This is a genomic window from Actinobacillus seminis (assembly GCF_002263215.1).
In the GTDB taxonomy this organism is placed as follows: Bacteria; Pseudomonadota; Gammaproteobacteria; order Enterobacterales; family Pasteurellaceae; genus Actinobacillus_B; species Actinobacillus_B seminis.
Genome location: NZ_NLFK01000007.1, coordinates 57,672 through 152,454, shown reverse-complemented (window position 1 = coordinate 152,454; position 94,783 = coordinate 57,672). Strand labels below are relative to the sequence as shown.

Here is a 94,783-nt window from a genome sequence, read left to right as displayed (position 1 = left end):
CATTATTTTGTTAGCCTATTTATTATAGAGTAGGTTAACAAATAAAAATTTTTTGGCAGCAATAGTGCAGTGGGACCACCTAATTCCATGCCGAACTTAGAAGTGAAACGCTGTAACGCCGATGGTAGTGTGGGGTATCCCCATGTGAGAGTAGGACACTGCCAAATACCAAATTTAGCGGAGTGGTAGTTCAGCTGGTTAGAATACCTGCCTGTCACGCAGGGGGTCGCGGGTTCGAGTCCCGTCCATTCCGCCAATCCTTTCATACCAATAGGGGCGTAGTTCAATTGGTAGAGCACCGGTCTCCAAAACCGGGTGTTGGGAGTTCGAGCCTCTCCGCCCCTGCCATATGACATATTTTCTCGTTATTTCAACATATTATTACTTATTTTTATTCTTTAAACTTTGTTTACTCTCTAAAACTTGCTGATTATAATGCAAGGAGTGTTTACGAGTTTTAAAGGTAGTACAATGCAGTTTTCTAAAATGCACGGTTTAGGCAATGATTTTGTTGTCGTTGATGCCGTGACCCAAAATGTTTATTTTCCAACGGAAACCATCAAAAAATTAGCAGATCGCCATTGCGGAATTGGTTTTGATCAATTATTGATTGTGGAACCGCCTTATGATCCGGAATTAGATTTTCATTACCGCATTTTCAACGCGGATGGTACCGAGGTAGCGCAATGTGGCAATGGTGCACGTTGTTTTGCTCGTTTTGTAACACTCAAAGGTTTGACCAACAAAAAAGATATTGCGGTTAGTACCGCAAACGGAAAAATGATTTTAAGTGTTAAAGATGATGGAATGGTTCGCGTGAATATGGGCGAGCCTATTTGGGAGCCGGCAAAAATTCCATTTATTGCTAATAAATTTGAAAAAAATTATATTTTGCGCACAGACATTCAAACCGTACTTTGTGGCGCTGTATCAATGGGTAATCCGCACTGCGTTGTTCAGGTTGACGATATTGCTACTGCTAATGTTACCGAACTTGGGCCTTTATTGGAAAATCATGAACGTTTTCCGGAACGTGTGAATGCCGGATTTATGCAAGTGATGAATCGTCAATATATTAAATTACGGGTTTATGAGCGTGGCGCCGGAGAGACTCAAGCTTGCGGCAGCGGTGCTTGTGCAGCGGTAGCGATTGGTATTATGCAAGGTTTGCTGGATAATAGCGTGCAAGTTGATTTGCCGGGCGGCAGCTTAATGATTGAATGGAAAGGGGTTGGTTCACCACTTTATATGACTGGTGATGCCACGCATATTTACGATGGCGTTATTCGGCTTTAGTTTGATAAATATTATGGGTAAAAAATGATTTTGTAGCACAAGTTAACATTCTGTTATTCAATGATCATGAGACAAGCAACCTACTCTCGACGAGCGTTATTCTTATAAAATATCTAGTCAGGATTGTGGAGAAACATTTAACACTGGATGGCAAATTACATGGACAACGGCTAATGCAAACGTTACTACATCAATATTTGAATTACCTTAAAATTGAGCGCCAATTAAGCTCATATACCTTGGCGAATTATCAATATCAATTGGATGCAATATGCGCAATTTTGCAGCAAAACGATATTCACCAATGGCAACAAATGACGCCGAGTGTAGTACGTTTTGTGTTGGCGCAAAGCAAAAAGGACGGATTAAAGGAAAAAGTTTAGCGTTGCGGTTGTCGGCGTTGCGCCAATTTTTAGCATATTTAGTCCGGCAAGGCGTGTTAGCGGTTAACCCCGCTGTGAGCATTTCTGCGCCCAAACAAGCGAAGCATTTGCCGAAAAATATTGATGCGGAGCAAGTACAGCAATTGTTAGCAAATGATAGCAAAGAGCCGATCGATATTCGTGATCGTGCAATGATGGAGTTGATGTACAGCTCCGGATTGCGCCTATCTGAATTGCAAGGCCTAAATTTAAGTAATATTAACACGCGATCTCGTGAGGTACGTGTGCTGGGAAAAGGGAACAAAGAACGCATCTTACCTTTCGGGCGTTATGCTTCTCACGCCATTCAACAATGGTTAAAAGTACGGTCATTATTTAATCCAAAAAATGAAGCACTTTTTGTCAGCCAGCTCGGCAATCGATTGACGCAACGAGCAATTCAAAAGCGCCTTGAAATCTGGGGTATTCGTCAAGGTTTAAACAGCCATCTTAACCCACATAAATTACGCCATTCCTTTGCAACCCATATGCTGGAAAACAGTTCGGATTTGCGTGCGGTGCAAGAATTGCTCGGACATAGTAATTTGTCCAGTACGCAAATTTACACCCATCTTAATTTTCAACATCTTGCGCAAGTTTATGATGCGGCTCATCCACGTGCAAAGCGAAAAAATAGGAACATCTCATGAAATTTTACCGCTCTTTGCAGCCTTTTCGCGCTATCAGTTTTGATTTGGACGATACGCTATATGATAACCGCGAGATCATTCGCCAAGCGGAATGGTACTTTATTGATTATGTGAAAAAACGTGGCAAAATTGCTGAATTTAATCAAGAATATTGGCAATCTTGGCGCAATTGTATGGCACAACAATTTCCCCATTTAACTCATGATGTGACTGCTTGGCGAGCAGAAACCTTGACCGCTTTGCTACAATTTCAGCAAAAAAGTACGGTCGAAATTACGCAAATTTGTCAGCAAGCCATGGCAATTTTCTTTGAATGGCGCAATAAAATTCAATTGCCGCGTGAAACGGTGGAAATATTGACCGCACTTAAACCCTATTATCCGTTAATTGCGATCACGAACGGTAACGTAGATCCAAAACGTATCGGCTTGCATTATTTTGATCATTATTTTCGCGCCGGCGAAGCCTATCCCAACGGGCATTTCCGTGCTAAGCCACACCCTGATATGTTTCATCATTGTGCAACGACGTTAAACATTACGCCACAGGATATTTTGCACGTGGGCGATAATTTGATCACCGATGTACAGGGCGCGTTGCAAGCGGGATGCCAAGCAGTGTGGATCAATTTATCCGGCGAGACCATTGCCACGTTTAGCGAGGCGCGTTTATTACCCACCGTAGAAATTAATGAATTATCTCAACTGGTTGCGGTTACACAGCAATAATCCGATCACAATTAAGATGGTGCCGATAATATAGTAAACATACAATCTTTCGCCTAAAATAATGTACAAGAATTAAGCAATTATGGTAACTGTCCTTTTTCTATGATAATACCGACATTATTTGCCTGCGCTACTGCTTTAGGTTTACTCAGTTTGAGCTTTATCCAAGGAATTGCAAAGCGCTGTTGTAGCGCTTCCGCCACTTCATACGCTACCCGTTCAATTAACAAAAAGGGTCTGGATTGTACATAATCAATAATAAATTCGCTGACTTGTGCATAATTTAAGCAATAAATGACGTTATCCGTTTGTGCCGCTTTTTTGCTATCCCATGCCATTTCTAAATCAAATACCAATCTTTGCTTAATTTGCTGTTCCCAATCGTAAACGCCGATTTGTGCAAAAACGATTAATCCCTCAATAAAAATGCGATCCATTTGATAACTCCCCTAATATATTTAGCATAATGTGTATTATGCTATCAAGTTTATGCGCTTTTCTGTAGAATAGACGAACAAATTTTTTTCTTTTTCATGACAAAAGGATCGACGATGAGTATTTTTGCGCTTTTTTATATGTTATTTGCCTATTTGTTAGGATCCATATCAAGTGCGATTTTATTCTGCAAAATGGCAGGTTTGCCGGATCCGAGAGAAAGCGGTTCGCACAATCCTGGTGCTACCAATGTGCTACGCATTGGCGGTCGCTGGGCAGCGTTGGCGGTATTGTTGTTTGATATTTTAAAGGGGATGTTGCCGGTCTGGGGCGGTTACTATCTTGGATTAACTCAGTTTGAACTGGGGATGGTCGCATTAGGGGCGTGTTTGGGGCACATTTTTCCGATTTTCTTTAAATTCAAAGGCGGAAAGGGCGTTGCCACCGCTTTTGGTGCTATTGCGCCGATTGCTTGGAGTGTTGCCGGTAGTATGATTGGCACTTGGTTGTTTGTTTTTGTGATCAGTGGCTATTCTTCTTTAAGTGCTGTGGTGACCGCCTTGTTAGTCCCGTTTTATGTGTGGTGGTTCAAACCGGAATTTACCTTTCCCGTTGCGTTGGTATGTTGTTTATTGATTTACCGTCATCACGACAATATCCAACGTCTATGGCGCGGACAAGAAGATAAAGTCTGGTCAAAATTGAAGAAAAAATCGTAACTTGGGTGAATACTCTAGTAAAGGGCGGTCAATTTTTCCGCTTTTTTGTTAATATCCCTCTGATCAAGAAGGATATTTTTTATCTATAAATATCTTGTTTATTCAAACCAAATTAATGATGCCATTCTTCCTGTTCGTTTCTCTCGACGATAAGAGAAAAATTGTCGCTGATCTAAATAGGTACAATGCTCTCCGCCGCTAATTTGCATCACGCCCAAGGCGTTGAGACGTTGACGGGCAAGTTGGTAGAGATTGCCTAAATATTTCCCCGAGGCGTTAGGATCAGGGAGAAAAGCTTGTTGAGCTTGCGGATTATGTGCCACAAATTGCGCCACCACGTCTTCGCTCACTTGAAAGGCGCTCGGACCGATAGCCGCGCCGAACCATGCCATAATGTCCTCTTTGGGCGATTGAAAACAATTTAGCGTTTGCTCCAAAATACCGTCACACAACCCGCGCCAACCGGCGTGAGCCGCGGCGACTTCACTGCCTTGTCGGTTAGTGAACAACACTGGCAAACAATCGGCGGTCATCACTAAACATACTTGTTTGGGCTGATGGGTATAAGTCGCATCCGCATTGAGATTTTTTCCGTCATAAGGCAAATGTAGCACCTTGGTGCTGTGGGTTTGCGTCAGAAAAACCGGATATTGTGGCAAGCCGAATTGTTCAGTTAATAAAGTGCGGTTATTTTTGACCGCACTTTTTTCGTCACCCACATGATCACCCAAATTAAAACTGTCATAAGGCGCTTGGCTGTATCCTCCTTGACGCAAGGTCATCAAGGCGCGGACGTTTTTGGGGGCTTGCCAAGTTGGGGTTAAGTATTTCATATTAATAGTCCAATTCGTCCTTATGTAACTGATAATCAGCTTTTAAGGCACCGATTAATTCAACGAAATCCGCCGGCAATGGTGCGAACCAATCCATCATCTCGCCGCTAATTGGATGCGCCAAACGCAACATTACTGCGTGCAACGCTTGGCGTTTAAATTCACGCATTACGCGCATTAATTCCTCGCCGGCGTTTTTCGGCGGGCGTGGACGTCCGCCATAGGTTTGATCGCCAAGTAATGGATGGGCGATGTGTGCCATATGTACCCGAATTTGATGGGTACGACCGGTTTCAAGACGCAAACGTAAACGCGTGTAATCGCGAAAACGCTCCATAATCCGATAATGGGTTACTGCCGGTTTACCCAAAGGATGTACCGCCATATGAGTACGTTTAGTTGGATGGCGTGCCATGGGTTGATCTACTGTACCACCTTTGGTCATAATACCGCTGGCAATGGCTTCATATTCACGGGTAATTTTACGTTTTTGCAAATCGCGCACCAATTTGGTTTGCGCCGGAATGGTTTTTGCTACCACCATCAAGCCCGTAGTGTCTTTATCCAAGCGGTGCACAATGCCGGCGCGCGGTACTTCTGCAATTTCAGGATAATGATAAAGTAGCGCATTTAATACCGTGCCTTTCGGATTGCCGGCGCCGGGGTGAACCACAAAATCTTTCGGCTTATTGATCACCAAAATATGTTCGTCTTCATAGACGATATCCAGCGGAATATTTTCCGCTTCAAAGCGGGTCTCATCATCCACTTCCACCGTGATTTCCACCTGTTCACCGCCATAGACTTTGCTCCTTGGCACCTTGTTGATTTGCCCGTTAACCAATACCAAATCGCCTTCGATCCAAGTTTTTAGTCGCGAGCGGGAATAGTCGGGGAACAATTCCGCCAAAGTTTGGTCTAATCGTTGTCCCATTTGTTCAGGTCGGATTTCAGCCGACAAAATAAGTTGTGCCATAAATAAAAAAATCCGTGAATAGTTTGCTTATTTAGCAATGTTATATAAAATATCGGATAATTGTAACTCATTTATCATTGCACGTAAAAAATAAGGATCAACCAATGCGTAAATTAAAATCGCTTACCCTCGTTGCATTAGCGGCTTTGGCAATCAGTGCCTGTTCAAGTTCCAACAAAGCAGTAGATCAAGGCTCGGAACAAGAGCTTTATAATAAAGGTCAAACCTATTTGCAAAATGCAGATTATTCACAAGCCATTCGCTATTTAGACGCGGTCAATACCCGCTTCCCGGGAACCGCTTACAGCGAACAAGCCCAGCTTAATTTGATTTACGCCTATTACAAATCACAAGATTACACTAAAACATTGGTTACTGCTGATCGTTTCTTGCAAATGCATCCAAACAGCCCGAATTTAGATTATGTTATTTATATGGCAGGGTTAACCAATTCCGCCTTAGGGGATAATTTTATTCAAGATTTTTTTGGTGTTGATCGTGCTACTCGTGAAAGCTCCTCGATCAAAACCGCTTTTGCTAATTTCCAAAATTTGGTGAAACATTTCCCGAATAGTGTTTATGCACCGGATGCGGTTGCGCGTATGGCATATATCAAAGCCAGCCTCGCACGTCACGAGTTGGCGATTGCTAAATTTTATGCTAAACGCAACGCACACGTAGCGGTTGTCAACCGCGTGGTGGGCATGTTACGTCAATATCCTGACACACAAGCAACGTTAGATGCGCTACCGTTGATGAAAGAAGCTTATGAAAAAATGAATTTAACCCGATTGGCAAACCAAACGGAAATCTTAATCCAAGCCAACCAAGGCAAACATTTTGATGAAGTAGAAAAACCAAAAGAGCCTGAATTAATCACGGTACCGCAGGAGAAATAAAAAATAATCCACAAAAAAGCATAGCATGATCTGCCCCCAAAAGTCGGACTAAACAACCAACTGATTAAGGTGCAGATTTTTTTACTTCAAACTCAAACAGAGCAAATTTTCCTTGCAATGCTGACTTGTGCCGGCGGTGAAAAGGAGGGAAAGGAAAAGTGCGGTTAAATTTGCAGTTGTTTTATTGTTTTCACACCATTTTCAAACCAGCTTTCTAAAATTAAGCAAGCGGAAATTCCGTCGATTTTGCTTTTGTTTAGGGCTTTAAAGCCGCCACGTTGGAATATTTCAGCACGAGCTTCGGTGGTGGTAAGGCGTTCATCTTGTAATACCACATTGACTCCGAAGCGTCCGCGTAAGCGTTGGGCGAATTTTTTTGCGCGTCGGGTTAAATCCTGTTCGCTCCCGTCCATATTGAGCGGAAGACCTACCACTACCACTTGCGGTTTCCATTCCCGTAAACATTTTTCAATGTGTTGCCAATTAGGAATGCCATCTTGCGCTTTGAATGCCGGCAAGGCTTGTGCTGTACCTGTGATGCTTTGTCCGACGGCGCAGCCGATACTTTTGGTGCCGAAATCAAAGGCTAATGCGGTAAATCCCATTAACAATGCCCCGCTTGATATGCCAAATGATGATGTTGAATACCCAATAATAATTGCGCTTCCAGCCAACGGTTTTCATAAGGAGTATGAAACAAGATTTGTTCATTGGCAGGGACGACCAACCAATCGTTATTGGTAATTTCATTTTCCAATTGGTTTGGTGACCAACTGGCGCAGCCTAGTGTGACCAAATATTGTTCTGGTTGTGCTGCGGTGCCGAAGGTTTGTAAAACGTCAGCCGAAGTAGTGAGCGTTAATTGATCGCTGATTTTGTAACTGTGCTGAAAGGCTTGTTTGGTTGGTGTATGCAAAATAAAACCGCGTTCAAGGTTAACCGGTCCACCGGATAAGATCAATTTATCGGGATAATGGCGACGATCTGCCATTAAGAAATTCATTTTGGCGCAAAGTTCGGCAATGCTTAAATCGGTGGGTTGTGTGATCATCAGACCCATGGAGCCTTGTTCATTATGCTCACACACATAGATTACCGCACGGTGAAAATAGTCATCATTTAAATGTGGCATGGCAATCAAAAAATGATTTTGTAGTTCCATTATTGCTCCTTAACCAATTAATTCGGGTTGCTTTCCAAAAAATAAAATTATGTTAAATCACCAAAACACACTTGCAGCGCGCTAATAGCAACTAAAGCGGCGGTCTCGGTGCGTAAAATACGTTGTCCTAACAACACGTCGGTAAATCCTTGTTGCTCGGTTTGTTGAATTTCTTGCGGTGATAATCCGCCTTCCGAGCCAATCAGCAATCGCAAGCCGGCTGCGGGAATATGGGGCAATGTACGAATAGAATGGGCAGCGCGCGGGTGTAAATTTAATTTTAGACTTCCATCTTGCTCTGCACACCAATCCGATAATTTCATCATTGGGCGAATTTCAGGGATGACATTGCGCCCACATTGTTCACAAGCAGAAATAGCGATTTTTTGCCACTGTTGGATTTTTTTCTCTATCCGTTGGGTATCTAATTTGACACCACAGCGCTCTGACCATAATGGCGTAATCAGGTTTACGCCCAATTCCACGGATTTTTGAATGGTAAACTCCATGCGATCGCCACGGGAAATCACTTGCCCTAAATGGATAAATAATGGGCTTTCGCATGAACGATATTCATTACCTAGAATTTCCACTTCAACCGCTTTTTTGCTGACTTGCGTAATCACTGCCGGATAAATATGGTTGCTGCCATCAAATAATTCAAGGCGTTCTCCCGTTTGCATACGCAATACCCGTCCAACATGATTGACGGCATCTTCGCTTAATTGACAGTTTTTTTGTTGTATTAACGGTGTTGGATGGTAAATTCTTGGTATTCTCATAATAACTGATGGTTTCCGTGATTTTATGCGTATCATAACAGAAAATAAAAAGCGCGGTAGAAATTACCGCACTTTTGCTTAATTTGTCTTGAGGGTTATTTAATGACGGTGATAGTCCATTTGGCGTCATCAATTTGTTCAAAATTGGTTACTTCATAACCTTCTTCTGCCGCCCAGCTTGGAATAGCTTCGGTGGCTTGGGTGCAGTCAAATTCGATTTCCAATCCGTCACCTTTATGTAATTGTGCCATTACTTGTTTGGCTTCCACTAATGGGAATGGGCAGACTAAACCCGCAGTTTCTAATTTAACGATCATAATTTTCCCTTCTCTCCTTTTCTTGTTATTATCTATTGAGCTTGCGCTAAACGCAAACGGAATTGTTGCGGACGAATAATGGTGAAATAGGCGGCGACCCAAGTTCCGACGATCATAACAGGTAAGGATAACCAACCTTGCCAAGAGAAGAACGCGGTTTCCACCAATCCGTTACCGATAGAACAGCCGCCGGCTAATGTCGCGCCGACGCCCATTAACACGCCACCGGCAGCACTGCGTAGCATGGTGGCCACATCCGGCACGCGGAAGCGGAATTCGTTGCTGCCTTTGGCGGCGATAAAGGAGCCGCAGAAAATACCTAATACCAAGAATACGCCCCAGTTAAGGAATTTGTCATCGCCGGTGACCAAATATTGTATGATATTGGCGGATGGACTCGTAATGCCCAAACCGGAATCGCGACCGGTGGCAATACTCAATGGCCAGGCGGCAAGGGCGATCAGACCGACTAAAACAGCGGTAACGAAAGGATCCCAGCGTTTTTTAAATAAAATCTGTGCTAAGCCGGTTTTTTTCGGTTTTAAGGTGGTAAGTTTGACTTTCGGTTTGGATAATTGTTTGAAAACATAGCATAAAGTCACCGCACTTAATAAGCCGACTAACCACCAAGGCGAAATACCGAAACTTCCGTAAATGGTGGTATGCTCAATATGTTCAGCACGTAACGCTTGATTAAATTCGCCTAACGGACCGGTGCGCATCACGGCGCTTAAAAGCATATAGGTTGCTAAGGCAACCCAGCTGCCGATCAAGCCTTCACCGGCACGATACCAAGTTCCCGTGGCGCAACCGCCGGCGAGAACGATACCGATACCGAATAAAAAGGCACCAATTAATACAGCGAAAAAGGCTAATTTTTCTGCCGGTTCAACCGCTAACACCCCTACTTCTTTTAAGGCAAAAAAGCCAATGGATTGAATGCTGATAGCGATTAATAAGGCAATGAACATTTTGTTGCTTTTAGTGACATACAGATCAAGGAATGCGCCGGTGATACAAAAGCGACCGCGTTGCATCACAAAACCGAGCAAAATTCCGGTAAGTAATCCGGTTAAAATCATAGAAAATATTCTCCAATCAATGATAAAAATGGTCTACAATTTTTATCAAAAGCACTTAGAATAAGCTAATAATTTTTTGCGAATTAATATGCATTTTGGTTATTAAAATAAATGACAGGAATGACCGAAGAACGGTGAAAAATCTGTTAAAATAAGCAAATGTTAAATAACCTTGTAGCGAGGCAACCTTATCGGACATTGGCAGGCGCAAATCAGTTTAAAAAGAGGGTTTGTGTTACATCGACGAGCTTATAGCGAAACCAGTTTGTTAGTGGATTTATTCACGGAAGAAACTGGGCGGCTGACGGTTATTGCCAAAGGGGCAAGAACCAAGCGTTCGTCGTTGAAAAGTGTATTGCAACCCTTTACGCCGCTGTTGTTGCATTGGTCGGGAAAAGGCGGGTTAAAAACCTTATCCAAAGCCGAACCGGCATCTATTGCGTTGCCCCTCCAACCGAAAGCGTTGTACAGCGGTTTTTATATCAATGAATTACTGGTTCGTCTGTTGGAGCCGGAAACTGCCTATGCCTCTTTGTTCCAAGATTATTTGCAATGTTTAACCGATTTAGCTAGTGCGCCACATTTGCTTGAATCCAGTTTAAGGACCTTTGAATTTCGTTTGCTGCGAACCTTAGGCTACGGCATTGATTTTTGTCGTTGTGCCGGTTCCGGGCAGCCGGTAGATGCTGATATGACCTATCGCTATCGAGAAGAAAAAGGCTTTATCGCTTCCTTAATTCGCGATAATTTGACCTTTTATGGGCGTGAATTATTGGCATTTGATCGTTTGGATTTTGCCGATCCTGAGGTATTGCAAGCGGCGAAACGCTTTAGTCGCATAGCCTTAAAACGCTATTTGGGCAATAAACCTTTGAAAAGTCGCGAATTATTTACGCAAAATATTTTATATTTGAAATAACATGGTTTTACTTTATACCCCTAAAAAACAAGCGAAAAAAGAACTGCACTTTGAAGCGGATATTGTGGATTTAGATTATCAGGGTTTTGGCGTGGCGAAAGTTGGCGGCAAAACGTGGTTTATCGAAAACGCTTTGCCGCAAGAACGAGTGATGGTCGCGTCGGTGGAAGAAAAACGCCAATTCGGTATGGGGAAAGCGCAACGGATTTTGCGCGTCAGTGCATTGCGCCAAACGCCCAAATGCCCCTATTATCAACAATGTGGCGGTTGCCAAAGTCAGCATATTCCTTTGGCGTTGCAGCACGAAAGTAAACAAAAAACCTTGTTTCAACGCCTAAGTTGTTTGCAGGCGGCGCCGATTGATTTTCAACCTATGATGGTCGGCGCGCAATGGCATTATCGTCGGCGTGTGCGCTTGAGTTTGCGCTATGAGCCGAAAACTCGCCAATTGGTGATGGGATTTCGTCAAAAACGCTCAGCGGATATTGTGAATATCCGTCGTTGCGAGGTGTTGGTGTCGCCATTAAATGAATTATTGGAAAAAGTGACCGCACTTTTGGCTCAATGGTCAACGCCCAAACAGTTGGGGCATGTGGAATTGGTGGCGGCGGATAATGGTGTGGCAATGTTGCTGCGTTATATGCAAAATATGGCGGAAATTGACCGCACTTTATTGTTGCGGTTTGCGCAAGCGCATCAATTGATGTTATTTGTGCAAGATGACTACGAGATTAAGCATGTTTATGGCGAGTTTCCCTATTATCAGCTCAAAGATGGCACGCGCTTATATTTTGATATTCGCGATTTTATTCAAGTTAATGCGTCGCTTAATCAGCAAATGATCGATACTGCGTTGGATTGGTTGGCGTTGAGTGCGCAAGATGAGGTGTTGGATTTGTTTTGCGGAATGGGAAATTTCACATTGCCATTAAGTAAGCGTGTGAAAAGTGCGGTCGGAATTGAGGGCGTTTCAGAGATGGTGGTACGGGCGCGGCAAAATGCGGAACAAAACCATTGTCACAATGTCCAATTTTATCAAAGCGATCTTGAAAAGCCCTTTGTCGAACAGCCTTGGGCGAGGCAACAGTTTAATAAAATCTTGCTCGATCCGGCGCGTGGCGGGGCAGCGTTTGCGTTGAGCGTGATGATGCAAGTGCGGGCGGAAAAAATACTTTACGTTTCTTGCAATCCGGCGACATTGGTACGTGATGCCGCGATTTTACTTGAGGCGGGTTATCTTTTGCGCAAAGTAGCAATGGTTGATATGTTTCCGAATACGGCGCATTTAGAATCCATCAGTTTATTTGAAAAAACACGGTAGGAAATTAATATGGTTGCTGTACGCGGATCACATTTGTTAAATCCAAAGGATTTTGTCATTGAAAAATGGTGTGCCGAATTGGGGCTTGCCCCGCAAGTCGAGCAGGCACTGGCTTTGGCATGGCATTATTCGCAGCAAAAAGTCAGCGAGTTTCAAGCCAAAGAGGCTGTGAGCTACAACAGTTGTCATTTGCAAATCGGTGTTGAAATGGTGGAGATTTTGCACGGTTTGAATATGGATGCAGACAGTTTGTTAACCGCCATGTTGTATCCGATTGTCAGCAATAATATCGTGGATTTAGCGACCCTTAAGGATGATTTTGGCGCTAATATCGGTAAACTGGTGAAAGGCGTGATGGAGATGGATAATATTCGTCAACTTAACGTCAATTCTGCTAACAGTTTGCAGGTGGATAACGTGCGCCGAATGTTGTTGGCTATGGTGGATGATTTTCGTTGCGTGATTATCAAGTTGGCGGAGCGGATTACGTTTTTGCGTGATGCGGAAAAATACTGTTCGGAAGAAGAAAAAGTGTTGGCGGCAAAAGAATGCGCCAATATTTATGCGCCCCTTGCCAATCGTTTGGGCATTGGGCAGTTAAAATGGGAATTGGAAGATTATTGCTTTCGTTATTTGCATCCGGAGCAATATCGCGCAATTGCGAAATTGCTGCAAGAGCGTCGTTTGGATCGAGAAAAATATATTGCCGATTTTGTCACGGAATTGACGGCGTATTTAAAAGAAAATATTGACCAAGTAGAAGTTTACGGGCGTCCAAAACATATTTATAGCATTTGGCGTAAAATGCAGAAAAAACACTTGGAATTCGGCGATTTGTATGATGTGCGCGCGGTGCGGATTATTGTACAAAAACTGCAAGATTGTTATTCTGCGTTGGGCATTGTGCATACGTATTTTAAACATTTACCGAAAGAATTTGATGATTATGTTGCCAATCCGAAACCGAACGGTTATCAATCCATCCATACTGTCGTTTTGGGACAAGGCGGCAAACCGGTGGAAGTGCAAATTCGTACGCAACAAATGCATGATGATGCGGAATTGGGCGTGGCGGCGCACTGGAAATATAAAGAAGGGGTGGCGGGGCGTTCGGGTTACGAGGAAAAAATTGCGTGGTTGCGTAAATTATTGGCGTGGCAAGATGATATTACCGATTCCGGTGATGTGATGGCTGAGATGCGCAGTCAGGTGTTTGACGATCGGGTTTATGTGTTTACGCCGAAAGGGGAAGTGGTGGATTTGCCAACCGGTTCGACACCGCTGGATTTTGCTTATGCGATTCATAGCGAAATCGGGCATCGTTGCATTGGCGCTAAAGTGGCGGGGCGTATTGTTCCTTTTACCTATCAATTGCAAATGGGCGATCAGATTGAAGTGATTACCCAAAAAAATCCGAATCCAAGTCGTGACTGGCTCAATCCCAATTTAGGCTTTACACACACCGGCAAAGCGCGCGCGAAAATTCAAGCTTGGTTTAAAAAATTAGATCGAGATAAAAATATTCCGGCGGGGAAAGAATTGCTGGAAAATGAGATCACTCGTTTGGGGATTTCCTTGAAGCAAGTGGAGCAATATGCGCTGCCACGTTATAACATGAAACATCTCGAGGATTTATATGCCGGTATTGGTGGCGGTGATGTGCGTTTAAATCAATTAGTGAATTTTTTACAAAATAAATTGATTAAATCTTCCGCACAAGAAGCTGACGAGGAAATTTTGCGCCATGTTGCTCATAAAAGTGCGATCGTTTCACAGCAAAAAAATGAGAAAAAAGGCTATGTCATTGTTGAAGGCGTTGGAAATTTAATGCACCATATTGCACGCTGTTGTCAGCCAATTCCGGGGGATGATATCATGGGCTATATCACTATGGGGCGCGGTATTTCTATTCATCGTACCGATTGCGAGCAGTTTGGAGCTGCAAAAAGCCCATCCGGAACGTGCGGTGGAGTCCATTTGGGGTGAAAATTACGCTAGTGGATTTCGTTTGAGTATTCGTATCGTGGCAAGTGATCGTAACGGATTGTTGCGCGATATTACCACAGTGCTTGCCAATGAAAAAATCAGCGTGCTGGGTGTTTCCAGTTGTGCGGATACCAAAAAACAATTGGCGACCATTAATATGGAAATTGAGCTGAATAATGTACAAATGTTAAGTAAAATTTTGGCTCGGTTGGAAAAATTAGATGATGTGATTGAGGCGAAACGCCTTTAATTTAGGGAAATATGGAAAAAACAACGGGCTTGACCCATTTAATTAAATCGACCGGCTATTCGATAAAAGGCTTGAAAAGTGCGGTTAAAAATGAAGCGGCTTTTCGTCATGAGCTTTCTTTGGCGGTCATTTTAATTCCGCTGGCAATTTGGCTGGGTGAGGATAAGGTGGAGATGGCGCTGATGATTGGTTCGGTGCTGTTGGTGCTGGTGGTCGAGTTGTTAAACAGCGCGATTGAAGCGGTTGTGGATCGGGTTGGAACAGAGTACCATGAATTATCCGGTCGCGCGAAAGATTTAGGCTCGGCAGCAGTATTTATTGCGCTGGGCATTGTGGTGGCGGTCTGGGGATTGATGTTATTTTTTTGAATCCGAGATTGGATTTGATCTTGTTGGGTAACAAAGTATGGAAAAATACAATAAATTTCGCATTGAATGGGATTGTCGTCGGGGAATGTTGGAGTTGGATAAGGTGATTATGCCTTTTTTTCTGTTGCATTTTGACGCGTTGCCGGATGAGAAAAAAGACGTGTTTTTACGTTTGTTGGCTTGCTCGGATTTACAGTTATTTTCGTGGTTTTTTAATCGAATACCGGTATCCGATCTTGAATTACAAGAAATGGTAACTTATATACAAGAAAAATTAAATTTGCAAAATTGATCAATTTTTCTTAAAACGTTGAACTTTTTGAATTTCGTCCCGTCTAACTATAGGCAAGAGCTTGCTGTCTTTATATTAAGGCTTGTTAGGGGTGATAAGAGGTTATATGTCTGAGCAGCTAACGGATCAAGCTTTAGTAGAAAGAGTACAGCAGGGAAATAAGAAAGCGTTCAATCTATTGGTATCGCGTTATCAAAATAAAGTGGCCGGGTTGTTGACCCGTTACGTTTCACAAAATGATATTCCCGATGTTGTACAAGAGTCGTTTATAAAAGCATACCGCTCGATCGATTCTTTTCGTGGTGATAGTGCTTTCTACACGTGGCTTTATCGAATTGCAGTCAATACTGCAAAGAATTATCTGAGCGCACAAGGGCGCCGTCCGCCGAATGAAGATATTTTAGCAGAAGAGGCGGAAACCTATGATGTCGGTACAAATTTACGGGATGTGGATACACCCGAAAATGAAATGTTATCCAGTGAGTTAAAAAAGATTGTATTTGATACCATTAACGGTTTACAAGAAGATTTAAGAACAGCCATTACCTTACGTGAAATCGAAGGGTTGAGCTACGAAGAGATCGCTGACATTATGGATTGCCCGGTAGGAACGGTACGTTCGAGAATCTTTAGAGCAAGGGAAATTATTGAGACAAAAATAACACCTTTGTTACAGCGCTAATAAACATGTCGCTAAGGCAAACAAACTTGGAGTTTAAGATGCAAAAAGAGTTACTTTCAGCATACATTGACGGTGAAAACGTAAGTAACGAATTGATGGAAAAACTTTGTCAAGATGAAGCGTTACAACAATCTTGGGCAAATTTTCATGCCATTCGTGCGGTGATGCGTCAAGAAAGTGATGTTCTGTTAGGGACAGATTTTACTGCGAAGATGGAAGTGCTGATTGCGCAAGAAGAAACAGCGGTAGCAAAACCGATAGTTTCTCAACCGATACCGGCTGAAGTAGAAAAACTACCGTTTATGCAGAAATTCAAATCGCTTTGGGCGCCAATGGTGCAAGTTGCGGTAGCGGCATCTGTGTGTTTGGTCGCGGTATTTGGCGTGCAAAGTTTCAATGCAACGGATAATGCAAGTAGCACAGTGGACAATCCGGTCTTACAAACCTTACCGTTTAATAATTCCGTGCAAGAGGTAAGTTACAATGCGCCGACGCGTGATGTGGTGACCGCCGAGCAAATTGAGCAAAAAAAGAGACAGATTAGTTCCATGTTGCAGAATTATGAATTACAGCGCCGTGTTTATGCAGATGATTTGAGTTTGAATAGACACGGAAAATAATACTGCATCGATTTGGCAATTCACCACCATTTTGGTGGTGAATTTGCTTTAGATACAATAGGTTATGTTTATGATGTTAAAAGCTTTACAAAAATTGACCGCGCTTTCTTTGTTCTTAGGTGTTTGTGGGGTTTCTTTCGCAGAAGACAAATTTGAACCTAAAACCTTATTAGCGCAGATGAACCAAGCGACCAATCAATTAAACTACGAAATTGCTTTTGTTCAAACCACACCGGTGAATATGGAATCCTTGCGCTATCGTCATTTACATATCAATGGCAAAACCTATGCTCAATTAATCACCTTGGACGGTGTGCCGCAAGAAATTGTACAGCGTGATGGTTTAGTAAGTTATTTTCAACCAAATTATCCGTCATTTTCGATTAACAGTTACCATATTGTGGATAGTCTTCCAACTATTATGCGGATAAATTTGGATACCTTGGCGGAAAACTACGATTTTGTCAATATCGGGCGCAATCGTGTTGCTGACCATGTGGTACAAACTATCCGTATTTTGCCAAAAGATGATTTTCGTTATCAATATTTAGTGTTTATTGATGAAAACAGTAAATTATTGTTGCGTAGTGACATGTTAGATCGCGAAGGGAATTTGTTAGATCAATTCCGCGTGGTAAATATGTATGTGGGCGATGGATTAGAAAAATTATCCCATTATTTAGACAGCGTGACCTTTCCTCCCTTATTAAGCGAAAGTAATACTCAACATCAAAAAATTAAACTAAGTTGGCAACCGACTTGGTTGCCGAGAGGGTTCAAATTAGTAAATAAAAGTATTGAGATGAACGAGAGTAATCGTATAGAAAGCCAGTTATTTAGCGATGGATTATTTTATTTTACCGTGTATGTTTCCGAAAGTATTATTCCTGATGAACAGGAAAATGCTTGGCGACAAGGTCCAACAACTATTTATAGCGAAAGCAAAAATAATAGAGAAATAACCTTTATCGGTCAATTGCCGATTTCTACCGCTAAACGCATTGTGCAAGATATTCAATTTAAACCGTAAAATAAGGTATGTTAAGAGAAAATGCAGTGGTCGTCGATTATCAAAACGGGGTGGCGACGGTAAAATGTCACTCAAAGAGCGCTTGCGGACAATGCGCGGCAAAGTCCTCTTGCGGCACGGCGGCGCTTGCAGAATTAAACGGGGAGCATAGTGAACATATTTTTACTGTGGCAACTATCACGCCCGTGTCGATTGGTCAAACAGTGGAAGTGGGATTGGAGGAGCGTCCGCTTTTGTTTTCCATACTACTGGTTTATGTGATTCCGCTGGTGACCCTTTTGTGTGCTACACTTATCGGTGCATCTCTTTTTCTACAAGAGTGGATGAACGCGATGTTTATCTTTTTTTCAACCGCACTTTCTTTTGTTATCGTGCGTTTTTTGGTGCAAAAATTGCAACGTAAATCAGCTTATCAGCCAATTCTGCTACGCGTATTGTAATTTTGTGTTAGCATTAGCAAACACTTCTACAACTTTTCACAGGGTTTTATGATCAAATTACTAGGCATTACCGGTTATAGCGGTAGTGGAAAAACGACGTTACTTGAAAAATTGTTGCCACTGTTATCCGCAAAAAAACTGCGTGTGGCGGTGATTAAACATAGCCATCATAATGCACAAGTGGATAAAGCAGGGAAAGACAGTTGGCGCATGAAAGAAGCCGGCGCAAGCCAAGTGATTATGGCGTGTGCCGAGCGCTGGGCATTAATGACCGAAACGCCCCAAGCGGTTTCTTTACCCTATTTGGCACAACAATTTGATCCCAAATTAACCGATTTGATTTTGGTAGAAGGATTTAAGGAGGAACCCATCCCGAAAATCTTATTGCATCGTCAAGGGATGACAAAACCTTTGCCGGAAATTGATGGAAATGTGGTGGCGCTGGTAACGGATTATGAAGTAGAAAGTACTTTGCCAAGATTAAATATTAATCACCCGTATGCGGTGGCGATATTTATTTACCAATGGTACGAAATGGCAAAAAGAGCAGTGTAAACTAGGATAGTTTTATGAAAAAGGAAGCAAGTTATCGCGGTTTGGCGTGGATCGCAGCGATGGCATTATTTATGCAAACGCTTGATTCCACCATTTTAAACACTGCTCTACCGGCAATTTCTCGTAATTTAAATGAATCACCGTTGAATATGCAGCCGGCGATTATTAGCTATGCCTTAACTGTGGCGCTTTTTATTCCCTTAAGCGGCTGGCTGGCGGATCGTTTCGGTACGCGTAATGTATTTTGTTTTTCTGTCACCGTGTTTGTATTAGGATCGATTGCCTGTTCGTTTTCTTATTCCTTGGATATGTTGGTCTTTTCGCGCGTTTTGCAAGGCGTTGGTGGTGCGTTAATGATGCCGGTGGCGCGCTTATCCATGTTGCGTTCGATTGAAAAATCTCAATTGCTTGCAGCGTGGAATTTGACTGCCATGGCGGGGCTTATTGGGCCGGTTGTTGGACCGATTTTAGGCGGTTGGTTGGTGACTTATGCCACTTGGCATTGGATCTTTTTGATCAATATTCCTATCGGCATACTCGGCATTATTGCAGCGTATTTTTATATGCCAAATGTCAAAGAAAAAGTGCCGAAATTGGATTGGAAAGGCTTTGTGTTATTTGGCGGTGGATTAGTGGCGTTAACTCTTGGTATGGAGTTGGTGGCGGAAAATTCTGTGTCGCGTATAGAAAGTCTGTCTGTGATTACTGCCGGTGTGATTTTATTATCGTTATATTATGCCTATGCCGGAGTGAATGATAATGCTCTTTTGCCACGCTCGTTATTTTTGGTGAGAACTTTTCGTATCGGCGTTGTGGCGAATTTGATTATTCGTTTATTTAGTTCCAGTACGCCTTTCCTGTTACCATTAATGTTACAAGTGGCATTTTTATATGACGCGGAAACTACCGGTTGGATGATGACGCCGATTGCAATAAGTTCGGTGTTGGGACGACCGTTTATTAGCCGTATTTTAGTCGCAATCGGATATAAAACGACACTGATCGGCTTTGGTATTTCAATGGGCTTGGCGATTTTTACCATGAGTCATTTTACGCCGGAGACGTCGATATGGGTGATGGCATTGGTTTTGGTGTGGTATGGATTTAGTATGTCGTTGGTTTTCACCGCGGTCAATACGCTTACCATTAGTGATCTTGCGCCGCATCAAACCAGCGGCGGTTCGACTATGTTGAGTGTCTCACAACAAGTGGGGATAAGTTTCGGGATTGCGGTGTCGTCTGTGATTTTAAGTTTATATCGTGATGCGATTGGTGAAACGGGCGAACAATTGCAACAAGCCTTTAGTTATACCTTTTTGACTACGGTCATTTTTGTGGTGATTTTAGTGGCGTTTTTATTGCGTTTGAAAAAAACGGATGGCGATAGTTTACGCGTGCGTTCCTAAGTGAACATAAGAAAATAAAAGGCATAGTTTTTACCATGCCTTTGTCGTTTTTTTAGCTTGTCTAAATATTAATAAACACCTTGCGCCAACATGGCATCTGCGACTTTCACAAAGCCCGCAACATTAGCACCTACCACATAGTTAATGTTGGCTTGACCCTCTACGCTACCGTATTTTTTACAGTTAGCATGAATATCTAACATAATACGTTTTAATTGCGCATCCACTTCTTCCGCCGTCCAATATAAACGTTGGGAACTTTGCGCCATTTCAAGCCCGGATGTTGCCACACCGCCTGCATTTGCCGCTTTACCCGGTCCGAATAAGACGCCGGATTCAAGGAATAAATCGGTAGCTTCGATAGTGGTTGGCATATTGGCACCCTCTGCCACTAATTGGACACCGTTTGCAATCAAGGCTTTCGCATCCGCTAATTCCAATTCGTTTTGGGTTGCGCAAGGAAGCGCAATGTCCACTTTCACCTCCCAAGGACGTTTTCCTTCCACATAGGTTAAACCGAATTGTTGCGCATAATCTTTCACACGACCACGTTTCACGTTTTTAATTTCCAATAATGCCGCTAATTTTTCTTTATCAAAACCGGCTTCATCATAAACATAGCCCGCGCTGTCGGAACAAGTGACCACTTTTGCACCTAACTCCAACGCTTTTTCAATAGCGTATTGCGCCACATTACCGGAACCGGAAACTGAAACGGTTTTGCCTTGGAATGATTGACCTTTTTCTGCCAGCATGGCTTGTGCAAAATACACTAAACCATACCCCGTCGCTTCCGGACGAATTAAACTACCGCCGAAAGATAAACCGCGACCGGTGAACACACAAGCAGCCTGGTTGGATAATTTTTTCATATAACCGGCAAGATAACCGACTTCACGACTGCCTACACCGATATCGCCCGCCGGTACGTCGGTATCCGCACCCACGTGACGATATAATTCTGCCATTAACGCTTGGCAAAAACGCATCACTTCCGCATCGGATTTGCCTTTTGGATCAAAATCCGACCCCCCTTTACCGCCACCCATTGGCAAGGTAGTGAGTGCGTTTTTGAAAATTTGTTCAAACCCTAAGAATTTTAAGATGGATAAATTCACGGATGGGTGGAAGCGCATACCGCCTTTGTAAGGACCGATGGCGCTGTTATATTGCACACGGAATGCACGGTTAACCTGTACTTGACCTTTATCATCAGTCCAAGCAACACGGAATTGGAAAGCGCGCTCCGGCTCCACTAAACGTTCTAATAAGGCCTCAGAACGGTATTTCGGATTTTTTTCTAAGAAAGGCCAGATAGAAGTTAGTACTTCGCGTACTGCTTGCAAAAATTCCGGTTGATTACCATCGCGTTTTTCTACTTTAGCTAGAAATTCCTCTAATGAAATTTGGCTCGACATAATATAAGTTTCCTTCTAAAAGAATCAATGTTGTTTGAATAATAATTAAAAATAGCTCGTTGGCTTTTGATAATATCTACTAAAAACCGGTTTAAATGTAAATGATTTTATGAGGCTAATATCATAAAAAATAAAATATATTAAATTTATTTAATATATTTATCTTTTTATTAAAGATAATCTAATTTTTATGCCAAATAAACGGAGAGATGCCTAAAAAATCAACAAAGAGAGTATATTAGCCCTTCGGGCTTTAAAGATTGTCGAATAGCGGTTGTACATCCGGCATCACACCGCGCCACAAAAAGAAAGAATGAGCCGCTTGTCCAATGAGCATCCCCAATCCGTCGCTGAACCGCTTGGCGCCCGCTTGTTTGGCAAGGGCGATAAACGGGGGATCGCTATCTTTAGCATATTGCATATCATAAACTGCACCACATTTTTGCAAAAGTGCGGTGGAAATATTCACGGTTTTGCCTTGCAAACCAAGGGAAGTGGCATTAATGATCAAATCAAATTTCAGATCTGGAATATGGTCTAAGTCAACCGTCTGAATTTCGCCATATTGGGCAAATTTACGCGCTAATTCTTGTGCTTTGGGCAGCGTACGGTTGGCAAGGGTGATGTTTTGCTGCGCTTGTAATAATGGCAACAATACGCCTTTGGTTGCACCGCCCGCGCCTAATATCAACACGGATTGATTGGGCTTTAGCCGGTCTAAACGCGCCAAATCACTCACTAGTCCCGCCCCATCAGTATTGTCGGCATAAAGTGAGCCGTCATCCAAGCGTTTTAAGGTATTACAAGCCTCGGCTAACAAACAACGTTCACTGTATTGCTGCGCTAATTTAAAGGCGCGCTCTTTAAAGGGGGCAGTGATATTACAGCCTTTTGCGCCGGCAGCAAAAAAATCCAGCAATTGTTGTTCAAAATGCTGCTCGTCGCCTAATATGGCAGTATATTCCAAGGTTTGTTGCGTTTGTTGTGCAAATTGTCGATGAATAAGTGGGGACTTACTTTGTGCAATCGGATTGCCCCACACCGCATATTGATCCATAAATTATCCTTGTCTAAAAAGTTGTTGGGTAAATAGATCCCGAATTTCGGAGGGATTTTGCGCCTCGCCTACTGCCATGTCCAATACCGGAAATTCATCACCGAATTGCTGTTTGACTTCCTCGGCGGTTTTACATGGCGTTAAGCCGGATAAATTGGCACTGGTGGAGGTCAGGGCAAAACCGGTTTGTTCGCACAGTTGTTTGACCGCTGGATGAGGGCATAACCGAATGGCAATGCTGTCAAATTTGCCGGTTAAAAAACGTGGTGTTGTTGCCGCTGCCGGCACGACCCACGTCGTCGGATGATCATAATACTCGGTTAAACGTTGCCAATGCAACGGAGTAAATTCGCGCGTATCCATAAAAAGTTGTAGATAACTCAACTCTGGCGCCACTAAAATCAGCCCTTTATCCACAGGGCGTTGTTTTAAAATCAATAATTTTTCGACCGCACTTTCACTAAGCGGATTACAGCCCAAGCCAAAAACCGCTTCGGTAGGGTAGGCGACGACATGATTTTGTTTTAATTGAGTAATAATTTGTGCAATATTCATTTTTCTACTTCAAATACACAACGACAGATTTTATTGGTACAAAGCCAAGTGCGGTGTGTTTCTGTTTCCTTTTTTAAGATAGCGACATCGCCATGACATTGCGGGCAACGAACCGGATAGGGTTTGCCGGCGAGGGTAAATTTACATTTTGGAAACCGATCACAGGCGTAAAAAATTTTGCCTTGTCGTCCGCGTCTGGCAACCAGATTCCCTTGCTGACAATCGGGGCAGATGAGGGGGTTGTCTTCGTTTTCCGGTACTTGTTCATGAACCACAAAATCACATTCCGGATAATGGCTACAACCAATAAACATCCCAAAATGCCCTTGTTTTAATTGCAAAAAATGACCGCACTTTGGACAACTTTCGTCGAGATTTTTGATGATTTTCGGCGTAAATTGCGCTTGTAACGGTTTTAAATAATCACAAGCCGGATAGGCGCTACAGCCTAAAAAAAGCCCTTTTTTGCCTTGTTTTATCTGTAGCAATGCGCCACATTGCGGGCAATGCTCTTGATGTTTGGTGGACTGAAAAAGCGAATTTGACATAGCGATGACGATTTAACAAAACGAGTATTGAGATTAACAATAAATTCCCGTTTTTACAAGATGAAGCATTGCAAACGCGCCAAATTGCTTTATCGGTTTCAAGTGAAATTAAAAGGACTCAGCTCTGTGAAATACAGAACTCAGTCCTTGAATTAAATGAGACTAACTTTTTTGGAGCAGATCAATTCATCACTGCTTTTTTTAGGGCAAACCTCGGCCTACCACTTCCAACCAACACCCACACCGCCGCCGAAGTCGCCGACAGAGTTACTGTTACCGTGTAATTTCAACAGAACTTTACCGTTATCACTCACACGAGAATAGCCTAAAGCGACCGCACTTTGACCTTTATAAGTACCGGCAGAGACAGCAAGCAGTGAGCTACCCGGTATCGATATAGTTGGTAATGCCGCCGCTGCATTTGCTCCTGCAATCCCTGCTCTTAGGTTTTTATCGGTGGTTTCCAATTTATGTGCAGTTTGTGAATGCAGGCTATCCACATACCCCTTGTTAACCACGGCATTCGGTGAAGAGTTCGGCGTTAAATCCGGCACTCTGATTTCTCCTTTCTCCCCGTCAATCTCAATACGTTGACCTTGCGGGTTGGTCAAGGTTAATCCGCTTGGCGTCAAAGTCGCACTGTGCTTACCGTCAGTCAATCTCACGCCGTCTACCCCATATTGTGCCGATTTGCCGTCTTTATGAGTTACCCGTAATCCGTTGCCGTCAAGACGGGATTTATTCCCCTCTGCGGTTTCTTTGGTTTCAAAAGAGGTCATGTTTTTCAACTTATCGGACAGTTTGACTTCCAGTCCCGTCGCGGAGGCGTCCACTTTAATATTGCCCGCCGCCGTGGTCGCACTGTTAAACTCGCCCTCGCCTTTGATGGTCAATTTCTCTCCTAAATTTTTATGCACCGGTACGCCGTCATTGCCCTCGAAATTTAACCCTGCCTGACCTAAGGCTTTCAAATCTTGCAGATTGGCAGCTCGCTTAACATCAATTGAGGAATCACCTGACAACAACTTATTGACTGCGTCATCTTTTGTGGCTAATGCGATTTGATACGCTTTTTGCTTATCTTTCAAGGATTTTTGCAACGGTTCAATTTCGGCTTGCAACGCTTTAACTGCTTCATTAGCTTTTGTCAATTCATTTCCAAGCTCTGCCAATTTGGTTTTTTCGACGTCAAGGTTAGCTTTAGCTTTCGCTTTCGCCACCTTTTCTTCCTCTGTGCTGTCAGGCATCAAGTTCCACGCCGTTTCAAGGGCGTTAATCGCAGAATCTTGGGCATTTTTCGCCGTTTCAAGGGCATTCACTTCTTGACGTTTGCTCAACATCTCACCCACTTTCGCCGTCACCGCTTTAGCCTCAGTTTTCACTGCTTCGCCTGCATTTTTCACGTTTTCAGCTTGCTCTTTTGCTTTATCGGCATCAATACCCAAACCACTTGCCACGTTGCCCAGCACTACAGGTTTATTGGCTTCACCACTGGTATTGACCAGAGAAAGTTGCGGAGTATCTACCGCACTTTTATCCGCTTTCGGTGTACCGTTATCCTCAACATCTCCGGCTTTATAGTATTTACCGTCGTTGGCTTTCACCAAACGTTTGCCTTTATCATCGGTAAACACCACTGCTCCCGCCTCGCCGTTACGCAAGGCATTGGCTTTGTCGTTGGCGTTTTGTCCATTCAAACTGTCTTTACCGGTTAAACCTTTCATCGCCATTGAATCCGCTTCCAGTCCCGATTTTCCGTCTTTACCGTCCGCAAAAACCATTTTCTTCGCTTTCGGAGTGTCTGTAGAGCTTGGATCATCAATCCATTTCGCCCCTGTAGCTTTGACAAGCTGTCCGCCATTGATCGCATCTTTGGAGTCAGTCGATAACTTGCCATCAGCAATATTGCTTACAACCATGGCTTTTGGCTCAGCCTTAATCACGACCTCGCTTTGTTTGTCCTTAATAGACGAAACAACATCTTTGCCATCTTTGGTGTATTTTCCTTTATCGCCAGCAGTCGCACCGGCAACATATGTTGCACCTTCTAAGTCTTCAGGCTCATAGAATTGACCATCTTGACCTCTCACCACTTTTTTATTGTCTAAATAATAATCAAATGGTCTATTTGAATTGGCTGATGAGAGTTTTTGATCAAGTTTTTTAACTTCCGTATCCACATAGTTTTTATTGGCGACACTTGAATCGTCAGCCTTATCATCTAAATCAGCAAGTCCGGTAATCGCACCTATATATTTACCATCAGCACCTTTACCAAAAGCAAGGGTCGCTGTTTCTTTACCATTGTCATTTTTGGTCGTTAAACTCACCGCACTTGTACCATCTTTGCCATGGACAGTTAAGCCGTCTTTACCATAGTGCGTATGGGTTTTGTAGCTACTGGTATCGCTATTATCACCCACGGTTAAACCTTTATCGTTCAAGGTCGCAATAGTCGGGTTACCATCTTTACCTTTCAATGTAATTGCATTGCCGTTGATATTAACAGTATTACCTTTGTCGTCTTTAAACTCGGCGGATTTTAAGCCTTTTAAATCCTCACTGAGGGAGACCTCTAATTTGGTCTTCGTGCTATCGGCTTTCACCGCAATATTACCGTCCGTGTCTTTAAAATCAGCCACTTTTTCTTTCGTTAAACCCTGCCCGACGATCTCTAATGTTTCACCTAAGTTTTTGTGAACAAGGCTATCACTGTTATTACCGGCAAAGTTTAATCCTGCTTGTGCGACAGCTTTTAAGTCGGCAACATTCACGGCTTTATGCGATGAATCTTTATCAAGCTCGCCTGCCACAAGCTCTTTCACCAAATCACGTTGTTTGCCTTGTGCAGCTGAAGCAATGCCACTGTCTTTAATATCATCAATGCCCAATCCAGATTTGAGGTTATCAATCACAACAGGGGATGACTTAGTGCCATTGGTGCCTTTACCGCCTAAAGTGATGGATGTTTTTGTGTCATCATCATATTTCACTGCCACTTTCTCCGCTTCGGAGTGTTGTGCGGTGACTTGCTCTACAATAGCCTTGGCAACCGCAGACAAGTCTTGAACATTGACAGCATTTTTTACCTTATTCTCTTCAGGTGTTCCGGCAAGTACCTTGTCAAGGATGGCTTTATTAGCTGCTTTAGCTTCCTCGACTTTTTTCTTCGCCTCTTCGGTATCATTAGCTTCTGGTACTTTTTGCAAGCCTAAACCGTCGGCAAGATTTGTTAATGCTATAGGATTATCTATCTTACCATCTGTACTTGTAAGTGCTATTTTTTTACTTTCAACAGGGCTAGGAGTTGTAGTTCCTTCTGTAGATGCACTTCCACCATTACTTGGTGCAGTTCCTGTTGATGGTGTAGTAGGTGTATTGCTACCATTTATAACGTTTCCGTTTTTATCAATATCACTTTCCTTATAGTATTTATCATCATTAGCTTTTGCTAATTTATTCCCATCATTATCAACAAATACTATACCTTCTAATATACCGCCTTTTCCTTTTAATGAATTTAGGAAGTCTTTTTCAGTGGTATTATTTCCATTACCTTGTTCTTTGATTTTTGCTTCTTTCCATACTTCATAGGCTGATTTTCCAGGTTGCCCTTGAGGCCCTTGTGGTCCTATTGCACCTGCCGGTCCAGTTTCTCCCGGATCTCCTTTGTCTCCTTTCGGTCCTTGTATTCCAGGTTTTCCTTCAGGCCCTCTTTCTCCATCTTTTCCAGCTGGTCCTTGTGGTCCTGGTGCTCCAGCTTCTCCTCTTTCACCTTTATCACCTTTTGCACCATCTTTTCCAGCTGGTCCTGCTGGTCCCATTGGTCCTTGTTCACCTTTTGCTCCAGTGTCTCCTTTTTCACCTTTTGGTCCAGCCTCACCTTTTGGTCCCACTGGTCCTTGTGGTCCTGCTTCTCCTCTTTCTCCTGCATCCCCCTTAGGTCCTTTTAATGCTTTATTTTTCTTTATTTCTTCTTCATTTAGTTCTACTAGTAAGTATTTTTCTCCACTGTTTCCATTAACAGATTTCTCAGTTACTTTAAATTCTTTTCCAAACGTTATTTTACTTACACCATTTCCTACTTGAGTACCTATTCCTGAAGTTCCATTTTGTCCCCCACTTCCAGATGAACTACCTGAAGTTGTACTATTTTGAGTATAAAATGTTGGTATTAAAGATACCGCTCTTTTTAACTGCGCCACATTCACTGCGTCTGTATCTTGTGTTCCTGCAGCAAGTCCTGTTATTTGTCTAGTATGTGTTGTATCTCCTATAGAAAGCGCTCCTAAATTAGCTTTCCATTTTATATCACTTGATGTGCTATACGTATTTGTTAACGGATCATAACCTTTTGAGTTATCACCACTTAACATCCTATCTGAAATAGAATAAGACCCAAGTGCTATTCCATCGCTTATTGTTACTCTAGCTGCTTCATTATCGTTACTTCCTCCAGACCCTATCGCAACACCTCTTAGCCCAGTTACATTCGCTCTATTACCTATAGCTACTGCTCCTGTTTCGCTTGCATTAGCATTTCCACCTAAAACTACAACGTCAGTTATTTTTTTACTATTGTTATACGCATTTGATTTATTACCTATAACTATTGCCCATTCTGATGCTATTTTATCAGCTCCTTCTGCTTTAGTATTTGAATTATCTCCTATTACTATATTTGCATTACCTTCTGATTTTGAATTACCTAAAGCTATTGAGTTTTTAGCAGTTGCACTAGCACCTACCCCTATTGCAATCGAATCAAAACCTTTTGCACCATCATTTTTAAAGTTACTTAATTTTAATTCTGCTTTTTTATCTTCAGGAATTAATCGATCAGTCACCGTACTTTCGTTGTCTTTACTATATGCTTGCTCAATTTCACCGTAAATTCTATTTAAGTGTTCTTTTCTTCTTTGTTTTTTAGCTTCCTCTGTTGTTAGTGTGTCAGGAAGTAATAAATTATAATTCTTAGCGTCTTCACTTTTTAAATGAGAGGCGGCATCTTTAAAATCCGTATATTTTTTCTCATACTGTGCCAGTTTATTTTCAAGACTTGTTAAGCTAATCGTTTCTTGGTTAGCATCTCGTCTGGCTTTTAATTTTAAATAGTCTTTTTTGATCTTAGTATAGTTCTTATAGTCTTGCTCTTTAGTAACGAGCTTACTATATTCACTACGCCCTTTTACAGACACATAATGCGTTCCCAGATTCGTGTTATCATCGTCTTCTGCTAATGTATTTCCATACAAGATAGCTTCTTCTAAGGCTCTTAATTGAGATACGTTGACCGCATCGGTATCGCTCGCACCCGGTGCGACATTGACGATACGTCTTTCAGCATTCTTTCCACCCACTGACAAATAGCCGATTCTTTCTGATGAAGGTATTGATATGGCATTTTTAGGTGCCCATCCGCCTTGTGCCATTTCCGTTTGAGTATAGTCAGTTACCGAATTCACACCCAATGCGATGGAATCTGAAAAAGAGGCTTCCGCACCATTACCAATTGCTATTGCGTTTTTAACAGGTATTTTAAAATCTGAATTTTTCCGGTTTTTTTGCTTTTTATTTTCAGCATTCATCAATTCCACTGGCATTTCACCTAGCACTTTTGTGCCAATACCTAACGCTATTGATTTATCAGCCTCAACTAAAGCCTGTATCCCAAATGCAATAGATTTTTCTCCTAACACTCTTGAAAAATTACCAATTGAAAATGAAGAATCTTTTTGTGCAAACGCAAATCTACCCAGTGCAAGTGAGTTATCGGCTTTGGCATAGGAAAATCTTCCTAAAGATATCGCATTATCCCCCAAAGCAACAGAATATGACCCAATAGCTATCGCACCTTGATTAGGCAGTCCGTCTTTGTCTCTTGATTGCTCCGCTTTTAGCTCGCCTGTTCCTTTTTGTTTTGTTGTTTTCGCAAGGAAATATTTCTTACCTAAATCTTGTATTTCTTGCGTATGCCCTTTTTCGTATAATTTTTCAATATCCAATTGATCTTCATGTAACGCCACAGTTGCATTCCCTAAACCAAATTTGGTTTTGGTAATCCCTCTATTATTAAACTTATCATCCATTTTAATATTGGCAAAGGTATGATCCCCCAATGCTAGAGAGCCTCTTCCACCTGCAAATGAATTTGCACCAAATACCATCGATCCGGTGTTAATCGCTTGCACAGTATTACCTATACCGATTGAATCATTAGAATACACATAAGAGTGATTACCCACAGCTAGAGATTTTTCCCCAAATGCTAATGTATTTGAACCTATTGCTGTTGAATAATCTCTTGCCGCTAGTGCAAATGTTCCTAATGCTGTTGAGTTTTTACCAAACCCAATTGAACGAGAACCGATAACGATAGCATTCGCCCCTCTTGCCCAAGTATGGCTTTTGTACTTCTTGCTTTCAGGTTTAGCCAAATATTCCTTATATTTATCATCAATTTCTTTTTTATGTAATTCGTATCGTTTCCAGTCTGACAGTTTTTTGATTTCTTTTGCTTCATCGCTATTATGTTTAATTAATTTTTTATATTTATCATTACCATCAAACTCATGGAAATTCTCATCAAAAGAAGAATCGTAAACATAATAGCCGTTGTTGTAATCAGGTTTATTTTTCCCATTTACCATAGTTTCTTTTCTAATATATATCCGCCCATCACTTCTTGAAATATGAATTCCATCTTCACCAAATAAAATACTGTCTCCATCGGCGTACACAGGTAAATTTTGATTCTCATGCTTTTTTTCAAAGTCTGTCGCAGCATAAGAGCTTGTATCATTAAAATCCGCCCTTGCGTTATAATAGAGTCTAAAAATATCTCTACTTAATACAGATTCATCGCCTGCCGCATTATCAGACCCAATCGCAATAGAAGAATCTCCCCAAGCAACAACATCATTCCCCATTGCCGTTGCTTCATTTCCTCTTGCATATGATTTATAACCAATCGCTGTCCCTTCACGGTTAAGTGATTCTTTTTGTTCTTTTGTTAATACATCCTTTTTAAAATTTTCTAAAATATCTTTTCTCTTTTTTCCTTAACCTGATGCAGTGTTCCAGTTACTTGATCATATTGTTCTTTATAGTGCTTATATTGAGGCTCATATAATTTTGACTTGGCATAACTATCTGAAATCTCTCCATTTGCGGCATGTTGCCCTGCTACAGCTTGATAACCCATAACCGTTGCACCATCTCCCCCTGCAACCGCACGTGAACCTACGACAACAATTTCATCAAAATCCATATTTTTATACTTCGTTTTATTTCCAGTCTTATTATGTTTACTTGATAGTATAACGGCGTCGTTTTTAACAGTACCATGTTCCCCATTTGCTCCATCACCAAACCAAATTTTTGAGCTTCTATTAATTATATTCATATTATCGTAATTAAGCTTTTTATTCTTATCTTTATCTTTTTGATCTTCCTGTGTCCAATCTGTATCTATCCACAAATTTGCCCCATACGCCACTGAAGACAACAGCCCACTCATCACCAACGCCAACGGCAGGACCTTAAACGCCCCTAACATACCGCCGAAAAACACACCGCACTTCGGCTGACTTCCCGCCGCCTCAACACGGCTCGCTACCTGACGGTTATTCGCTAATTCAGACACCACTTTGGTTTGTCCAGTTGTTACATCGTATTTTGTTTTGAAGATTTTGTTCATAATTTGTTCTCTTTAAGCTTTTAAAATTAGGTTTTTTTATTGATTTATTTTGTTGATTTTTTAAACTTTTTTACGGTTGTTTATTGATTTAAACGCTTTGCTTTTTGGATAGATTGATAAATAAATCTGCGATGCCTTGCTTTTTAAGACAAAGCAGAAAAAGGCGAATAATACTTTCGCCGAAAGGTTGAGGTTGAAATAGGTGATTTTTAAGATATTGTTTGAATATGTCCAACCTCTCAAAATTAACTTGAAAGGTTAATTTTAGGCAATATGCTAGGCTGTAGGCTGTAGGCTGTAGGCTGTAGGCTGTAGGCTGTAGGCTGTAGGCTGTAGGCTGTAGGCTGTAGGCTGTAGGCTGTAGGCTGTAGGCTGTAGGCTGTAGGCTGTAGGCTGTAGGCTGTCATGTTTTCTTTTTTATCAAGTAATCAAAATTGATTTTACAAGTCTATTACGAATTTACGAAAAAGGAAATGTTTTTGTGAACTTTATTCGTTTTCGGCGCTGAAAATAAGCAAAAAACATTGAAAATTTCATGAAAAATAGGTAATTTTAGCGCCCTAAAAGAAGAATTAGCGAATAGGAATTTTATGCAACAAGAACATCCAACCGCAGCCTCTCAATTGCACAAAAGACAAACGGTTTTCAGCAAAGTTATTTTTGCCAGCCGTTGGTTACAATTGCCGCTTTATTTAGGGTTGATTATCGTACAAGCGATTTATGCTTATAAGTTTATGAAATCATTATGGGTTTTAATTGTAGATTTGCAACAATTGGATTCCAACGCGGTTATGCTCGCGGTATTAAATTTAATTGATGTGGTTATGATCGCTAATTTATTGGTGATGGTGACTGTGGGTGGCTATGAAACCTTTGTGTCTAAACTGAATACCGAAGGGCATCCTGACGAACCGGAGTGGTTAAGCCATGTCAATGCTTCGGTATTAAAAGTTAAATTATCGATGTCTATCATCAGCATTTCCTCTATTCATTTGCTGCAAACCTTTGTTAATGCGTCAAATATGCCGGAAAAAACCATGATGTGGCAATTATTCCTCCATCTCGGCTTCTTGATCTCCGCTGTCGCCATGGCATACACCGACAGGATTTTATATGCTACCAGTCATAAAAATCATTGATATATAAAAACGGGTTAAGGTGTTAGCCCGTTTTTAGGTAGAAATAGAGAGTATTTCTACCCAAAAATTTCATTTTCTCGATCCGGATCGCAAAAAAGTGCGGTGTAAATTTATTTTACATTGCGCTTTTTTTATATTCTTTGCAGAAGGAGGCGGGGATGTCTTTAGCGATTGTGTATGCACGGGCTTCGATGGGAGTGCAGGCACCTTTGGTGACCATTGAAGTGCATTTGAGTAATGGAAAACCGGGGTTTACGTTGGTGGGGCTGCCGGAAAAAACAGTGAAAGAGGCGCAAGATCGGGTGCGCAGTGCGTTGTTAAATGCCAATTTTAAATATCCGGCAAAGCGGATTACGGTGAATTTGGCGCCCGCAGATTTGCCGAAGGAGGGCGGGCGTTTCGATTTGCCGATTGCCATTGGTATTTTGGCAGCATCGGATCAAATTGACTGGGAGCATTTACGTCGCTTTGAGTTTGTGGCGGAGTTGGCGTTAACCGGAAATTTGCGCGGGGTACATGGTGTGATTCCCGCCATTTTAGCGGCACAAAAAGCGTCGCGTCATTTGGTGATCGCCAAACAAAATGCCCATGAAGCTTCGTTGGTGCTGGGGCAGGAGACGTATTTTGCCGAGACGTTATTGGACGTGGCGCAATTTCTTAATAATGTGGCGGTTTTGCCGAGCGCTGCGAGTTTAACCGCGCAAAGTGCGGTGGATTTTCCTGAAAATAAAAAAGATCTGACGGATATTATCGGGCAACATTATGCCAAACGGGCGTTAACGATTGCGGCGGCGGGGCAGCATAATTTGTTGTTTTTAGGTCCGCCCGGAACGGGAAAAACCATGTTGGCAAGTCGGTTGACCGGACTTTTGCCGGAAATGTCGGAACAGGAGGCGATAGAAACTGCTTCGGTAACCAGTTTGGTGCATAACGAATTGAATTTTCAAAATTGGAAACAGCGTCCATTTCGTGCTCCACATCATAGTGCGTCTTTGCCGGCGTTGGTGGGAGGTGGTAGTATTCCCAAACCGGGGGAAATTTCTTTGGCGCATAATGGTGTTTTGTTTTTGGATGAATTGCCGGAATTCGATCGTAAAGTGTTGGATGCGTTAAGGCAGCCCTTGGAAAGCGGCGAAATTATTATTTCTCGCGCCAATGCGAAAATTCAATTTCCGGCGAGATTCCAATTAGTTGCGGCAATGAATCCTAGTCCAACGGGGCATTATACCGGAATCCATAACCGCACTTCGCCAAAACAAGTGATGCGTTATTTAAACCGTCTTTCCGGTCCTTTTTTGGATCGTTTTGATTTATCTATTGAGGTTCCGTTATTGCCTCAAGGTGCCTTGCAAAATAACGGTGATCGAGGGGAAAGTAGTGTGCAAGTGCGGTCGAAAATTTTACAGGTTCGTGAAATTCAGTTGGCAAGAGCGGGAAAAATTAATGCGTATTTAACCGGCAAAGAGATTGAGCGAGATTGTAGTTTGGCTCCGCCGGATGCGGCATTTTTAGAAAGTGCCTTGATGAAGTTAGGGTTGTCGGTACGTGCGTATCATCGTATTTTAAAAGTGGCGCGCACGATTGCGGATTTAAATGGGGATGTGAAAATTGAACAAACGCATTTGGCGGAAGCCTTGGGTTATCGCGCGATGGATCGGTTATTACAGAAGCTGTCCAATACCTTGATCTAAGCGTATTAAGTCGCAGGCACATAAAAAATGCCGCAGGTGCGGCATCTTTTTTATCTTATCTTTTTTTAGAGATAGAATTTATCGATAAAGTTTAACTTATCGTCTAATTTTAAGATTAACGGTTGTCCGGTTGGGATTTCAAAATCCATGATTTCCGCATCAGAAATACCGATAATGTGTTTTGCCAGCGCACGTAATGAGTTACCGTGTGCGGTAACTAATACGCGCTTGCCGGATAACAATGCCGGGGCGATTTGATCTTCCCAGAACGGTAATACGCGCTCAAGGGTGATTTTTAGGTTTTCCGCATTTGGGATCACATCTTTTGGTAAGTTAGCATAACGACGATCATTGTGTGCAGAATTTGGATCTTGCGGATCTAAATCCGGCGGAGAAATGTCATAAGAACGACGCCAAATATGTACTTGTTCATCGCCATATTGTTCTGCGGTCGCTTTTTTATCTAAGCCTTGTAACGCACCATAGTGACGTTCGTTTAAGCGCCAGCTTTTCACTTGTGGGATCCAAAGTTGGTGAGATTCTTCCAATACGATATTACAGGTTTTGATTGCGCGAGTTAATACGGAAGTAAACGCGATATCGAATTCATAACCGGCATCTAATAATTTTTTACCTGCCGCTTTGGCTTCTTCAACGCCACGTTCGGTAAGATTTACATCACGCCAGCCGGTAAATAAATTTTTCGCATTCCACTCACTGAAACCGTGACGGATAAAGACTAATTCCATAGAATTCTCCTAAAAGTTAATTTAAAAAATACTTCGCACTTTATAGCAAAAAATTTCCTGCTTTGAAAGCGAAAAGCAGTGCTTTACTGATCTTTCGCAAGAATTTACAGTAATTTTACACAGTATTCTTTAGAGGATTGGGGAAAATAATGATATATTTATCCCCGTTTTCGGAATGAAGGGCTGTTTATGAGATTTTTATCTAAAAAAATGAAAAATGCGAAAAAAATGACCGCACTTTTTTGTGCGGCGGCGTTTTCCTTTTCCGTTCATGGTAATGATTTATCGAAAATTCAGCAGCAAATTAAGCAACAAGAACAAAAAATTGCAGCGCAAAAACGCGAGCAAAACAAGCTGCAATCTACTTTGAAAAATCAAGAAACGCAAATTAATGGTGTACTTGGGCAATTGCGTCAAACGGAAGTCGAATTAAAAGAGATTCATCGTTTGATGACAGAAACGGATAAGCAAATCAAACAATTAGAAAAACAAGAAAAAAATCAAAAAGATAAATTGGCGAAACAGGTTGATGCGATGTATCGCTCAGGCGTCAATCCTTCCACCTTTGAAAAGTTGTTGTCGGAAGATGCGCAAAAAGCGGAGCGCATGAAAGTTTATTATGAACATATGAATTTGGCGCGCTTAGAGTTAATCGAAGATTTAAAAGCAACTCAGCTACGCTTGGAGCAAGACAAAACGTTAATTCAATCGCAACAAAAAGAACAACAATCGCAATTAGCGGCGCAAAAAAAACAACAGCAAGAATTGCAAAAAGTACAACGTGAGCGCCAATCAACGTTGAACCAAATTAATCGTAGTCTGCAAAAAGACGAAAACCGCCTGGAAAGCTTGAAAGCCAATGAAGCGGCATTGCGCCAACAAATTCAACGTGCGGAACAAGCGGCGCGCGAACAGGAAAAACGCGAACGTGAAGCCTTGGCACAGAAAAAACAAGCCGAGGAGAAAAAAACGCAAAAACCTTATCAGCCGACCGCGCAAGAAAAACAGCTGATGGCAAGTTCGTCCGGCTTGGGGAAACCGCGAAAACAATATGCTTATCCGGTGAGGGGTAAGATTTTAAACCGTTTTGGCTCCGTGCAAATGGGAGAATTGAAATGGAAAGGTATTGTGATTGGGGCGAGTGCCGGATCGTCAGTGAGAGCGATTGCTGACGGACGGGTGATTTTAGCCGGTTGGTTGCGGGGATATGGGTTGATAGTGATTATTAAGCATGGCGAAAATGATTTGAGCTTGTATGGTTATAATCAATCTGTATCAGTGCGTGAAGGGCAATTGGTCAAAGCCGGGCAAAAAATTGCCGAGGTGGGCTCTTCCGGCGGTCAATCACGCAGTGGATTGTATTTTGAAATTCGGCGCAAAGGGGTGGCAATGAACCCGACGGGGTGGTTACGATGAGCAAAAAATTTACTCAAGGTGCGGCCAACATTTGTCTTATTTGCACCGCACTTTTCAGTACTATAGCGGTTTCACAGCCCGCCAAATTAGCAATCGTGATCGATGATATTGGTTATCGTCCGAAAGAAGATGCGGCGATTTATGCGCTGCCGCGTGAAGTGTCGGTGGCGATCATTCCTTCCGCACCGTACGCCAAGCAACGCAATGAGCAAGCGAGAAAACAAGGTCGTGATATTTTAATTCATATGCCGATGCAGCCGCTTAATGGTGGGCGTATTGAATCCGGCGGATTAACGTTGGGCTTGAGTCAGGCGGAGGTTAATCAACGTGTGGAAGCGGCGAAATCCATTGTGCCTTATGCGATTGGGATGAATAATCATATGGGCAGTGCCGCGACTTCTGATATGTCATTGATGACTAAGCTGATGAAAACCTTGCACCAACAACGTTTATTTTTCTGGACAGCCGCACAATTGGCAGCAGCGTAGCGGAGAAAGCGGCGAAAGAACAGGGCGTGCCTGTTTTAACTCGGCATATTTTTTTGGATGACAGCGATGCTTATGCCGATGTGCAACGCCAATTTAAAAGCGCGATTCAATATGCCAGAAAACATGGTATGGCGATTGTTATTGGGCATCCGCGAAAAAATACTGTGGCGGTATTGAAAGCGGGATTGTACAATCTGCCGAAAGATATTCAATTGGTTGGTATGGGCAGTTTGTGGCGTAATGAAAAAGTGATTCCACCGAAGCCGTTTATTTTACTGTTTAGCGATGCGCCGGCGCCAACCTCTGTTGCGCCTTATCAAGCGGTTCCGTTGTTGCGTGGCGTACCGCGTTAGTTAGGCGAGTAGCAATTTAATCCCCATATCCGAAATGGAATCTTGTGCGTTGATTAATAGATCTTTGTCGCAAATGATCATATCAAACGTGGTGAGCGGACAAATATGAAAGGTCGCGCTTTTGCCGTATTTGGAAGAGTCGGACACTAATATTTTTTTCTGACCGGCTTGGATAATCGCTTTTTTGACCGGCAATTTGTTTTCATCCGGCGTGGTCAATCCTTTTAAATTCCAAGATGACGTAGAAATAAAGGCGATATCAATGGAAAGCTGTTTCAATAATTGTGTCGCCAGCTCGCCTACGGATGAACAATTGGATTTGTTTACGCGCCCGCCGGTATGAATTAATTCACATTTCCCGTTGGTGATCAAAAAGTTAGCGATAACAAAATCATTGGTGATGACTAGTAAATCTTCTCTGGCGGCAAGTCGGTGGGCGATTTCAAGGGTCGTCGTACCGGCGTCAAGGTAGATCGCGGTATTTTCCGGGATCATTTGGCTGGCAAATAAACCGATATTTTCTTTTTGTGAAACCGAGAGTTGTGATTTATCTTGATGGGTTGGCTCGGAAGACAAATGTTCCAATACTCGTACGCCGCCACTTACTGAGGCAACCAAACCTTCATGCTCCAACTTTTGGATATCACGCCGCACGGTCATATGAGAAACGCCCAATTTCTCCACCAAATCCGCAATGCTGATAATATTGTGTTGGCTGATTAAGCGCAGCAATTTTTTCTGACGTTCGATAGGGATCATGATTTCTACCTCTCACATTAACTCTTGTTCTATTATAAATCCTTTTCTCAAAAAATCACATGACTTAACTGTAATTAACAATATTTAACAATAAATGTTAAATATTGTGATCCAGGTCGCAGTTTTTTATTGCGAAATCGGTAGAATAAAGCGCAATAACATGAGTGCATTTATATTGGGGAGAAAATTATTATGGGTAATCAATATTCCGTTGCGGTTGTCGGGCTTGGTGCCATGGGGATGGGGGCTGCTAAATCTTGTATTAATGCGGGATTAAAAACCTATGGTGTCGATCTTAATTCGGTAGCGTTAAACACCTTAAAAGCGTTTGGCGCACAAGACGTGGGTGAAAGTGCGGTTAATTTTGCGCAAGATTTGGATGCGGTGGTTTTGTTGGTCGTAAATGCGCAGCAAGTTAATGCCGTATTGTTTGGTGATAACGGATTAGCAAAACAATTAAAAGCGGGAACCGCTGTGATGGTTTCTTCTACCATTTCCGCACAAGATGCGAAATTAATTTCACAAAAATTAACAGATTTAGGGTTGCTTATGTTAGATGCGCCGGTTTCCGGCGGTGCTGCGAAAGCCGCGCTCGGCGAAATGACAGTGATGGCGTCCGGTGCAAAACAAACTTTTGATAAATTACAGCCGGTACTCAATGCGGTTGCCGGTAAAGTGTATAACATTGGTGAAGAAATTGGGTTAGGTGCAACAGTCAAAATTATTCATCAGTTACTTGCAGGGGTTCATATCGCGGCCGGTGCGGAAGCAATGGCGTTAGCGGCGAAAGCGGGTATCCCGTTGCCATTGATGTATGATGTGGTGACCAATGCGGCGGGGAATTCTTGGATGTTTGAAAATCGCATGAAGCATGTGGTAGACGGTGATTATACACCGCTTTCTATGGTCGATATTTTTGTTAAAGATTTAGGTTTAGTGAACGATACGGCAAAATCACTGCATTTCCCGTTACACCTTGCCGGCACCGCTTATTCTATGTTTACGGAGGCGAGTAATGCGGGCTACGGAAAAGAAGATGATAGTGCGGTAATTAAGATTTTCAGCGGTATTGAATTACCGAAAAAAGGAGCGTAGCAAGATGTTAGGAGTCATTGCAGATGATTTTACCGGCGCCGGTGATATTGCGAGTTTCCTAGTCGAAAACGGATTAAGTGCGGTGCAAATGAATGGTGTTCCGTCAAAACCCTTGGCGGAGCCGGTTGAGGCGGTAGTGATTAGCTTGAAATCGCGATCTAATCCGGTAGATGAGGCGATTGCGCAGTCGTTAGCCGCCTTGGATTGGTTGCAACAAAATGGAGCGACGCAATTTTATTTTAAATATTGTTCTACCTTTGACAGTACCGAGCAAGGCAATATTGGACCGGTAACCGACGCATTGTTGGGGCAATTAGGGGCGGATTTTACGGTGATTACGCCGGCATTACCGGTCAATGGACGGACGATTTTTAATGGTTATTTGTTTGTTGGTGATGTGCTGTTGAGTGAGTCAGGTATGCGTAACCATCCGATTACACCGATGAAAGATGCCAGTTTAATTCGTTTGATGGATGCGCAAGCACAAGGCAAAACCGGTTTGGTCGCGTATGCTGATGTAATTCAAGGTCCGATTCGCGTGAAAGAACGTTTTGCGCAATTGAAAGCACAAGGGTATCGCTATGCTGTCGTTGATGCGACGGATAATAGTCAATTAGCAGTGTTGGCGGAAGCGGTTTCTGACTTGAAATTGGTTACCGGCGGTTCGGGATTAGGCGCTTATATGGCGGCACGATTAAGCGGCGGGAAAACAGGTTCCAATGCTTTTGTGCCAACAAAAGGAAAAACGGTGGTGCTGTCCGGTTCTTGTTCCGTGATGACGAATAAGCAAGTGCAAACTTATCAAACCCAAGCGCCGAGTTGTTTTTTGGAGGTGGAGGAAGCGCTGAATAATCCGAATTATGCGCAACAGTTGGCGCAATGGGTGCAAGAAAACAGCCGACACGCATTAGCGCCGATAGTGTATGCGACGGTTTTACCGGAAAAATTGCATGAAATTCAGCGTCAATTTGGCGGTGATAATGCCAGCCATGCGATAGAGCAAGTGTTTGCTCAGTTGGCAGTAAAACTTAAAGGGGCGGGCTTTACCAACTTTATCACTGCCGGCGGGGAAACCTCCGGTATTGTGGTGCAACAACTGGGTTTCAGCGGGTTTCATATTGGTAAACAAATTGCACCTGTGTGCCTTGGCTTAAAGCGGTGGAAGAACCGATTTATCTGGCATTGAAATCCGGTAATTTTGGCAAAGAAGACTTTTTCAGCTTTGCGCAACAAATGATGATGTAACAGGAATCGACCATGACGGAACAAGAACAAAAAACGCAATTAGTGAATTTAGCACGATCTTTTTATGAACGAGGTTATAGCGTGGGCGGGGCGGGTAATTTATCGGTGCGTTTAGATGATAAGCGTATTTTAGTCACTCCAACCGGATCTTCGCTCGGTAGATTGGAAGCAGATCGCTTGTCCGTTTTAGATATGCAAGGGAATTTATTATCTGGCGACAAACCGTCAAAAGAGTTTGTATTTCACCTTGAGTTATATAAAAAAGATCCGAGCTGTCAGGCAGTGGTGCATTTGCACTCGACTTATTTAACCGCACTTTCTTGCTTGGACGGATTGGATCCGGAAAATGCCATGAAAGCATTTACGCCTTATTATGTAATGCGCGTCGGAAAATTACAGGTCGTTCCTTATTATCACCCGGGCGATCCGAATATTGCGCGAGAGTTAAGCGAGCGAGCGTTAACCGCAAAAGCCTTTTTACTTGCTAATCATGGTGTTGTGGTCACCGGCGGAAGTTTAGCGGATGCCGTGGATAATACGGAAGAATTGGAAGAAACCGCAAAATTGTACTTTATTTTGCAAGGACAAAAAATCCGTTATTTAACGGAGGCGGAAGTGAAAGATCTTGAACATAGAGGAAAATGATTATGCCAAAATTTGCAGCCAACCTTACTATGATGTTTAACGAAGTGCCTTTCTTAGATCGCTTTGAGGCCGCGGCTAAGGCGGGATTTAAATATGTCGAATATCTCTGGCCTTATGCTTATCCGGCAGACGAATTGAAAGCGAAATTGGATCAATTTGGTTTAAAACAGGTGTTGTTTAATACTGCTGCCGGAGATGTTACTAAAGGAGAATGGGGTGTGTCCGCCATTCCCGGGCGAGAAGCAGATAGCTGTCGGGATATTGATACCGCCCTTGAATATGCGCTTGCCTTAGGTTGTCCCAATGTTCACATTATGGCGGCAGTTGTACCGGAGGGGGCTGATCGTGAAGCCTATAAACAAACCTTTGTGAACAATATCCGTTATGCCGCAGAAAAATTTAAACCGTATGGAATTAAGATTTTATTGGAAGCTTTAAGCCCGGAAGTTAAACCGAATTATCTGTTAAAAAGCCAATTTGATACGTTAGAACTCGTTGAATTGATTGACAGAGATAACGTATTTGTACAACTGGATTATTTCCATGCACAAAATGTGGACGGTAATTTATCTCGTCTTACCGATAAATTAGACGGACGTTTTGCACATATCCAAATTGCCTCCGTTCCGGATCGTCATGAACCTGATGAGGGCGAAATTAACTACCAATATATTTTCGATAAGCTTGATGCCATGGGCTATGAGGGATATATCGGATGCGAATACAAACCGAGAGGAGAAACCGCCGCCGGGTTAGGGTGGTTTGAAAAATATAAATAATTCTTAAATTTTAACCGCACTTTGATATTCAATTAAGGAAATACTTGATTTTTATCAGGTAGGGGGTTTCTCATCTTTGAAATTATCAAATGTGCATAAAAAAACACCAGTATGGGCTATCCAAAGGAGAAAGTATGAAAATTGTAATTACCGGAGGTCAAGGATTTTTGGGACAGCGTTTGGCTAAAACGCTACTAAATCGATCTGACGTCAACATTGAAGAATTGGTATTGGTTGATGTGATAAAGCCAATCGCACCAAATAATGATTCCCGTGTTCGTTGTGTTGAAATGGATTTACGCGATTCTAACGGGCTGAAAAATATTATCACTTCTCAAACCGATGCGGTTTTTCATTTAGCGGCTATTGTAAGTAGTCATGCTGAACAAGATCCTGACTTGGGTTATGAAATTAATTTTTTAGCGACCCGTAACTTGTTGGAGGCTTGTCGTCAACAAAACCCTCGTATTCGTTTTATTTTTTCCAGTTCGCTTGCGGTATTTGGCGGCGCTTTACCGGATTTGATTTTAGATAATACAGCTGTGACACCTCAGTCGACTTATGGTAGTCAGAAAGCAATGTGCGAATTATTGATTAATGATTATTCTCGTAAAGGTTTTGTAGATGGAATTGTACTTCGTTTACCAACAATTTGTGTGCGTCCGGGTAAGCCGAATAAAGCGGCATCTTCTTTCGTGAGCAGTATTATCCGAGAACCGTTACATGGTGAAAATGCGGTATGTCCGGTATCAACAGAGCTCCGTTTATGGCTATCCGGTCCAAATACGGTCATCAATAATTTTATTCATGCACTGTCATTGCCATCTTTACCATTACATAGTTGGCATGTGATTAATTTACCGGGATTTAGTGTCAGTGTAGCGCAAATGCTTTCCGATTTGGCTGCTATCAAAGGTGAACAAATTTTATCTTATGTAAAAACAGAGTTTGATGAAAATATTAATAATATTGTTGCCGGCTGGCCGGCAGAAATTGACAACACATTATCTTTGAAACTCGGTTTTTCTGTAGATAAAAATTTCAATCAAGTAATTCAACAATTTATTCAACATGATATGTAAGGAGTAAGGAATGTTTGGATTACCGATCCCAATTATCGGATTAATTATCGCGGTATTTATCTTAGTTTTTTTGGTCTTGAAAACTCGAGTTCACGCATTTATTGCAATGTTAATCGCTTCTGCAATTGCGGGATTGATTGGAGGAATGTCTGTTACTGAAACGCTAGGTGCAATTTCAAAAGGGTTTGGCGGAACCTTAGGGAGCATTGGTATCGTGATAGGGCTTGGTGTCATGATGGGCAGTGTGTTGGAGATTTCCGGCGCTGCAGAGAAAATGGCATACAGCTTTATTAAAATGTTAGGTAAGAAAAAAGAAGAATGGGCATTGGCAATCACCGGTTATGTGGTAAGTATTCCGATTTTTGTTGATTCTGCATTTGTTATTCTTTATCCGGTTGCAAAAGCACTTGCAAAAAATGGTAAACGCTCTCTCTTAACATTAGGCGTAGCATTGGCTGGCGGTTTAGTTGTAACACATCATACCGTTCCGCCAACACCGGGTCCATTGGGTGTTGCCGGATTGTTTAATGTTGATATTGGTATGATGTTATTAACCGGTATGGCAATGGCAGTATTACCCGTCATTGGGATTGTGCTTTATGCCAAGTGGCTTGATAAAAAATATCCTGAATTTAATCAAGAGGTGTTCACAGAGGAAGAACTTAAGAAAAAATACGACGATTATATTGAAAGTCGGGAGAAAAAAGCATTACCGAGTTTAGGTTTGTCACTATTGCCGATAGTGTTACCGATTATCCTGATTTTTATTAAAGCTATTTTTGAGTTAGTCGCTAAAAATAATGCAGCCATAACGGAATTCAGTAGTTATCAAGTATTCGCATTTATTGGAAACCCTATTATCGCACTGGCGATTAGTGTGCTTATTTCCGTATATACGCTATTACCAAAAATAGACAAAAATACAACCGCACTTCACTTAGAAGAGGGTGTAAAAACCGCAGGTATTATTTTGTTGGTCACCGGTGCCGGTGGCGCATTAGGTTCCGTGTTAAGAGACAGTGGAGCGGGAGCGCAGCTTGCTGAACAAATTGCAAACTTACCAATCTCACCAATTTTAATTCCATTTATTGTTTCGACATTAGTGAGATTTATTCAAGGTTCAGGTACCGTTGCCATGGTGACTGCGGCTTCTATTTCCGCGCCTATTCTTGCCCAAATTCCCGATGTGAATATGTTACTTGCTGCACAGGCTGCAACAATGGGATCGCTTTTCTTTGGTTATTTTAATGATAGCTTATTTTGGGTTGTTAATAGAATGATGGGGATAAGTGACGTGAAAAAACAAATGATTGTTTGGTCTGTTCCGACAACAATTGCTTGGGGAATTGGGGGAATTAGCGTTATTTTAGCCAATCTTGTATGGGGAAATGATGGTTCCGTGACAGACCTGCTTTTCCCGGTTGCAGTCATGATTGCTATCGCGCTATACATCAAAGTACAAAATAAAAATATTAAATAATAGTATTTGTTGGATAGGCTATATTTAGAATATAGCCTATTCTTCTATGAAATAAGGAATGAAACGCAAAAGTTTACTTGAATGTCTGCTCTATTTTTATTTTCGTTTAGTTGGCAGGTGAGATATTGAATTGAAAAAAACGACAAGAGTGCGATACGTTATGATTTGAGAAAGAAAAACACTACACCATTACTTTTTTGTAGCAAAGACAGTAGCTGTTGATGCAAAAAGTAAATAACGCTCTTTTTATTTTCCAAAGTGCGGTCAATTTGATCGCATTTTTATGCATCACAATTCTGTTGAAGATAACTTGTCTCTTTGTGCTAATATATTTCTATGATGGTAATGTTATGCTAAATGTTCAATGAAATTAAGAAAATCACTTCCACAAAAAACGTCTTTTCACACGAAATCCATGCGGAAAAATAGGGAAAAAAAGAACCGCACTTTGCCTTTAGCGAAGACGCAAGTGGTGTTGTTTAATAAGCCTTTTGATGTGTTGACGCAGTTTACGGATGAAGACGGGCGGCGGACGTTGAAGGAGTTTATTGAGTTGCCAAATATTTATCCGGCCGGGCGTTTGGATCGGGATAGTGAAGGGTTGGTATTGTTAACTAATAACGGTGAGTTGCAACATCGTTTGGCAGAACCCAAATTTAAAACGGAGAAAATTTATTGGGTGCAAGTGGAAGGTCTGCCAACGGAAGAGGCATTAGATTTGTTGCGCTTTGGCGTTGAGTTGAAAGACGGGTGGACGTTGCCGGCAAAAGTGCGGTTGATTTCAGCGCCGAATTTGTGGGAACGGGTTCCGCCGATTCGGGAGCGGAGGACGATTCCGACCTCGTGGTTGGAATTGAAAATTATGGAAGGACGAAACCGGCAGGTGAGGCGGATGACGGCGCATATAGGTTTTCCAACTTTGCGTTTGGTGCGTTGGCAGGTGGCGGGTTTTACCTTGGGAGATCTTGCCTGTGGTGAATATCGTCAATTAAGTGAGGGCGAAATCCGGATGTTGTATCAACGATTAAAAATGAAGGAAGTGTGAGCATGTTTAAACCGAATGTGACTTTGGCGTGCGTGGTGCATTGCAAAGGAAAATTTTTATTTGTGGAAGAATTTGAACATGGCAAGATGACGTTAAATCAGCCGGCGGGGCATTTGGAGCAAGGGGAAAGTTTGCTTGAGGGCGCGAAACGGGAGCTGTTTGAGGAAACGGGGATTGTGGCATCAATGCAAAAATTAATTAAGGTGTACCAATGGTACGCGCCGCGTACGCAGACGGATTTTTTGCGTTTTACATTTGCGTTGGAATTGGAAGATTGGGTGGAAATTAAGCCACAAGATGCGGATATTGCGGGTGGATGTTGGCTTTCGGTGGCGGAATTTGAGCAATATATTGCACAAGAGGGGCAAGCCGCGCGCAGTCCGTTAGTTTTTCAATCGGTACGAGATTATTTGCAAGGCAATTTTTATCCGTTAGAGGTGTTGCAGTGCTATGAATAACAATAAAGCTCGATAAATCGAGCTTTATTGGTTTGAGACTAACGCGCTTGGTTAAGCGGGATTTCCGGGTCGGGTTGTCCGGTGATGCGGTTACGTAAATCGCGGCGGATGACCTCAATGGTCCAGAACCAGAAAATATGACCGACTAATTCGGAAATATGTTCATATAATGGCCATTCGGAAACCGGTGGCGTTAAGCCTAATGCCGGAAAAGTGATGTAGTGTACGCAAACGTTCGCGATTAGACCGGCGCCGATACCTTGCCAGAATTTAATTTTTGGGAAACGTTCGGCAACTAAACAGTAACCAATGGCAAATACTAATGAAAACGTGATATGAGTGACGCCGATCCAGTCAAAACCGTAATCCGCGAAGGTGAATACCGGTTCAATCGGGTTGATGCCGATATAGTCGCGTAGGAAAATGTGCGGCGGGTTTAAGAAAGCGCGCGAACACACTTCTAAGGCTTGTGACGGATCTTTACACGCTGCGGCGAAGAAATCTAACGGGCTGCGTGGTGGGAACGGATGCTCAGCCCCCCATTTTACGAAAGCGGAAATTAATCCGGCGATGATGCCGACGAAAATCGCGATGCCATAGCGACGACGTGTCGGATCGGTTTGGGTAAATATACCTGACATATTTTATTCTCCGAAAAGTCAGTAAAATTTGTATTTCTCACTTTTATGTGCATAAAAGCGCGGTCATTTTTTAGGAAGAATGGAAAATAGTCAAGTGCTTTCTACGCTAAAGTAGGTAGTTGAAATATAACATGATTTGTAATAACTTGATTTTGTTGGCATTTTTGCTTTATCGTTTAAGCAAAAATTTACGATGATTTTGGTCGGTAAGGTATAAATAGAAAGTGTAATGGACAAAAAAGCGAGATTTTGTCCATTACACCTAAATAGAAAATAGGCGATAAAAAAGGGCGAATGATGCCGCCCCATACATAACATATTGAAATCAGAGTTTTGCCGATAACATCGCTTCTAATTTTTCTTGGTCAACCGCAAATTTGCGAATACCGTCAGCAAGTTTTTCGACTGCCATCGGATCGCTGTTATGTTGCCAGTAGAATTCTGCTTCAGTTAACGGTTGCGGTTTTGCTTTGACTTCACCGTTGTAGCTTAATTTACGCTCAAGTGCGGCGGTATTTTCTTGTAATTCTTTCAATAGCGCCGGTGCAATGGTTAAACGGTCGCAGCCGGCAAGTTCCGTGATTTCGCCGATATTACGGAAGCTTGCCCCCATGACGACAGTGTTATAACCGTATTGTTTGTAATAGTTGTAAATTTTGGTCACAGAAATAACGCCCGGATCTTCTGCCGGCGCGTATTCTTTTTTATCACTATTGGCTTTGTACCAGTCAAGAATACGTCCCACAAATGGAGAGATTAAATAGACGCCCGCTTCTGCACAAGCACGAGCTTGCGCTTCGGAGAATAAGAGGGTTAAGTTACAGTTAATGCCTTCTTTTTCAAGGATTTCTGCTGCGCGGATACCTTGCCATGTGGAGGCGATTTTAATTAAGATACGATCATTGCCGATACCCGCTTCATTGTAAAGGGCGATAAGTTTACGCGCTTTTTCAACGGTAGCTTGTGTGTCATAAGAAAGGCGTGCATCCACTTCGGTAGAAATGCGTCCAGGGACGATTTTGAGAATTTCTAAACCGATATTGACTGCCAATTTGTCTTCAGCATCGATTAATTGTTGTGCTTTATCGGCGCTTTTGCTTTTCGCGTAAGCCACTGCGTCGTCTATAAGTGGGACGTACTGAGGTAAGGCAGATGCGCTAAGAATTAAAGACGGGTTGGTGGTCGCGTCTTGTGGTTGGTATTTTTTGATTGCTTCAATGTCGCCGGTATCTGCTACCACGACAGTCATATTGCGTAATGTTTCTAATTGTGTAGTCATCATTTTACCTCTGTGTTTATGGTTTTATGTAAATATTCTTATTTTCATACAATAGCATATCTTTGTGATGATTAAATAATTATTTTAACTTTGGAATTAATAGACAAAAACAAAATTGCATAGAATAATCGACGAGTTTCTTATTTTAACAGGAAATGGGTATGCCGATACGTTGTCGTTGGGCGGAAAATTCCGCGATTTATGTGGATTATCATGATCATGAATGGGGCAAGCCGCAATATGACAGTTTGCGTTTGTTTGAAAAATTATGTTTGGAAGGACAGCAGGCGGGATTGTCTTGGATTACGGTGTTAAAAAAGCGTGAGGCGTATCGTCAGGCATTTTATCATTTTGATCCGGTAAAAATCGCGCAAATGAGCGCGCAGGATATCGATCGTTGTATGCAAAATGCGGGATTAATTCGGTATCGCGCCAAACTGGAAGCCATAGTGAAAAATGCGAAAGCTTATTTGCAGATGGAAAAGTGCGGTGAAAATTTTAGCGATTTTATTTGGTCGTTTGTCAATCATCAGCCGCAAATTAATGATGTGCCGGCGTTGAATGCAGTACCGGCGAAAACCGCGGTGTCAGCGGCAATGTCGAAAGCGTTGAGAAAACGTGGCTTTGTTTTTGTTGGCGAGACAACTTGCTATGCGTTTATGCAGTCTATGGGGCTGGTGGATGATCATGTCAACGACTGTTTTTGTAAATGTAAATAACGTGCTTTTTTGTTCGGTTTTCTTGTATAATCAGAAAAATTTTGTCCATATCACAGATAAGCACTAATGAAAAAATATTCTTATACATTACTTTCGTTGTCAATTTTGACCGCACTTTACAGCTTGCCGGGTCGGGCGACGACCGAACCGACCGGCGCCTTGCGAGTCGGCGGTTTGCAACAACAATGTTTGGTCGGTGTGCCGCAGATTACCGGAGAGGTGGTTTCCGGTGATCCGAATGAGTTGCCGGTGTATATCGAAGCCGATCGAGCGTGGCTAAATCAGCCGACCAATGCGATTTATGAAGGCAATGTGGATATGAAACAAGGCAATCGCCATCTTGTCACCGAGTATGTCAAAGTGGACCAAGAGGGTGAAGGAGAAAATATCCAGCGTTATGCCTACGCGAAAGGGGGATTTGATTATAAAGATAATCAAATTAAGGTATTAGGTTCAGATGCGAAAATTCATCTCAATACAAAAGACAGTGATATTAGGAATGCGGATTACCAATTTGTTGGTCGTCAAGGGCGCGGGACAGCGCAAGAAGCGGAGTTGCGCGAAACCTATCGCGAGTTACGTAATGCGACTTTTACCTCTTGTTTGCCGACGGATAACGCGTGGTTGATTGAAGCGAATGAAATCCGTCAGCATATTCAAGAAGAATATTTAGAAATGTGGCATGCGCGTTTTAAAATTTCGGGTATGCCGGTATTTTATACTCCGTATTTGCAATTGCCGATTGGTGATCGTCGTCGTTCGGGTTTGTTAATCCCGGATGCCGGCACTTCTTCGCGTGACGGTTATTGGTATTCGCAACCGATTTATTGGAATATTGCACCGAATTTTGATGCGACCATTACGCCGAAATATATGTCTCATCGCGGTTGGCAATTAAACGGTGAGTTTCGTTATTTAACCCATTTGGGAACGGGAAAAATCGCCGGCGAATATTTAAATCGTGATCGTTATGATGAATATTTGGATAAAAACAGTTCTCGCCATTTATTCTATTGGACGCACAGTTCCGCTTTCTTAAAAAATTGGCGTTTGGACATTAATTATACGCGCGTGAGCGATAAGCGTTATTTCACCGATTTTGGTTCTGATTACGGTAGCAGTACTGACGGTTATGCGGATCAAACCATGCGTATCGCCTATTATCAGCCGCATTACAATTTTGCGATTTCCGCTAAACAGTTCCAAGTATTTGATGAAAATATTTCAATAGGACCTTATCGTGCATTACCGCAAATTGATTTTAACTACTATAAAAACGGGTTAGCCAATGGCTTGCTTGATTTTAAACTGTTTTCACAAGCGGTACATTTTGATAATGACAGTGCCGAAATGCCGACCGCGTGGCGTTTCCATTTTGAACCGAGTTTCAATATGCCATTGTCTAACCGTTATGGCAGTTTAAATGTGGAAACAAAATTGTATGCGACGCACTATATCCAAAAAGACGGTAAAGATCAGGTCGAGGAAATGGATAAGTCCGTGTCGCGCGTGTTGCCACAGTTAAAAGTGGATTTGCAAACCTTGCTCGCCGGCAACCGCACTTTTATTGACGGGTATATGCAAACTCTTGAGCCGCATATTCAATATTTGTATCGTCCGTATAAAGATCAAAGCAAAATTGGTAGTGCCAATAATTCAGATTATTTAGGGTTCGGTTATGATTCTGCGCTGTTGCAACAAGATTATTTTTCGTTGTTCCGTGCGCGTCGTTATAGCGGTTTAGACAGACTTTCTTCCGCAAACCAAGTCACTTTAGGGGGAACGACGCGTTTCTATGATGCCAATTCCAGTGAACGTTTTAATTTCTCTATTGGGCAAATTTATTATATTCAAGATTCAAGAATTGACGAAGACCGTAATAACAGTACGCAGGGTTCATCTTCTTGGGCATTGGAATCCAATTGGAAAATTACGGATAAATTGCAATGGCGTGGTAGCTATTTGTATGATACCAGTTTAAATCAAACCTCATTGGCAAATACCACCTTGGAATACAATCCAAGTGGGATGAATTTAATTCAGTTAAATTATCGTTATGCCAGCCAAGAATATATCGATCAGAATTTAACCCGCGGCATTAATCGTTACGATCAGGATATTAAACAATTGGGTGTAATGGCGGCGATGGATGTAACGGATAACTGGGTGATTGTGGCGCGTTATTATCAAGATTTAGCCTTGAGAAAACCGGTTGAGCAATATTTAGGGCTGCAGTATAACTCTTGCTGTTGGGCAATTGGGGTTGGCGCGCGACGCTATGTGACCAGTCGTATCGAGCAAGAACCGAATGAAGTGTTATATGATCATGGTATCAGTTTTACCTTTGAATTACGCGGGTTGGCTAATGATCATAAAAGCGGTATTGAGCGTATGTTAAAACGCGGTAAATTACCCTATATTCAGGCCTTTAGTTTATAATTTTTTTAAGATGTATCAACAAAAAGTGCGGTTAAAATAACCGCACTTTTTTTATCTTTTTGCAGGATGATTACGGGATTATGACAGTAAAGATATAGGCGGCAAGGTTGACCAATAAAACGATACCATATAGCATATTGGTTCTTCCGTGATTGAGCGATAACATGGCAACAAAAGCGGAAAGGCAGAGTAATACCATGGATTTCCAATCTAATCCTAATACCATATTAATGTCATAAATTAAACAGACAACCACCACCGCCGGAATGGTCAAGCCAATACTGGCAAGGGCGGAACCGAGTGCTAAATTAATGCTGGTTTGCAGGCGATTGCGGTGTGCAGCGGTTAGCGCGGCTAATCCTTCCGGCATTAACACCACTGCAGCGATAATCACGCCCACTAAAGTGAGCGGTGCACCGGCGGAGATGACCAAACTTTCGATAATTGGTGACAGCGCTTTGGCAAGGAGGACAACGATTCCTAAACCAATAATGAGGAAAAGTAGGCTGATTAATGCCACTTTGCGACTTGGCGGTTCGGCGTGGTGCGTTGGGTTATCATCATCAGCTAAGAAATAATCACGATGGCGTACAGTTTGTACCATAATAAAAGATCCGTATAGTACTAAGGAGGCTATCGCGACAAAGAGTAATTGAGCCGAACTGTAAGTAGGACCTTCGGTGGAGGTGGTGAAATTGGGTAAAATAAGTGTTAATACTAAAATCGAAACAAGCGTGACCAGCGCGGTGGTGGCAGATTTTTGGCTAAAATATTGTTCGTGATGCTTTAAGCCGCCAATCATAAGGCAAGCTCCGAGGATACCGTTCAGGATTAACATAATCGCAGCAAAAACCGTGTCACGCGCTAAATAGGCGGCGTTATCTCCGCCGGCAACCATGAGTGACACAATTAATGCCACTTCAATGACAGTAATGGCTAAAGCTAAAATAATCGTCCCGAAAGGTTCGCCGACTTTATGCGCTACAACTTCGGCGTGGTGAACGGCAGAAAGTACGCTACCAATCAGCAACAAGCCGGCTGCAATTTGCAGCCACGGGTTTTCTTTGATTCCTACGAAATAAAGCCCCCAAGCGAGCAGGGGTAAAACAAGAGACCATAAAGGAAGAGGAGAATGTTGTTTTGTCATTGTGATAAAAATTGTCCTATAAGTTGATGGTAATCATGTTGTCGTTGTTTTGCAACATCAAGATTATAATATAGTTTTTTTTAGTGTGCAGGGAAAAGTGCGGTGGTTTTTTGGTAAATTTTCTTATGCGGAGCAATACAAAATGCAGTTGCTTTTTATCTGTAATTTATGGTAAACTGCGCCACCTATTTACATTAGGGTAAGTAGGCTCGTCCCGAAAGGGTGTTATTAATTTTAGCGGAGTACTAAGATGATCCAAGAACAGACTATGCTCGACGTAGCTGATAACTCAGGCGCTCGCAGTGTAATGTGTATCAAGGTTCTAGGTGGATCGCACCGTCGTTACGCTGCTATTGGTGATATCATCAAAATTACTGTAAAAGAAGCAATTCCTCGCGGTAAAGTTAAAAAAGGTGATGTATTAAAAGCAGTTGTTGTGCGCACCAAGAAGGGTGTTCGTCGCCCAGATGGATCAGTCATTCGCTTCGATGGTAACGCTTGTGTTATTTTAAACAATAACTCTGAGCAACCAATCGGTACTCGTATTTTTGGACCGGTGACTCGTGAACTTCGTTCTGAGAAATTCATGAAGATCATTTCTTTGGCACCAGAAGTACTGTAAGGAGAAGTGAGAAATGGCTGCAAAAATTCGTCAAAATGATGAAGTAATTGTTCTTGCCGGTAAAAGCAAGGGCAAACGTGGTAAGGTAACTAAAGTGTTATCTAACGGTAAAGTGATTGTTGAAGGTGTAAATATTATCACTAAACATCAAAAACCGGTTCCTTCTTTAGGCAAAGAAGGTGGTTTAGTGAAAAAAGAAGCTCCGATTGATGTGTCAAATGTTGCAATTTTTAACCCGAAAACAAATAAAGCTGACCGTGTTGGTTTTAGATTTGAAGATGGCAAAAAGGTTCGTTTCTTCAAATCTAATAATGAAATTATTTAATAGTAAACTGGAGTAATGCGATGGCGAAACTGCATGATTACTACAGAGATCAAGTAGTTAATGAATTGAAATCTAAATTCAACTACAAATCTGTCATGCAAGTCCCACGAATCGAAAAGATTACCCTGAATATGGGGGTGGGTGAAGCATTGACCGATAAAAAATTGCTAGATAACGCAGTAGCAGATTTAGCAGCGATTAGCGGTCAAAAACCTTTAATTACTAAAGCACGCAAATCTGTTGCAGGCTTTAAAATCCGTCAGGGATATCCTATCGGTTGTAAAGTGACACTACGCGGTGAGCGTATGTGGGAGTTCTTAGAACGTTTAATTACAATTGCTGTTCCACGTATTCGTGACTTCCGCGGTTTAAGCGCGAAATCATTTGATGGTCGTGGTAATTATAGCATGGGTGTGCGTGAGCAAATCATCTTCCCTGAAATCGACTATGATAAAGTTGATCGTGTACGTGGTTTAGATATTACTATTACCACAAGTGCGAAGAGTGATGAAGAAGGTCAAGCACTATTAGCTGCCTTTAATTTCCCATTCCGTAAATAAGGCAGGTTACAAATGGCTAAACAATCAATGAAAGCACGCGATGTAAAACGCGTTAAATTGGCTGAAAAATTCTATGCTAAACGTGTAGAGTTGAAAAAAATCATTTCTGATGTGAATGCTTCAGATGAAGATCGTTGGGATGCCGTGATGAAGTTGCAAACTTTACCACGTGATTCAAGCCCAAGCCGCCAACGTAACCGCTGCCGCCAAACCGGACGTCCTCATGGCGTTTTACGTAAGTTTGGTTTAAGCCGTATTAAAGTTCGCGAAGCAGCAATGCGTGGCGAAATCCCAGGCCTTAAAAAAGCAAGTTGGTAATTTACCACTTTATTTTGGAATCGGAGTAAAAGCACAATGAGTATGCAAGATCCAATCGCAGATATGTTGACCCGCATTCGTAACGGTCAAGCTGCGAACAAAGTTGCGATCAGTATGCCTTCATCCAAGCTAAAAGTGGCGATTGCCAATGTATTAGCAGCGGAAGGTTATATTGAAAGCGTTAAAGTTTCAGAAGGCGTTAAGCCTGAGTTGGAAATTACTTTAAAATATTTCCAAGGCAAACCGGTTGTAGAAAGCATCCAACGCGTGAGCCGCCCTGGTCTACGTATTTATAAACGTAAAGACGAATTACCAAAAGTAATGGGTGGTTTAGGAGTTGCAATTGTTTCTACATCTAAAGGTGTGATGACTGACCGTGCAGCTCGTCAAGCGGGCTTGGGCGGCGAAATCATCTGTTATGTAGCTTAATAGAGAGGTAGGAAAATGTCTCGTGTTGCAAAAGCACCTGTTAATATTCCTGCCGGTGTTCAAGTTACTTTGAACGGTCAGCTATTAACAGTAAAAGGTAAGAATGGCGAGTTATCTCGTACCATTCATAACTCAGTTGAAGTTAAACAAGATAATAATGAATTGACTTTCGCTCCTCGTGAGGGAATTGTCGGTGCTGACGCACAAGCGGGTACAGCACGTGCATTAGTTAATGCAATGGTTATCGGTGTTACTGAAGGCTTCACTAAGAAGTTACAATTGGTGGGTGTTGGTTATAGAGCACAAATTAAAGGCAACGTTGTTGCATTAAGTTTAGGTTTTTCACACCCTGTTGAGCACATATTACCGGCTGGTATTACCGCTGAATGTCCATCTCAAACCGAAATCGTGTTGAAAGGTGCTGACAAACAATTAATTGGTCAAGTCGCAGCAGATATTCGTGCTTATCGCCGTCCTGAGCCTTATAAAGGTAAAGGTGTACGTTACGCTGATGAAGTAATACGTACAAAAGAGGCTAAGAAGAAATAATTAAGGTAACACTATGGATAAGAAATCAGCTCGTATCCGTCGTGCAGCTCGTGCACGTCATATGATGAGAGAGCAAGGTGTAACACGTTTAGTGGTTCATCGTACGCCTCGTCATATTTATGCACAAGTAATCGCACCAAACGGTTCAGAAGTGCTTGCCGCTGCTTCTACAGTTGAGACAGCAATTAGTGAGCAAGTAAAATATACCGGAAATAAAGATGCTGCAGCAGTGGTTGGTAAACTGGTTGCTGAAAGAGCATTGGCAAAAGGCGTTAAAAACGTTGCTTTTGATCGTTCCGGCTTTAAATATCATGGTCGTGTCCAATCTTTAGCGGACGCTGCCCGTGAAGCTGGTCTACAGTTCTAATAGAGGTAATTTTAGATGGCAAACATCGAAAAACAAGCTGGTGAACTGCAAGAGAAGCTAATCGCGGTAAACCGTGTATCAAAAACTGTAAAAGGTGGTCGTATTATGAGCTTTACTGCATTAACTGTAGTAGGTGATGGTAACGGTCGTGTAGGTTTTGGTTATGGTAAAGCGCGCGAAGTTCCGGCAGCGATCCAAAAAGCGATGGAAAAAGCACGTCGCAATATGATTACTGTGGCTTTAAATGAAGGCACATTACAGCATCCTATCAAGGGAACTCACACCGGTTCTCGTGTATTTATGCAACCAGCCAGCGAAGGTACAGGTATTATCGCAGGTGGTGCAATGCGTGCGGTGTTAGAAGTTGCAGGTGTTCGTAACGTTCTTTCTAAAGCATACGGTTCAACTAACCCGATTAACGTTGTTCGTGCAACTATTGATGCGCTTTCAAATATGAAATCACCAGAAATGGTTGCTGCTAAACGTGGCAAAACCGTTGATGAAATTTTGGGGTAATTGTTTATGGCTAAAACTATTAAAGTAACACAAGTACGTAGTTCTATTGCTCGTTTACCGAAGCATAAAGCTACTTTGCGTGGTCTTGGTCTTCGCCATATGCATCATACTGTTGAGTTAATTGATACTCCGGCTGTACGCGGTATGATCAACCAAGTTTCATACATGGTTAAAGTGGAGGAGTAAGAGATGCGTTTAAATACTCTATCTCCGGCTGAAGGCGCAAAGCATAGTGCAAAACGTCTTGGTCGTGGTATTGGTTCCGGTTTAGGTAAAACCGGTGGGCGTGGTCACAAAGGTCAGAAATCTCGTACTGGCGGCGGTGTTCGTCGTGGTTTCGAGGGTGGTCAAATGCCTTTATACCGTCGTTTACCGAAATTTGGTTTTACTTCAATGAAATCTGCTGTAACAGCAGAAGTTCGTTTGAATGATTTAACCAAAGTCGAAGGAAACGTAGTCACTTTAGATACATTAAAAGCAGCTAACGTATTAACAAAAGATATTCGATTTGCCAAAGTAATTCTTGCAGGCGAAGTGAAAGGTGCGGTAGTTGTTCGTGGTTTACGTGTAACTAAAGGTGCAAAAGCGGCAATTGAAGCTGCCGGCGGTTCAATCGAGGAATAATTAACAAATGGCTAAGCAACCAGGTTATCAAAGTAGAAGTACTCAAAACGGTACAGGTGAACTAAAAAGCAGATTGTTGTTTGTGCTAGGTGCACTTATCGTTTTCCGTATTGGTTCTTTCATTCCGGTTCCTGGTATTGACGCGGCCGTGTTAGCTCAATTACTTGAACAGCAAAAAGGCACCATCATTGATATGTTTAATATGTTCTCTGGTGGTGCATTGAGTCGTGCGTCAATTTTTGCATTAGGTATCATGCCTTATATTTCGGCATCAATTATCATTCAATTATTGACCACGGTTCATCCTGCATTATCTGAATTGAAGAAAGAAGGTGAAGCCGGACGTCGTAAAATTAGTAAATATACTCGTTATTCGACATTAGTTTTGGCAACCGTACAAGCAATCGGTATTTCTACTGGGTTACCGAATATGCTACCGGGATTAGTACCGAATCTTGGATTTGGTTTTTATTTCACAGCAGTAATCAGCTTGGTGACAGGTACAATGTTCCTTATGTGGTTAGGTGAACAGATTACGGAACGTGGAATTGGTAACGGTATTTCTTTAATTATTTTTGCGGGTATCGTTGCTGGTCTTCCTTCAGCAATTGGTCAGACAATTGAGCAGGCTCGTCAAGGGCAAATGCATCTACTAGTTCTTCTATTGATCGCTGTTATTGTATTTGCAGTGACTTACTTTGTTGTCTTTGTAGAAAGAGGACAAAGAAGAATTAAAGTTGAATATGCAAAACGCCAGCAAGGGCGTCAAATTTTAGGTGGTCATTCTACACACTTACCACTTAAAGTGAATATGGCAGGAGTTATTCCTGCAATCTTTGCTTCAAGTATTATCCTTTTCCCTGCTACATTAACATCGTGGTTTGGTCAAGGTTCCAGTTTGGAATGGTTAACTGATCTGTCAATGTTATTACATCCGGGTCAACCTTTATATTTGATTGTTTATGCGGTTGCGATTATTTTCTTTAGTTTCTTCTACACTGCGATGCAATATAATCCGCGTGATACAGCAGATAATTTGAAAAAATCTGGCGCATTTATACCCGGAATTAGACCAGGTGAACAAACATCACGCTATATTGATAAAATTATGACCCGCCTAACATTGATTGGTGGTTTGTATATCACATTCGTATGTTTGGTTCCTTATATTATGACATCAGCTTGGAATGTTCAGTTTTACTTCGGTGGGACATCCTTATTGATTGTTGTAGTAGTAATTATGGATTTCATCGTTCAGGTTCAAAGTCACTTAATGTCGACAAAATATGAATCTGCGCTGAAGAAAGCAAACCTTAAAGGTTTTGGACAATAATTGTCCATATAAATAAAAGGGATAAGCAATGAAAGTTCGTGCTTCCGTTAAGAAGTTATGTCGTAACTGTAAGATTGTTAAACGTGAGGGTGTTGTGCGTGTTTTATGTAGTGACCCTAAACATAAACAACGTCAAGGTTAATTGATATTTTTTCTTGCAAAGAACCAGTTGAGCAGGTATACTGCTCAACTCATTTATGTCCTTGACATACTGTTTGAGTATCCTGAAAACGGGCTTTTCAAGATCAGTATGTCAAATTAATCAAACGAATAGGAGTGCATAGTGGCCCGTATTGCAGGCATTAACATTCCTGATCAAAAACACACTGTAATCGCTTTAACTGCAATTTACGGTATCGGTAAAACTCGTTCTAAAGCAATTTGTGCGGCGGCGGGTATTGCTGAAGATGTGAAGATCAGAGAATTGTCTGAAGAGCAGATTGATAAACTGCGTGACGAAGTTGGTAAATTTACCGTTGAAGGTGACTTACGCCGTGAAGTAACACTTAACATTAAACGCCTACTTGATTTAGGTTGTTATCGTGGTTTACGTCATCGTCGTAGTTTACCAGTACGTGGTCAACGTACTAAAACTAATGCGCGTACCCGTAAGGGTCCTCGTAAGCCGATCAAGAAATAAGTCGGGGTAAATTTAAATGGCAAAAACACCAGTTCGTGCACGTAAACGTGTAAAAAAACAAGTTGTAGATGGCGTAGCACATATTCACGCATCTTTCAATAATACAATCGTTACCATTACTGACCGTCAAGGTAATGCTTTAGCATGGGCAACCGCAGGTGGTTCAGGTTTCCGTGGTTCTCGTAAATCTACCCCGTTTGCTGCACAAGTTGCGGCTGAACGTTGTGCTGAAATCGTTAAAGAATTTGGCTTAAAGAACTTGGAAGTTATGGTTAAAGGACCGGGTCCTGGTCGTGAGTCAACAATCCGTGCTTTAAATGCAGCGGGTTTCCGTATCACGAATATTACAGATGTGACTCCGATTCCACATAACGGTTGTCGTCCACCGAAAAAACGTCGTGTTTAATGACGTACTAGGATAGTTGGAGAAAGAAAATGGCAAGATATTTGGGTCCTAAACTCAAGCTCAGCCGTCGTGAAGGTACTGACTTATTCCTTAAGTCAGGAGTACGCGCGATTGATTCAAAATGTAAAATTGATACAGCACCTGGTCAACACGGTGCTCGTAAACCGCGGTTGTCAGACTATGGTAGTCAATTACGTGAAAAACAAAAAGTTCGTCGTATCTATGGTATTTTAGAACGTCAATTTCGTAATTACTATACTGAAGCAAACCGTTTAAAAGGTAATACCGGTGAGAACTTACTGGTATTATTAGAAGGTCGATTGGATAACGTTGTTTATCGCATGGGCTTTGCTGCAACTCGTGCTGAGGCTCGTCAATTGGTGAGTCACAAAGCGATTGTTGTAAATGGTCGTGTTGTGAATATACCATCATTCCAAGTTTCGGTTAATGATGTCGTAGCTGTTCGTGAGAAATCTAAAAAACAGGCACGTATTAAAGCGTCATTAGAATTAGCAGAGCAAAGAGAAAAACCAACTTGGTTAGAAGTTGATTCTGCGAAAATGGAAGGTGTGTTCAAACGTGTTCCTGAACGTTCTGATTTATCAGCAGACATTAACGAACATCTGATCGTTGAGCTTTATTCTAAATAATAAAGCTTCGTAGCAAAGAGAGGATAAAATGCAGGGTTCTGTTACAGAATTTTTAAAACCACGTTTAGTTGATATCGAGCAAATTAGCCCGACTCATGCTAAAGTGATCTTAGAACCGTTAGAGCGTGGCTTTGGTCATACTCTAGGTAATGCATTACGTCGTATTCTTTTATCTTCAATGCCGGGTTGTGCTGTCACTGAAGTAGAAATTGAAGGCGTATTGCATGAGTATAGTAGTAAAGAAGGTGTTCAAGAAGATATTATTGAAGTGCTTCTAAATCTCAAAGGCCTAGCGGTTAAAGTACAGAATAAAGATAATGTTTATCTGACACTAAACAAATCTGGAATTGGCCCTGTTGTTGCAGCTGACATTACTCATGATGGTGATGTAGAAATTGTTAATCCTGATCATGTCATCTGCCATTTAACGGACGAAAACGCCTCTATCAATATGCGTATTCGTGTTCAACGTGGTAGAGGATATGTTCCGGCATCAGCTCGTGTGCATAACGTACATGAAGAAGAGCGCCCAATAGGTCGTTTACTAATCGATGCTTGTTATAGTCCGGTAGATCGCATTGCTTATAATGTGGAAGCGGCTCGTGTGGAACAGCGCACTGACTTGGATAAATTGGTCATTGAGTTAGAAACCAACGGAACAATTGATCCGGAAGAAGCAATTCGTCGCGCAGCAACAATTTTAGCAGAGCAACTAGATGCTTTCGTTGATTTGCGAGATGTTCGTCAACCAGAAGTTAAGGAAGAGAAACCGGAGTTTGATCCGATTTTGTTACGTCCTGTTGATGACTTAGAGTTGACAGTTCGTTCTGCTAACTGTTTGAAAGCAGAAACAATTCACTATATCGGTGATTTAGTACAGCGTACTGAAGTTGAGTTATTGAAAACACCTAACCTTGGTAAGAAATCACTTACTGAGATTAAAGATGTGCTTGCTTCACGCGGCTTATCACTTGGTATGCGCCTTGAGAATTGGCCACCAGCAAGTATTGCTGAAGACTAGTTTGGTCATAGGTTAAAGATTTTTCTGAGAAGGATAAGGTCATGCGCCATCGTAAGAGTGGTCGTCAACTAAACCGTAATAGCAGTCATCGCCAAGCGATGTTTCGCAATATGGCAAGTTCATTAGTAAGTCATGAGATCATCAAGACTACATTGCCAAAAGCGAAAGAATTACGTCGTGTAGTTGAGCCGTTAATTACATTAGCAAAAGTAGATAGCGTTGCAAATCGTCGTTTAGCTTTTGCTCGTACACGCAACATTGATACTGTTGCTAAATTGTTCAATGAATTAGGTCCACGTTTTGCTCAACGTGCGGGTGGTTATACTCGCATCTTAAAATGTGGTTTCCGTGCAGGCGACAATGCTCCAATGGCTTACATTGAGTTAGTCGATCGCCCGGAAGTAGTTGCTGAAGAAGTGACTACTGCAGAATAATTGATGATGATTTAATGAAAAGCCCACTTAATGTGGGCGTTTTTTATTTGCTCCATGCTGTATTATGAAAAATGATCGTTATATTGATCATTATGTTGATTATGTCAATTTCTATCGCTTAATTAATAAGCAATCTTTTTGTTGTTAATCTCTATATTATTCACACCAAATAAATCATTCTATCCTATTGATTTATAATATAAATTATTTTTTATTTAAACCTATAAAAGTTATTCCTGATTATTCAATTAATAGATCACATAGTTATCCACAAAAATATTGGATAACTTTTTAAGTATGAAAGATCTCATATTTCTTCGCATTATGCCGGTGATAATGCTAGTTTTTTTATTCAATAATAGGAGATAAAATCCTCACTAAAAGGCATTAAAGGAGCTTTACAGGAAATACGGTGATTTCTGATGGATCCAAAAAATATTGATATCAGATAAGGATCTTTTGTCCGTTAATCAAAGTTATGCATAACTTATTGCCGAATTATCCACAGAATTATTCACCTGTTAATATTTTAAAAAAATGACCGCACTTTTTTTTTTTTTTTCAGATCACGTTTCATCAAGTATTGTATTAAAACAAAGATTATTGGTTGTGTAAATTCTAAGATTATGGAACAATTTAAGGATATTATTTATAAATAGTTTAAGGTGAACGATAGTGATCGATTTCGATGGCTACCGTCCAAATGTAGGAATTGTGATTTGCAATAGCAATGGGCAGGTCCTATGGGCGAAAAGGTATGGGCAAAATTCTTGGCAATTTCCTCAAGGTGGGATTAATGATAATGAAAATGCCGAACAAGCAATGTATCGTGAGCTTTTTGAGGAAGTGGGGCTGACTCGTAAAGATGTCAAAATTTTGTATGTATCGAAACAATGGTTGCGCTATAAATTGCCGAAGCGATTATTACGTTACGACTGTAAGCCGGTTTGTATCGGGCAAAAACAGCGCTGGTATTTATTGCAGCTAATCTCCGATGAAGCGAATATCAATATGCAAAGCAACAAATCTCCTGAGTTTGATGGATGGAGATGGGTGAGTTTTTGGTATCCCGTTCGTCAAGTGGTTTCCTTTAAACGAGATGTTTATCGTAAGGCAATGAAAGAATTTGCGATCTTTTTGTATGAACGTAAACAAGATCCCTTAGTGCCTCCTCCTTTTGCCGAAAGTAAAAAAACGTCTCAATCTACAAAAAAATCAGGATTTACACATAAATATTCAAGACGTTCTTTTAATTATAAAACAAGGGGTTAATCATGCTAACCTTTATTCTTATTTGTCTCGTGGTCGGTTGTGTTGTCGGTTTTTTAGCCGGATTATTTGGTATTGGCGGGGGGTTAATCATTGTCCCCATTCTGGTTTATTTATTACCCATGATGGGGGTACCCGATCCATTATTAATGTCCACCGCGTTAGGCACCTCTTTTGCCACTATTGTGATCACCGGGTTTTCCTCGGCGCAACGTCATTATAAATTGGGCAATATTCGTTGGGATGCAGTGAAAATTTTAGCCCCTGTTATCATGGTAACCACATACTTTGCCGGTGCTTTTATCAGTAAATTGGATCGTGACATTTCCGGTAAACTATTCGCCTGCTTAGTTATTTATTTAGCAGTGAAGATGATTTTATCCATCAAGCCGAAGGAAACGGGTAAAACCCTGACGAATATGGCATCCGTGGTTGGCGGTGTGTTAATTGGTATTGCATCCAGCGCAGCCGGAATTGGCGGTGGCGGATTTATCGTACCTTTTTTAAATTCACGCGGTATCGAAATGAAAAAAGCTATCGGCTCCTCCGCATTTTGCGGCATGTTGCTTGGCTTGTCAGGGATGCTAAGTTTTATGCAAAGTGGATGGAGTGCGGAAGGAATGCCGGATTCTTCTGTCGGTTATGTATATTTACCCGCAGTATTAGGTATCACTTTAACCTCTTTTTTCACCTCAAAAATCGGGGCGACCATCACCAGTAAATTGCCGGTTGCCACCTTAAAACGTTATTTTGCTTTATTATTGATTGCTATTGCGTTCGATATGTTTATTCACTAAAGGACAATTATGAATACGAATTTTTTCCAAATGCCCTATATTGATCCGGTGGTTTTTACCTTGGGACCGATAAAATTACACTGGTATGGTGTGATGTATTTGCTCGGCTTTCTTTTTGCTTATTGGCTGGGATCAAAACGAGTGAAGCAATCCAACGGATTATGGTCAACGGAACAATTCGAGCAACTGATTTATAACTGTTTTTTCGGTGTCATTTTAGGTGGGCGTATTGGCGACGTCTTTTTTTACAGCTTCGATAAATTTATGCAGGATCCGCTGTATTTATTCCGTATTTGGGAAGGCGGAATGTCTTTTCACGGCGGGCTTATCGGCGTGATCATTGCAATGATCTGGACTTCACGTCGGCAACAGCGTAATTTCTGGCGGACAGCTGATTTTGTCGCGCCGCTAATTCCGTTTGGACTTGGGGTGGGGCGCATTGGAAACTTTATCAACAGCGAATTATGGGGACGTGTCACCGATGTGCCTTGGGCAATGATTCCATATAATGGAACCGTTCCTTTGCATCCATCACAACTTTATGAAGCCTTCCTTGAAGGATTGGTTTTATTCGTCATGCTATATGTTTTTTCGCGCAAATCACGCCCGCAAGGATCTGTTGCAGGATTATTTTTACTCGGTTATGGAGTGTTCCGTTTCCTGGTAGAATATGTGCGTGAAATCGATCATAGTGTAAATACCGTGAATGATTTAATTACGCGAGGTCAAATGTTATCATTGCCAATGATTATTGGCGGTATTGTTATTTTAATCTGGGCGAATCAACGTCATGCCAGTAAAAGTGCGGTCAAAAAAGGATAAGTTTTATGCGTCAATATTTAGATTTATGTCAACGAATTATCGATCAAGGTTGCTGGGTTGAAAACGAACGAACAGGGAAACGTTGTTTAACTTTGATTAATGCGGATTTAACTTATGATGTCGCCAACAATCAATTCCCGCTAATCACCACGCGCAAAAGCTACTGGAAAGCCGCCATTGCGGAATTTTTGGGTTACATTCGCGGTTATGATAATGCGGCGGATTTTCGCAAACTCGGTACCAAAACCTGGGATGCCAATGCCAATGAAAATCTTGCTTGGTTAAATAACCCAAACCGCAAAGGTGAAGATGATATGGGGCGGGTTTATGGCGTCCAAGGACGCGCTTGGCGTAAGCCGAATGGAGAATCTGTCGATCAGTTACGTAAAATTGTTGATCATTTAACGAAAGGCATTGATGATCGCGGTGAAATTTTTACGTTTTATAATCCCGGGGAAATTGAATTAGGTTGCTTGCGTCCTTGTATGCATACACACACATTTTCTTTGCTTGGTGATACCCTGTACCTGACCAGTTATCAGCGTTCTTGTGATGTCCCGCTTGGCTTGAATTTTAATCAAATTCAAGTGTTTACCTTTTTAGCCTTAATGGCACAAATTACCGGTAAAAAAGCGGGGCAGGCCTATCATAAAATTGTCAATGCGCATATTTATGAAGACCAACTTGAATTGATGCGGGATGTGCAATTAAAGCGTGAACCATTTCCGTTACCTCGCTTAGAAATTAACCCGGATATTAAAACCCTACAGGATTTGGAAACTTGGGTCACCATGGATGATTTCAAGGTGGTCGGTTATCAATGTCATGAAGCGATTAAATATCCTTTTTCGGTGTAAGTAAACTCTAACTTGGTAGTTTATTGTGCAATCCGAATTTGATATTCAAATGATGCAGTACGCCTTATCCTTGGCGGATAAAGCGGAGGCATCAGGGGAGATTCCGGTCGGTGCGGTATTGGTTGATGAACAGGGGAAAATTATCGGCGAAGGCTGGAATTTATCCATTGTGCATTCCGATCCGACTGCACACGCCGAAATTATCGCCTTACGCAATGCGGCACAGTACGTGCAAAATTATCGCCTCCTTAATACGACGCTGTATGTCACTTTAGAACCTTGTACCATGTGCGCCGGCGCGATTTTACACAGTCGCATCAAGCGGTTAGTGTTTGGTGCTTACGATCAAAAAACTGGTGCGGTAGGTTCACGTTTCCATTTCTTTGAGGACTATAAAATGAACCATATGCTGGAAATTACCGGTGGTGTATTGCAAGATCTTTGTAGCCAAAAATTAAGTGCATTTTTCCAAAAAAGACGTGCGCAGAAAAAAGTGGAGAAAGAGGAAAAGGTTAATTTATTAAATCACCAAAACGAGAAGAATTAGGTAAGTGGTTTGAATAAGGGTAGAAGATCAAAGTGATCTTCTACCATTGAATGGAAAGATTACGATTCGGCTTGCTCGATTTCGTCGCCTTTTTCGACCGCACTTTTGATGGTAAGTACCACTTCAGCGGAAATCATCTGGGTCAGAATTGTCGAAATATCTGTTAGTTTTTGTGGATCGGCAATATTATTTTCATCAAAATAGCCACTATTTTTTAGGCTCGCCACAAAAGCGGAGAATACGGCTTTATCAAAAAATTCCGGCGCATTGATACCATGTAAAACGGAGAGACGTTGTGCAATGGATTGGCTTTCTTTTTCCAGATTTGCACGCGGCATTTTAGGATCGTTTTGCAACAGGCTCACTGTAATATAATAGCGCTGTAAAATTTCGCGTACACCGGCTGACCAAAGTTGTAAGGTACGCACGTTAGCTTTATTGATAGACAATAAATTCTCGCTTACTTGGATAATTTGTTGGCGTTGGAATTCGGATACAATTTTATCTGTTTGCGCTTTTAATTGATTCTCGCTGAAATGCAGGAATAATTCCCCTTTCAAGAAGGGATAAATTTTGCTCACTGATTGCAAGACCAAGTCTTTTTGAATGGCTTCGTAATGCAAAATCATACTCGCAATTAAAGACGGTAATACGAATAAGTGTTGGATATTATTACGATAATAGGTCATCAACACTGCCGAGTTTCGCTCTAAGCGAATGATCTCACCAAAATTATCTTTTTCGATCAGCACACCTACTCGATCTAAACTGAGGACGTGTGACAACATTGCTTCCGGTGTTTCTTGCGGCACGATAATATCCGTCGAATAAGGAACCTGTTGTAAAAATTGTTGATAACTGGCAAGTTGTTCGAGTAATTGCTCGCGCGATAATGCTCGTTGGCGCGAAGACAATAAGGCTGTCCCGGTTAGGTTCATTGCGTTAACCGCTGCGGCGTTATTAATATGTACCATCACTTGATTAGAAATAGTATCGACTGCAGGACTGAACCAACTTGGGCGTTCTTCATCCGTTGGCGTTTTCCATTCGGGGAAATGTTGGTTGAGGTAGTTGCTTAATACGATCGGTTCACCGAAATTGACGTAGCCTTGCCCTAAATTTCGCAATTTTTTGATAACCCGCAACACCAAACCGGCATTTTCTTTTCTTTTGCCGCACCACGCAATTCTTTGGCATAAGTATCCACTTCCAATACATGTTCATATCCCACATATACCGGTACCACCGAAATTGGACGAGTTTGATGTTGCTGCAAGGCTTGCAAGGTCATTGACATCATTCCGGTTTTCGGCGCTAATAAGCGTCCCGTGCGCGAGCGTCCGCCCTCAATAAAATATTCGACGGAATAGCCACGATGGAATAATTCAGCTAAATATTCACGGAAAATCGTGGAATATAAGCGATTTCCCTTGAAAGTACGACGTATAAAAAACGCGCCGCCACGACGGAACATGGCGCCAACTGGCCAGAAATTTAAATTGATACCGGCAGCAATATGTGGCGGTACCAAACCTTGATGATATAACACATAAGATAACAACAAATAGTCAATATGACTACGGTGGCAAGGAACATAGACAATTTCATGCCCGTCTAACGCTAATTTGCGTACACGATCGGCATTGCGTACATCAATTCCATGATACAATTTGTTCCATAACCAACGTAGAAAACGATCCGCGATACGCAATCCCTCGTAATTTACGTTGGCGGCAATCTCATCCAAAATTTTGTAGGCTTCCGCTTTCGCTTTGTCTTCACTGATTTTTTTACTTTTCGCCTCATTCGCAATAGCCGCTAAAATCACTTCAGATTTTAATAACTTATTAAACATTGCTTCGCGGTTTGGCAATCTTGGACCGGTGGCGGAAATGCGTTGTTTAGAAAAGTGAATTTTTGCAACACGTGCAAGTTTGGTCGCTATAGTTTCATCAGAACCATGTTCATTGACCATATACCGAAAGGAAACTGCCTGCGAAAAACGTACAAAGGTATCGCGCCCAAACCAAATGGCGGCGGCAGTTTTTTGAATTCCGTTGAGCAAGCGTAAATTCGGTAAGCCGGATTTGTCTTCATGACCCGGAGAGCGTCCCCACAACACGGAAACCGGAATTAATTGCACATCCAATTCTGGCAAAGTGCGGTGCAATTCTAAATATTTATTGAAAATTGCAATCGTTTCTTGTTTTGCTCCTTTGGATTTAAAGAAACGTCGTCCTTCATCTAAAAATACGAAACGCGGCAATGATGTTTTCTCAATGATATTATTTTCTGCCGGATCCGGTAAGCCTACACTTAAGCAATTTTTACGGAAAATCACCCAGTCGGTTTCTGAAGTGTATGGCAAGACATATACGATAGGTTGCTCAATATTTAATTGTAATTCTTGGATGGGGTGATGGGGAATAGGGTTATTTTTACTAAAAAAGATAATGGAAATTCCAGTAATTTACGATATGCATTCAGTAAGCCAGACATAGATGATCCCATGAACGAATAATTTATGTTAGAAGTTGCAGTATTTTAGCATAAAAATCGGTATTTCTTTAGCATTTACTAAAGAAACCGTTGCAACAGCATGCTTTATGTATATAATAACAGTTATTCTGTATATAAAAACAGGAGGGAATATGGGGTTAATAAAAGCCTTAACCGCGCGACAGCAGGAAGTTTATGATTTACTAAAGCGTCATCTGGAAACTACCGGTATGCCGCCGACGCGTGCTGAAATTTCTAAAGAATTGGGCTTTCGTTCGCCGAATGCCGCTGAAGAGCATTTAAAAGCCCTAGCGCGAAAAGGGGTGATTGAGATTTTATCCGGTACTTCGCGCGGGATTCGTTTGTTAGTGGATGAAGACGAAAAAGAGGATGATGAGGGCTTGCCGCTAGTAGGACGCGTTGCCGCCGGTGAGCCGATCCTTGCGGAACAACATATTGAGGGGACTTACAAAGTGGACGCCAATATGTTCAAGCCACAAGCGGATTTTTTATTGAAAGTATATGGGCAATCCATGAAAAATATCGGGATTTTAGACGGTGATTTATTGGCGGTACACAGTACTAAAGACGTGCGTAACGGTCAAGTGATTGTGGCACGGATTGAAGATGAAGTGACAGTAAAACGCTTGGAGCGAAAAGGATCGATTATTTATTTACACGCGGAAAACGAAGAATTTGCACCGATTGTGGTTGATCTTAATCAGCAACCGAATTTTGAAATCGAGGGCATTGCGGTTGGGATTATCCGCAATAATGCTTGGATGTAATGCTGATTGGATTGCTGCTTGAGATTTAAAGTGCGCTGAGAAATTTGCCTATTTTTGACCGCACTTTTGAGACGCATGTTGATGATATTTTGTCTCATTTGTCATCAATGGTGGTGGGCAGATAATTTAGGATTCCTTAATGTAGTTATGGAGGTCGTCATGTATAATGAAAAATGGCGGCAAGCAAAAAAAGCGGTCTGTTTTACTTATTTTTTGTGCAAGATATCTTGTGCTTTAGCCTTGACCTCTGTATAATCGCACACCTTACAGTCATATCATATTTTCGTTCCTTGCTTCCGCAAGATTGGTGACTGGTCTTATCGTCGGAGGCTGATTAACCCGTAAGGAGCAGTAATGCGTCACTACGAAATCGTGTTTATGGTTCATCCGGACCAAAGCGAACAAGTACCCGGCATGATTGAACGTTATACAGGTTCTGTTAAAGAAGCTGGCGGTCAAATCCATCGCCTCGAAGATTGGGGGCGTCGCCAATTAGCTTACCCAATCAATAAATTACATAAAGCACATTATGTGCTTATGAATGTAGAAGCGCCTCAAGAAGTCATCGACGAGCTAGAAACAACTTTCCGTTACAACGACGCAGTTCTTCGTAACGTAATTATTCGTACTAAGCACGCCGTAACAGAAGCGTCCCCAATGGTTAAAGCACGCGATGAGCGTAAACCTTTAGCTGAAGTTGAAAACAACGATTTTGAGGATGCTGAAGAGTAATTTAACTGTTAGTAATCGTTTCTCTTTAGTCGGTCAAGTGGCAGATTATCCGAAACGATATAAAAGCCCTAACGGTATCGAACATTGCCGGTTTTATTTGGAACATCGTTCCGAACAACGAGAAGCCGGGTTATCACGTCAGGCGTGGTGCAAAATGCCGATACAAGTTAGCGGGAATGCACTAATAGCAAAAGCTCAAAGCATTACGGTCGGCAGTAAATTATTGATTGTGGGATTTATTAACTCACATAAATCGGCAAACGGTTTAAATCAATTAGTATTACACGCCGAGCAAATCGAATTTATAGATTAGGAGACCAGCCAAATGGCACGTTATTTCCGTCGTCGTAAGTTCTGCCGTTTCACAGCGGAAAATGTAGTAGAAATCGATTATAAAGATATTGCTACATTAAAGAACTATATCACAGAGAGCGGCAAAATTGTTCCAAGCCGTATTACCGGTACTCGTGCGAAGTATCAACGTCAATTAGCTCGCGCTATCAAACGTGCGCGTTATTTAGCGTTACTTCCATACACTGACAATCATCAGTAATTTAAGGAGAATACGGTAATGCAAGTAATTCTTTTAGATAAAATCGCTCACTTAGGTAGCGTAGGTGATCAAGTTAGCGTTAAATCGGGTTATGCACGTAACTTCTTAATCCCACAAGGTAAAGCGGTGATGGCAACCAAAGCTAACATTGAACATTTTGAAGCGCGTCGTGCTGAATTAGAAGCTAAAGCGGCAGAAGCGTTAGCCGCCGCACAAGCTCGTGCAGCAAAATTAACTGAATTAGCTTCAGTCACTATCGCTTCTAAAGCAGGTGATGAAGGTCGTTTATTCGGTTCTATCACTACTCGCGATGTTGCTGATGCAGTAACTGCAGCGGGCGTTGAAGTAGCTAAATCCGAAGTTCGTTTATCCACAGGTCCGATTCGTACCACGGGTGATCACGAAGTTCGCTTCCAACTTCACGGTGAAGTATTTGCAACATTAAACGTTGTTGTCGTTGCCGAATAATTTTCGCAGTTAATAAAAAACCCGACACTTGTCGGGTTTTTTATGTTTAAAATTATTACTATCAGCTGCTCTATCGCCACATCTGGAGCCATCTTTTGCTCTTTACCAGTGATAATCACAAGTCCCTGCATAAGCCGTACCAACGGTGCCGAATAAAAAAGTTGTTAAAAGCAACATTGCTATTTTTTTCATTTATATTCTCCTAGTTTGTTTAATGAATGAGCTTTATTATAAACTAAAATAGTTTTAAACAAAACAATTTTAGTTATTTTTAAACTGTTTTAGTTTCCAAAAGTTTTTTGAAATCATCATAATTTCACAAATGAAGATAAAAACTGAACAAGAAAAATTTGGTGAACGTTTGCGTTTAGCAATAGAAAATGCCAAATTATCACATCTCAAAACAAGTGATATTGCTACAAGATTTAACCTACGTCATTCAGCTGAGCCAGTAACCCCACAAGCGGTTTACAAATGGTTGAATGGACTTTCAATTCCGTCTAGCGATAAAATTGATACGCTTGCTGAATTATTAAATATCTCACCTCAATGGCTACGGTATGGTATTTCTGAAGAAGATAGAACGACAAATCTTTCATCAATTGATGATGCTTTAATTGCGATGTTTCTGGCTTTAACTGAAGAGCAGAAAAAAATTATTATTGATGTTATCCGTAATTTTAAATAATTCTTCGTAGTTCTTGCTTTCCCCCTCTCGCAGTGTCAAACTTGTATTAAATCCATTCCCAAGAGGATCCCGGCCTATGAAAACCGATAGAAAAACTTCCGCAAAAATGACCGCACTTTCAGATCCGAATTATCAAGCGGAACTAAAAAAATATGATAATCCGATCCCAAGTCGAGACTTCATTTTGCAAATTATCCGTGAACATAATGCGCCTATGTCAAAAGAAGAAATTTTGACCGCATTTGTGATTGAAAGCGAGGAGCGGCAGGAAGGGATGCGACGGCGTTTGCGCGCTATGGAAAATGACGGTCAATTGGTCTTCACCAAACGTAAGTGCTATGCTTTGCCGGAAAAATTGGATTTGTTAAAGGGAACGGTAATTGGGCATCGTGATGGTTACGGTTTTCTGCAAGTGGATGGTGTGAAAGATGATTGGTTTATTCCGAATGTCCAAATGCAACGTGTGATGCATGGGGATTATGTGCTGGCGCAACCGAACGGATTTGATCGTAAGGGGCGCAAAGAAGTGCGTATTGTACGGGTGTTGGATAGTCGCAAGAAACAATTAGTCGGTCGTTTCTTCCTTGAGGATAGTATCGGTTATGTGGTGCCGGATGACAGCCGCATTAACCGCGATATTTTAATTCCTAACGAATATCGCAAGGGCGCCCGCATGGGGCAAGTGGTTGTGGTGGAGTTGAAGCCGAGAACCGCAAATTTTACCCAACCAGTGGGCATGATTGTAGAAATTTTGGGCGAAAATATGGCAAAAGGCATGGAAACCGAGATTGCCATCCGTAATCATGATATTCCTCATGTGTTCCCGAAAACAGTAGAAAAACAAGTGAAAAAATTCACGGAAGAGGTGCCGGAAGAAGCCAAACAAGGGCGGGTAGATTTACGTCAATTGCCATTGGTTACCATTGATGGTGAAGATGCGCGTGACTTTGATGATGCGGTTTTTTGTCGCAAAAAAGGAACCGGTTGGAAATTGTGGGTGGCAATTGCGGATGTGAGCTATTATGTGCGTTTGCGTACTGCGTTGGATACCGAAGCCTATAATCGTGGTAATTCAGTGTATTTCCCTAACCGTGTAGTGCCAATGTTGCCGGAGATTTTATCCAATGGATTATGTTCACTCAATCCGCAAGTCGATCGCTTGTGTATGGTATGTGAAATTGATTTATCGGCGAAAGGCAAGATGATCGGTTATCAATTTTACGAAGCGGTTATGAATTCCCATGCGCGTTTAACCTACACCAAAGTGGCGCGTATTTTAGAGGGAGATGAAGAATTACAACAACGTTATCAAGAGTTGGTTCCGCACTTGCAAGAACTGCACCGAATGTATCAAGCCTTGATTAAAGCTCGTCATCAACGGGGAGCCATTGATTTTGAAACCATTGAAAGCAAATTTGTGTTTAATGAAATGGGACGTATTGAAAGCATTGAGCCGGTAGTGCGTAATGATGCGCATAAAATTATCGAAGAATGTATGATTTTAGCCAATATTGCGGCGGCGAATTTTATGCAACGTCATGAAGAAGCGGCGTTATATCGTATTCATGCGGGTCCAAGCGAAGAAAAGCTCACTGCATTTAGAGGTTTTTTAAACGAATGCGGTTTAACCCTTGGTGGTGGCGAAAAACCGACGACCACTGATTATGCGAAATTATTGGAACAAGTGCGCGAACGCTCGGATTATGAATTGATTCAAACCATGTTGTTGCGTTCTCTTAGTCAGGCAATGTACGATCCGGACAATATCGGACACTTCGGTTTGGCGTTGGACGAATATGCGCATTTCACCTCACCAATCCGTCGTTATCCGGATTTAACCCTACACCGTGGCATCAAATATTTATTGGCAAAAAAACAAGGCTCCAAACGTCGTACCACGGATACCGGCGGTTACCATTATGTCATTGATGATATGGATATTTTGGGAGAACATTGTTCCATGACCGAGCGCCGGGCGGATGATGCGACACGTGATGTGGCGGATTGGCTGAAATGTGAATATATGCAAGATCATGTGGGGCAAGAATTTGATGGCGTGATTTCTTCGGTGACCGGTTTTGGTTTATTCGTGCGATTAAACGATTTGTTTATTGATGGGTTGGTGCATATTTCCACTTTGGATAATGATTATTATCAATTTGATCTTTCAAAACAACGTCTGATTGGCGAAAATAGCGGAATGATTTATCGCGTGGGCGATAAAGTGCGTATTCGGGTTGAGGCAGTGAGTCTTGAACAACGCCAAGTGGATTTTTCCATGATTTCCAGCGAACGTAAACCGTTACGTGCCGGTAAAACGGCAAAACAAAATGCGAAAAAAGCGTTGCGCTATGCGGAAAGTATGAAAAAGCAAAAAGCGGGCGCGAATAAAGCGGTGAAAAGTGCGGTCAAGAAAAACGCAAAATCGAAAAGTAAAAATAAAAGTAAAAAACGAAAAAATAAAAAGGATCGGAAATGTCAGAAAATATTTATGGTATCCACGCGGTGAATGCTTTTCTTAGTCGCGCGCCGGAGCGTTTAATTGAGGTTTATGTGTTAAAAGGGCGTGAGGATAAACGTTTGCAACCTTTGCTCAATGAACTTCATCAATTGGGGATCTCGGTACAATTTTTAAATCGCGATAGTTTGGATAAAAAAGCTAATGGCGAAGTTCACCAAGGTATTATTGCACGCGTTCAACCGACGAAAGAGCTGAACGAACAAGATCTTGATCGGATTTTGCAACATCAGTCAGCACCATTGTTGTTAGTCTTAGATGGTGTTACTGATCCGCATAATTTGGGAGCTTGTTTGCGTACCGCGGATGCGGCGGGAGTGTGTGCGGTGATTGTGCCGAAAGATAAATCAGCGCAATTAACCTCAATTGCACGCAAAGTGGCTTGCGGCGCGGCGGAAAGTGTGCCGCTTATTCGCGTGACTAATTTAACCCGAACGTTGCGAGAATTGCAGCAACAACATAATATTTGGGTAGTCGGTACTGCCGGCGAAGCAACGGAAACCCTGTACCAAAGCAAACTTACTGGATCTTTAGCCTTAGTGATGGGGGCGGAGGGTGATGGAATACGTCGTTTAACGCGAGAAACTTGCGATCAATTGATCAGTATTCCCATGGCGGGGGCTGTGTCGTCGCTGAATGTTTCTGTTGCTACCGGTGTATGTCTATTTGAGATTGTGCGCCAAAGAGATGACTAGGTATTGCACATAACTATTTGATAAATTTGCCCTTAAAGGCGTAGAGTCAATGTATAAATTAAATACAAGGGGTTCTGATGGATACGTTCCATAAAAATCTTTGTACAATAGTTGTGCTTTCTGCGGTTTCAACATTTTCTATTGCAAACCAACCTCAAAATTTGCCTCCATTAAATCAAATAGACGCAGCCGAAAAGTTGCGGCAGCAACAACGTCAGCAAGCTCAACAAAATCAACTTCAACATCAAGCAGATGTAGGCTTGATACATAATATGAACAAGCAATGTTTCCGTGTTATCTTCAGCAAAACCCTACAACGCTTAGTGGTAACCTCAGAACTCGTAAAATCGGAAGGTAAATCAACGGAAAAATTCCCTTTCACCTTTCCGCAACTTTTTGCCAACCTCCGACCGCTTATGTTTAGCCTATTTTGTGCCTTAGGCTTTGTGGCGTTTTCAGACGCGGTATTAGCGGATACGCTTATTATTCAAGCCGATAAATCTGCGCCGAAAAGTCAACAGCCTATTGTATTGCAAACTGCAAACGGGCTTCCGCAAGTCAATATCCAAACCCCGAACGATAAAGGATTATCTCATAATAAATATTCAAAATTCGATGTCTACACCAAAGGGGCTATTTTAAATAACAGCCACACCGATGTACAAACCCAACAAGCAGGTTTAATCACAGGCAACCCCTACCTTGCCCGTGGTGAGGCGAAAGTGATTTTAAATGAAGTGAATTCGTCCGACCCTTCTGTGCTAAAAGGCTATGTGGAAGTGGCAGGTAAAAAAGCCGATGTGATTATTGCCAATCCGTCGGGGTTACATTGTGAAGGCTGTGGCATAATCAATTCAAACCGTGCTACCTTTAAGGTAAACCACAGATTGTAAATGGCAATCTCGAAAGCTTTATGGTGGAAAAAGGAAAAGTCAGTGTATTGGGCAAGGGGTTAGACAATAGCCGAGTCGATTATACTGAAATCATTGCACGTGAAACCCAAGCCAATGCAGGAATTTTGTCGAAAAAAGAAGCCAAAGTCATAACAGGTAAAATTTAGAAATTGTATATATCAACTCGGTTATCTCGTTTATCTTCATATCTACAAATCAAACAAATTCCGACTTTGTGGTGCGGAATTGATCAAAGTTAGCCGTCGAACCTCGTCCTTTAGGGCGGGGATATTTAATAAGCAGGGACTTAGATATTGGAGTTACTTAAGTGTAGCAATGTAGAAAATGGAATTGACTACGTATTTCATAAAGAAAATGGAGAACTTGACACAAAGCCATTCATTATTTAAAATGATAATAATTATCAATCACTATTAAGTTTTCCGTGTTAAGTTATTTTTTCCGTAGGTTGATTCCAATTAGCTTTTTGGGGATCGTAAGTTGTAGTGTTTCTTTAACGGATGTTGATGTAGCATCTTTGGGGGAAGTTCAAGATTTGCATACAGGGGAGCGATTTTCCCCTCAAGTCTTCTTTCAAAAAATAGTAAATGTACCACACATTTTATTAGGTGAGCAGCACGATAATTTGAAGCATCATCAGGCGCAATTTTGGTTATTACAACAGCTTCAAAAACACCGTCACCAAGGCAGTCTATTACTGGAAATGCTTAGTGTAGATCAACAGCCGCAAATCGTTAAAATCTCACAAAATTCCACCGCGCATTTAACTGATTTACCTGCCGCATTAAATTGGAAAGCGAGTTGGGATTGGCGTTTTTACGGTGATATCGTTCGCTATGGGTTAGAAAATCAGATAGCATTAGTTGCAACAAATTTAACCGAACGAGAAATAGCAATATTAATGCAAGGGGCTGAGCCTTTGCAAGGTGATAAATCTACTCGTCTTGAAATTCAGCAAAAAATTGCGCAACTTATTTCACAAAATCACCTCAATGATATTAATTTACAAAGTTCGCTCATTCAGAAAATGGTACAAGTACAGCAATTTCGTGATCGACGAATGGCAGAGAAATTATTGAAAGCGAAGATACCGAGTTTACTGATTGCCGGTAATCATCACGTCAATAAACAAATTGGCATAGTTCAGCATTTACAGGATCTTTCTCCGCAAACGAAAGTTATCACTATTTTAATGGGTAGCAATCCCAGCTACTTTTCTGCAAATGATGCAGATTATTTTTGGATATTAAATTAAAGGAGAGACAATTAAAGTGAAATATACACGCATTTCTTTTATGATTAGCCAAGTACTCTTAATTCCCGTATTTCCCGTGATTGCTAATACCAATATAACAGCTTTAGATGAAGTCAGTGTTATTGCGGATGTTGAAACGGAGTCATTTAAAAAAATCGGCGCAGTATCAAATCGTGGAGCAGAAAAACGGATGCAATCCTTAGATAGTGTTGTACGGGCGATTCCCGGTACTTATACTAATATCGATCCAACCTTAGGTATGGTGAATATGAATATTCGGGGTATGAGTGGTCTTGGAAGGGTCAATACAACTATTGACGGTGTACCTCAAACTTTATTTGGTACTTCTGCAAACGGTCGGACTCGTTACCATCAGCAGAGTGAAGGAGCCTCTACCCCATCAAGTCAGTTTGGTACGACCATCGATCCTAATTTTTTGACACAGATTGAAATTGAGCGAGGTTTTTCTCATGGGGCATCGGGCGTAAATAGTTTGGCAGGGAGCGCAGAATTTAAAACGATTGGTGTTGATGATGTGGTGTTTTCAGGAAATAATGTAGGCGTATTATCAAAATTTGCCACAGGTTCAAATGATTACGGATATAATGTAATGACTGCATTGGCAGGAAAAACACAAGCCTTAAGTCCTACGGGAAGTATTGGGGCATTGTTTGCTTATGGCGTACATAAAATCGGTTCAAATTATAAAGATGGAAACGGAAATGATCACCATGATAATCTTTATGTCAGTCGCCAAGATCAGCGCCCGACATCATGGTTGGGGAAAATAGAAATTAGCCCAACAGATCAACAAAAATGGTTATTTTCCGCAACTGATTACACAACTAATATTGGTGGACGAGAATTGACTCATAGTAACCGGTTAGTAGACTATGAATTAAATGCCAATTCGTGGTTGAATTTATCTGTTCTTGCATCTCATACTAAAAATAAACAGCGCTTTAATGCCGAGACCTCTATATGGGCGTTAACAAATGCTATTGCTTATAACCATTCAAATTTCTTTAAACTTGAAAACGAAAGTTTTATCGATCTTGGCGGGATAGATTTAACCTTAAAAGTCGGTGCATCACATTTTACCAATAGCTATCAGCGTGAAGCCCAATACGATATAAATACTGCCAATCTTGAGCATACCCCTTTTTCTCCGGCTGGAAAACAAAAAATTACAGCAGGATTTATTGAAACAAACTGGAAAAAAGGCATTTATCATCTAGAAGCAAACGTAATTTATTCTCGCTCGGAGTTCTCCGGTTTTAAACCTGCTTGTGGCGAAGTCAGTGGTGTGATGATACCTTGTTTTCCAAGAGGTGCGATGCAAATTAACAAATATAAAAACAGCCTTAATCCCTCTTTTCGTTTGTCTGCCGAATTTAGCGACTGGTTTACGCCCTTTATTAGTTATTCAAAAAGTAGTCGAATGCCGAATATTCAAGAAATATTCTTCAATAATGAGGGCGGTGCTTCAATGAACCCATATTTAAAGCCGGAAAAAGCCAATACCTATCAAATTGGGTTTAACACACTTAAACGCAATCTGTTTAGCGAGCAGGATCAATTGGGTTTAAAAGTATCTCATTATCGACAAAGAATAAAAGATTTTATTACTTCTGAAATGTTTTATATCAATGAGCAAAGTAAATTGACTCATGATATTGGTCAAGCAGTACCGGGGTTTAGTGCTGAAATTGCGATAAATCGTCTTAATCCGGTCAAAATGACAGGCACAGAAATAGAGGTAAATTATGATCATCCTGTGTTTTTTGCTCATTTGGCTTATTCACAACAAAAAACATCTCAACCGATTGGTATTCAAAGCTCAGTAGTTGGATTTGGTTATGGCGATATTTATGAATTACCGAAACATTCGGCAACACTGGATATTGGCACAAGACTGTTTAATCAGAGATTAACTTTGGGTTCGATCATCAAATATACCGGAACAGTGTACCGTATTTTACCGTTAATCGATAACGACAATCCAAAGCCAAGAAAACAAAAACTGCCAAGCCAACCGGTTGTTGCTGATTTTTATGCTATTTATGATGTAAATAAGCATTTCAAACTAAAATTTAGTATTCAAAATGCTTTTAATGCCGCTTATATTGATCCGCTTAACAGTCAAAATGGCACAATAAATGACTATAATGTTGATGAAAATGATAATGATGTCTTTAACTTTACAAACTACGCACGCGGTCGAACTTATGTATTAGGTGGGGAAGTGAGATTTTAAATTTAGCATTGTGCCAGTTAATTAGGTTGGATTAAAACTATTTCGTTAGCTAAAAATATTGGACAGATTGAAAGGTAAATGATGTGGAATAATATCTCTGCACCTTAATTTATTAGTTCGTTTAATCAACTTTCAGCGTGCAGATCATTATTCCACAAGTATAATGTTTTCAGGATTGTTTACATATTTTTTTCAATTGATATAAATATGCCAACGCCTGTTTTGGCGTTAAATCATCCGGTTCTATTTGTTGCAATATGGTTACTAACGCTGAAAATTTTTCATCTTCATCCACTAACATTAATTCGCCCTGTGCAACAGTTTGAGCGGAGGGTGTTGTATTTTGATTTGGCGCCGGCAGTTGTCCGGTTTCCAATTGGGTCAATTTTTGTTTTGCCAATTGAATCACTGCCTGTGGCACGCCTGCCAGAGCCGCAACCGCCAATCCGTAACTTTTGCTGGCGGCGCCTTGTTGTACGCTGTGCATAAATGCAATGCTGTTATTATGCTCAAGAGCATCAAGGTGAATATTGGCAATACCGCTTAATTGCTGTGGCAACACGGTTAATTCAAAATAATGTGTTGCAAACAGGGTTAGGGATTTGATTTTACTTGCCAACCATTCTGCACAAGCCCAAGCCAGAGCCAGTCCGTCGTATGTTGAGGTTCCTCGTCCAATTTCGTCGATCAGCACTAAGCTATGTTCTGTGGCTTGATGTAAAATATTTGCCATTTCTGTCATCTCCACCATAAAGGTCGAACGTCCTGACGCTAAATCGTCGGAGGCACCAATACGAGTGAAAATATGATCAATCGGACCGATAATCGCACTTTCCGCCGGCACGAAGCTGCCCATATACGCCATCAACGTAATCAATGCAGTTTGTCGCATATAAGTACTTTTTCCGCCCATATTGGGGCCGGTAATGATCAGCAAATGGCGTTGCCCATCCAAATCGAGCGGATTGGCAATAAAAGGATCTTTCAACACTTGCTCCACCACCGGATGGCGCCCGTTTCGGATATGAATACCCGTTTGCGAGCTAAATTGCGGTTGTACATAATTTAAACTTTCCGCCCGTTCAGCCAAATTGGTTAACACATCCAATTCCGCCAGCGCCATACCTGCTAATTGCAAAGCACCTAAGTGCGGTAATAATTGGTCAAAAATTTCATCATAAAGCTGTTTTTCCAACGCTAAAGAGGCACCTTTGGCTTTTAATACTTTATCTTCATAGGTTTTCAGTTCCGGAATAATGTAACGCTCGGCATTTTTTAACGTTTGCCGGCGCACATAATGGATCGGCGCTTTGTGCGCTTGTCCTTGACTGATTTGAATATAATAACCATGTACTGTATTAAAACCGATTTTGAGTGTATCAATGCCGGTCGCCTCGCGTTCACGTTGCTCCAATTGCTCCAAATAATGGGTAGCCCCTTCTGCTAACTCGCGCCATTCGTCCAATTCGCGGTGATAACCGGGGGCAATCACACCGCCGTCACGAATCAGCAACGGCGGATTTTCCACAATCGCTTGTTGCAACAAGGTCAATTGTGCAGAAAAATCGACTGATTGCGACAAAAGGGCGGTGAAGTTTTGTGCATTTTTTTGCAAAATGGCTTGAATAGCAGGTAATTGTTCCAAAGCGGTACGCAGCCGCGTTAGATCGCGCGGACGCGCTGAACGCAGCGCAATACGGGCTAAAATCCGCTCCATATCGCCCACTTGACGTAAAACAGGTTGTAACTCGACGATCAAATCCTGTTGTATCAAGGTGGCAATACTTTGTTGGCGTTGTTGCAACTTGTCAATTTGGCGAATGGGTTGGTGGATCCAACGCTTTAACAGACGACTTCCCATTGGCGTTACGCATTTATCCAAAATTGCCGCCAAGGTATTTTCACTGCCGCCGGCAAGATTTTGTGTTAACTCAAGATTACGTCGTGTTGCAGCATCCAATTGCACATTATCAGAGTGCTGCACCAAACTGATACCTTGAATATGTGGCAAGGCGGTTCGTTGGGTTTCTTTGGCATAATGCAACAAACAACCTGCAGCACATAACCCCAACACTGCTTTGTCCACGCCGAAACCACGTAAATCTTTAGTACCAAATTGGCGATTTAATAAAGTAATCGCAGTATTTAACTCAAACTCCCAACTTGGACGTCGACGTAAACTTTTGGCAGTTTCTATCAGTGCCATATCCTCAAAGGCTTCATCAAATAACAACTCAACAGGTGCGATACGTTGTAATTCTGCCTGAACATGCGATTTATCCTGCAACTCCATTAATTGAAAACGTCCGGAAGTCATATCTAAGGTTGCCAAGCCAAAGTGCGCATTTGCTTGATAAATGGCAGCAATCAAATTATCTTGTCGTTCGGACAATAGGGCTTCATCACTTACGGTACCGGGCGTGACGATACGTACTACTTGTCGCGCGACCGGACCTTTCCCGAGAGGGGAATCACCGACTTGTTCACAAATCGCCACACATTCACCAAGCTGAACCAATTTTGCCAGATATCCTTCAATGGCATGGTGAGGAACTCCCGCCATTGGGATGGGTTCACCGCCGGACTGCCCGCGTTTGGTTAAGGAAATATCCAATAATGCAGCTGCCTTTTTAGCATCATCATAAAACAACTCATAAAAATCGCCCATGCGATATAACAATAAAATATCCGGATGCTCTGCTTTTAACTGCAAATATTGCTGCATCATTGGAGTATGTTGGTCGAGTTTGTTATTTGAATTCATGCGATAACCTGAAGATGAAAAAATTGATTACACCGCATTATAACCTATCGGCAGGTATTTTGGCGGATTTATCATGGATAATCGCTGAAAGCGCGGTCACTTTTAGGTTTTTTGCAGTAAAATCAGAAATTAACCATATATTATTCAAGCAAAAAAAGCTATGATGTCAGCAAAAGTGCGGTGAATTTTGAGGGAGTTTTTATGTCGCCACAGTTTCAAGATCATCAATGGGTGTCCATTGGCGGTCGCTTGTTAGGATCCTTATTTTACTATGCGCCCGATAGCCAAGCGGCACAATCCGTCTTATCCTTGTTTCAGCATCCTAATTGGATGGCGCAATGGAAAATAAGCGAGCATACGGAGGATAAAACGCAACAAAAAATCACCGCACTTATCGATCAAGGTCTCACGCAAGATTTATCAGCGGACTATCAAGCCTTATTTATTGGACCCAATGTGCTGCCGGTGCCGCCTTGGGGGTCGGTGTATTTGGATCCGGAATCGGTGATTTTTGGCAACTCTCTATTGGAGTTACGCGATTTTTTACGCTATAACGCCATTGAATTCTCCTCATCACAAGATGAGCCGGAAGATCATTTTGGCTTGATGTTATTGCTTGCCGCGTATTTGGCGGATCATAAACCGGCACTGTTAGCGGAATTTTTTACTAAACATTTGTTCACATGGGCAAATCGTTACCTTGATTTGCTGGCGAAACAACAAGATTACCCTTTTTATCAAGGGTTGGCATTGTTGGCGCAGGCAACATTAACTCAATGGCAGCAACAATATGCGATCATCGTGCCACAAGTGAAATGGTATCGTTAATAATATCGGATGAAAAACCACAGAATTTTAACCGCCCGTGACACTTCTCGCCACGGTTAAGCGTTGCTCATGAAAAATACAATGGCGGCGGCTGTAAAATGACTTGCTACGTTCTGCGATAAGATTAGACCGCACTTTGTGCGGATAATTGTTATCATGGCGTTATCCTGTGTTATGATTACGCAATTTATCTTAAGGAATATTTTTATGCGTGACCCGTTAAAATATTATTTTCTTGAAATGCGAGAACATTTTCTGGACGTGCCTTACTTAAATCGGACTCGTCGCATTCGTGTGTTGTTGCCGAAAAATTATCGCGAAGAACAAGCTCATTATCCGGTGTTGTATATGCACGATGGGCAAAATATTTTCTATAGCAAAGAATCCTATTCCGGCTATTCATGGAAGGTTATCCCAACCTTAAAACACCATAAAGAATTTCCGAAAATGATTGTGGTGGGCATTGATAATGCCGAGGAGGCGCGTTTGGATGAATATGGGCCATGGCAAACAGATGTCGGCACGACACCTGAGGTGAAAAATGTCGGCGGTTACGGCATGGAATACGGGCGTTGGGTGGTAGAAACGGTCAAACCTTTTATTGATCATCATTACCGCACTCGTCGTGAAGCGCAGCAAACTTTGCTTGCCGGCAGCTCAATGGGGGGCATTATCACTGCCTATATGGGGGCGCGCTATCCTGAAGTTTTTGGACATTTGGGCGTGTTTTCTTTGGCGTCTTGGTTTAGCGAACCGGCATTTTTGGAATTTATTCACCACCATCCGCTACATCCCGGGAATAAAGTTTTTATCCAAGTAGGAACGAATGAAGGTGATGATGCAGATGCACAATTTATTTCTAATATGAACCAAGCCTATATCGATTGCTCATTGCGTTATTACCAAGCCCTACTGCGCACAGGTCATCCGCCGGATAATATTCGCCTTAAAATTATGGCAAATGAAATTCACCACGAAAAACATTGGGCTGATCATTTTGTGGAATTTTTACGTTTTTCATTGATGGAATAAACTAAAAAAGTGCGGTGACTTTTTTAGTTATTTTGTGGCGTTTGCGGAAGATAATTGGCACGGGCGAGAACCCCGTGCCGGTTGTTTGTGTTAATAGAAAAAATGAAAGCAAAAACCTTAAATAATTTTTTGTTCTTCTAATTTACCCAAAAAATAAGGCATTTGTTGGCGCCAAAGTGGCCAATCGTGCGCCATGTCGTGCCCCCAATAATCAAACCAACCTAAAATACTTTTTCCGTTAAAGGCTTCTTCTAAGCGACGGGTATCGGCGACGTGTTGTTCTTCCCAAGCACCTTGTCCTACTGCTACGATATAATGGTTTTGGCGGTAACGATCTAAGAACCGGCTATCATGTTGATTCCAAAGATAATCAATCGGAGAATTAAAATATACCGCCGGATCACCATGGAATTCGTTGGTAAAGAAACGTGCATCATATACGCCACTTAACGCAATAGCGATATTGAATAAATCTGGATGGCGCAATGCAAAATTGATGGTATGATAGGCGCCCATACTACAACCGGTCGCCATCATTGCCTCATACCATTGCGCTTCGTGACGAATTAACGGAACCAGTGCGTTGACGATATAGCGATCATAAGCATCATGTGCTTGCGCCATATCATGCCCTGATTTCCAAGTTGCCAGCCATGATTGACTATCGTAGGAATCGGGCGTATAAAATTTAATCAGTCCGCGTTCAATAAAAGAACGACAAGCTGCAATCATACCAAAATTGGCATATTCATTTTGATTGCCGCCTGAAGAAGGGAACACGATAACCGGTTTGCCGGCATGACCATAGACGTTAAAATGCATTTCACGTCCCAATTCGCCACTCCAGTGGCTGCGTTTTTCAAAGTGCATTAGCTTTCCTTTCTACCTTACTGTTTTTCTTGTGCAAAATGAATAATATCGTACATTTGTTCCATGGTTTCGGTACGCGCTAAAATACCATGTTCTCCCATAATTTTAGCAAAAACACCCGGGACGGTTTGTACGCTGATAATATGGCTACCGAATTTTTGGCACACCGCCTCAATGGAATTTACGTAATTTTTATTCGCTTTGCGCGAAATATACACCACGTTCCAAGGATGGGTAATGTGGCTGTAGAATTTATTTTGTTGCACGATATTGGCATATTCCTTAAACACATCAAAATCGTTGGCATAATTCCACATATCAATGGTCAATCCGCCCGGCGGACGACAGTTAATTTCAAGCGGCATTAATTCGCCGGTTTTTTTCACGCGGAAATATTCAAAATGGAAAAAACGTTCGCGCACGCGAAAGGCATTCACACATTTTTGCCCAAGATTGACGAGATCTTGCTTAATCTCCCGCGGCACGTAATAGAACATATCCCCGTCTTTTTCCACGGTATCCAGCACTACTTCGGAATATTCAAGACTGGAATAAAATACGATATTTCCCTGTTTATCAGTCAACCCATCAAAGGTCACAATATCTCCCTCAATAAATTCTTCCATAATATATTCTACATGAGCATTTTTATAACCAAAAAAGGCTTCTAATTCGACCGCACTTTTGATTTTATAGGTATCGCTTGCGCCCACACCGGAATTTGGCTTGATAATCACCGGAAATTGTAATTCTTTGGCTAATTTACGCGCATCTTCATCATCTTTAAACACACGCCCTTTCGCTACCTTCAAGCCCGCTTGACGAAACACTTCTTTCATCTGTGCTTTGGTTTTGATTGCCGACATATCGTCGTTTTTATAACCGAACACATTAAAATCTGTACGCAATTTGGCATCTAATTCCAACCAATATTCGTTATGCGACTCCACGCGATCAATGCGCCCGTATTTATGCGCAAAATAGCCTACCGCGCGATAAACTTGATCGTAATCCTCCATATTATCCACGCGATAATATTCGGTCAGTGAATTACGCAAGGTTTCGCTTAATTGTTCATATGGGGTATCTGCAATCCCCAAGGTATTAAACCCATTTTCACGCAATCTAACCGCAAAGGTTTCAAAATTGGCAGGGAAATGGGGAGAAATCATGACAAAATTTATTGGTCTCGACATTGAACCTCCTTACCGGTTAAAAATAAACTGAACTGTATGGAGTTTAAGCTAAAGTTGTTTAAAAGCACAACAAAAAATGAAAATTTCTTAATTTTTTTACGTTAAAGTGCGGTCGATTTTTTAAATTTTTTTCAAGGCATTTGCCGGCTTAAACTAAAAAATGCATTAAGGCGCAGATTTTGACAAATTAAAAAGAAAAGGGGCTGTCTTGGATAATCATCTTAAATTCCAATTAACCAATTGTTTTAAAAGGGAAATTTTAAATTTTAAATCACTGTAATTAAAACGAACGGCATTCACATTCTTTCAATTACAGCCCAAAAATGGATTTTGCGAATGCCGTCATCCGCTTCAATTTCGCCCTCAAACATTTCCAAATTATTTGTTAAGGCTTTTGTGAGATTTTGCTCCGAGAAAAACGTGAAATAGAGAAAATAGATCGTACAATAATAACACCAAGAGTATTTTTGCGACAAAGGCGGGAATTTCGCTTGAATTGCTTTGTGCAATGCCCTGTCAATGATAAACTAAGCAGAATTTTCGTTTTAAAATAAGACATAGGAATAACAATGCGTACCAGTAAATATTTATTATCCACGTTAAAAGAAACTCCCAATGACGCCCAAGTTGTCAGCCATCAATTAATGCTGCGTGCCGGTATGGTCAGACCCTTGGCATCCGGGCTTTATAACTGGTTACCGACCGGTTTGCGGGTATTGAAAAAAGTGGAAAATATTGTGCGTGAAGAAATGAACAAAAGTGGCGCAATTGAAGTGGAAATGCCAGTAGTTCAACCGGCAGAATTATGGCAAGAATCCCAGCGCTGGGAGCAGTATGGACCGGAATTGTTGCGTTTTACCGATCGTGGCAACCGCGATTTCGTGTTAGGACCGACCCATGAAGAAGTGATCACCGATTTAGTGCGTCGCGAAGTCAGTTCGTATAAACAATTGCCACTGAATTTATATCAAATTCAAACTAAATTCCGTGATGAAGTACGTCCTCGTTTCGGCGTGATGCGCGGTCGTGAATTTTTGATGAAAGACGCCTATTCTTTCCATACCTCTCGCGAATGTTTACAAGAAACCTATGAGGTGATGTACCGCACTTACAGCGCAATTTTTACCCGTTTAGGCTTGGATTTCCGTGCGGTGCAAGCTGATACCGGTTCCATTGGCGGAAGTGCTTCTCATGAATTCCAAGTGTTAGCGCAAAGCGGCGAAGATGATATTGTCTTTTCTACCGAATCCGATTTTGCTGCCAATATTGAGCTTGCCGAAGCGGTTGCAATGGGTGAACGCCAAGCGCCGACGGCAGCAATGGAATTGGTCGATACGCCAAAAGCAAAAACCATTGCTGAATTAGTGGAACAATTTAATTTACCAATTGAAAAAACAGTTAAAACCTTGATTGTTAAAGGCAAAACAAAAGAACAACCATTGGTTGCATTGATTATTCGCGGTGATCATGAATTAAACGAAGTGAAAGCGCAAAAATTAGCGCAAGTGGCGGATCCGTTGGAATTTGCTGACGAGGCTGATATTAAAGCGAAAATTGGCGCCGGTGTCGGCTCTTTAGGACCGGTCAATTTACCGATTCCAATGATCATTGATCGCAGCGTGGCGCTGATGAGCGATTTTGGGGCGGGAGCGAATATTGATGGAAAACATTATTTTAATGTGAACTGGGAGCGTGATGCGGCGTTACCGCAAGTGGCAGATTTACGCAAAGTGGTGGAAGGGGATCCCAGTCCGGATGGAAAAGGTACGCTTTTAATCAAACGCGGGATTGAAGTGGGACATATTTTCCAATTGGGTACCAAATATTCAGAAGCTATGAAAGCGACGGTGCAAGGGGAAGACGGTCGTCCGCAAACCATGATTATGGGGTGTTATGGTATTGGTGTAAGTCGCGTAGTAGCGGCAGCCATTGAGCAACATCACGACGAACGCGGAATTATTTGGCCATCAGATGCTATTGCGCCTTTTACCGTTGCCATTGTGCCAATGAATATGCACAAATCGGAACGCGTGCAACAATTCTCGGAAAATTTATACCGCACTTTATTGGCGCAAGGCGTGGATGTGATTTTTGATGATCGCAAAGAGCGTCCGGGCGTGATGTTTGCGGATATGGAATTGATTGGTGTGCCGCATATGGTAGTGATTGGTGAGAAAAATCTTGAAAATGGCGAGATTGAATATAAAAACCGTCGTAGCGGCGAGAAACAAATGGTGGCGCAAGATCAGTTGTTGGATTTTTTAATCTCACAATTTCAAGCCTAATTTCCTTTTCTTTGATCAACGCCGGCGTAAACCTGTTGCGCCGGCATTTTCTTAGCGATAAAAACGGAAAAAATCTTGACGAAGTCGCGCTTGAAGCGTAACATTCCGCACGATTTAGTAACAAGAGGACACTCACTTTGGACAGTCATAGTCGATACCGACAGTCATTAAACTAAATCTCGTCCGTTGCTTTTCAATTAGCTTATCGGCGGGATTTCGCAGGTAAGTTTCATTTACCTTTATTTATTTGGTATCTTTTAAGCAAATTAGTCAAATTTTGACCGCACTTTTGTGGCTTGACTGATTGGTTTTTTGTTCAACGCGTTTGTTCATAATCCCATAAGGAGTATGACAACATGATTAATGCATTTGCCCTTGAAGATGCGCGCTTGGTGCGTCTGGATGAAGCCCGCGGGGAGCTTAATAATGCCATTTGGCTGGACTTATTGGAGCCGACATCGGAAGAACGTGAAGTTTTGCAAAAAGGCTTGGATCAAAGTTTGGCTTCCTTTTTAGAATTGGAAGATATTGAGGCATCCGCACGTTTCTTTGAAGATGAAGACGGTTTACATTTGCACTCATTTTTCTATTGCGAAGATGAAGAAGATTACGCCGATCTTGCCAGCGTCGCATTTACCTTGCGTGACGGACGTTTGTTTACCTTGCGCGATCGCGAATTGCCGGCATTCCGTTTGTATCGTATGCGTTCCAGAAATCAACGTTTGATCGAATGTAATGCCTATGAAGTGTTGCTGGATTTATTTGAAACCAAAATCGAGCAATTGGCGGATGTAATTGAAAATATCTATGCCGATTTGGAAAAACTCGGTCGCGTTATTTTAGATGGCACACAAGGCGAAGCCTTTGATGATGCATTATCAACCTTAACCGAACAAGAAGATACCAGCTCTAAAGTGCGTTTGTGCTTGATGGATACGCAGCGTGCATTGAGTTTTTTGGTACGCAAAACCCGTTTACCGGCAAATCAGTTGGAACAGGCGCGCGAGATTTTGCGCGATATTGAATCCTTGCAACCGCATAACGAATCGCTGTTCCAAAAAGTGAATTTTTTAATGCAAGCGGCGATGGGCTTTATCAATATTGAGCAAAACCGAATTATCAAAATCTTCTCGGTGGTATCGGTGATTTTCCTGCCGCCAACATTGGTCGCCTCCAATTACGGTATGAACTTTAGTAATATGCCGGAATTAGGTTTTTCTTTCGGCTATCCCATGGCGTTAGGATTAATGGGGCTTGCAGCACTCGCACCTTACTGGTATTTTAAACGCAAAGGTTGGTTATAATTTCCAAGGATCAAGATGAATTCATTACAATTTCTAGTTTCAACGATTATTAATCTGTTTAGCTTTATCGTCTTTTTACGGATGTGGTTTCAGTTTTGCCGCATTGATTTTTACAATCCGCTGTCGCAAGCGCTGGTCAAAATCACCGCGCCGGTGTTATTACCATTGCAAAAAACGTTACCAACCGTAAAAAATATCAACTTGAGTGCGGTCGTATTATTGATTTTATTGGGCGCAGTAAAATATCCGCTACTCAATTGGTTGGGTGCTGAGGTAGTCAACGTGCTTGGTGCGGAAGTGTATTTGATTATCGGCTTATTACACGCTATCCGTACCGCCGGCGAAGCGATTTTGTATATTCTATTTATCGGCGCGATTATGAGTTGGTTTAATCGCGGCGTCAACCCGTTGCAATATACCCTATACCAATTAGGCGAACCCTTGTTAAAACCTATTCGCCGCATTTTGCCGAATACCGGCATGCTCGACTTTTCGCCGATGTTACTTGCCTTTGTATTATTTTATGCCGACCGCGTGTTATACGACATTATCGGCGCGCTTTGGGCATTGGCATAACTCATAATCCATAAAAGTGCGGTGCCTTTTTAAGGAGTTTTATGCCGGCGATTGAGAAAATCGGACAAGATTTACGTTTACGCATTTTTTTGCAACCGAAAGCCGGCAAGGATCACATTGTCGGCTTACATGACAACGAATTGAAAATTACCATCACCGCGCCGCCGATTGACGGACAAGCCAATGCGCATTTACTCAAGTTTTTAAGTAAAGCTTTCAAGGTGCCGAAAAGTCGGATTCAGTTGGAAAAAGGCGAACTCAGCAGGCATAAACAAGTGCGCATTCCGCAACCAAAAACTATTCCCGACGTGCTTTTGGCGTTAATGGAATAAGCGTATCATGTTGCTTTAAGCTAAATTCATTTCAAAAATGGTTTTCTTCGGATTAAGGTGGAAACCTTCTTGCTCCAAAATGTCTTGTTGCAACCGGTTTTGTTCAATGACCAGACGGGTAGATTGGGTGTAGCGCACAAACTCTTTCGCTTTAGCAATAAGTGCGGTGTAAATTTCGGTTTTATTGGGAATATCTTGTACAAAAATATCGGTCAATTGCCAATAACGTTGTAATTGTAAAGAAGAAATACGAGGATAAAGTTGAATAAAACCGACCGCACTTTCATCTTGATCGAGCGCTAAGAAAAAAATACTCTCGCTAAATCGAATGCGATTGGCTAAAAACGCAAAAGTGCGTTCCGGATTTTTTGTCATATTGTGTGCCATACGATATTGTTCAAACAGCGGTAACAGGCTTTTGAGGTTCCATTGTTCAGCTTTAAATATCTTCATTCGGTTCAAATCCGGTTATTTTTTATAAAATTTATACAGTGGATTGTAGCTTTTTCCTACAAAATAATCATCTTATTCTAAAAAAATTTTTTTGATTTTGCGGAATATTTCACGAAAAAAGTGAAAAATTTGATATAGTATGACAAAAAATTTTAATTAATCACAGTGGAGAAATACAAATGACTCGTCGTCCTTTAGTTATGGGTAACTGGAAATTAAACGGTAGTAAAGCATTCACTAAAGCGTTAATTGCCGACTTAAAAGCGGAATTAGCGGGTGTGGATGGTTGTGATGTAGCAATTGCGCCGCCGGTGATGTATTTAGCAGAAGCGGAAGCGGCAGTTGCCGGCTGCCAAATCGCCTTGGGTTCACAAAACGTGGACGTGAACGTACAAGGTGCGTTCACGGGGGATATTTCAACCGCAATGTTAAAAGATTTCGGCGCGAAATACATTATTATCGGTCACTCGGAACGTCGCACCTATCATAAAGAAAGTGATGAATTTATCGCAAAAAAATTCGGCGCCTTAAAAGAGGCGGGTTTAGTGCCGGTGTTATGTATCGGTGAAAGCGAAGCTGAAAACGAAGCGGGTAAAACCCAAGAAGTGTGCGCACGTCAAATTGATGCGGTAATCAATGCATTAGGCGTTGAGGCGTTCAACGGTGCAGTAATCGCTTATGAACCAATTTGGGCAATCGGTACCGGCAAATCCGCCACTCCTGCACAAGCGCAAGCGGTTCACGCATTTATCCGTGGTCACATTGCAGCAAAATCACAAGCGGTAGCGGATCAAGTGATTATTCAATACGGCGGTTCTGTCAATGATGCGAACGCTGCGGAATTATTCACTCAACCGGATATCGACGGTGCATTAGTGGGCGGCGCGTCCTTGAAAGCGCCGGCGTTTGCAGTTATCGTCAAAGCCGCTGCACAGGCAAAACGCTAATTTTGTTAACATTAAAAAGTGCGGTAAAAATTACCGCACTTTTGCTATTTATCGGACAATATTTATGTGGCGTTTTTTATACACCGGCGCAATCTACGCCATCCAACCGTTACTTTTATTGTTTATGCTTATTCGGAGCATGAAAGCACCGAGTTATCGCCGGCGCCTAAAAGAACGTTACGGGATTTATGCAAAATGTCGCGCGCCTAAACCTAATGGCATTATTATCCATGCCGCTTCGGTGGGTGAAGTGATTGCGGCGACACCATTGGTAAAAAAAATTCAACAAGAGTTTCCACATTTACCGATTATCCTCACCACGGTCACTCCAACCGGCTCCGATCGGGTAAAAGCCGCGTTTGGCGATAGTGTGAGCCATTTTTATTTACCTTATGACTTACCAAGTGTGTTGAAGCGTTTTATTCAATTTGTTAAACCCAAGGCCTGTATCGTGATTGAAACGGAAATTTGGCCGAATTTAATTCATCAACTTTATTTGTGCAACATTCCTTTTATCATTGCCAACGCTCGTTTATCTAAACGTTCCGCTAAACGCTATGGTTGGATAAAAAAACACCTGCAAAATATGTTAAAGCAAATTACGTTAATTGCACCGCAAGATCAAATTAGTGGCAAACGTTATTTGGAGCTGGGTTATCAGAAAAAGAAATTAACATTGACCGGCAATATTAAATACGATTTGGTCGTTAAACAGGATGTGTTGGAAAAAATTGCCGCATTACGTGAGCAATGGGCAAAAGATCGCCCGGTGTGGATTGCCGCCAGCACGCATGAGGGTGAGGAAGAAATTGTATTAAATGCCCATCGTGAACTGTTAAAAAAATACCCGAATTTATTGTTAATGCTGGTTCCGCGCCATCCGGAGCGATTTAATGCGGTGGAAAATTTGTTGAAAAAGCAAAATTTCGGTTATGTCAAACGAACGGATAATCAAACACCGGATATGTCGCACCAAGTGGTTTTGGGTAATACCATGGGCGAAATGATGCTACTGTACGGTTTTTCCGATATTGCCTTTGTCGGTGGCAGTTTGGTAAAACATGGCGGGCATAATCCGCTGGAACCGCTGGCATTTAAACTTCCGGTAATTAGCGGTAAATATGTGTTTAATTTTCCTGAAATATTTGATTATTTATCGCAAGTATTCGGCGTATTGCTGATTAATGAAACGCCGAAAGCCTTGGTAAATGCAGTGGATATTTTTCTCAATTCTAAACCGCTACGTGAACGCTATGGCAATGCCGGTCATAAAATTTTGGTACAAAATCGCGGTGCATTGCAGCGTTTATTTAATTTATTACGTCCATATTTAGAAAAGTAGGTGAATATGACAACCGTTATTTATCCCGGTACCTTTGACCCCGTTACTAACGGGCATTTAGATATTATTGAACGCAGTGCGGCGTTATTTTCACGCACCATTGTCGCGGTTGCCGCCAGCCCAAGTAAAAGACCGCTGTTCAGTTTATCCGAACGGGTTGTTTTGGCTCAACAATCGGTGGCGCATTTGACCAACGTTGAGGTCATCGGTTTTTCCGATTTATTGGCAAAGGTCGTCATGGAAAATAATATTCAAGTAATTATCCGCGGGGTTCGCACTACCACCGATTTTGAATATGAATTACCACTTGCCCATCTCAACCGTTTACTCACCCAAGGGGTAGAAAGCCTATTTTTACCGCCATCAGAGAAATGGGCGTTCGTATCCTCAAGTATTGTACGGGAAATTTATCTGCATCAAGGCGATGTCAGCCAACTTGTTCCTGAACCGGTTTTGCACGCTTTAATGCAAAAGCGCCAATCAGGTGAGTAGCGCCGGTCAAAAGTCGGGATAAAATTGACCGCACTTTCAACGTCAATAAAATGAAGCGGGATGCTTTTTGGGCGTCCCGATTTTCTATTCTCAGCTTTAAAATCAACTATATCCCATCAATTTCAACAAATCTTTCGTGTAACTAATCGCTTCGTTGCGGTTGGCGACACCGATTTTTTGGTACAGATTGCGGATGTGAGTTTTGATGGTGGTGGTTGCCACTTGCAATTCATCAGAGATTTGTTCGTTGCTGTAACCGGAATAAATTAAGCCCAGCACTTGCCATTCGCGTTGAGTTAACGGGCTGATTTTTAACAATTCCGGTACTTTTGGATTGTTTAATAATTTGGTGACGAATTGTTCGTCGAAATGGGCAAATTTATGGCGATAATATTGGTTAATGTAACGTAAAATAAATTGTGCTTTGTGTAAGGTGAGTTCATCGAGTAGATTTTGTTGCAACAATTGGCGGATTTGTTGCGCCATATTTTCGCCCTCAATAACGAACACGCTGATAAAATTTGTTTGTCGAGTCAGTTGTAGCGCTTCGATCAAATCTTTTTGCGCCGCCTCTTTGTTGCCTTGTAAGAAAAATAGACGGTTGCGTAAAATCAAAGCACGGTTTAAGTCGCTGACTAAATGCAGTTTTTGGGCGGTTCGGATCAGTTTATCTAAGATTTCTTGCGCGGAGTTAAAGCGTTTTAGCAACATTAAGGCGCGCGCGATATTGCGCCATTGAACCTGACTGAAATGATTTTTATCGGTAGTCGGCTGCGGATTTTGGAGCAACCAAGCCTCTGTTGCTTCTTCATCATCAATCATTTGCCACAACACGATTTTCACTTGGTCGGCATTGGCATTCCAGTCGTGATGATAATGGTGGGTATTTTGCAGTTGTATAATTTGTTTTAACAAACGGGAGGCGTTGTCTAAGTCGCCGCGTACAATGGAAATTTTGCACAACAGCGCAAGGCATTGCAACCGATCTTCATCTTTGCTTAAGACCTCTATGCCGGCGTTTGCCATGGCTTCGGCTTTATCCAAATTATACCAGTCCCACAAAATTTGTCCTTTAAGACGCAACAAAAATTCATACATCGGAATTTTTTGCAGATGATTTTCTTTTACAAACGCGGTGGCTTTATCCAGCATATCATAACCTGCTTGGAGATAACCTTGTGCGATGAGAATTTCCGATTGTTGTAACAATGTCCATAAAATATGGTGCGAGGTGTGATATTGGCGCGCCATTTTTTCTGCACGCTGCAACATATTGAGCGCTTCGGTGAAATTCCCGTGACAATGGTGAGCTTCGCCGATAATGGAGGTTGCCACAATATGCGCGTAATAGGCGTTTTCCTGCAAATGAGCGAGTGCTTGAGAGGCAAGTGTGAGCGCAGTATTTTCATCGCCCTGATTAATTGCCGCTTGCGCCCGTAACACATCAAATTCCGCTTGTAAGTCTTGGCTAAGTTGCACGTTATTTTGCGCCAGCACTTGATCAAAATGGGCAAAAATACCGTTGACTTCGCTGTGACGATGTTGGCTTTGCGCAAGCCAAGCTTTTAGTAAAATCAAGGTTGGGCATTGCGCGAAACTTTGATCATCAAGATGATCGAGGCTTTCTTCAAGCAGTTTTAATTCACCTTGGTGGAAAAGTTCCCAACTTTTGTTGTTATTGGATAATATATCCAATAACACTTGATGATCATCAAGTTGCGCGGCGTGGTATAACGCTTCGGTCGTGTAGCCTAGTGATAACCAGACGTTAGCCGCTTTTTTATGCAGATCCTGCAACTCATCCGCTAACTCG

The 94,783-nt window shown here is 41.8% G+C and carries 91 protein-coding genes, 2 tRNA genes, 1 rRNA gene and 6 pseudogenes (1 of these 100 running past the window's edge); 75 read left to right on the top strand and 25 right to left on the bottom strand.

Features of this window, described 5'->3' with window-relative positions; genetic code table 11:
• Window positions 1-51: 51 nt before the first annotated feature.
• The 6 genes and pseudogenes from rrf (at window position 52) to CFY87_RS08245 (ending at window position 3,096) form a co-directional block, all read left to right on the top strand.
• A 5S ribosomal RNA gene (gene rrf / locus CFY87_RS08270) occupies window positions 52-167 on the top strand.
• 12 nt (window positions 168-179) lie between these two features.
• Window positions 180-256 (top strand) — tRNA-Asp (locus CFY87_RS08265).
• A 16-nt stretch (window positions 257-272) separates the two neighbouring features.
• Window positions 273-348, top strand: a tRNA-Trp gene (locus CFY87_RS08260).
• Between the two features lie 123 nt (window positions 349-471).
• Window positions 472-1,296 carry a diaminopimelate epimerase gene (dapF, locus tag CFY87_RS08255; RefSeq protein ID WP_094946725.1) on the top strand — a complete coding sequence of 275 codons (825 nt, stop codon included), beginning with the start codon at window positions 472-474 and terminating at the stop codon, window positions 1,294-1,296.
• A 173-nt stretch (window positions 1,297-1,469) separates the two neighbouring features.
• Window positions 1,470-2,368: pseudogene (gene xerC, locus CFY87_RS08250) on the top strand (tyrosine recombinase XerC).
• On the top strand, window positions 2,365-3,096 hold the full coding sequence (locus tag CFY87_RS08245) for an HAD-IA family hydrolase (RefSeq protein WP_094946724.1): 732 nt from the start codon (window positions 2,365-2,367) through the stop codon (window positions 3,094-3,096). Before xerC ends, CFY87_RS08245 begins: the two are co-directional and overlap by 4 nt.
• An 80-nt stretch (window positions 3,097-3,176) precedes the next feature.
• Here CFY87_RS08245 and folB read toward each other — a convergent pair whose 3' ends face one another.
• Window positions 3,177-3,533, bottom strand: coding sequence for a dihydroneopterin aldolase (folB, locus tag CFY87_RS08240; protein ID WP_094946723.1), 357 nt, complete (start codon window positions 3,531-3,533; stop codon window positions 3,177-3,179).
• Between the two features lie 114 nt (window positions 3,534-3,647).
• Between folB and plsY the strand changes: the two genes are divergently transcribed.
• Window positions 3,648-4,250: a glycerol-3-phosphate 1-O-acyltransferase PlsY gene (gene plsY / locus CFY87_RS08235; RefSeq protein WP_094946722.1), complete on the top strand. Its 603-nt coding sequence runs from the start codon at window positions 3,648-3,650 to the stop codon at window positions 4,248-4,250.
• 98 nt (window positions 4,251-4,348) lie between these two features.
• Here the strand turns inward: plsY and pgeF are convergent, their stop codons facing one another.
• The gene (gene pgeF, locus CFY87_RS08230) at window positions 4,349-5,083 is read right to left on the bottom strand and encodes a peptidoglycan editing factor PgeF (RefSeq protein ID WP_094946721.1); all 735 of its coding nucleotides are present in this window, start codon (window positions 5,081-5,083) and stop codon (window positions 4,349-4,351) included.
• Between the two features lies 1 nt (window position 5,084).
• Window positions 5,085-6,059 carry a 23S rRNA pseudouridine(1911/1915/1917) synthase RluD gene (gene rluD, locus CFY87_RS08225; protein ID WP_094946720.1) on the bottom strand — a complete coding sequence of 325 codons (975 nt, stop codon included), beginning with the start codon at window positions 6,057-6,059 and terminating at the stop codon, window positions 5,085-5,087.
• A gap of 104 nt (window positions 6,060-6,163) precedes the next feature.
• Here rluD and CFY87_RS08220 point away from each other — a divergent pair, with 104 nt between their 5' ends.
• Window positions 6,164-6,958 carry an outer membrane protein assembly factor BamD gene (locus CFY87_RS08220; RefSeq protein WP_094946719.1) on the top strand — a complete coding sequence of 265 codons (795 nt, stop codon included), beginning with the start codon at window positions 6,164-6,166 and terminating at the stop codon, window positions 6,956-6,958.
• Window positions 6,959-7,122: 164 nt separating this feature from the next.
• Here the strand turns inward: CFY87_RS08220 and ruvX are convergent, their stop codons facing one another.
• The 5 genes from ruvX to CFY87_RS08195 form a co-directional block, all read right to left on the bottom strand.
• Entirely contained in the window at window positions 7,123-7,563 is a 441-nt protein-coding gene (gene ruvX / locus CFY87_RS08215) for a Holliday junction resolvase RuvX (RefSeq protein WP_094946718.1), read from the bottom strand.
• On the bottom strand, window positions 7,563-8,120 hold the full coding sequence (locus tag CFY87_RS08210) for a YqgE/AlgH family protein (RefSeq protein WP_094946717.1): 558 nt from the start codon (window positions 8,118-8,120) through the stop codon (window positions 7,563-7,565). The genes ruvX and CFY87_RS08210 overlap by 1 nt, the downstream gene beginning before the upstream one ends.
• A gap of 47 nt (window positions 8,121-8,167) precedes the next feature.
• Window positions 8,168-8,902, bottom strand: coding sequence for a 16S rRNA (uracil(1498)-N(3))-methyltransferase (gene rsmE, locus CFY87_RS08205; RefSeq protein ID WP_094946716.1), 735 nt, complete (start codon window positions 8,900-8,902; stop codon window positions 8,168-8,170).
• A 95-nt stretch (window positions 8,903-8,997) separates the two neighbouring features.
• Complete coding sequence (locus CFY87_RS08200) at window positions 8,998-9,219, bottom strand: sulfurtransferase TusA family protein (protein ID WP_094946715.1); 222 nt, start codon at window positions 9,217-9,219, stop codon at window positions 8,998-9,000.
• A gap of 32 nt (window positions 9,220-9,251) precedes the next feature.
• Complete coding sequence (locus CFY87_RS08195; RefSeq protein ID WP_094946714.1) at window positions 9,252-10,301, bottom strand: YeeE/YedE family protein; 1,050 nt, start codon at window positions 10,299-10,301, stop codon at window positions 9,252-9,254.
• 211 nt (window positions 10,302-10,512) lie between these two features.
• On the opposite strand from CFY87_RS08195, the gene recO reads away from it, so the two are divergent.
• From recO to CFY87_RS08140, 11 genes and pseudogenes are all read left to right on the top strand, one after another.
• The gene (gene recO / locus CFY87_RS08190) at window positions 10,513-11,220 is read left to right on the top strand and encodes a DNA repair protein RecO (RefSeq protein WP_094946713.1); all 708 of its coding nucleotides are present in this window, start codon (window positions 10,513-10,515) and stop codon (window positions 11,218-11,220) included.
• Between the two features lies 1 nt (window position 11,221).
• A complete protein-coding gene (gene rlmD, locus CFY87_RS08185) occupies window positions 11,222-12,541 on the top strand; it encodes a 23S rRNA (uracil(1939)-C(5))-methyltransferase RlmD (RefSeq protein WP_094946712.1) in 1,320 nt (439 codons plus the stop codon).
• A 9-nt stretch (window positions 12,542-12,550) separates the two neighbouring features.
• Window positions 12,551-14,777, top strand: a pseudogene (relA, locus tag CFY87_RS08180) (GTP diphosphokinase).
• An 11-nt stretch (window positions 14,778-14,788) separates the two neighbouring features.
• Window positions 14,789-15,145, top strand: a complete 357-nt coding sequence (locus CFY87_RS08175) for a diacylglycerol kinase (protein WP_094946711.1) — start codon at window positions 14,789-14,791, stop codon at window positions 15,143-15,145.
• A 37-nt stretch (window positions 15,146-15,182) separates the two neighbouring features.
• On the top strand, window positions 15,183-15,437 hold the full coding sequence (locus CFY87_RS08170) for an FAD assembly factor SdhE (protein WP_094946710.1): 255 nt from the start codon (window positions 15,183-15,185) through the stop codon (window positions 15,435-15,437).
• A 106-nt stretch (window positions 15,438-15,543) separates the two neighbouring features.
• A complete protein-coding gene (rpoE, locus tag CFY87_RS08165; protein WP_094946709.1) occupies window positions 15,544-16,119 on the top strand; it encodes an RNA polymerase sigma factor RpoE in 576 nt (191 codons plus the stop codon).
• Window positions 16,120-16,157: 38 nt separating this feature from the next.
• Entirely contained in the window at window positions 16,158-16,739 is a 582-nt protein-coding gene (locus CFY87_RS08160) for a sigma-E factor negative regulatory protein (protein WP_094946708.1), read from the top strand.
• 73 nt (window positions 16,740-16,812) lie between these two features.
• Entirely contained in the window at window positions 16,813-17,769 is a 957-nt protein-coding gene (gene rseB, locus CFY87_RS08155) for a sigma-E factor regulatory protein RseB (protein ID WP_094946730.1), read from the top strand.
• An 8-nt stretch (window positions 17,770-17,777) separates the two neighbouring features.
• Window positions 17,778-18,209 carry a SoxR reducing system RseC family protein gene (locus CFY87_RS08150; protein WP_094946707.1) on the top strand — a complete coding sequence of 144 codons (432 nt, stop codon included), beginning with the start codon at window positions 17,778-17,780 and terminating at the stop codon, window positions 18,207-18,209.
• Window positions 18,210-18,257: 48 nt separating this feature from the next.
• Window positions 18,258-18,764, top strand: a complete 507-nt coding sequence (mobB, locus tag CFY87_RS08145; RefSeq protein ID WP_094946706.1) for a molybdopterin-guanine dinucleotide biosynthesis protein B — start codon at window positions 18,258-18,260, stop codon at window positions 18,762-18,764.
• A 14-nt stretch (window positions 18,765-18,778) separates the two neighbouring features.
• Window positions 18,779-20,170: a DHA2 family efflux MFS transporter permease subunit gene (locus CFY87_RS08140; RefSeq protein ID WP_094946705.1), complete on the top strand. Its 1,392-nt coding sequence runs from the start codon at window positions 18,779-18,781 to the stop codon at window positions 20,168-20,170.
• 68 nt (window positions 20,171-20,238) lie between these two features.
• Here the strand turns inward: CFY87_RS08140 and gdhA are convergent, their stop codons facing one another.
• From gdhA to CFY87_RS08110, 6 genes are all read right to left on the bottom strand, one after another.
• Window positions 20,239-21,588: an NADP-specific glutamate dehydrogenase gene (gene gdhA / locus CFY87_RS08135; protein WP_094946704.1), complete on the bottom strand. Its 1,350-nt coding sequence runs from the start codon at window positions 21,586-21,588 to the stop codon at window positions 20,239-20,241.
• A gap of 253 nt (window positions 21,589-21,841) precedes the next feature.
• Window positions 21,842-22,645 (bottom strand): shikimate dehydrogenase, encoded by an 804-nt coding sequence (aroE, locus tag CFY87_RS08130; protein WP_094946703.1) that lies wholly within the window; start codon window positions 22,643-22,645, stop codon window positions 21,842-21,844.
• A 3-nt stretch (window positions 22,646-22,648) separates the two neighbouring features.
• A complete protein-coding gene (gene tsaC, locus CFY87_RS08125; protein ID WP_094946702.1) occupies window positions 22,649-23,200 on the bottom strand; it encodes an L-threonylcarbamoyladenylate synthase type 1 TsaC in 552 nt (183 codons plus the stop codon).
• Window positions 23,197-23,748 carry a DNA topoisomerase family protein gene (locus CFY87_RS08120; RefSeq protein ID WP_094946701.1) on the bottom strand — a complete coding sequence of 184 codons (552 nt, stop codon included), beginning with the start codon at window positions 23,746-23,748 and terminating at the stop codon, window positions 23,197-23,199. The genes tsaC and CFY87_RS08120 overlap by 4 nt, the downstream gene beginning before the upstream one ends.
• 218 nt (window positions 23,749-23,966) lie before the next feature.
• Window positions 23,967-30,677, bottom strand: a complete 6,711-nt coding sequence (locus CFY87_RS08115; protein ID WP_094946700.1) for a YadA-like family protein — start codon at window positions 30,675-30,677, stop codon at window positions 23,967-23,969.
• Window positions 30,678-30,784: 107 nt separating this feature from the next.
• Complete coding sequence (locus CFY87_RS08110) at window positions 30,785-31,447, bottom strand: ESPR domain-containing protein (protein WP_094946699.1); 663 nt, start codon at window positions 31,445-31,447, stop codon at window positions 30,785-30,787.
• Between the two features lie 590 nt (window positions 31,448-32,037).
• On the opposite strand from CFY87_RS08110, the gene CFY87_RS08105 reads away from it, so the two are divergent.
• Both CFY87_RS08105 and CFY87_RS08100 read left to right on the top strand, forming a co-directional pair.
• Window positions 32,038-32,586, top strand: coding sequence for a TIGR00645 family protein (locus CFY87_RS08105; RefSeq protein WP_094946698.1), 549 nt, complete (start codon window positions 32,038-32,040; stop codon window positions 32,584-32,586).
• 158 nt (window positions 32,587-32,744) lie between these two features.
• Window positions 32,745-34,277, top strand: coding sequence for a YifB family Mg chelatase-like AAA ATPase (locus CFY87_RS08100; protein WP_094946697.1), 1,533 nt, complete (start codon window positions 32,745-32,747; stop codon window positions 34,275-34,277).
• Window positions 34,278-34,342: 65 nt separating this feature from the next.
• Here CFY87_RS08100 and CFY87_RS08095 read toward each other — a convergent pair whose 3' ends face one another.
• Entirely contained in the window at window positions 34,343-35,026 is a 684-nt protein-coding gene (locus tag CFY87_RS08095) for a 2,3-diphosphoglycerate-dependent phosphoglycerate mutase (protein WP_094946696.1), read from the bottom strand.
• Window positions 35,027-35,215: 189 nt separating this feature from the next.
• On the opposite strand from CFY87_RS08095, the gene envC reads away from it, so the two are divergent.
• Together envC and CFY87_RS08085 are read left to right on the top strand one after the other, a co-directional pair.
• Window positions 35,216-36,442 (top strand): murein hydrolase activator EnvC, encoded by a 1,227-nt coding sequence (envC, locus tag CFY87_RS08090; protein ID WP_094946695.1) that lies wholly within the window; start codon window positions 35,216-35,218, stop codon window positions 36,440-36,442.
• Window positions 36,439-37,283: pseudogene (locus CFY87_RS08085) on the top strand (divergent polysaccharide deacetylase family protein). Before envC ends, CFY87_RS08085 begins: the two are co-directional and overlap by 4 nt.
• On the opposite strand, the gene CFY87_RS08080 reads toward CFY87_RS08085, so the two are convergent.
• Complete coding sequence (locus CFY87_RS08080) at window positions 37,284-38,042, bottom strand: DeoR/GlpR family DNA-binding transcription regulator (RefSeq protein ID WP_094946694.1); 759 nt, start codon at window positions 38,040-38,042, stop codon at window positions 37,284-37,286.
• A gap of 192 nt (window positions 38,043-38,234) precedes the next feature.
• On the opposite strand from CFY87_RS08080, the gene ltnD reads away from it, so the two are divergent.
• The 8 genes and pseudogenes from ltnD to CFY87_RS08040 all read left to right on the top strand — a co-directional run bounded on the left by ltnD (window position 38,235) and on the right by CFY87_RS08040 (window position 45,871).
• Window positions 38,235-39,137: an L-threonate dehydrogenase gene (gene ltnD, locus CFY87_RS08075; RefSeq protein ID WP_094946693.1), complete on the top strand. Its 903-nt coding sequence runs from the start codon at window positions 38,235-38,237 to the stop codon at window positions 39,135-39,137.
• A gap of 4 nt (window positions 39,138-39,141) precedes the next feature.
• A pseudogene (otnK, locus tag CFY87_RS08070) lies at window positions 39,142-40,382 on the top strand (3-oxo-tetronate kinase).
• Window positions 40,383-40,394: 12 nt separating this feature from the next.
• Window positions 40,395-41,027, top strand: a complete 633-nt coding sequence (otnC, locus tag CFY87_RS08065; RefSeq protein ID WP_094946692.1) for a 3-oxo-tetronate 4-phosphate decarboxylase — start codon at window positions 40,395-40,397, stop codon at window positions 41,025-41,027.
• A gap of 2 nt (window positions 41,028-41,029) precedes the next feature.
• Window positions 41,030-41,806 (top strand): 2-oxo-tetronate isomerase, encoded by a 777-nt coding sequence (otnI, locus tag CFY87_RS08060; protein WP_094946691.1) that lies wholly within the window; start codon window positions 41,030-41,032, stop codon window positions 41,804-41,806.
• 134 nt (window positions 41,807-41,940) lie between these two features.
• Window positions 41,941-42,888, top strand: a complete 948-nt coding sequence (denD, locus tag CFY87_RS08055; protein WP_094946690.1) for a D-erythronate dehydrogenase — start codon at window positions 41,941-41,943, stop codon at window positions 42,886-42,888.
• A 10-nt stretch (window positions 42,889-42,898) separates the two neighbouring features.
• Entirely contained in the window at window positions 42,899-44,368 is a 1,470-nt protein-coding gene (locus CFY87_RS08050) for a GntT/GntP/DsdX family permease (protein WP_094946689.1), read from the top strand.
• Window positions 44,369-44,783: 415 nt separating this feature from the next.
• Window positions 44,784-45,413, top strand: a complete 630-nt coding sequence (locus CFY87_RS08045; protein WP_236757393.1) for a pseudouridine synthase — start codon at window positions 44,784-44,786, stop codon at window positions 45,411-45,413.
• 2 nt (window positions 45,414-45,415) lie between these two features.
• Window positions 45,416-45,871, top strand: coding sequence for an NUDIX domain-containing protein (locus CFY87_RS08040; protein ID WP_094946687.1), 456 nt, complete (start codon window positions 45,416-45,418; stop codon window positions 45,869-45,871).
• 38 nt (window positions 45,872-45,909) lie between these two features.
• On the opposite strand, the gene CFY87_RS08035 is transcribed toward CFY87_RS08040, so the two are convergent.
• Complete coding sequence (locus CFY87_RS08035; RefSeq protein ID WP_094946686.1) at window positions 45,910-46,512, bottom strand: YagU family protein; 603 nt, start codon at window positions 46,510-46,512, stop codon at window positions 45,910-45,912.
• A gap of 325 nt (window positions 46,513-46,837) precedes the next feature.
• Complete coding sequence (tal, locus tag CFY87_RS08030) at window positions 46,838-47,791, bottom strand: transaldolase (protein ID WP_094946685.1); 954 nt, start codon at window positions 47,789-47,791, stop codon at window positions 46,838-46,840.
• A 161-nt stretch (window positions 47,792-47,952) separates the two neighbouring features.
• On the opposite strand from tal, the gene CFY87_RS08025 reads away from it, so the two are divergent.
• Both CFY87_RS08025 and lptD read left to right on the top strand, forming a co-directional pair.
• Entirely contained in the window at window positions 47,953-48,510 is a 558-nt protein-coding gene (locus tag CFY87_RS08025; RefSeq protein ID WP_094946684.1) for a DNA-3-methyladenine glycosylase I, read from the top strand.
• Between the two features lie 66 nt (window positions 48,511-48,576).
• Window positions 48,577-50,949 carry an LPS assembly protein LptD gene (lptD, locus tag CFY87_RS08020; protein WP_094946683.1) on the top strand — a complete coding sequence of 791 codons (2,373 nt, stop codon included), beginning with the start codon at window positions 48,577-48,579 and terminating at the stop codon, window positions 50,947-50,949.
• Between the two features lie 70 nt (window positions 50,950-51,019).
• On the opposite strand, the gene CFY87_RS08015 is transcribed toward lptD, so the two are convergent.
• On the bottom strand, window positions 51,020-52,096 hold the full coding sequence (locus CFY87_RS08015; RefSeq protein ID WP_094946682.1) for a calcium:cation antiporter: 1,077 nt from the start codon (window positions 52,094-52,096) through the stop codon (window positions 51,020-51,022).
• 250 nt (window positions 52,097-52,346) lie between these two features.
• On the opposite strand from CFY87_RS08015, the gene rplN reads away from it, so the two are divergent.
• The 22 genes from rplN to tadA all read left to right on the top strand — a co-directional run bounded on the left by rplN (window position 52,347) and on the right by tadA (window position 65,182).
• On the top strand, window positions 52,347-52,718 hold the full coding sequence (gene rplN / locus CFY87_RS08010; protein WP_017805535.1) for a 50S ribosomal protein L14: 372 nt from the start codon (window positions 52,347-52,349) through the stop codon (window positions 52,716-52,718).
• Window positions 52,719-52,731: 13 nt separating this feature from the next.
• Window positions 52,732-53,043, top strand: coding sequence for a 50S ribosomal protein L24 (gene rplX / locus CFY87_RS08005; RefSeq protein ID WP_094946681.1), 312 nt, complete (start codon window positions 52,732-52,734; stop codon window positions 53,041-53,043).
• 20 nt (window positions 53,044-53,063) lie between these two features.
• Complete coding sequence (gene rplE / locus CFY87_RS08000) at window positions 53,064-53,603, top strand: 50S ribosomal protein L5 (RefSeq protein ID WP_094946680.1); 540 nt, start codon at window positions 53,064-53,066, stop codon at window positions 53,601-53,603.
• Between the two features lie 12 nt (window positions 53,604-53,615).
• The gene (gene rpsN / locus CFY87_RS07995; RefSeq protein ID WP_094946679.1) at window positions 53,616-53,921 is read left to right on the top strand and encodes a 30S ribosomal protein S14; all 306 of its coding nucleotides are present in this window, start codon (window positions 53,616-53,618) and stop codon (window positions 53,919-53,921) included.
• A 36-nt stretch (window positions 53,922-53,957) separates the two neighbouring features.
• A complete protein-coding gene (gene rpsH / locus CFY87_RS07990; RefSeq protein ID WP_094946678.1) occupies window positions 53,958-54,350 on the top strand; it encodes a 30S ribosomal protein S8 in 393 nt (130 codons plus the stop codon).
• A 15-nt stretch (window positions 54,351-54,365) separates the two neighbouring features.
• Window positions 54,366-54,899, top strand: a complete 534-nt coding sequence (gene rplF / locus CFY87_RS07985) for a 50S ribosomal protein L6 (protein WP_094946677.1) — start codon at window positions 54,366-54,368, stop codon at window positions 54,897-54,899.
• 13 nt (window positions 54,900-54,912) lie between these two features.
• Window positions 54,913-55,266, top strand: a complete 354-nt coding sequence (gene rplR, locus CFY87_RS07980) for a 50S ribosomal protein L18 (protein ID WP_094946676.1) — start codon at window positions 54,913-54,915, stop codon at window positions 55,264-55,266.
• 15 nt (window positions 55,267-55,281) lie between these two features.
• Window positions 55,282-55,782, top strand: a complete 501-nt coding sequence (gene rpsE / locus CFY87_RS07975; protein ID WP_094946675.1) for a 30S ribosomal protein S5 — start codon at window positions 55,282-55,284, stop codon at window positions 55,780-55,782.
• A gap of 6 nt (window positions 55,783-55,788) precedes the next feature.
• Window positions 55,789-55,968, top strand: coding sequence for a 50S ribosomal protein L30 (gene rpmD / locus CFY87_RS07970; RefSeq protein ID WP_005543631.1), 180 nt, complete (start codon window positions 55,789-55,791; stop codon window positions 55,966-55,968).
• A 3-nt stretch (window positions 55,969-55,971) separates the two neighbouring features.
• The gene (gene rplO / locus CFY87_RS07965) at window positions 55,972-56,406 is read left to right on the top strand and encodes a 50S ribosomal protein L15 (RefSeq protein WP_094946674.1); all 435 of its coding nucleotides are present in this window, start codon (window positions 55,972-55,974) and stop codon (window positions 56,404-56,406) included.
• Between the two features lie 7 nt (window positions 56,407-56,413).
• A complete protein-coding gene (secY, locus tag CFY87_RS07960) occupies window positions 56,414-57,739 on the top strand; it encodes a preprotein translocase subunit SecY (protein ID WP_094946673.1) in 1,326 nt (441 codons plus the stop codon).
• A gap of 28 nt (window positions 57,740-57,767) precedes the next feature.
• Window positions 57,768-57,881, top strand: a complete 114-nt coding sequence (gene rpmJ / locus CFY87_RS07955) for a 50S ribosomal protein L36 (RefSeq protein ID WP_005548767.1) — start codon at window positions 57,768-57,770, stop codon at window positions 57,879-57,881.
• 141 nt (window positions 57,882-58,022) lie between these two features.
• The gene (gene rpsM / locus CFY87_RS07950; RefSeq protein ID WP_094946672.1) at window positions 58,023-58,379 is read left to right on the top strand and encodes a 30S ribosomal protein S13; all 357 of its coding nucleotides are present in this window, start codon (window positions 58,023-58,025) and stop codon (window positions 58,377-58,379) included.
• A 16-nt stretch (window positions 58,380-58,395) separates the two neighbouring features.
• Window positions 58,396-58,785 carry a 30S ribosomal protein S11 gene (rpsK, locus tag CFY87_RS07945; protein ID WP_005543603.1) on the top strand — a complete coding sequence of 130 codons (390 nt, stop codon included), beginning with the start codon at window positions 58,396-58,398 and terminating at the stop codon, window positions 58,783-58,785.
• Between the two features lie 29 nt (window positions 58,786-58,814).
• Window positions 58,815-59,435: a 30S ribosomal protein S4 gene (rpsD, locus tag CFY87_RS07940; protein ID WP_094946671.1), complete on the top strand. Its 621-nt coding sequence runs from the start codon at window positions 58,815-58,817 to the stop codon at window positions 59,433-59,435.
• Window positions 59,436-59,463: 28 nt separating this feature from the next.
• Complete coding sequence (locus CFY87_RS07935; protein WP_094946670.1) at window positions 59,464-60,456, top strand: DNA-directed RNA polymerase subunit alpha; 993 nt, start codon at window positions 59,464-59,466, stop codon at window positions 60,454-60,456.
• A gap of 41 nt (window positions 60,457-60,497) precedes the next feature.
• Window positions 60,498-60,890, top strand: a complete 393-nt coding sequence (gene rplQ / locus CFY87_RS07930; protein WP_094946669.1) for a 50S ribosomal protein L17 — start codon at window positions 60,498-60,500, stop codon at window positions 60,888-60,890.
• Between the two features lie 675 nt (window positions 60,891-61,565).
• Window positions 61,566-62,162 carry an RNA pyrophosphohydrolase gene (gene rppH, locus CFY87_RS07925; protein ID WP_094946668.1) on the top strand — a complete coding sequence of 199 codons (597 nt, stop codon included), beginning with the start codon at window positions 61,566-61,568 and terminating at the stop codon, window positions 62,160-62,162.
• A 2-nt stretch (window positions 62,163-62,164) separates the two neighbouring features.
• Window positions 62,165-62,956, top strand: coding sequence for a sulfite exporter TauE/SafE family protein (locus tag CFY87_RS07920; RefSeq protein ID WP_094946667.1), 792 nt, complete (start codon window positions 62,165-62,167; stop codon window positions 62,954-62,956).
• 9 nt (window positions 62,957-62,965) lie between these two features.
• Window positions 62,966-63,778, top strand: a complete 813-nt coding sequence (gene lgt / locus CFY87_RS07915) for a prolipoprotein diacylglyceryl transferase (protein WP_094946666.1) — start codon at window positions 62,966-62,968, stop codon at window positions 63,776-63,778.
• A 5-nt stretch (window positions 63,779-63,783) separates the two neighbouring features.
• Complete coding sequence (locus tag CFY87_RS07910; RefSeq protein ID WP_094946665.1) at window positions 63,784-64,635, top strand: thymidylate synthase; 852 nt, start codon at window positions 63,784-63,786, stop codon at window positions 64,633-64,635.
• A gap of 49 nt (window positions 64,636-64,684) precedes the next feature.
• Window positions 64,685-65,182, top strand: coding sequence for a tRNA adenosine(34) deaminase TadA (gene tadA / locus CFY87_RS07905; protein ID WP_094946729.1), 498 nt, complete (start codon window positions 64,685-64,687; stop codon window positions 65,180-65,182).
• A 59-nt stretch (window positions 65,183-65,241) separates the two neighbouring features.
• On the opposite strand, the pseudogene plsB reads toward tadA, so the two are convergent.
• A pseudogene (plsB, locus tag CFY87_RS07900) lies at window positions 65,242-67,681 on the bottom strand (glycerol-3-phosphate 1-O-acyltransferase PlsB).
• Between the two features lie 152 nt (window positions 67,682-67,833).
• Here plsB and lexA point away from each other — a divergent pair.
• The 11 genes and pseudogenes from lexA (at window position 67,834) to CFY87_RS07845 (ending at window position 78,549) form a co-directional block, all read left to right on the top strand.
• Complete coding sequence (gene lexA / locus CFY87_RS07895; protein ID WP_094946664.1) at window positions 67,834-68,469, top strand: transcriptional repressor LexA; 636 nt, start codon at window positions 67,834-67,836, stop codon at window positions 68,467-68,469.
• Window positions 68,470-68,823: 354 nt separating this feature from the next.
• Entirely contained in the window at window positions 68,824-69,201 is a 378-nt protein-coding gene (gene rpsF, locus CFY87_RS07890; RefSeq protein WP_075321680.1) for a 30S ribosomal protein S6, read from the top strand.
• Window positions 69,188-69,514, top strand: a complete 327-nt coding sequence (gene priB, locus CFY87_RS07885) for a primosomal replication protein N (protein WP_075321681.1) — start codon at window positions 69,188-69,190, stop codon at window positions 69,512-69,514. The genes rpsF and priB overlap by 14 nt, the downstream gene beginning before the upstream one ends.
• Window positions 69,515-69,526: 12 nt before the next feature.
• Window positions 69,527-69,754: a 30S ribosomal protein S18 gene (rpsR, locus tag CFY87_RS07880; RefSeq protein ID WP_005759927.1), complete on the top strand. Its 228-nt coding sequence runs from the start codon at window positions 69,527-69,529 to the stop codon at window positions 69,752-69,754.
• 18 nt (window positions 69,755-69,772) lie between these two features.
• On the top strand, window positions 69,773-70,222 hold the full coding sequence (gene rplI, locus CFY87_RS07875) for a 50S ribosomal protein L9 (RefSeq protein WP_094946663.1): 450 nt from the start codon (window positions 69,773-69,775) through the stop codon (window positions 70,220-70,222).
• A gap of 322 nt (window positions 70,223-70,544) precedes the next feature.
• Entirely contained in the window at window positions 70,545-70,910 is a 366-nt protein-coding gene (locus tag CFY87_RS07870; RefSeq protein WP_094946662.1) for a helix-turn-helix domain-containing protein, read from the top strand.
• Between the two features lie 106 nt (window positions 70,911-71,016).
• Window positions 71,017-73,419, top strand: a complete 2,403-nt coding sequence (rnr, locus tag CFY87_RS07865; RefSeq protein WP_094946728.1) for a ribonuclease R — start codon at window positions 71,017-71,019, stop codon at window positions 73,417-73,419.
• Window positions 73,386-74,123 (top strand): 23S rRNA (guanosine(2251)-2'-O)-methyltransferase RlmB, encoded by a 738-nt coding sequence (gene rlmB / locus CFY87_RS07860; protein ID WP_094946661.1) that lies wholly within the window; start codon window positions 73,386-73,388, stop codon window positions 74,121-74,123. The genes rnr and rlmB overlap by 34 nt, the downstream gene beginning before the upstream one ends.
• 272 nt (window positions 74,124-74,395) lie before the next feature.
• Window positions 74,396-75,177 (top strand): annotated as a pseudogene (locus CFY87_RS07855) (two-partner secretion domain-containing protein); the annotation flags it as partial.
• A 326-nt stretch (window positions 75,178-75,503) separates the two neighbouring features.
• The gene (locus tag CFY87_RS07850) at window positions 75,504-76,292 is read left to right on the top strand and encodes a ChaN family lipoprotein (RefSeq protein WP_236757392.1); all 789 of its coding nucleotides are present in this window, start codon (window positions 75,504-75,506) and stop codon (window positions 76,290-76,292) included.
• A gap of 16 nt (window positions 76,293-76,308) precedes the next feature.
• Window positions 76,309-78,549, top strand: a complete 2,241-nt coding sequence (locus tag CFY87_RS07845; protein ID WP_094946660.1) for a TonB-dependent receptor domain-containing protein — start codon at window positions 76,309-76,311, stop codon at window positions 78,547-78,549.
• A 169-nt stretch (window positions 78,550-78,718) separates the two neighbouring features.
• Here CFY87_RS07845 and mutS read toward each other — a convergent pair whose 3' ends face one another.
• Complete coding sequence (gene mutS, locus CFY87_RS07840; RefSeq protein WP_094946659.1) at window positions 78,719-81,313, bottom strand: DNA mismatch repair protein MutS; 2,595 nt, start codon at window positions 81,311-81,313, stop codon at window positions 78,719-78,721.
• 201 nt (window positions 81,314-81,514) lie between these two features.
• Here mutS and dmsD point away from each other — a divergent pair, with 201 nt between their 5' ends.
• Both dmsD and CFY87_RS07830 read left to right on the top strand, forming a co-directional pair.
• Window positions 81,515-82,141, top strand: coding sequence for a Tat proofreading chaperone DmsD (dmsD, locus tag CFY87_RS07835; protein WP_094946658.1), 627 nt, complete (start codon window positions 81,515-81,517; stop codon window positions 82,139-82,141).
• 207 nt (window positions 82,142-82,348) lie between these two features.
• A complete protein-coding gene (locus CFY87_RS07830) occupies window positions 82,349-83,173 on the top strand; it encodes an alpha/beta hydrolase (protein WP_094946657.1) in 825 nt (274 codons plus the stop codon).
• A gap of 117 nt (window positions 83,174-83,290) precedes the next feature.
• Here the strand turns inward: CFY87_RS07830 and CFY87_RS07825 are convergent, their stop codons facing one another.
• Both CFY87_RS07825 and CFY87_RS07820 read right to left on the bottom strand, forming a co-directional pair.
• Window positions 83,291-84,043: an esterase family protein gene (locus tag CFY87_RS07825; RefSeq protein ID WP_094946656.1), complete on the bottom strand. Its 753-nt coding sequence runs from the start codon at window positions 84,041-84,043 to the stop codon at window positions 83,291-83,293.
• Between the two features lie 17 nt (window positions 84,044-84,060).
• Window positions 84,061-85,239, bottom strand: a complete 1,179-nt coding sequence (locus CFY87_RS07820) for an ATP-grasp domain-containing protein (RefSeq protein WP_094946655.1) — start codon at window positions 85,237-85,239, stop codon at window positions 84,061-84,063.
• Window positions 85,240-85,808: 569 nt separating this feature from the next.
• Between CFY87_RS07820 and proS the strand changes: the two genes are divergently transcribed.
• The 4 genes from proS (at window position 85,809) to yggU (ending at window position 89,736) form a co-directional block, all read left to right on the top strand.
• Entirely contained in the window at window positions 85,809-87,524 is a 1,716-nt protein-coding gene (gene proS / locus CFY87_RS07810; protein WP_094946653.1) for a proline--tRNA ligase, read from the top strand.
• Between the two features lie 356 nt (window positions 87,525-87,880).
• Window positions 87,881-88,828 (top strand): magnesium/cobalt transporter CorA, encoded by a 948-nt coding sequence (gene corA / locus CFY87_RS07805; RefSeq protein WP_094946652.1) that lies wholly within the window; start codon window positions 87,881-87,883, stop codon window positions 88,826-88,828.
• Window positions 88,829-88,843: 15 nt separating this feature from the next.
• Window positions 88,844-89,404 carry a YggT family protein gene (locus CFY87_RS07800; RefSeq protein ID WP_094946651.1) on the top strand — a complete coding sequence of 187 codons (561 nt, stop codon included), beginning with the start codon at window positions 88,844-88,846 and terminating at the stop codon, window positions 89,402-89,404.
• Window positions 89,405-89,445: 41 nt separating this feature from the next.
• A complete protein-coding gene (yggU, locus tag CFY87_RS07795; protein ID WP_094946650.1) occupies window positions 89,446-89,736 on the top strand; it encodes a DUF167 family protein YggU in 291 nt (96 codons plus the stop codon).
• Between the two features lie 15 nt (window positions 89,737-89,751).
• Here the strand turns inward: yggU and CFY87_RS07790 are convergent, their stop codons facing one another.
• Window positions 89,752-90,189, bottom strand: coding sequence for a GNAT family N-acetyltransferase (locus tag CFY87_RS07790; protein WP_094946649.1), 438 nt, complete (start codon window positions 90,187-90,189; stop codon window positions 89,752-89,754).
• Window positions 90,190-90,368: 179 nt separating this feature from the next.
• Between CFY87_RS07790 and tpiA the strand changes: the two genes are divergently transcribed.
• The 3 genes from tpiA to coaD all read left to right on the top strand — a co-directional run bounded on the left by tpiA (window position 90,369) and on the right by coaD (window position 92,970).
• Entirely contained in the window at window positions 90,369-91,136 is a 768-nt protein-coding gene (gene tpiA, locus CFY87_RS07785; protein WP_094946648.1) for a triose-phosphate isomerase, read from the top strand.
• A gap of 64 nt (window positions 91,137-91,200) precedes the next feature.
• Window positions 91,201-92,478: a lipid IV(A) 3-deoxy-D-manno-octulosonic acid transferase gene (gene waaA / locus CFY87_RS07780; RefSeq protein WP_094946647.1), complete on the top strand. Its 1,278-nt coding sequence runs from the start codon at window positions 91,201-91,203 to the stop codon at window positions 92,476-92,478.
• A gap of 6 nt (window positions 92,479-92,484) precedes the next feature.
• Window positions 92,485-92,970 (top strand): pantetheine-phosphate adenylyltransferase, encoded by a 486-nt coding sequence (gene coaD / locus CFY87_RS07775; protein WP_094946646.1) that lies wholly within the window; start codon window positions 92,485-92,487, stop codon window positions 92,968-92,970.
• A 102-nt stretch (window positions 92,971-93,072) separates the two neighbouring features.
• Here coaD and malT read toward each other — a convergent pair whose 3' ends face one another.
• Window positions 93,073-94,783, bottom strand: the 3' portion of a protein-coding gene (gene malT / locus CFY87_RS07770) for an HTH-type transcriptional regulator MalT (protein WP_094946645.1). 992 nt of this gene lie beyond the right edge of the window; 1,711 of the gene's 2,703 nt are visible here — the last part of the coding sequence; the start codon falls outside the window, past its right edge — the gene reads right to left on this strand; its stop codon occupies window positions 93,073-93,075.

Coding starts and splice junctions, on each gene's coding strand:
- dapF (WP_094946725.1), top strand. CDS start 472: ATGCAGTTTTCTAAAATGCACGGTTTAGGCAATGATTTTGTTGTCGTT.
- CFY87_RS08245 (WP_094946724.1), top strand. CDS start 2,365: ATGAAATTTTACCGCTCTTTGCAGCCTTTTCGCGCTATCAGTTTTGAT.
- folB (WP_094946723.1), bottom strand. CDS start 3,533: ATGGATCGCATTTTTATTGAGGGATTAATCGTTTTTGCACAAATCGGC.
- plsY (WP_094946722.1), top strand. CDS start 3,648: ATGAGTATTTTTGCGCTTTTTTATATGTTATTTGCCTATTTGTTAGGA.
- pgeF (WP_094946721.1), bottom strand. CDS start 5,083: ATGAAATACTTAACCCCAACTTGGCAAGCCCCCAAAAACGTCCGCGCC.
- rluD (WP_094946720.1), bottom strand. CDS start 6,059: ATGGCACAACTTATTTTGTCGGCTGAAATCCGACCTGAACAAATGGGA.
- CFY87_RS08220 (WP_094946719.1), top strand. CDS start 6,164: ATGCGTAAATTAAAATCGCTTACCCTCGTTGCATTAGCGGCTTTGGCA.
- ruvX (WP_094946718.1), bottom strand. CDS start 7,563: ATGGGATTTACCGCATTAGCCTTTGATTTCGGCACCAAAAGTATCGGC.
- CFY87_RS08210 (WP_094946717.1), bottom strand. CDS start 8,120: ATGGAACTACAAAATCATTTTTTGATTGCCATGCCACATTTAAATGAT.
- rsmE (WP_094946716.1), bottom strand. CDS start 8,902: ATGAGAATACCAAGAATTTACCATCCAACACCGTTAATACAACAAAAA.
- CFY87_RS08200 (WP_094946715.1), bottom strand. CDS start 9,219: ATGATCGTTAAATTAGAAACTGCGGGTTTAGTCTGCCCATTCCCATTA.
- CFY87_RS08195 (WP_094946714.1), bottom strand. CDS start 10,301: ATGATTTTAACCGGATTACTTACCGGAATTTTGCTCGGTTTTGTGATG.
- rlmD (WP_094946712.1), top strand. CDS start 11,222: ATGGTTTTACTTTATACCCCTAAAAAACAAGCGAAAAAAGAACTGCAC.
- CFY87_RS08175 (WP_094946711.1), top strand. CDS start 14,789: ATGGAAAAAACAACGGGCTTGACCCATTTAATTAAATCGACCGGCTAT.
- CFY87_RS08170 (WP_094946710.1), top strand. CDS start 15,183: ATGGAAAAATACAATAAATTTCGCATTGAATGGGATTGTCGTCGGGGA.
- rpoE (WP_094946709.1), top strand. CDS start 15,544: ATGTCTGAGCAGCTAACGGATCAAGCTTTAGTAGAAAGAGTACAGCAG.
- CFY87_RS08160 (WP_094946708.1), top strand. CDS start 16,158: ATGCAAAAAGAGTTACTTTCAGCATACATTGACGGTGAAAACGTAAGT.
- rseB (WP_094946730.1), top strand. CDS start 16,813: ATGTTAAAAGCTTTACAAAAATTGACCGCGCTTTCTTTGTTCTTAGGT.
- CFY87_RS08150 (WP_094946707.1), top strand. CDS start 17,778: ATGTTAAGAGAAAATGCAGTGGTCGTCGATTATCAAAACGGGGTGGCG.
- mobB (WP_094946706.1), top strand. CDS start 18,258: ATGATCAAATTACTAGGCATTACCGGTTATAGCGGTAGTGGAAAAACG.
- CFY87_RS08140 (WP_094946705.1), top strand. CDS start 18,779: ATGAAAAAGGAAGCAAGTTATCGCGGTTTGGCGTGGATCGCAGCGATG.
- gdhA (WP_094946704.1), bottom strand. CDS start 21,588: ATGTCGAGCCAAATTTCATTAGAGGAATTTCTAGCTAAAGTAGAAAAA.
- aroE (WP_094946703.1), bottom strand. CDS start 22,645: ATGGATCAATATGCGGTGTGGGGCAATCCGATTGCACAAAGTAAGTCC.
- tsaC (WP_094946702.1), bottom strand. CDS start 23,200: ATGAATATTGCACAAATTATTACTCAATTAAAACAAAATCATGTCGTC.
- CFY87_RS08120 (WP_094946701.1), bottom strand. CDS start 23,748: ATGTCAAATTCGCTTTTTCAGTCCACCAAACATCAAGAGCATTGCCCG.
- CFY87_RS08115 (WP_094946700.1), bottom strand. CDS start 30,677: ATGGGGAATGATGTTGTTGCTTGGGGAGATTCTTCTATTGCGATTGGG.
- CFY87_RS08110 (WP_094946699.1), bottom strand. CDS start 31,447: ATGAACAAAATCTTCAAAACAAAATACGATGTAACAACTGGACAAACC.
- CFY87_RS08105 (WP_094946698.1), top strand. CDS start 32,038: ATGCAACAAGAACATCCAACCGCAGCCTCTCAATTGCACAAAAGACAA.
- CFY87_RS08100 (WP_094946697.1), top strand. CDS start 32,745: ATGTCTTTAGCGATTGTGTATGCACGGGCTTCGATGGGAGTGCAGGCA.
- CFY87_RS08095 (WP_094946696.1), bottom strand. CDS start 35,026: ATGGAATTAGTCTTTATCCGTCACGGTTTCAGTGAGTGGAATGCGAAA.
- envC (WP_094946695.1), top strand. CDS start 35,216: ATGAGATTTTTATCTAAAAAAATGAAAAATGCGAAAAAAATGACCGCA.
- CFY87_RS08080 (WP_094946694.1), bottom strand. CDS start 38,042: ATGATCCCTATCGAACGTCAGAAAAAATTGCTGCGCTTAATCAGCCAA.
- ltnD (WP_094946693.1), top strand. CDS start 38,235: ATGGGTAATCAATATTCCGTTGCGGTTGTCGGGCTTGGTGCCATGGGG.
- otnC (WP_094946692.1), top strand. CDS start 40,395: ATGACGGAACAAGAACAAAAAACGCAATTAGTGAATTTAGCACGATCT.
- otnI (WP_094946691.1), top strand. CDS start 41,030: ATGCCAAAATTTGCAGCCAACCTTACTATGATGTTTAACGAAGTGCCT.
- denD (WP_094946690.1), top strand. CDS start 41,941: ATGAAAATTGTAATTACCGGAGGTCAAGGATTTTTGGGACAGCGTTTG.
- CFY87_RS08050 (WP_094946689.1), top strand. CDS start 42,899: ATGTTTGGATTACCGATCCCAATTATCGGATTAATTATCGCGGTATTT.
- CFY87_RS08045 (WP_236757393.1), top strand. CDS start 44,784: ATGCGGAAAAATAGGGAAAAAAAGAACCGCACTTTGCCTTTAGCGAAG.
- CFY87_RS08040 (WP_094946687.1), top strand. CDS start 45,416: ATGTTTAAACCGAATGTGACTTTGGCGTGCGTGGTGCATTGCAAAGGA.
- CFY87_RS08035 (WP_094946686.1), bottom strand. CDS start 46,512: ATGTCAGGTATATTTACCCAAACCGATCCGACACGTCGTCGCTATGGC.
- tal (WP_094946685.1), bottom strand. CDS start 47,791: ATGACTACACAATTAGAAACATTACGCAATATGACTGTCGTGGTAGCA.
- CFY87_RS08025 (WP_094946684.1), top strand. CDS start 47,953: ATGCCGATACGTTGTCGTTGGGCGGAAAATTCCGCGATTTATGTGGAT.
- lptD (WP_094946683.1), top strand. CDS start 48,577: ATGAAAAAATATTCTTATACATTACTTTCGTTGTCAATTTTGACCGCA.
- CFY87_RS08015 (WP_094946682.1), bottom strand. CDS start 52,096: ATGACAAAACAACATTCTCCTCTTCCTTTATGGTCTCTTGTTTTACCC.
- rplN (WP_017805535.1), top strand. CDS start 52,347: ATGATCCAAGAACAGACTATGCTCGACGTAGCTGATAACTCAGGCGCT.
- rplX (WP_094946681.1), top strand. CDS start 52,732: ATGGCTGCAAAAATTCGTCAAAATGATGAAGTAATTGTTCTTGCCGGT.
- rplE (WP_094946680.1), top strand. CDS start 53,064: ATGGCGAAACTGCATGATTACTACAGAGATCAAGTAGTTAATGAATTG.
- rpsN (WP_094946679.1), top strand. CDS start 53,616: ATGGCTAAACAATCAATGAAAGCACGCGATGTAAAACGCGTTAAATTG.
- rpsH (WP_094946678.1), top strand. CDS start 53,958: ATGAGTATGCAAGATCCAATCGCAGATATGTTGACCCGCATTCGTAAC.
- rplF (WP_094946677.1), top strand. CDS start 54,366: ATGTCTCGTGTTGCAAAAGCACCTGTTAATATTCCTGCCGGTGTTCAA.
- rplR (WP_094946676.1), top strand. CDS start 54,913: ATGGATAAGAAATCAGCTCGTATCCGTCGTGCAGCTCGTGCACGTCAT.
- rpsE (WP_094946675.1), top strand. CDS start 55,282: ATGGCAAACATCGAAAAACAAGCTGGTGAACTGCAAGAGAAGCTAATC.
- rpmD (WP_005543631.1), top strand. CDS start 55,789: ATGGCTAAAACTATTAAAGTAACACAAGTACGTAGTTCTATTGCTCGT.
- rplO (WP_094946674.1), top strand. CDS start 55,972: ATGCGTTTAAATACTCTATCTCCGGCTGAAGGCGCAAAGCATAGTGCA.
- secY (WP_094946673.1), top strand. CDS start 56,414: ATGGCTAAGCAACCAGGTTATCAAAGTAGAAGTACTCAAAACGGTACA.
- rpmJ (WP_005548767.1), top strand. CDS start 57,768: ATGAAAGTTCGTGCTTCCGTTAAGAAGTTATGTCGTAACTGTAAGATT.
- rpsK (WP_005543603.1), top strand. CDS start 58,396: ATGGCAAAAACACCAGTTCGTGCACGTAAACGTGTAAAAAAACAAGTT.
- rpsD (WP_094946671.1), top strand. CDS start 58,815: ATGGCAAGATATTTGGGTCCTAAACTCAAGCTCAGCCGTCGTGAAGGT.
- CFY87_RS07935 (WP_094946670.1), top strand. CDS start 59,464: ATGCAGGGTTCTGTTACAGAATTTTTAAAACCACGTTTAGTTGATATC.
- rplQ (WP_094946669.1), top strand. CDS start 60,498: ATGCGCCATCGTAAGAGTGGTCGTCAACTAAACCGTAATAGCAGTCAT.
- CFY87_RS07920 (WP_094946667.1), top strand. CDS start 62,165: ATGCTAACCTTTATTCTTATTTGTCTCGTGGTCGGTTGTGTTGTCGGT.
- lgt (WP_094946666.1), top strand. CDS start 62,966: ATGAATACGAATTTTTTCCAAATGCCCTATATTGATCCGGTGGTTTTT.
- CFY87_RS07910 (WP_094946665.1), top strand. CDS start 63,784: ATGCGTCAATATTTAGATTTATGTCAACGAATTATCGATCAAGGTTGC.
- tadA (WP_094946729.1), top strand. CDS start 64,685: ATGATGCAGTACGCCTTATCCTTGGCGGATAAAGCGGAGGCATCAGGG.
- lexA (WP_094946664.1), top strand. CDS start 67,834: ATGGGGTTAATAAAAGCCTTAACCGCGCGACAGCAGGAAGTTTATGAT.
- rpsF (WP_075321680.1), top strand. CDS start 68,824: ATGCGTCACTACGAAATCGTGTTTATGGTTCATCCGGACCAAAGCGAA.
- priB (WP_075321681.1), top strand. CDS start 69,188: ATGCTGAAGAGTAATTTAACTGTTAGTAATCGTTTCTCTTTAGTCGGT.
- rpsR (WP_005759927.1), top strand. CDS start 69,527: ATGGCACGTTATTTCCGTCGTCGTAAGTTCTGCCGTTTCACAGCGGAA.
- rplI (WP_094946663.1), top strand. CDS start 69,773: ATGCAAGTAATTCTTTTAGATAAAATCGCTCACTTAGGTAGCGTAGGT.
- CFY87_RS07870 (WP_094946662.1), top strand. CDS start 70,545: ATGAAGATAAAAACTGAACAAGAAAAATTTGGTGAACGTTTGCGTTTA.
- rnr (WP_094946728.1), top strand. CDS start 71,017: ATGACCGCACTTTCAGATCCGAATTATCAAGCGGAACTAAAAAAATAT.
- rlmB (WP_094946661.1), top strand. CDS start 73,386: ATGTCAGAAAATATTTATGGTATCCACGCGGTGAATGCTTTTCTTAGT.
- mutS (WP_094946659.1), bottom strand. CDS start 81,313: ATGAATTCAAATAACAAACTCGACCAACATACTCCAATGATGCAGCAA.
- dmsD (WP_094946658.1), top strand. CDS start 81,515: ATGTCGCCACAGTTTCAAGATCATCAATGGGTGTCCATTGGCGGTCGC.
- CFY87_RS07830 (WP_094946657.1), top strand. CDS start 82,349: ATGCGTGACCCGTTAAAATATTATTTTCTTGAAATGCGAGAACATTTT.
- CFY87_RS07825 (WP_094946656.1), bottom strand. CDS start 84,043: ATGCACTTTGAAAAACGCAGCCACTGGAGTGGCGAATTGGGACGTGAA.
- CFY87_RS07820 (WP_094946655.1), bottom strand. CDS start 85,239: ATGTCGAGACCAATAAATTTTGTCATGATTTCTCCCCATTTCCCTGCC.
- proS (WP_094946653.1), top strand. CDS start 85,809: ATGCGTACCAGTAAATATTTATTATCCACGTTAAAAGAAACTCCCAAT.
- corA (WP_094946652.1), top strand. CDS start 87,881: ATGATTAATGCATTTGCCCTTGAAGATGCGCGCTTGGTGCGTCTGGAT.
- CFY87_RS07800 (WP_094946651.1), top strand. CDS start 88,844: ATGAATTCATTACAATTTCTAGTTTCAACGATTATTAATCTGTTTAGC.
- yggU (WP_094946650.1), top strand. CDS start 89,446: ATGCCGGCGATTGAGAAAATCGGACAAGATTTACGTTTACGCATTTTT.
- CFY87_RS07790 (WP_094946649.1), bottom strand. CDS start 90,189: ATGAAGATATTTAAAGCTGAACAATGGAACCTCAAAAGCCTGTTACCG.
- tpiA (WP_094946648.1), top strand. CDS start 90,369: ATGACTCGTCGTCCTTTAGTTATGGGTAACTGGAAATTAAACGGTAGT.
- waaA (WP_094946647.1), top strand. CDS start 91,201: ATGTGGCGTTTTTTATACACCGGCGCAATCTACGCCATCCAACCGTTA.
- coaD (WP_094946646.1), top strand. CDS start 92,485: ATGACAACCGTTATTTATCCCGGTACCTTTGACCCCGTTACTAACGGG.